115 protein-coding genes, 1 tRNA gene and 2 pseudogenes (1 of these 118 cut by a window edge) are annotated in these 114400 nt (G+C 57.6%); 40 read left to right on the plus strand and 78 right to left on the minus strand.

The window, feature by feature from the left end; genetic code table 11:
- Nucleotides 1-26: 26 nt before the first annotated feature.
- Nucleotides 27-992, minus strand: a complete 966-nt coding sequence (gene trpS / locus I9182_RS07070; protein ID WP_209597599.1) for a tryptophan--tRNA ligase — start codon at nucleotides 990-992, stop codon at nucleotides 27-29.
- Nucleotides 993-1467: 475 nt separating this feature from the next.
- A complete protein-coding gene (locus I9182_RS07075; RefSeq protein ID WP_209504391.1) occupies nucleotides 1468-1731 on the minus strand; it encodes a DUF4242 domain-containing protein in 264 nt (87 codons plus the stop codon).
- A gap of 163 nt (nucleotides 1732-1894) precedes the next feature.
- Here I9182_RS07075 and I9182_RS07080 point away from each other — a divergent pair, with 163 nt between their 5' ends.
- A complete protein-coding gene (locus I9182_RS07080; RefSeq protein ID WP_209504392.1) occupies nucleotides 1895-2773 on the plus strand; it encodes a LysR family transcriptional regulator in 879 nt (292 codons plus the stop codon).
- Between the two features lie 164 nt (nucleotides 2774-2937).
- On the opposite strand, the gene I9182_RS07085 is transcribed toward I9182_RS07080, so the two are convergent.
- The 10 genes from I9182_RS07085 to I9182_RS07130 all read right to left on the minus strand — a co-directional run bounded on the left by I9182_RS07085 (nucleotide 2938) and on the right by I9182_RS07130 (nucleotide 13426).
- Nucleotides 2938-4092, minus strand: a complete 1155-nt coding sequence (locus I9182_RS07085) for a Gfo/Idh/MocA family oxidoreductase (RefSeq protein ID WP_209597601.1) — start codon at nucleotides 4090-4092, stop codon at nucleotides 2938-2940.
- Nucleotides 4092-5147: a sugar phosphate isomerase/epimerase gene (locus tag I9182_RS07090; RefSeq protein ID WP_209504394.1), complete on the minus strand. Its 1056-nt coding sequence runs from the start codon at nucleotides 5145-5147 to the stop codon at nucleotides 4092-4094. The genes I9182_RS07085 and I9182_RS07090 overlap by 1 nt, the downstream gene beginning before the upstream one ends.
- A gap of 27 nt (nucleotides 5148-5174) precedes the next feature.
- The gene (locus I9182_RS07095; RefSeq protein ID WP_209597603.1) at nucleotides 5175-6233 is read right to left on the minus strand and encodes a LacI family DNA-binding transcriptional regulator; all 1059 of its coding nucleotides are present in this window, start codon (nucleotides 6231-6233) and stop codon (nucleotides 5175-5177) included.
- A 7-nt stretch (nucleotides 6234-6240) separates the two neighbouring features.
- Nucleotides 6241-7863 carry a dihydroxyacetone kinase subunit DhaK gene (locus I9182_RS07100; RefSeq protein ID WP_209597605.1) on the minus strand — a complete coding sequence of 541 codons (1623 nt, stop codon included), beginning with the start codon at nucleotides 7861-7863 and terminating at the stop codon, nucleotides 6241-6243.
- A gap of 11 nt (nucleotides 7864-7874) precedes the next feature.
- Nucleotides 7875-8867, minus strand: a complete 993-nt coding sequence (locus I9182_RS07105; RefSeq protein ID WP_209504397.1) for an ABC transporter ATP-binding protein — start codon at nucleotides 8865-8867, stop codon at nucleotides 7875-7877.
- The gene (locus I9182_RS07110) at nucleotides 8860-9957 is read right to left on the minus strand and encodes an ABC transporter ATP-binding protein (protein WP_209597607.1); all 1098 of its coding nucleotides are present in this window, start codon (nucleotides 9955-9957) and stop codon (nucleotides 8860-8862) included. The genes I9182_RS07105 and I9182_RS07110 overlap by 8 nt, the downstream gene beginning before the upstream one ends.
- 2 nt (nucleotides 9958-9959) lie before the next feature.
- Nucleotides 9960-10148: a hypothetical protein gene (locus tag I9182_RS07115; RefSeq protein WP_209504399.1), complete on the minus strand. Its 189-nt coding sequence runs from the start codon at nucleotides 10146-10148 to the stop codon at nucleotides 9960-9962.
- On the minus strand, nucleotides 10145-11083 hold the full coding sequence (locus I9182_RS07120) for a carbohydrate ABC transporter permease (protein WP_010442361.1): 939 nt from the start codon (nucleotides 11081-11083) through the stop codon (nucleotides 10145-10147). Before I9182_RS07120 ends, I9182_RS07115 begins: the two co-directional genes overlap by 4 nt.
- Nucleotides 11080-12027 (minus strand): sugar ABC transporter permease, encoded by a 948-nt coding sequence (locus tag I9182_RS07125; RefSeq protein WP_170332156.1) that lies wholly within the window; start codon nucleotides 12025-12027, stop codon nucleotides 11080-11082. Before I9182_RS07125 ends, I9182_RS07120 begins: the two co-directional genes overlap by 4 nt.
- 79 nt (nucleotides 12028-12106) lie before the next feature.
- Nucleotides 12107-13426, minus strand: a complete 1320-nt coding sequence (locus I9182_RS07130; protein WP_209597609.1) for an extracellular solute-binding protein — start codon at nucleotides 13424-13426, stop codon at nucleotides 12107-12109.
- Between the two features lie 219 nt (nucleotides 13427-13645).
- Between I9182_RS07130 and I9182_RS07135 the strand changes: the two are divergent.
- Nucleotides 13646-14581: pseudogene (locus tag I9182_RS07135) on the plus strand (IS5 family transposase).
- A gap of 129 nt (nucleotides 14582-14710) precedes the next feature.
- Here I9182_RS07135 and urtE read toward each other — a convergent pair.
- Genes urtE through urtA form a run of 5 tightly spaced genes read right to left on the minus strand, consistent with a single transcriptional unit; the run spans nucleotide 14711 to nucleotide 20673 of the window.
- Nucleotides 14711-15406, minus strand: a complete 696-nt coding sequence (gene urtE, locus I9182_RS07140; protein ID WP_209597611.1) for an urea ABC transporter ATP-binding subunit UrtE — start codon at nucleotides 15404-15406, stop codon at nucleotides 14711-14713.
- Nucleotides 15407-15409: 3 nt separating this feature from the next.
- Nucleotides 15410-16150: an urea ABC transporter ATP-binding protein UrtD gene (gene urtD, locus I9182_RS07145; protein WP_209504402.1), complete on the minus strand. Its 741-nt coding sequence runs from the start codon at nucleotides 16148-16150 to the stop codon at nucleotides 15410-15412.
- Nucleotides 16147-17376 carry an urea ABC transporter permease subunit UrtC gene (gene urtC / locus I9182_RS07150; RefSeq protein ID WP_209597613.1) on the minus strand — a complete coding sequence of 410 codons (1230 nt, stop codon included), beginning with the start codon at nucleotides 17374-17376 and terminating at the stop codon, nucleotides 16147-16149. The genes urtD and urtC overlap by 4 nt, the downstream gene beginning before the upstream one ends.
- 3 nt (nucleotides 17377-17379) lie before the next feature.
- Entirely contained in the window at nucleotides 17380-19332 is a 1953-nt protein-coding gene (gene urtB / locus I9182_RS07155; protein WP_209597615.1) for an urea ABC transporter permease subunit UrtB, read from the minus strand.
- A gap of 60 nt (nucleotides 19333-19392) precedes the next feature.
- Entirely contained in the window at nucleotides 19393-20673 is a 1281-nt protein-coding gene (gene urtA, locus I9182_RS07160) for an urea ABC transporter substrate-binding protein (RefSeq protein ID WP_209504405.1), read from the minus strand.
- A 293-nt stretch (nucleotides 20674-20966) separates the two neighbouring features.
- Here urtA and I9182_RS07165 point away from each other — a divergent pair, with 293 nt between their 5' ends.
- The 9 genes from I9182_RS07165 (at nucleotide 20967) to I9182_RS07205 (ending at nucleotide 28458) form a co-directional block, all read left to right on the plus strand.
- On the plus strand, nucleotides 20967-21890 hold the full coding sequence (locus tag I9182_RS07165) for an urease accessory protein UreD (protein WP_245222547.1): 924 nt from the start codon (nucleotides 20967-20969) through the stop codon (nucleotides 21888-21890).
- A gap of 1 nt (nucleotide 21891) precedes the next feature.
- A complete protein-coding gene (locus tag I9182_RS07170; RefSeq protein ID WP_209504406.1) occupies nucleotides 21892-22194 on the plus strand; it encodes an urease subunit gamma in 303 nt (100 codons plus the stop codon).
- Nucleotides 22195-22210: 16 nt separating this feature from the next.
- Entirely contained in the window at nucleotides 22211-22372 is a 162-nt protein-coding gene (locus I9182_RS07175; RefSeq protein ID WP_209597617.1) for a peptidase M23, read from the plus strand.
- Nucleotides 22369-22674 carry an urease subunit beta gene (locus I9182_RS07180; protein ID WP_209597619.1) on the plus strand — a complete coding sequence of 102 codons (306 nt, stop codon included), beginning with the start codon at nucleotides 22369-22371 and terminating at the stop codon, nucleotides 22672-22674. The genes I9182_RS07175 and I9182_RS07180 overlap by 4 nt, the downstream gene beginning before the upstream one ends.
- Entirely contained in the window at nucleotides 22674-24383 is a 1710-nt protein-coding gene (gene ureC / locus I9182_RS07185) for an urease subunit alpha (RefSeq protein WP_209597621.1), read from the plus strand. The genes I9182_RS07180 and ureC overlap by 1 nt, the downstream gene beginning before the upstream one ends.
- 18 nt (nucleotides 24384-24401) lie before the next feature.
- Entirely contained in the window at nucleotides 24402-24854 is a 453-nt protein-coding gene (ureE, locus tag I9182_RS07190) for an urease accessory protein UreE (protein ID WP_209504410.1), read from the plus strand.
- On the plus strand, nucleotides 24838-25491 hold the full coding sequence (locus I9182_RS07195; RefSeq protein ID WP_209597623.1) for an urease accessory UreF family protein: 654 nt from the start codon (nucleotides 24838-24840) through the stop codon (nucleotides 25489-25491). The genes ureE and I9182_RS07195 overlap by 17 nt, the downstream gene beginning before the upstream one ends.
- Entirely contained in the window at nucleotides 25488-26138 is a 651-nt protein-coding gene (gene ureG, locus I9182_RS07200) for an urease accessory protein UreG (protein ID WP_209597625.1), read from the plus strand. Before I9182_RS07195 ends, ureG begins: the two co-directional genes overlap by 4 nt.
- A gap of 976 nt (nucleotides 26139-27114) precedes the next feature.
- Nucleotides 27115-28458, plus strand: coding sequence for a hypothetical protein (locus tag I9182_RS07205; protein ID WP_209597627.1), 1344 nt, complete (start codon nucleotides 27115-27117; stop codon nucleotides 28456-28458).
- A gap of 510 nt (nucleotides 28459-28968) precedes the next feature.
- Here I9182_RS07205 and terL read toward each other — a convergent pair.
- From terL to I9182_RS20600, 3 genes are read right to left on the minus strand one after another with little or no spacing between them, the layout of a single operon-like run.
- Complete coding sequence (gene terL, locus I9182_RS07210) at nucleotides 28969-30447, minus strand: phage terminase large subunit (protein ID WP_209597629.1); 1479 nt, start codon at nucleotides 30445-30447, stop codon at nucleotides 28969-28971.
- Nucleotides 30434-30868, minus strand: a complete 435-nt coding sequence (locus I9182_RS07215) for a DUF5681 domain-containing protein (RefSeq protein WP_209597631.1) — start codon at nucleotides 30866-30868, stop codon at nucleotides 30434-30436. The genes terL and I9182_RS07215 overlap by 14 nt, the downstream gene beginning before the upstream one ends.
- Entirely contained in the window at nucleotides 30840-32165 is a 1326-nt protein-coding gene (locus I9182_RS20600; RefSeq protein ID WP_348540393.1) for a site-specific DNA-methyltransferase, read from the minus strand. Before I9182_RS20600 ends, I9182_RS07215 begins: the two co-directional genes overlap by 29 nt.
- A 538-nt stretch (nucleotides 32166-32703) precedes the next feature.
- Here I9182_RS20600 and I9182_RS07225 point away from each other — a divergent pair.
- From I9182_RS07225 to I9182_RS07240, 4 genes are read left to right on the plus strand one after another with little or no spacing between them, the layout of a single operon-like run.
- The gene (locus I9182_RS07225) at nucleotides 32704-32934 is read left to right on the plus strand and encodes a DUF3489 domain-containing protein (RefSeq protein ID WP_209504414.1); all 231 of its coding nucleotides are present in this window, start codon (nucleotides 32704-32706) and stop codon (nucleotides 32932-32934) included.
- Complete coding sequence (locus I9182_RS07230; RefSeq protein WP_209597633.1) at nucleotides 32931-33227, plus strand: DUF2924 domain-containing protein; 297 nt, start codon at nucleotides 32931-32933, stop codon at nucleotides 33225-33227. The genes I9182_RS07225 and I9182_RS07230 overlap by 4 nt, the downstream gene beginning before the upstream one ends.
- Nucleotides 33179-33934, plus strand: coding sequence for a recombinase family protein (locus tag I9182_RS07235; RefSeq protein WP_209597634.1), 756 nt, complete (start codon nucleotides 33179-33181; stop codon nucleotides 33932-33934). Before I9182_RS07230 ends, I9182_RS07235 begins: the two co-directional genes overlap by 49 nt.
- A gap of 49 nt (nucleotides 33935-33983) precedes the next feature.
- Nucleotides 33984-34712, plus strand: a complete 729-nt coding sequence (locus I9182_RS07240) for a hypothetical protein (RefSeq protein WP_209597636.1) — start codon at nucleotides 33984-33986, stop codon at nucleotides 34710-34712.
- Between the two features lie 375 nt (nucleotides 34713-35087).
- On the opposite strand, the gene I9182_RS07245 is transcribed toward I9182_RS07240, so the two are convergent.
- A tRNA-Ser gene (locus I9182_RS07245) sits at nucleotides 35088-35177 on the minus strand.
- A 202-nt stretch (nucleotides 35178-35379) separates the two neighbouring features.
- Between I9182_RS07245 and I9182_RS20405 the strand changes: the two are divergent.
- From I9182_RS20405 to I9182_RS07285, 9 genes and pseudogenes are all read left to right on the plus strand, one after another.
- Nucleotides 35380-35844 (plus strand): annotated as a pseudogene (locus tag I9182_RS20405) (SPOR domain-containing protein); the annotation flags it as partial.
- A gap of 600 nt (nucleotides 35845-36444) precedes the next feature.
- Entirely contained in the window at nucleotides 36445-36663 is a 219-nt protein-coding gene (locus I9182_RS20605) for an SPOR domain-containing protein (RefSeq protein WP_348540328.1), read from the plus strand.
- Nucleotides 36664-36680: 17 nt separating this feature from the next.
- Nucleotides 36681-37847, plus strand: a complete 1167-nt coding sequence (locus tag I9182_RS07255; protein WP_209504418.1) for a D-alanyl-D-alanine carboxypeptidase family protein — start codon at nucleotides 36681-36683, stop codon at nucleotides 37845-37847.
- Nucleotides 37844-38470 carry a dTMP kinase gene (gene tmk, locus I9182_RS07260; RefSeq protein WP_209504419.1) on the plus strand — a complete coding sequence of 209 codons (627 nt, stop codon included), beginning with the start codon at nucleotides 37844-37846 and terminating at the stop codon, nucleotides 38468-38470. Before I9182_RS07255 ends, tmk begins: the two co-directional genes overlap by 4 nt.
- A gap of 3 nt (nucleotides 38471-38473) precedes the next feature.
- Nucleotides 38474-39595, plus strand: coding sequence for a DNA polymerase III subunit delta' (locus tag I9182_RS07265; protein WP_209597639.1), 1122 nt, complete (start codon nucleotides 38474-38476; stop codon nucleotides 39593-39595).
- The gene (locus tag I9182_RS07270) at nucleotides 39592-40398 is read left to right on the plus strand and encodes a TatD family hydrolase (RefSeq protein ID WP_209597641.1); all 807 of its coding nucleotides are present in this window, start codon (nucleotides 39592-39594) and stop codon (nucleotides 40396-40398) included. The genes I9182_RS07265 and I9182_RS07270 overlap by 4 nt, the downstream gene beginning before the upstream one ends.
- The gene (locus tag I9182_RS07275) at nucleotides 40395-41213 is read left to right on the plus strand and encodes an MBL fold metallo-hydrolase (RefSeq protein ID WP_209504422.1); all 819 of its coding nucleotides are present in this window, start codon (nucleotides 40395-40397) and stop codon (nucleotides 41211-41213) included. Before I9182_RS07270 ends, I9182_RS07275 begins: the two co-directional genes overlap by 4 nt.
- 33 nt (nucleotides 41214-41246) lie before the next feature.
- Nucleotides 41247-42179: an AEC family transporter gene (locus tag I9182_RS07280; RefSeq protein WP_209504423.1), complete on the plus strand. Its 933-nt coding sequence runs from the start codon at nucleotides 41247-41249 to the stop codon at nucleotides 42177-42179.
- A gap of 61 nt (nucleotides 42180-42240) precedes the next feature.
- A complete protein-coding gene (locus tag I9182_RS07285; RefSeq protein ID WP_209504424.1) occupies nucleotides 42241-42939 on the plus strand; it encodes a CbiX/SirB N-terminal domain-containing protein in 699 nt (232 codons plus the stop codon).
- A 38-nt stretch (nucleotides 42940-42977) separates the two neighbouring features.
- Here I9182_RS07285 and I9182_RS07290 read toward each other — a convergent pair whose 3' ends face one another.
- The 5 genes from I9182_RS07290 to I9182_RS07310 all read right to left on the minus strand — a co-directional run bounded on the left by I9182_RS07290 (nucleotide 42978) and on the right by I9182_RS07310 (nucleotide 47352).
- Complete coding sequence (locus tag I9182_RS07290; protein WP_209597643.1) at nucleotides 42978-43970, minus strand: diguanylate cyclase; 993 nt, start codon at nucleotides 43968-43970, stop codon at nucleotides 42978-42980.
- Complete coding sequence (locus tag I9182_RS07295; protein WP_209597646.1) at nucleotides 43967-44554, minus strand: heme NO-binding domain-containing protein; 588 nt, start codon at nucleotides 44552-44554, stop codon at nucleotides 43967-43969. Before I9182_RS07295 ends, I9182_RS07290 begins: the two co-directional genes overlap by 4 nt.
- A 118-nt stretch (nucleotides 44555-44672) precedes the next feature.
- Nucleotides 44673-46232, minus strand: coding sequence for a trimethylamine methyltransferase family protein (locus I9182_RS07300; protein ID WP_209597648.1), 1560 nt, complete (start codon nucleotides 46230-46232; stop codon nucleotides 44673-44675).
- A 118-nt stretch (nucleotides 46233-46350) separates the two neighbouring features.
- Nucleotides 46351-47043, minus strand: coding sequence for an HAD family hydrolase (locus tag I9182_RS07305; protein ID WP_209597650.1), 693 nt, complete (start codon nucleotides 47041-47043; stop codon nucleotides 46351-46353).
- Between the two features lie 24 nt (nucleotides 47044-47067).
- Entirely contained in the window at nucleotides 47068-47352 is a 285-nt protein-coding gene (locus tag I9182_RS07310; RefSeq protein WP_209597652.1) for a DUF3572 domain-containing protein, read from the minus strand.
- An 89-nt stretch (nucleotides 47353-47441) separates the two neighbouring features.
- Between I9182_RS07310 and I9182_RS07315 the strand changes: the two genes are divergently transcribed.
- On the plus strand, nucleotides 47442-48842 hold the full coding sequence (locus I9182_RS07315) for a diguanylate cyclase (RefSeq protein WP_209597654.1): 1401 nt from the start codon (nucleotides 47442-47444) through the stop codon (nucleotides 48840-48842).
- A 5-nt stretch (nucleotides 48843-48847) separates the two neighbouring features.
- On the opposite strand, the gene I9182_RS07320 is transcribed toward I9182_RS07315, so the two are convergent.
- The 4 genes from I9182_RS07320 to I9182_RS07335 are packed head-to-tail and all read right to left on the minus strand — an operon-like array spanning nucleotide 48848 to nucleotide 50755.
- A complete protein-coding gene (locus I9182_RS07320) occupies nucleotides 48848-49321 on the minus strand; it encodes a periplasmic heavy metal sensor (RefSeq protein ID WP_209597657.1) in 474 nt (157 codons plus the stop codon).
- Nucleotides 49318-49671, minus strand: a complete 354-nt coding sequence (locus tag I9182_RS07325; protein ID WP_209504432.1) for a hypothetical protein — start codon at nucleotides 49669-49671, stop codon at nucleotides 49318-49320. The genes I9182_RS07320 and I9182_RS07325 overlap by 4 nt, the downstream gene beginning before the upstream one ends.
- Entirely contained in the window at nucleotides 49661-50278 is a 618-nt protein-coding gene (locus I9182_RS07330; RefSeq protein ID WP_209597659.1) for an RNA polymerase sigma factor, read from the minus strand. The genes I9182_RS07325 and I9182_RS07330 overlap by 11 nt, the downstream gene beginning before the upstream one ends.
- Before the next feature lie 6 nt (nucleotides 50279-50284).
- Nucleotides 50285-50755: an EF-hand domain-containing protein gene (locus tag I9182_RS07335; protein ID WP_209504434.1), complete on the minus strand. Its 471-nt coding sequence runs from the start codon at nucleotides 50753-50755 to the stop codon at nucleotides 50285-50287.
- A 218-nt stretch (nucleotides 50756-50973) separates the two neighbouring features.
- On the opposite strand from I9182_RS07335, the gene I9182_RS07340 reads away from it, so the two are divergent.
- Nucleotides 50974-51372 carry a DUF983 domain-containing protein gene (locus I9182_RS07340; protein ID WP_209504435.1) on the plus strand — a complete coding sequence of 133 codons (399 nt, stop codon included), beginning with the start codon at nucleotides 50974-50976 and terminating at the stop codon, nucleotides 51370-51372.
- Between the two features lie 25 nt (nucleotides 51373-51397).
- Nucleotides 51398-52099 (plus strand): NUDIX hydrolase, encoded by a 702-nt coding sequence (locus I9182_RS07345; protein WP_209597661.1) that lies wholly within the window; start codon nucleotides 51398-51400, stop codon nucleotides 52097-52099.
- Nucleotides 52100-52109: 10 nt separating this feature from the next.
- Here the strand turns inward: I9182_RS07345 and I9182_RS07350 are convergent, their stop codons facing one another.
- The 32 genes from I9182_RS07350 to I9182_RS07505 form a co-directional block, all read right to left on the minus strand.
- Nucleotides 52110-53777, minus strand: a complete 1668-nt coding sequence (locus tag I9182_RS07350) for a ribonuclease J (protein ID WP_209504437.1) — start codon at nucleotides 53775-53777, stop codon at nucleotides 52110-52112.
- Nucleotides 53774-54553, minus strand: coding sequence for a type III pantothenate kinase (locus tag I9182_RS07355; RefSeq protein ID WP_209504438.1), 780 nt, complete (start codon nucleotides 54551-54553; stop codon nucleotides 53774-53776). The genes I9182_RS07350 and I9182_RS07355 overlap by 4 nt, the downstream gene beginning before the upstream one ends.
- A gap of 11 nt (nucleotides 54554-54564) precedes the next feature.
- Nucleotides 54565-55314 (minus strand): biotin--[acetyl-CoA-carboxylase] ligase, encoded by a 750-nt coding sequence (locus I9182_RS07360; RefSeq protein WP_209597663.1) that lies wholly within the window; start codon nucleotides 55312-55314, stop codon nucleotides 54565-54567.
- Between the two features lie 54 nt (nucleotides 55315-55368).
- Nucleotides 55369-56811, minus strand: a complete 1443-nt coding sequence (gene nuoN, locus I9182_RS07365) for an NADH-quinone oxidoreductase subunit NuoN (RefSeq protein ID WP_209597664.1) — start codon at nucleotides 56809-56811, stop codon at nucleotides 55369-55371.
- Between the two features lie 15 nt (nucleotides 56812-56826).
- Complete coding sequence (locus I9182_RS07370) at nucleotides 56827-58371, minus strand: NADH-quinone oxidoreductase subunit M (protein ID WP_209597666.1); 1545 nt, start codon at nucleotides 58369-58371, stop codon at nucleotides 56827-56829.
- The gene (gene nuoL, locus I9182_RS07375; protein WP_209597668.1) at nucleotides 58371-60521 is read right to left on the minus strand and encodes an NADH-quinone oxidoreductase subunit L; all 2151 of its coding nucleotides are present in this window, start codon (nucleotides 60519-60521) and stop codon (nucleotides 58371-58373) included. Before nuoL ends, I9182_RS07370 begins: the two co-directional genes overlap by 1 nt.
- Nucleotides 60522-60527: 6 nt before the next feature.
- A complete protein-coding gene (gene nuoK / locus I9182_RS07380; protein ID WP_005984024.1) occupies nucleotides 60528-60833 on the minus strand; it encodes an NADH-quinone oxidoreductase subunit NuoK in 306 nt (101 codons plus the stop codon).
- Nucleotides 60830-61363: a hypothetical protein gene (locus tag I9182_RS07385; RefSeq protein WP_209597670.1), complete on the minus strand. Its 534-nt coding sequence runs from the start codon at nucleotides 61361-61363 to the stop codon at nucleotides 60830-60832. Before I9182_RS07385 ends, nuoK begins: the two co-directional genes overlap by 4 nt.
- Complete coding sequence (locus I9182_RS07390; protein WP_209597672.1) at nucleotides 61363-61965, minus strand: NADH-quinone oxidoreductase subunit J; 603 nt, start codon at nucleotides 61963-61965, stop codon at nucleotides 61363-61365. Before I9182_RS07390 ends, I9182_RS07385 begins: the two co-directional genes overlap by 1 nt.
- Complete coding sequence (locus tag I9182_RS07395; RefSeq protein ID WP_152458579.1) at nucleotides 61962-62372, minus strand: carboxymuconolactone decarboxylase family protein; 411 nt, start codon at nucleotides 62370-62372, stop codon at nucleotides 61962-61964. The genes I9182_RS07390 and I9182_RS07395 overlap by 4 nt, the downstream gene beginning before the upstream one ends.
- Nucleotides 62369-62863 carry an NADH-quinone oxidoreductase subunit NuoI gene (gene nuoI, locus I9182_RS07400; protein WP_209504445.1) on the minus strand — a complete coding sequence of 165 codons (495 nt, stop codon included), beginning with the start codon at nucleotides 62861-62863 and terminating at the stop codon, nucleotides 62369-62371. The genes I9182_RS07395 and nuoI overlap by 4 nt, the downstream gene beginning before the upstream one ends.
- 1 nt (nucleotide 62864) lies before the next feature.
- Complete coding sequence (gene nuoH, locus I9182_RS07405) at nucleotides 62865-63902, minus strand: NADH-quinone oxidoreductase subunit NuoH (protein WP_117868407.1); 1038 nt, start codon at nucleotides 63900-63902, stop codon at nucleotides 62865-62867.
- Entirely contained in the window at nucleotides 63895-64110 is a 216-nt protein-coding gene (locus tag I9182_RS07410; RefSeq protein ID WP_209597674.1) for a hypothetical protein, read from the minus strand. The genes nuoH and I9182_RS07410 overlap by 8 nt, the downstream gene beginning before the upstream one ends.
- On the minus strand, nucleotides 64107-66128 hold the full coding sequence (gene nuoG, locus I9182_RS07415) for an NADH-quinone oxidoreductase subunit NuoG (RefSeq protein WP_209597676.1): 2022 nt from the start codon (nucleotides 66126-66128) through the stop codon (nucleotides 64107-64109). The genes I9182_RS07410 and nuoG overlap by 4 nt, the downstream gene beginning before the upstream one ends.
- 5 nt (nucleotides 66129-66133) lie before the next feature.
- On the minus strand, nucleotides 66134-66640 hold the full coding sequence (locus I9182_RS07420) for a DUF5333 domain-containing protein (RefSeq protein WP_348540389.1): 507 nt from the start codon (nucleotides 66638-66640) through the stop codon (nucleotides 66134-66136).
- Entirely contained in the window at nucleotides 66637-66987 is a 351-nt protein-coding gene (locus I9182_RS07425) for a hypothetical protein (RefSeq protein ID WP_209504448.1), read from the minus strand. Before I9182_RS07425 ends, I9182_RS07420 begins: the two co-directional genes overlap by 4 nt.
- A gap of 37 nt (nucleotides 66988-67024) precedes the next feature.
- Nucleotides 67025-67441 (minus strand): MAPEG family protein, encoded by a 417-nt coding sequence (locus I9182_RS07430; RefSeq protein WP_209597677.1) that lies wholly within the window; start codon nucleotides 67439-67441, stop codon nucleotides 67025-67027.
- 5 nt (nucleotides 67442-67446) lie between these two features.
- On the minus strand, nucleotides 67447-68745 hold the full coding sequence (gene nuoF, locus I9182_RS07435) for an NADH-quinone oxidoreductase subunit NuoF (RefSeq protein WP_209504919.1): 1299 nt from the start codon (nucleotides 68743-68745) through the stop codon (nucleotides 67447-67449).
- A 12-nt stretch (nucleotides 68746-68757) separates the two neighbouring features.
- Nucleotides 68758-68979: a DUF5337 domain-containing protein gene (locus tag I9182_RS07440; RefSeq protein WP_209598087.1), complete on the minus strand. Its 222-nt coding sequence runs from the start codon at nucleotides 68977-68979 to the stop codon at nucleotides 68758-68760.
- 30 nt (nucleotides 68980-69009) lie between these two features.
- Complete coding sequence (gene nuoE, locus I9182_RS07445) at nucleotides 69010-70110, minus strand: NADH-quinone oxidoreductase subunit NuoE (RefSeq protein ID WP_209597680.1); 1101 nt, start codon at nucleotides 70108-70110, stop codon at nucleotides 69010-69012.
- Nucleotides 70110-71333 (minus strand): NADH-quinone oxidoreductase subunit D, encoded by a 1224-nt coding sequence (locus I9182_RS07450; protein WP_209504451.1) that lies wholly within the window; start codon nucleotides 71331-71333, stop codon nucleotides 70110-70112. Before I9182_RS07450 ends, nuoE begins: the two co-directional genes overlap by 1 nt.
- Nucleotides 71334-71456: 123 nt before the next feature.
- Nucleotides 71457-71630 carry a hypothetical protein gene (locus tag I9182_RS07455; protein WP_010442775.1) on the minus strand — a complete coding sequence of 58 codons (174 nt, stop codon included), beginning with the start codon at nucleotides 71628-71630 and terminating at the stop codon, nucleotides 71457-71459.
- A complete protein-coding gene (locus tag I9182_RS07460; RefSeq protein WP_209597682.1) occupies nucleotides 71630-72235 on the minus strand; it encodes an NADH-quinone oxidoreductase subunit C in 606 nt (201 codons plus the stop codon). The genes I9182_RS07455 and I9182_RS07460 overlap by 1 nt, the downstream gene beginning before the upstream one ends.
- 12 nt (nucleotides 72236-72247) lie before the next feature.
- Nucleotides 72248-72781 (minus strand): NADH-quinone oxidoreductase subunit B, encoded by a 534-nt coding sequence (locus tag I9182_RS07465; RefSeq protein WP_209504454.1) that lies wholly within the window; start codon nucleotides 72779-72781, stop codon nucleotides 72248-72250.
- Nucleotides 72772-73137 carry an NADH-quinone oxidoreductase subunit A gene (locus tag I9182_RS07470; protein ID WP_209504455.1) on the minus strand — a complete coding sequence of 122 codons (366 nt, stop codon included), beginning with the start codon at nucleotides 73135-73137 and terminating at the stop codon, nucleotides 72772-72774. Before I9182_RS07470 ends, I9182_RS07465 begins: the two co-directional genes overlap by 10 nt.
- A 193-nt stretch (nucleotides 73138-73330) precedes the next feature.
- Nucleotides 73331-74113: a crotonase/enoyl-CoA hydratase family protein gene (locus tag I9182_RS07475; protein ID WP_209597684.1), complete on the minus strand. Its 783-nt coding sequence runs from the start codon at nucleotides 74111-74113 to the stop codon at nucleotides 73331-73333.
- 1 nt (nucleotide 74114) lies between these two features.
- Entirely contained in the window at nucleotides 74115-74966 is an 852-nt protein-coding gene (locus tag I9182_RS07480; RefSeq protein ID WP_209504457.1) for a hydroxymethylglutaryl-CoA lyase, read from the minus strand.
- A 78-nt stretch (nucleotides 74967-75044) separates the two neighbouring features.
- Entirely contained in the window at nucleotides 75045-76976 is a 1932-nt protein-coding gene (locus tag I9182_RS07485) for an acetyl/propionyl/methylcrotonyl-CoA carboxylase subunit alpha (RefSeq protein ID WP_209597686.1), read from the minus strand.
- A 3-nt stretch (nucleotides 76977-76979) separates the two neighbouring features.
- Nucleotides 76980-77405: an ASCH domain-containing protein gene (locus I9182_RS07490; RefSeq protein WP_209597688.1), complete on the minus strand. Its 426-nt coding sequence runs from the start codon at nucleotides 77403-77405 to the stop codon at nucleotides 76980-76982.
- A gap of 1 nt (nucleotide 77406) precedes the next feature.
- Nucleotides 77407-79014 (minus strand): carboxyl transferase domain-containing protein, encoded by a 1608-nt coding sequence (locus I9182_RS07495; RefSeq protein WP_209597690.1) that lies wholly within the window; start codon nucleotides 79012-79014, stop codon nucleotides 77407-77409.
- On the minus strand, nucleotides 79011-79385 hold the full coding sequence (locus I9182_RS07500) for a hypothetical protein (protein WP_209597692.1): 375 nt from the start codon (nucleotides 79383-79385) through the stop codon (nucleotides 79011-79013). The genes I9182_RS07495 and I9182_RS07500 overlap by 4 nt, the downstream gene beginning before the upstream one ends.
- Complete coding sequence (locus tag I9182_RS07505; protein WP_209597694.1) at nucleotides 79382-80905, minus strand: AMP-binding protein; 1524 nt, start codon at nucleotides 80903-80905, stop codon at nucleotides 79382-79384. The genes I9182_RS07500 and I9182_RS07505 overlap by 4 nt, the downstream gene beginning before the upstream one ends.
- 136 nt (nucleotides 80906-81041) lie before the next feature.
- Here I9182_RS07505 and I9182_RS07510 point away from each other — a divergent pair, with 136 nt between their 5' ends.
- Entirely contained in the window at nucleotides 81042-81647 is a 606-nt protein-coding gene (locus I9182_RS07510; RefSeq protein WP_209504463.1) for an OmpW family outer membrane protein, read from the plus strand.
- Nucleotides 81648-81697: 50 nt separating this feature from the next.
- Here I9182_RS07510 and I9182_RS07515 read toward each other — a convergent pair whose 3' ends face one another.
- The 3 genes from I9182_RS07515 to I9182_RS07525 all read right to left on the minus strand — a co-directional run bounded on the left by I9182_RS07515 (nucleotide 81698) and on the right by I9182_RS07525 (nucleotide 84928).
- Nucleotides 81698-82861, minus strand: coding sequence for an isovaleryl-CoA dehydrogenase (locus I9182_RS07515; RefSeq protein WP_209597696.1), 1164 nt, complete (start codon nucleotides 82859-82861; stop codon nucleotides 81698-81700).
- Nucleotides 82862-83026: 165 nt separating this feature from the next.
- Nucleotides 83027-84217, minus strand: coding sequence for a DegT/DnrJ/EryC1/StrS family aminotransferase (locus I9182_RS07520; protein WP_209597698.1), 1191 nt, complete (start codon nucleotides 84215-84217; stop codon nucleotides 83027-83029).
- A 39-nt stretch (nucleotides 84218-84256) separates the two neighbouring features.
- On the minus strand, nucleotides 84257-84928 hold the full coding sequence (locus I9182_RS07525) for an HAD-IA family hydrolase (RefSeq protein ID WP_209597700.1): 672 nt from the start codon (nucleotides 84926-84928) through the stop codon (nucleotides 84257-84259).
- A 134-nt stretch (nucleotides 84929-85062) separates the two neighbouring features.
- Here I9182_RS07525 and glmU point away from each other — a divergent pair, with 134 nt between their 5' ends.
- The 4 genes from glmU to I9182_RS07545 are packed head-to-tail and all read left to right on the plus strand — an operon-like array spanning nucleotide 85063 to nucleotide 89480.
- Nucleotides 85063-86415, plus strand: a complete 1353-nt coding sequence (glmU, locus tag I9182_RS07530; RefSeq protein ID WP_209597703.1) for a bifunctional UDP-N-acetylglucosamine diphosphorylase/glucosamine-1-phosphate N-acetyltransferase GlmU — start codon at nucleotides 85063-85065, stop codon at nucleotides 86413-86415.
- A 3-nt stretch (nucleotides 86416-86418) separates the two neighbouring features.
- Nucleotides 86419-88242 carry a glutamine--fructose-6-phosphate transaminase (isomerizing) gene (glmS, locus tag I9182_RS07535; protein ID WP_209597705.1) on the plus strand — a complete coding sequence of 608 codons (1824 nt, stop codon included), beginning with the start codon at nucleotides 86419-86421 and terminating at the stop codon, nucleotides 88240-88242.
- Nucleotides 88243-88245: 3 nt separating this feature from the next.
- Nucleotides 88246-88788 (plus strand): pyridoxamine 5'-phosphate oxidase family protein, encoded by a 543-nt coding sequence (locus I9182_RS07540; RefSeq protein ID WP_209597707.1) that lies wholly within the window; start codon nucleotides 88246-88248, stop codon nucleotides 88786-88788.
- A gap of 5 nt (nucleotides 88789-88793) precedes the next feature.
- Nucleotides 88794-89480, plus strand: a complete 687-nt coding sequence (locus I9182_RS07545) for a DNA alkylation repair protein (protein ID WP_209597709.1) — start codon at nucleotides 88794-88796, stop codon at nucleotides 89478-89480.
- On the opposite strand, the gene I9182_RS07550 is transcribed toward I9182_RS07545, so the two are convergent.
- Complete coding sequence (locus tag I9182_RS07550; protein ID WP_209597710.1) at nucleotides 89468-89899, minus strand: hypothetical protein; 432 nt, start codon at nucleotides 89897-89899, stop codon at nucleotides 89468-89470. The two genes, I9182_RS07545 and I9182_RS07550, sit on opposite strands and share 13 nt — an antisense overlap.
- A gap of 90 nt (nucleotides 89900-89989) precedes the next feature.
- Between I9182_RS07550 and moaA the strand changes: the two genes are divergently transcribed.
- Both moaA and I9182_RS07560 read left to right on the plus strand, forming a co-directional pair.
- Nucleotides 89990-90997, plus strand: coding sequence for a GTP 3',8-cyclase MoaA (gene moaA / locus I9182_RS07555; RefSeq protein WP_209597712.1), 1008 nt, complete (start codon nucleotides 89990-89992; stop codon nucleotides 90995-90997).
- A gap of 3 nt (nucleotides 90998-91000) precedes the next feature.
- Nucleotides 91001-92323 carry a 3-deoxy-D-manno-octulosonic acid transferase gene (locus tag I9182_RS07560; RefSeq protein ID WP_209597714.1) on the plus strand — a complete coding sequence of 441 codons (1323 nt, stop codon included), beginning with the start codon at nucleotides 91001-91003 and terminating at the stop codon, nucleotides 92321-92323.
- A 42-nt stretch (nucleotides 92324-92365) separates the two neighbouring features.
- Here I9182_RS07560 and I9182_RS07565 read toward each other — a convergent pair whose 3' ends face one another.
- From I9182_RS07565 to I9182_RS07585, 5 genes are read right to left on the minus strand one after another with little or no spacing between them, the layout of a single operon-like run.
- Nucleotides 92366-93529, minus strand: coding sequence for a M20 aminoacylase family protein (locus I9182_RS07565; RefSeq protein ID WP_209597716.1), 1164 nt, complete (start codon nucleotides 93527-93529; stop codon nucleotides 92366-92368).
- Nucleotides 93530-93553: 24 nt separating this feature from the next.
- Nucleotides 93554-94717 carry a M20 aminoacylase family protein gene (locus I9182_RS07570; RefSeq protein ID WP_209597718.1) on the minus strand — a complete coding sequence of 388 codons (1164 nt, stop codon included), beginning with the start codon at nucleotides 94715-94717 and terminating at the stop codon, nucleotides 93554-93556.
- A gap of 15 nt (nucleotides 94718-94732) precedes the next feature.
- The gene (locus I9182_RS07575) at nucleotides 94733-95899 is read right to left on the minus strand and encodes a M20 aminoacylase family protein (protein ID WP_209597720.1); all 1167 of its coding nucleotides are present in this window, start codon (nucleotides 95897-95899) and stop codon (nucleotides 94733-94735) included.
- 43 nt (nucleotides 95900-95942) lie between these two features.
- Nucleotides 95943-97109, minus strand: a complete 1167-nt coding sequence (argE, locus tag I9182_RS07580; RefSeq protein ID WP_209597722.1) for an acetylornithine deacetylase — start codon at nucleotides 97107-97109, stop codon at nucleotides 95943-95945.
- 4 nt (nucleotides 97110-97113) lie between these two features.
- Nucleotides 97114-98934, minus strand: coding sequence for an ABC transporter ATP-binding protein (locus I9182_RS07585; protein WP_209597725.1), 1821 nt, complete (start codon nucleotides 98932-98934; stop codon nucleotides 97114-97116).
- A gap of 285 nt (nucleotides 98935-99219) precedes the next feature.
- Here I9182_RS07585 and I9182_RS07590 point away from each other — a divergent pair, with 285 nt between their 5' ends.
- The 3 genes from I9182_RS07590 (at nucleotide 99220) to I9182_RS07600 (ending at nucleotide 103001) form a co-directional block, all read left to right on the plus strand.
- Entirely contained in the window at nucleotides 99220-100926 is a 1707-nt protein-coding gene (locus I9182_RS07590; RefSeq protein ID WP_209597727.1) for a peptide ABC transporter substrate-binding protein, read from the plus strand.
- Between the two features lie 94 nt (nucleotides 100927-101020).
- Nucleotides 101021-102028 (plus strand): ABC transporter permease, encoded by a 1008-nt coding sequence (locus I9182_RS07595; RefSeq protein ID WP_209597729.1) that lies wholly within the window; start codon nucleotides 101021-101023, stop codon nucleotides 102026-102028.
- A complete protein-coding gene (locus tag I9182_RS07600) occupies nucleotides 102021-103001 on the plus strand; it encodes an ABC transporter permease (RefSeq protein WP_209504481.1) in 981 nt (326 codons plus the stop codon). Before I9182_RS07595 ends, I9182_RS07600 begins: the two co-directional genes overlap by 8 nt.
- Nucleotides 103002-103008: 7 nt before the next feature.
- Here the strand turns inward: I9182_RS07600 and I9182_RS07605 are convergent, their stop codons facing one another.
- From I9182_RS07605 to I9182_RS07630, 6 genes are all read right to left on the minus strand, one after another.
- Complete coding sequence (locus tag I9182_RS07605; protein WP_245222548.1) at nucleotides 103009-104145, minus strand: MFS transporter; 1137 nt, start codon at nucleotides 104143-104145, stop codon at nucleotides 103009-103011.
- A gap of 68 nt (nucleotides 104146-104213) precedes the next feature.
- On the minus strand, nucleotides 104214-105491 hold the full coding sequence (locus I9182_RS07610; protein ID WP_209504482.1) for a DUF3422 domain-containing protein: 1278 nt from the start codon (nucleotides 105489-105491) through the stop codon (nucleotides 104214-104216).
- Between the two features lie 109 nt (nucleotides 105492-105600).
- Complete coding sequence (locus I9182_RS07615; protein ID WP_209504483.1) at nucleotides 105601-105957, minus strand: VOC family protein; 357 nt, start codon at nucleotides 105955-105957, stop codon at nucleotides 105601-105603.
- 155 nt (nucleotides 105958-106112) lie between these two features.
- Nucleotides 106113-107567 (minus strand): NAD(P)(+) transhydrogenase (Re/Si-specific) subunit beta, encoded by a 1455-nt coding sequence (locus tag I9182_RS07620; RefSeq protein ID WP_209504484.1) that lies wholly within the window; start codon nucleotides 107565-107567, stop codon nucleotides 106113-106115.
- A 13-nt stretch (nucleotides 107568-107580) separates the two neighbouring features.
- Complete coding sequence (locus tag I9182_RS07625) at nucleotides 107581-109152, minus strand: Re/Si-specific NAD(P)(+) transhydrogenase subunit alpha (RefSeq protein WP_209597730.1); 1572 nt, start codon at nucleotides 109150-109152, stop codon at nucleotides 107581-107583.
- 129 nt (nucleotides 109153-109281) lie between these two features.
- Entirely contained in the window at nucleotides 109282-109731 is a 450-nt protein-coding gene (locus tag I9182_RS07630; RefSeq protein ID WP_209597732.1) for an isoprenylcysteine carboxylmethyltransferase family protein, read from the minus strand.
- 172 nt (nucleotides 109732-109903) lie between these two features.
- Here I9182_RS07630 and kynU point away from each other — a divergent pair, with 172 nt between their 5' ends.
- Nucleotides 109904-111097: a kynureninase gene (kynU, locus tag I9182_RS07635; RefSeq protein ID WP_209597734.1), complete on the plus strand. Its 1194-nt coding sequence runs from the start codon at nucleotides 109904-109906 to the stop codon at nucleotides 111095-111097.
- On the opposite strand, the gene I9182_RS07640 is transcribed toward kynU, so the two are convergent.
- Complete coding sequence (locus tag I9182_RS07640) at nucleotides 111090-111668, minus strand: TetR/AcrR family transcriptional regulator (protein ID WP_209597736.1); 579 nt, start codon at nucleotides 111666-111668, stop codon at nucleotides 111090-111092. The two genes, kynU and I9182_RS07640, sit on opposite strands and share 8 nt — an antisense overlap.
- 98 nt (nucleotides 111669-111766) lie before the next feature.
- Between I9182_RS07640 and I9182_RS07645 the strand changes: the two genes are divergently transcribed.
- Both I9182_RS07645 and I9182_RS07650 read left to right on the plus strand, forming a co-directional pair.
- Nucleotides 111767-112231 (plus strand): (2Fe-2S)-binding protein, encoded by a 465-nt coding sequence (locus I9182_RS07645; protein ID WP_209504489.1) that lies wholly within the window; start codon nucleotides 111767-111769, stop codon nucleotides 112229-112231.
- Nucleotides 112232-112234: 3 nt separating this feature from the next.
- On the plus strand, nucleotides 112235-114400 hold the 5' portion of the coding sequence (locus I9182_RS07650) for a molybdopterin cofactor-binding domain-containing protein (protein ID WP_209597738.1). The gene runs 75 nt beyond the window's last position; the window shows 2166 of its 2241 coding nt (coding positions 1-2166); it begins with the start codon at nucleotides 112235-112237; its stop codon lies beyond the right edge, outside the window.

Below are 114400 nucleotides of genomic sequence, written 5' to 3' on the forward strand. Positions count from 1 at the left end.
CATCTCCTTTGCTGCAATAAATGCTATCAAAGGAGCGGCATCAAACCGCGACACGCCCGTTCCGTGCCCTCTTTGATTACCTCAAGGACGTATCCCCGGTCCTCGGAGAGCTGTGCCCTACGCTCGCGAATTGGGGCGATGAGCTCCTGAAGGATAGCTTCCAGACGCGCCTTGATTTTGCTATCGCCAAGCCCGCCTCTCTGATACTGAGCCTTGAGCTCGGCAAGCCCGTCCTGGTCCTGATCGAAGGCGTCGAGATAGGTAAAGACGACATTGCCCTCGATGCAGCCCGGGTCTTCGAGACGCAGGTGGTTCGGATCGGTGAACATCGCCTTGACAGCATTTCGGATCTCCTCGGACGACGCGGACAGCGCAATGGCGTTGCCACCGGATTTCGACATCTTGGTCTTGCCGTCGATACCGGGCAACCGGCCCGCCCTAGGGATGATCGCCCGCGCCTCGGGCAACACGGCGCGGCCTGAGGTTGCGTTGATGCGCCGCACGATCTCATTCGTTTGTTCGATCAGCGGGGCCTGATCCTCGCCGACCGGCACGACCGTCGCCTTGAAGGCTGTGATGTCCGCCGCCTGTACCGCCGGATAACACAGAAATCCGGCGGGAATATCCCGTCCGAACCCGCGCACGCGAATTTCGTCCTTGATCGTCGGGTTCCGTTCCAGCCGCGCGACCGTGACGAAGTTCAGGTAGAGCATCGACAACTCGGCCAACGCCGGAAGATGCGATTGCAGGCAGATGGTGGTGCGACAGGGATCAATGCCCACGGCCAAATAGTCCAGTGCGACCTCCATCACGCTGCGCCGCACCTTCTCCGGGTCATGGGCGTTGTCGGTCAGGGCTTGGGTATCCGCCAGCAGCAGGAATTGTTCATGGCTGTCCTGATAGCGCAGCCGGTTTGCAAACGAGCCTGCATAGTGCCCGATGTGAAGCGGTCCCGTGGTGCGGTCACCTGTCAGAATGGTTGGTCTGTTCATTTGTGTCTTCTCATGAAACGGGATACGGCGCATCGGGAAGCTCGGAAAACAAAAGGCCGCCCATGCGGCGGCCTCGGAATACGTTTGGTCATCCGGCCACCCTGTCAGGAGGCCAGCCGCCAAGTCATTGCGATGATCAAAGTGTTTACCATAGAACACTGGCTATCGTCTGCGAGATTACTCGTCAACCAAATGGTGGAAAGGGCTCGAGGCTGAACTCGGATGCGGTGCAGTACGTTCGCGATCGGGGTCGCTATGCGATGCAAGTACGGCCCTTTGCTGCCCTTGGCCGTCTGGTCTGGATGCTGCGCCGCTGCTCGCCAGACAGGCCATTCACCGCGCGTGCTAAATCTGGAGATGATTGAACTCACGTTCTGTGGACGAACCTGCATTTCTCTGCAAACTGTTCAACCATTGCTGAGGGCCCTAGAGCACGTACTCAGGGCCCAATCACAACTCCAAAGCTCAGAAGTCGTCACGGGGTAAGATCCATTGCCGCCACGACCTTGTCGTAAGGAAGTCCGGCGGTATCATTCAATCGACGAACTTGATCGGCACTTTCACCATCAAACAAGCACATGCAGCGCCCGTCTTCGGGAGCAAATGTTGAACGAACATAGCTGATTTTGTCGCCATCTGCTGTCATTTTCTGTGCTGTTGCTATCGCGGCTTTTTGAGCAGCACCCAAGTCATCCATGGTGATACCCTTGAGGTTTCTTTCGACCATAAAAACAGACATCTCGTTCCCTTTCCGAACAATCAAAACCAGTGCATCTATTACACTATGGAGCGTCGGCTCGGGGAACTATCGATACCTTATGACTTAATAACTCCAGGTTTGGATAAAACGGTGTATCCTGCGTTGTGATTGTCTTTCGCCATCAGTGACGAGGTGCCCCAATATGGAGATGTCTCAGATTAGATATGTCTTATCTGCCGCAAAGCATCTGAATTTCACCAAAGCTGCCGCAGAATGCAATGTAAGCCAACCAGCGCTTACCAAGGGCGTCAAGTCATTAGAGACCGAACTTGGCGCACAGGTTTTTCATCGGGAAGGCCGGAAAATTTTGGTCAGCGACTTTGGAAAGTCAATGCTGCCGCATCTACAGCACATCGTTGACGAAGCAGAAGCTACACAAGCGCTGGCTCAGAATTTTCGTTTGCTTGAAAAGGTGCCGTTGCGCTTAGGTGTCCTTTCAACAATTGGGCACGTTCGCCTTGCACGGTTTCTGGCTCAATTCGAGAAAAACCACAGCGGCTTGGAGTTGTCAGTCAATGAAGCAAGCGCGTCGGATCTCAAGAAAAAACTTTCTGATGGTGATATCGATGTCGCTTTGATGACGCTGACTGAAGAACTGGAAGAAGAGTTTAGGGCTAGACCACTTTACGTCGAAAGATATGTGGTTGTTTTTCCGCCGGAGCACCGCCTTGGACAACTAAACTCAATATCGCTCCAAGATTTATCTCGAGAAAACTATGTAGATCGTTTGGCTTGCGAGTTGCGCGAGATGGTAATGTCCGTTTGTCAGTCAAAAGGAGTGGAACTTTACGCTCGCTTCCGTTCTGAGCGCGAAGATTGGGTACAAGCAATGGTTGCTGCAGGCATTGGTTTTGCTTTCATGCCTGAGTATTCGGTTACTCTGCCGGGCTTGTTGCAGCGCCCGCTTGTGGAGCCAGAAGTTTCAAGAACTATCGCGGCCTTTACAGTCCCTGGCCGAAAATACTCGCCGGCTCTCGATGCGCTGATGAGGTTTTCGCAGACTTTTGCATGGCCGGGATAAAAAACTTCGGTTTTGGGCCTGCTCTGAAACCCGATTTTCCTGCCGTTTGTAGTTAGAGTTTTTCGCTCGTATTTTCCTTTGGTCGTTCCAAGAGTTTGCGACACTTTCATCAAACGGCAAGTTAACGTGACAACCCCCGTCTGCCCTATGCCCACAACCAGATTCTAAGCTAAGTCGATCCAAGCCGCATTCCTTGAAGAGCTTTGCACGCACGCGGCCACAAATTTAACGCCATTGAGCCCGTCATAGACTGTTGGATAAACAACCGAAGCGTCAGGTGAAATACCATTTCGGAAAGCTTGGATCGCTTCAGCAGCCTCTCCATAGATATTCGCGAACCCCTCAAGATATCCCTCGGGATGTCCCGGAGGAACTCTACTCAACCGGTTGGCTGCATCAGCAGCACTAGCTCCATTTCGTGTGATTAGACACTTTGGTTCGTTGTATGGCGTGAACCACAGGTAATTGGGATCTTCCTGAGCCCACTCCAACCCGCCTTTTTCGCCATAGACGCGCAAACGAAGTGCGTTTTCGTTGCCGGGAGCCACCTGAGAAGACCACAGCATACCGCGCGCTCCGCCTTTGAAGCGAAGTAAGACGTGGGCGTTGTCATCGACTTTGCGCCCCAGCACAAAGGCCTGCAAGTCTGCCGCAAGGCTTTCCGCTTTTAGCCCGGTCACGAAGCAGGCAAGGTTGTATGCATGAGTTCCGATGTCACCGGTTGATCCACCCGCGCCCGAGCGTTCGGGATCGGTTCGCCATTCCGCCTGTTTGAAATCCTGCTGCTCGGTCAGCCAATCCTGTGGGTATTCAACCTGAACCACGCGGATCTTGCCAATGTCGCCGTTGGCAACCATTTCACGCGCCTGCCGAACCATTGGATAGCCTGTGTAATTGTGGGTCAAAATGAATAGGGCATTCGCACTTTCTGTTGCTTTGACCAGCTTTTTCGCATCGGCAAGGGTCGAGGTGAGTGGCTTGTCACAAATTACATGAATACCGCGTTTCAGGAACTCACGTGCGGCTGCATAATGAACGTGATTTGGCGTGACAATTGAGACTGCCTCGATCCCAGATTTCAGTCGGGCTTCCCTAATCGCCATTTGTTTGAAGTCTTCATAGACCCGTTCGAGCCCCAATGCCTGACCACTTTCAAGAGATTTCTCTGGCGTCGAAGACAAAGCACCGGCAACCAACTCGAACTTGTCGTCCAATCGCGCGGCGATGCGATGAACACCCCCTATGAAGGCGTCGTTACCGCCGCCAACCATGCCAAGCCGAATGCGTCCTGAGGTTTCTTCACTGCGTCCTGTGACCATCACTCAATCCCCAGCATTTTACGATTGGCGGCTTCGTCAGCGCCACCGTCGGCGAAATCATCAAAGGCTTTCTCGGTCACACGGATGATGTGATCTGACACAAATTGAGCACCTTCACGCGCTCCATCCTCGGGGTGTTTGAGGCAGCATTCCCATTCGACCACAGCCCAGCCATCAAAGTCGTTCGCGGCCATTTTTGAGAAAACTGCACCGAAATCCACCTGACCATCGCCCAGTGAGCGGAACCGCCCGGCCCGATCTACCCAGCTTTGATACCCGGAATAAACACCTTGCCGCCCAGTCGGGTTGAACTCGGCATCTTTGACATGGAACATCCGAATTCGATCTTTGTAGATGTCGATGTTGTCCAGATAGTCGAGGCATTGCAGCACGTAATGCGACGGGTCGTATAGCATGCAGGCCCGTGGGTGATTGCCTGTCCGCTCGAGAAACATCTCGTAGGTCACACCATCGTGGAGGTCCTCTCCGGGGTGGATTTCGTAGCAGACATCGACACCGCATTCATCGGCGTGATTCAGGATGGGCACCCAACGGCGCGCAAGCTCATCAAATGCCGTTTCAATCAAACCGGCAGGGCGCTGCGGCCAAGGATAGACATATGGCCATGCCAACGCGCCTGAGAATGTCGCATGTGCCGAAATGCCTAAATTTTTCGAAGCGGATAGCGCTTTGTTGACCTGGTCTACGGCCCATTCTTGACGGGCTTTAGGGTTTCCTCTGACGCTTTCCGCTGCAAAGCCATCAAACGCACTGTCATAGGCTGGGTGAACGGCAACAAGCTGACCCTGAAGGTGCGTTGAAAGCTCGGTGACTTCGACGCCATTTTCTTGGGCCTTGCCTTTGAACTCATCGCAGTAACCGACGCTGGATGCGGCCTGTTCGAGGTCGAACAACCGGCCATCCCAACTGGGAACCTGAACGCCATTGTATCCACAGTCAGCCGCCCATTTAGTGATCGCGCCCCACGAATTGAACGGCGCTTCGTCCCCGGCAAATTGTGCAAGAAACAAAGCTGGACCTTTGATTGTCTTCATTGAATTTCCTCCCCAAAACCTGAGTCTCTATGGCGGTAAATTTTCCTTCAGATAGATGTCGATACGGATACGTTCCTGGGCTTTGTTGAATGGCACTTTGTCTGAAGTTGCACGCAGCAGACGGACGGCTGAACGAACAATGTGCCCAGTGTCTTGCGAGATAAGAGCGTCAAATGTACCGAGCGTAAGCGCCTCACGACTAAGCGGAGTAAGCTCATGAGCTATGATCACCAGATCTTTGCTGAGCTTGTTTTCTGAAAGAAATTGAATCAGTCCTGCATTGCCTGCTGCGGAGGAATAAATTCCAACCAGATCCGGGTAGGTTTCAAAGATCTCGGGCATCATCTTGTAAATCAGATCCGGGTCATCCCGGCCCTCGACAGACGCTACGACTTCGAGGTGTGGAAATTCCTCAGCTACAACTAGATCAAAGCCTTGACGGCGCTCTAGGTGGTCACGTGCCAAACGGGATCCTGTAAGTACCAAAACCTTGCCGTCACGATGCACAAATCGTCCCATCAGCTGAGCTGCGGTTCGCCCTGCCGAAACGTTATCAATTCCTACAAAGTGGTCTCGCTCAGAACTCGGCAAGTCAGACACCAACGCAACCACCGGAACGCCTTTGTCCCTGAGCCTTTTTACAGCATCACGAACAGAAGGCGTTTCGGGCCCAAAAACGGCAACGCCATCAACATCCGAACTGGCGACAGCATCCAAAATATTGACGATATCTTGCGGCTCAAACGGAGCTACCTTTTTTATCGCAATGCGAGTTCGCTCGATAAATTGGTCACGTGACTGTTCTGCGATCTGACTGCTGATTGCCTTCACAAACTCGTTGTCCGTGTCCGGCAGAACAAAGAGGAAGTTGTAAACTCGGTTTCGCGCAAGGTTGGCCGCAGCGGTGTCGCGCACATACCCCAACTCGTCAATTGCCTTTTGTACTTTCTGTACGGTAACGGCCCGCACACCGGGGCGTCTGTTCAAGACCCGGTCAACAGTCGCCAGACTGACACCGGCGACGCGCGCGAGGTCGTTGACGGTTGGCTTTTTCACCAATTCTAGTTTTTGTTTTTGGTCTTCCACGTGTTCTTCAGCCCTCAATCTCCCGCGCCAAGCCTTCAAACAACAAAGCAACAGCCTCGGCACCGGGATCGTTATGTCCAACTAGGTTTTCTTCGGGAACATAGGCCGCGCGGCCTGCCTTCGCACGACGAATATTCGCGGTGTTGTTCGCGCCTTCGCGGGCAGCCTCGGCCGCATCGGTCAGTCCAGACGGGAGGGCGGCAAGTGCAGGTGCCAGAGCGTCAATCATTGTCCGGTCACCGACCTTGGCACCCCCAACCTGGCTCACGCGTTTCAGGCCTTCGACCAGAGACTTCGATACCGAAGCCCCGCTTGCACAGGCATCTCCGGCTGCATTGAAGAAGATTGCGAGTATCACACCGGACGACCCGCCCATTGTCTGGCTTAACTCATTGCCCAACGCCGGAAACAGTTGCGTCAGATCAGCAAGAGGCATGCGGTCAAGGCTACCTTGCAATGCTCTTGCGGCGGTGGCCAGTGTGCTTCCTGTATCGCCATCTCCGGACTTCGCGTCCAGCTCGTTCAGAGACTTCTCTGCGTTGATGAGCAGCTCAGATAAGCGGGTGATCGTTTCCCTCGTGGTGGGATTGTTCGAAGGGATTGGATCGATTGGTGTCAGGCCATCAGGCAACGGGGCTACTTTGATCGGGTCGATGGAATTGACGCCGGGCCATGCGGCCAGATCAACAGGTGCTTCAAGAGCTGACAATTCGTCCTGATCCACAGGCAGAATGGATACCGAAAACCCGTGCATATCCAGCGACGTCATCATCGGTGCCGGGCCAATGATATGGTGGGCAATACCAGTTTCGGACAACGCATGCGTGAGGACAGCCATTTCCAGAGGAGTTGTAGAGCCCAGGTTGTTGACCAACGCTACACAATGCCCGGCACCCACCCTTTGCTTCAGCTTCTCCACCACCGTGGACATGGCCGATACAGCATTTGAAAATTCGACTTGTTGTACACCGGGCTCGCCGTGGATGCCCAAGCCGAGTTCCGCTTTGCCAGGGGCAATCCGGTCTTCTTTTGGAGAGCCCGGAACAGTGCAGGTGTCCAAGCTCATTCCGATGCTGACAACCTTTGCTATGGTACTTCTTGCTGCTTTGGTAACGGTGTCCAGATCGGCACCCCCTTCAGCAAGCGCTCCGGCAATTTTGTGCACCAATAACGTACCTGCCACGCCACGTGGTTGCGGAAGGTCGGGCAAGGCGATGTCATCATCAACTACGACCATCTCTACTTTGCGGCCCAATGCACGGGCGCGTTCAGCCGCCAGTCCAAAATTCAATCGATCACCGGTGTAATTTTTGACGATAAGCAGGCACCCGGCCTCACCCGTGACCGCAAGAATGCCCGCCAGAACTGCCTCGACCGAGGGTGAGGCGAAAACTTCGCCGCAGACCGCGGCTGTCAACATACCGGCGCCAACGAAACCTGCATGGGCGGGCTCGTGACCAGACCCTCCGCCAGAAACCAAGGCGACTTTCGACTTGTCCCAATCCGACCGGTAGACAACCTTGATATGCGGGTATCCGTCCAGCCGTGTAAGCTGCCCGCCTGAGGAAGCCAAAAGGCCATCTATCGCCTCGGTTACCAGGGTTTCTTTTGTGTTGAGGAACTGGGCCATGCTTTTGCTCCTTAATTCACGCGCGCGCCAGACGCGTCAAAATACAACGGGTTATGGGGGCGAATTTTTATAATTTTTCCAGAGGGGTAATCCTGATGAACATCAATCAGGGTGACAACCGGGTGGCCATTCAGGTCCAGGTGCAGCCGTGTTTGGTCGCCCAGATGTTCGGCACGTATGACACGCGCTTCACTGCCCTCGCCTTCAATGATGTTTTCCGGGCGAAGACCAATCTGTGGTCCTTTGTGATCGCCTCCGAACAACTCGGACGGCAGGATGTTGATTCGCGGCAGACCCAACCTGCTGGCAACGTAAACACTGCCCGGGTTTTCGTAGATATCCCGGGGTGTCCCGTATTGAACCAACCGGCCGTTCTCTAAAACGCCGATATGCGTAGCCATTGTCATGGCTTCGACCTGATCGTGGGTCACGTAAAGCAAGGTTGATCCCAGATCGGCCTGAATCCTTTTCAGTTCGACCCGCAAATCCGCCCGAAGCTTGGCGTCCAAAGAGCTGAGCGGCTCGTCCATCAGGAAAATCTGGGGATCGCGCACCAGTGCCCGTCCAATTGAAACGCGCTGCATTTCGCCGCCAGACAGTTCAGTGGCTTTGTTGTCCAGCTTGTGCGGGATCTGCAGGATCTCCGAGACTTCGTTGACCTTCCTGGCGATCTCATCCTCTGGCGTCTTCAGGATCGGTGACCTCAGAGGGAAGGACAGGTTCTCACGCACCGTCATATGGGGGTACAGCGAGTATTGCTGGAAGACCATCGCCACATCACGCTGGGCAGGTGTATCTATCCCAACGTCACGCCCGGCAATGCGCACCGTTCCGGAATCCAGTTTCTCAAGCCCGGATATCAATCTCAGCGTCGTTGTTTTTCCCGCGCCCGTCGGACCCAACAAAACCACAAAGGCACCGTTGGGGATCGTCATTGAGATATCATCCACCGCTTTGATTTCGCCGAATGACTTCGAAATGTTTTCCAGAACGACTTCAGCCATTGCTTAGTACCTCGTCGTTCAGAGCGGACCTCAACGCGCGTCCGGTAGAATTTTCGAAAAGGGTCACTGCGGATGAGCGGAACTTCAAGCCAACCGTCTCGCCGGGGTTAACGGTTTCGCGCGCATCAATGCGGGCTTTCAGCTCTCCGTTCGGGCTTTGCAGCGTCACGATCTGGGTGGTTCCAAGATATTCTGCGGCCAGGACCTTGGCTCGGTAGGCGCTGGCATCCGACAGAAAAACATGCTCAGGGCGAACACCGAAAACCAAGTCACCTTCCGCCCCTTCCAACAGTGTGGGTACGGCTTCGTCGTGACCATTCAGTCGCACCGTTTCCGAGCCAGGCGCGACCTTTCCCTGAAACGGCAGGAAGTTCATCGAAGGAGACCCGATAAAATCTGCAACGAACATCGTAGCTGGTTTGTCGTAGATTTCCTGAGGTGTGCCGAATTGCTCGATCACAGCGTTGTTCATCACCACGATCTTGTCCCCCATTTGCATGGCTTCCAGCTGATCATGTGTGACGTAAACAGTGGTCGCCCCCATGCGATCATGAAGCGCGCGCAGTTCTTCGGCCATGTGCTCACGAAATTCGGCATCCAGGGCACCAAGAGGTTCGTCCATCATGAACGCCTTGGGTTCGCGAACAATCGCGCGTCCAAGCGCCACGCGCTGCCTATCGCCGCCTGACAACCCACCTACCGGGCTATCGAGGATGTCCTTGATCCCCAGAATTCCCGCGACTTCTTCTACTTTGGCTTTGACAGCAGCACGCGGCATGCCCTGCGATATCAGGGGGTAGCTGATATTTTTTCGCACGTTCATGTGCGGATACAGCGCAAACATCTGGAACACGAAGGCAATGTCTCGCTCCGATGGGGGGCGCTGGCTGATCTCCTCGCCGTCCAGGTAGATTTCACCCGACGTCGGAAGTTCCAAGCCTGCGATCATCCGCAGCGTCGTCGTCTTTCCGCAGCCGGATGGCCCTAGCAACATGAAGAACTCACCGTCCTCAATCGTGAACGAGCTTTCGCGGACAGCCGTGAAATCGCCGAACATCTTCTTTACGTTTTTAACTACGATCTGGGCCATTTCTACTCCGGGAAATGGCTGACGATGATGAACATGACGGTTCCGATCAGCGTGACGATGAAAGAATATGTGAAGGCCCAAAGGACAAAGGGCTGCATAAGCATGAAGACACCCAGAGCGATGAGGATGGTCGCGATCATCTCCCATGGGCCCCGGCGAAAACGCATCAATCCGGTAAGAAACTCGCTCATTTGCGCACGGCTCCGAATGTGATCCCACGCAGCAGGTGTTTGCGCATCAGGATGGTGAAAATCATGACAGGGATCAGGAAGATCGTGGCACCTGCCGCCACTGCAGGCCAGTCCAGGCCGCCAATACCGATAATGGTTGGGATGAACGGTGGTGCAGTCTGCGCGTTCGCGGATGTCAGCAGCACGGCAAACGCGTACTCATTCCAGGCGAAGATCAGGCAAAAGATAGCTGTTGAGGCTATGCCGGTCGCGGCTTGCGGCAGCACCACTTTGTAAAACGCCTGAAACCTCGTGTAGCCATCTATGAGCGCGGCTTCTTCGTACTCTCTTGGGATTTCGTCGATGAAGCCTTTTAGCAACCAGACCGCCAAGGAAATATTCACGCCCGTATACAGCAGGATCATCCCCAGATGCGTGTCGCTTAATCCAAGGTTTCTGAACATCAGGAAGATTGGGATGGCGACAGCGACCGGTGGCATCATCCTTGTACTCAGGATAAAGAACAAAAGGTCGTCCTTGAGCGGGACCTTGAACCTGCTGAACGCATAGGCGGCCAGCGTACCAAGGAAGATACTCAAGAACGTCGAGCCAAATCCGATGATAACCGAATTCATAAAGCGCTCGCCAAACTTTGATGGCCCGACAATCACCATGTCGTATTGGCGGACGATCTCATCGGCCCAGTTCTGCGGCGGGTTCGCTTCCAAAAACTCCTGCGTCTGCCGCGTGCGCGTGGTGAAGAGATTTACATACCCTTCAAGCGTTGGGTCAAAGACCACTTTGGGTGGGTAGCTGATCGCATCGGCTGGAGACTTGAAACCTGTCAGTAAAATCCAAACCAGCGGGATCATTGTGATCAGCGCATAAGTGATGACCAGAAAACCCGCGATCCACTTGGAACGGTTCGAAGGTTCGGTTACGGAAAAACTGCTCATCTCTGTTTCACCTTGTTCAAGGCTTTGACGTAGATCGACGCAAGGCCGAACACGGTGACGAAAAGGATGATCGCATAGGCCGAGGCGTAGCCCGTACGCCACTTCTCAAACGCCTCCCGCTTGAGATTGATTGAGGTGAGTTCCGTTACAGAACCGGGCCCTCCGCCGGTTAGCTGAACCACCAGGTCGAACATCTTGAAGTTCTCGATCCCTCGAAACAGCACGGCAAGCATCAGGAACGGCAGGACCATCGGGATGGTGATCGTAAAGAACTGCCGCAGCTTGCTGGCCCTGTCGATCTCAGCCGCCTCGTAGATGTAATCGGGAATGCTGCGCAGCCCGGCCAGACAGATTAGCATCACGAAGGGGGTCCACATCCAGGTGTCGACAATCACGATCGCCCAAGGGGCCAAAGTAACGGATCCCAGCATTTCAAAGCTCGATGGGTCTTTGCCTGTGAACCATGACACGATGTAGTTAAACAGCCCGATTTGAGGTTGATACAGGAACTTCCAGAAGTTCCCGACGACTGCAGGAGACAGCATCATCGGCAGCACGATGATCGTGGTCCAAAGATCGTTGCCCTTGAATTTCTTGTTGATCAACCAGGCCAAAGTAAACCCGATCAAGACCTGGAAAAAGATCGTCCAGAACAGGAAGTGCGCCGTCGCCTGCATATTTAGCCAGGTGTCCGAGTCTGTCAGAATACGCTCGTAATTCCTGAGCCCGACATCTTTGACTTCGCGCCCGATCCGGTTGGCCTTGTAGTTGGTAAAGCTCAGTTGGATGGTCCAGATCAACGGAAAGATGTTGATCGCCAGCAATAGAAAAATCGTCGGGGAGATGAATATCCAGGCGATCGCGCGGTCGGATAACCCTCGGATTTTTCGCGCAACTCGCTCGGGCGTTGCCTGGGCAACGCGATCTACGGTCCGGTCAGACATCTCTTTGCCAGTTCTTGTTGGTTTAGGACTCACGGGTGAAGGTGGAGCGGGATTGCGCCCGCTCCTGCCTGTGTCCGGACTACAGCTTGCCTTCGTCTTCGAAGACTTCAGTCCAATCTTCGATCAAAAGATTAAGCGCTTCTTGAGCTGTACCTTGATCAGCAACGACGTAGTCGTGGATGCGTTTCTGCATGGCCAGCAGGAGTTCTGCATAGGCAGGCTCTTGCCAGAAATCCTGAACCCCAGCCATTGCTTCCAGGAAGTCACCGGCAAACGGTTGGCTGTCCACGAAACCAGGATCTTCCAGCACTGAGTTATGCGCCGAGTAGCCGCCTAGCTCCCACCACTTAGCCTGCACTTCAGGCTGTGCGAACCACTTGATGTACTCAAGTGCAGCGTCCTGTTTGTCAGAGTAGCTGACAACAGAGATACCTTGTCCGCCCAGTGTCGAACCTGCCTGATTTTGCGGTGGGTTCACAAAGAAGTCGATCTTGTCACCGCCGGTATTGGGGTCAGCATAGAGACCTGGGAAGAACGCAAACCAGTTCATGGCCATGGCGACCTGACCGGACTTGAAGGCGTCCAAGCTCTCACCCATGTAAGAGTTGGTATATCCCGGAGGCGTCGCCGTTTCGTAGAATTCCTTATAGAATTCCAGCGCCTCTACCGCTTCGGGTGAGTTTACGGCGCCTTCCATGTCATATGAGCCCGGGGTGTTTTCGTATTTAAAGCCCCAAGGATACAGTGCTCCGGTCACACCCATGGTGATCCCTTCCGAGCCGCGCTCGGTAAAGATAGCTGCGCCGTAGACTGTCTTGCCGTCGATCTCACGACCCTGAAAGAACTGGGCGATCTGTAATAGTTCTTTCTGAGATTCAGGCTCACGTAAATCCTGACCAGTTGCTTCTTTGTATGCGGCTTGGATTTCAGGATTTTCGAACCAGTCCTTGCGATAGAACCAGCCATTCGCATCGCCCATCGCAGGCAGGGCATAGTAATTGGGTGTGCCCTTGGGCCAAGTTGAATAGGCGTAGACAGTGGCCGGCGCGAAATCGTCCATGCTGATGCCTTCAGCATCGAAGAAGTCGTTCAGTTTGACATAGTGGCCATTTTCAGCGCCACCGCCGATCCATTGGCTGTCACCAATAAGCAGATCGCAGAGCTTACCACCGGAATTCAGCTCATTCAGCATCCGGTCCGCAAAATTTGGCCAGGGAATAAATTCGAAGTTCATCGTGTGGCCGGATTCTGCTTCGAATTCTTTTGATAGTTCGACAAGCGCGTTGGCCGGGTCCCATGCAGCCCAACATAGCGTCAGATCTTCAGCATTTGCCTTGGTAGAAAGAGTAGTAGCGGCAAGGACTATTGCGCTGGCCGAGGCCAGTTTTGTGTAAGTCATCCATTCCTCCCTTTTTGCGCCGTCAATCGAGGATGTGCGAATCGCGGCATACTTCCAAGGCTATTTGAGGTACGCACCTCATGTCCAGATTTTTTTGAGGTTCGTACCTCAAACTGTCAAAAGAGGCCGTCAGATATTCTTTTAGCTGTTGATTGGCTTTGTTGCGCAAAGGTTGGGTGAGGGATTCATCTCGTGAATCCAGCGTGGTAGCTGGACTGCATGAGCAGACCTATCCCGCCGAGCTACAAGTCCAAGAACTGGCCAGCCTACAATGAAGCCCTCAAGCAACGTGGCTCCCTGGCGATCTGATTTTATCCGGACATGGTTTGGGTGCCACCGCCGACCGGTAAGCAAGGCCGGCAGCCGCAGTATAGCGGCGCTGCGATTCAGACATGCCTGACGACGATGAAGGTCCTCGTCGGCATGGCCCTCAGGCAGACCACGGACTTCGTGGAGAGCCTGCTGCGCCTGGTCGGCCTCGACTGGTCGGTGCCGGATTTCAGCACGCTGAGCAGGCGCCAGAAGACCCTGGCGGTTTCCATACCCTATCGCGGCTAGCAAGGTTCCCTGAACCTTCTGATCGACAGCACCGGCTTCAAGGCGGAGGGCCAAGGCGAATGGCATGCCCGCAAGCATGGCCGCGCGAAACGCCGTCTCTGGCGCAAGATCCACATCGGCGTTGACGAACAGACGCTGGAGATCCGCGCCATCGAAATCACCGGTAACAACATCGGTGATGCGCCCATGCTGCCTGAACTACTCAGCCAGATCCCGGTCGATGTCGAGATCGCCTCGGTCACCGCAGACGGGGCGTATGACACGCGCAAATGCCACGATGCCATCGCAAACCGGGGTGCCCACGCCGTTATCCCGCCGCGCAAGAACGCAAAACCGCGAAAGCCATCGACAGCAGGCGCTATCGCCCGTAACGAGGCGCTGTGCGCCTCGAAATACCTTGGCCGTGCCATCCGGCGAAATTGGAGCGGATACCACCGCCGCAGTCGCGCCGAAACGAAGATGCACTGCGTGAAGCTGTTGGGGCAGAGCCTCATGGCGCGCGACTTCGAGCGTCCAGTCGCCGAACTCCCAATCCGTGCAGCCGTCCTGAACAGCTACACCGCGCTCGGCATACCGGTCACAGAGCCCACAGGATAAGTACGTCCGGGGAAAAGGGAAGTCCGGGCTTCAGGCTCTTCGCGCAACAAAGCCTAGCTGGAGTGCTAAATTGCGCCCCTTAAACCCTGAAGCTTCTCGCCGCTCAATAGGCTGGTTCCTTTATGAATGTCAAACCGTTACGCCTTGCAGAACCTGTTCCCGCGATAGCTCGTCCCGCGTGCCTTGCATCAGGACCGCGCCGCGCCGCAGGACGATGAACTTGTCGGCAAGATCATAGGCGAAATCGAAATACTGCTCGACCAGAATGATGGCCATCTCTCCTTTGGTTCGGAGGTGACGAATTACTTCGCCGATCTGCTGGATGATGTTGGGCTGAATGCCTTCGGTTGGTTCGTCCAGCAGCAAAAGTTGAGGCTTGGCGATCAGCGCCCGGGCGATGGCAAGTTGCTGTTGCTGGCCACCCGACAGATCACCCCCGCGCCGGTTCTGCATTTTCTTCAGCACCGGGAACATATCGAAGATCTCGTCCGGAACGAAATGTTCGCTTGCTGCCAGGCAGGCAAAACCGGTTTCCAGATTTTCGCGCACAGTCAGCAACGGGAAAATCTCGCGCCCCTGCGGCACATAGGCCACGCCTTTCCACGCCATGCGATGGGCTGGCAGAGGCGGCAGGGCCTCGTCATTCAGCATCAGATCGCCGCCCGAGCGCGGATGCGTGCCCGAGATCGCCTTGATCAGGCTGGTCTTGCCCACACCATTGGTGCCCATCACGCAAGTCACCTCTCCTCGCGCGGCCTCCAACGAGATACAGTTGAGGATTTGCGAGTGCCCGTAATGCAGGGTCAGATCGGTCAGTTTCAGCATTGTTTAGCGCCCCAGATAAACGTCGATGACATCCTGATTTGATGTGACATGATCCAGCGAACCTTCGGCCAGAACCGAGCCTTCATGCAGAACCGTGACCCGACAATTCAGGCGGCGGACGAACTCCATGTCATGTTCCACAACCACGACGGCGCGGGTCTTGGCGGCCTGTACCAGCAGGTCGGTTGTGTGTTCGCGTTCTTGCGAGGTCATCCCGGCGGCGGGTTCGTCCACTAGCAACAGACGTGGTTCCTGCGCCAGTAGCATCCCGATTTCCAACCATTGCTTTTGTCCGTGGCTTAGTTCGCCGGATTTGCGGAGCAGTTCGCCATACAGGCCAATCTCAGCGGCCAGTTCCTCGACCTTCTCCAGATGATCTGTCGAAGGGCGATAGAACAGCACACCCAGCCAGCCCCGTTTATTCTTCAACGCCATCAGCAGGTTTTCCTGCACGGTCTGGTCCTCGAACACGGTGGGTTTCTGGAACTTACGCCCGATGCCGGCTTGCGCGATCTTGGCCTCGCTCATTCGCAGCAGGGAAACGGATTTCTCACCCCAGGTTACCCGGCCCTCGTCAGGCCGGGTCTTGCCGGTGACAATATCCATGAAGGTCGTTTTACCTGCCCCGTTCGGCCCGATAACCGCGCGAAGCTCGGCCTTGCCAATCTGGAAGGACAGGTTGTTGATGGCGCGGAACCCGTCGAAGGTGACTGAAACGCCGCTGACCTCCAGCAGAGTGCTCATTCCAAGGCCTCCATTTCGCGCAATGCGCTTTCATCGGGTCCAAGCGGGGCACCGTAGCGTTGCGGCGCGCGGTGGTTGGTCCAGAGGTCGAATAGCCCTCCAATACCCTTTGGTGCGAACAGGGTTACCAGCACGAATGAGACGCCCAGCAGCACCTGCCACCAGTCGACCCATTTGATCGTGTAGAACCCAAGTGGGATGTCCGGCGCTTGTCCACCTGTGAACCATGTGCTGAGCAGGCTGACAAACGCCGCGCCGATGACCGCTCCATACAGGCGACCACGCCCGCCGATGGCGACCCAGACGGCAAGATATATCGAGGCAATGGGGGCCATCTCCTCGGGGTTGATGATCCCCGCCTGCGGATAATACAGCGCGCCCGCGATGGCGGCGATGCAGGCGGTCAATGTGAAGACAGCCAGCTTGTAATTCTCGACCGAATAGCCAAGGAACCGCACTCGCGCCTCATTATCGCGGATGCCGCGGATAACCGAGCCGAACTTGCCCGCCACGATCCATGCCGCCAGCATGTAGCCCAGCCCCAGGGCCAGCGCTGAGGCCCAGAGGAACCAGATTGACACCAAGTCCTGCGAGGCCGTGACGCCCGGCAGGTTCTGCAGGCCCGACAGGCCGTTGTTGCCACGCATACCGCTGTCGTTCTGGAACAGGTACAGCGCCAGTGCCAATGTCATGGCTTGGGTCAGGATCGACAGGTAGACACCCGTGACCCGGCTGCGGAACGCCAGCCAACCAAAGATCAGTGCCAGAAGGCCCGGCACCAGCACGACCAGCGCCAGTTGCAGGAACAGGCTGTCCGAAAAGGCCCAGATCAGCGGGAATTCGGACGATCCGACGATGCCGAAGATTTGCGTGCCGATGGCATCCACGACCTCGGCCGATGTTGGCGGAATGTCGGCTTGGGAGAGCGACTCCACCACGATCAGGCGGGTACGTTCATACATCAGCCACATGCCGATCATGTAGCCGCCCAGCCCGAAGAACGCGAAATGGCCGAGGGACAGGATACCCGTAAATCCCCAGACCAAATCCATGGCCACAGCGATCAGGCAAAGGCACAGGGTCTTGCCCAGCGTTTTGACAAAACTGGTCGAGATCACGCCAATCCCGAACCCTTCGGACAGGACGGTGACGCCCAAAGTGAACAGGGAGAGGATGGCCAGAAAGACCAGTAACGATGGGTTTTTGGCTACAAAGCTGCGTTCCATGGCTCAATCCCCCGCCGCACGACCTTTGAGGGCAATGATGCCCCTTGGCCGGAACTGGATGAAAATGATGATGAAGATGATCATGTATGTTTGCGCGGCGAGGGTGTTCGAGGGGTTCATCCACTCGATCCCCTTTTGCAGGAAGCCGATCATGCCCGCACCTGCCAGCGCGCCCCAGATGTTTCCGACGCCGCCAACAACCACGGTCATGAAGCTTTGCACGATATAGTCGCTGCCCAGATCGGACGTGACCTTTGCGAACAGACCAATCGCAACCCCGGCAATCCCGGCGATGCCCGAGCCCAAGCCGAAGGTCAGCATATTCACCCGCCCCGGATTGATACCCATCGACCCGGCCATGCGTGGGTTCTGTGTCACCGCGCGCATCTCAAGCCCAAGCCGCGTGCGCTTCATAATGTAGAGGAACAGTCCAAAAAAGATCGTCGCCAGCACAAAGATCGCGATGCGGATATAACTGATCGAAACCACATCGTTCAGCACCCACGCCCCATCCAGCCAGCCGGGCGCGGTCAGCGGGCGGGCCTGCGTGCCAAAAATGTTCTTGGCCAGCTGTTGCAGTGCGATTGAGATGCCAAAGGTCGCCAGCAGCGTCTCAAGCGGACGGGCATAGAGCCAGCGGATAACTAGCCGCTCCATCGCGACGCCCATCGCGAAGGTGACGGCAAAGGCCATCGGGATGGCGACGATTATCGACAGCGTGTGGTCGGGGATGAACTGCTGCACCACGTATCCGGTATAGGCGCCCATCATGATGAACTCACCATGGGCCATGTTGATCACACCCATCACGCCGAAGGTGATCGCCAGACCGATGGCTGCCAAGAAATAGATCGACGCCAATGAGATCGCGTCCAGTGTCAGGTCGAGCGTCTGGTTCAGGCCGACCTTCAGCTCGATCTGTTCAAGTGCCTGCACTGCAGCTGCGGTCACTTCGGGCGAGGGTTCCGTGTAGGTATCAATGAACACATGTTCAGCCAGCGCCGTGTTTATGTCGGCCTCGGTTACCAAGGCGGGAACGACCCTTGCCTCTGCCAAGGCTACATATGCCCGAGCGCGCGTTTCATCTGTATTCAGTTGCGCAAGCGGAATGTCACCAACGCGACCCCCGTCAATATTGGCCGCAAGAGCTGTCCGGATATCATCCCGTGACAAGCGTGGGGGCGCCAGATTGCCAGTGACCAGCAAGTCATAGGCCTCATCGCGCGTCAAATCACTCGAACCCGGTTCTAAAACGGCGGCGATATTCACATTAGACGGAAGTTCCGGTGCTGCTTGTCGCGTCGTCGCGATCAGTGGATTTAATGCGCCACGGACGTCCACGCCCAGATCGTCGGACATCTGCTCAATCGCAGCCACGCGCGCCGCGGTATCTTCGTCATATCCAATCGTCAGCAACCGTTCGAGTCGTTGTTTGTGAGCTTTCAGATCAGCATCAGCTTCATCGGCAATCGACGCGCGTAGGGGCTCCAGCAAAGCACGTTCGGGGTCACGTTGGATGGATTGCAAAGCGGCCAGCCGCCGAGCGCGGTCCGGATCTGTTAGCTGGTACTGCACCAGAGCCGTGCCAATCATCGCGCGGATGCCGCTATTGGGCTTCAACTGCTTCAGGTTGGATTTCTCGAAAATACCAACGACCTCGCCAGTATCGAAATCGGTAAGCTCATACGACCGGCCTTCGACCTTTTTGCCTGCAAAGAACAGGCCGTCCGACTTGCGCATCCACACGTCCTTGGCGGCCCATGTCTCAAGCATCACCTGCGCTTGCGGCAACCCGCTGCTGGCAATCGCATCAATCGCGGGCCCGATTGTCTTGCGTGAGCTTTTGGCGATGATCTCCTGATGCTCTTGCAGGATCGGTTGCAGACCGGCCTCTTGCGCGTTGGCGGTCAGGTGGGCGCATAGAATTGCGAGGCCCGCAAGGAAAAGTCGTAACATGTGGTGAAACCCGAGTGTCTTTGGGGGCAAGGCGGGCATCACACCCACCTTGCGTGTCGGTTAGTAGTTCGACAGGGTCTGAACGCAGGTCTCGGTCTCGGTGTTGTACATACCGCAGCCCAGCTCTTTCCAATCCGATACCAGCACCGCCGATTCCGGTAGGAAGTCGGTCCAGGCGTCGCCCGGCACAACGTCGGTTTCGCTGATGATGTCGAACTGGCCGTCTTCCTGAATCTCACCGATCAGAACCGGCTTGGCCAAATGGTGGTTCGGCAGCATGACAGCGGTTCCACCGGTCAGGTTCGGGAATTCCTGCCCGTACATCGCGGCGCGCACGGCATCTACGTCGGTCGAACCGGCCTCGGTCGCGGCGTTAACCCACATGTTGAAACCGATGTAATGTGCCTCCATCGGGTCGTTGGTCACCCGGTCTTCGCCCATGGTAGCTTTCCATGTTTCAACAAATTCAGTGTTGGCGTCGGTATCCGCCGACTGAAAGTAATTCCAAGCAGCCAGATGGCCCACAAGGTTGGTTGTATCCAGGCCCGACAGTTCTTCCTCTCCGACCGAGAACGCAACGACCGGAATGTCATCCGCCGAGACGCCAGCCGCAGCCAGTTCCTTGTAGAAGCCGATGTTGGCGTCGCCATTGATGGTTGAGATCACTCCGACCTTCTTACCATCCGCACCCAGCGCAACCACATCCGCCACGATCTTGGACCAGTCGGAATGGCCAAAGGGCGTGTAGTTGACGAAGATATCACCGTCCGCGATGCCCTTTTGCTTCAGATAGCTTTCGAGGATATTGTTGGTAGTGCGGGGATAGACATAGTCTGTGCCAAGCAGCGCGAATTTCTCAACGCCAAGCTCGTCGAGGAAATAGTCGGTCGCCGGGATCGCTTGTTGGTTCGGCGCGGCACCGGTATAGAAGACGTTTTTCGAGCTTTCTTCACCCTCATACTGCACCGGATAAAACAGAAGGCCGTTCAGTTCCTCAATCACCGGCAGCACCGATTTGCGGCTGACGGACGTCCAATTGCCAAAGATCACATCCACCTCATGCACGGTCAGTAGCTCACGCGCTTTTTCCGCAAACAGCGGCCAGTCGGATGCAGGATCAACCACAACTGCCTCAAGCTGCTTGCCCAGCAGGCCGCCTTTGGCGTTCTGCTGGTCGATCAGCATCAACATCGTGTCTTTCAGCGTGGTTTCCGAAATCGCCATAGTGCCTGACAACGAGTGCAGTACGCCGACTTTGATCGTGTCTTCAGCAGACAGAGCGGCCGTTGCCATGGCGGCAAAGACAACCGATCCGAAGAGCGTGGATTTGAGAGATGTCATGTAATTCTCCTGGCGGGGCGGGCACAGAAGCCTTGCGTTGACACGCTGTCTTCTACTACCTGATCCCCGCAACTGTATGTTGCGTTACGTGTGGCGGTTGTGTCCGAGGTCCAATTCGCGCAGCCGTCACACACCCCCGGTGGTCGTTAGCCCGGTAGGCCCCACATCGATTCTGCATTGCAGCGAAATAGGCAAATCTGGCCCCATAGCATTCTGGCAAAGTGGACTGATATGCCCGATTTTTGATCTACATGCTGCATGCGTGATTAAAAATTGCACTTACGGGACGGGACTTGGTCGAAAATCTGCACCTGTCGATAGAGTTTCGACATCCCAAAGGTGAAAAAGCGCCAAACGTTCATGACGCGAAAGCCGCTGCCATCACTCAATTCACGCCCATATCGTCAGCGTCACATGCGAGACCGCCACGCGCTGAAGGCCGGATTACGCTGTCGGCCAAACTGTTCCACGGGCGCAGTGTGATTGATCGCTTGCGGCCGGCGGGTTCGTTCAAATGTCTCTTCCCACGCGGACACGGCAGCCAATTGGACGCCGTGCTTTTGAACACGGCTGGTGGTGTTACTGGCGGTGATGATTTCCGGTTTTCAGGCCGCGCAGGCCGGGGCACCGAACTGACAGTGACCACGCAGGCTTGTGAGCGGGCATACAAAGCACAACCCGGTCAGGCCGCACGCATCGTCAACACTTTAACCGCCGGTCCGCAGGCAAGGCTGAACTGGCTTCCGCAAGAGACGATCCTGTACAGTGGCAGCGCATTAAACCGGCGCTTGCGTATTGATTTGGCCGAGGATGCCTCGGCCCTTATGGTTGAACCTTTGATCTTTGGTCGTACCGCGATGGGTGAAACTCTGACGGATATCCGCCTCAGCGATCGGATCGAGATTCGGCGCAACGAAAGGATGGTGTTTCTGGACGCCACCCGGTTCACCGGCGACCTTAGCGCGCATCTGGCCCGTCAGCACATTGCAGATGGCGCGGGCGCGATGGCCTTAGTCGCATTTGCCTCGCCCAGGGCCGAAGGGCATCTGAAGGCAATCCGCCAGATGCTGCCCGATACCGCCGGGGCCAGCCTGTTTCAACCTGACCTGCTGGTCGTCCGACTGCTGGCCAAGAACGGGTATGCCCTGCGCCGAAGTCTGATGCCCGTGCTTCGGCGACTGAACAACGACTCGCTTCCAAGATGCTGGACAATCTGACATGAACCTGACTCCCCGTGAAAAAGACAAACTGCTGGTCGCCATGGCCGCTGAAGTTGCCCGCAAACGACTGGCCCGTGGTGTCAAACTGAACCATCCCGAGGCGATTGCCCTTATCACCAGCGCCGTGGTTGAAGGCGCACGCGACGGGCGGTCGGTCGCCGATATGATGCAAGCCGGGGCCGAGGTGATCACCCGCGCGCAATGCATGGAAGGCGTCCCCGAGATGATTCACGAGGTTCAAGTTGAGGCCACCTTTCCCGACGGCACCAAGCTGGTGACCGTTCACAACCCTATTCGCTAAAAAAAGGAACACTGATATGACCCGCATGCTTTTCCCTGTTCTGATCCTGGCTGGCCCCGCCGCCGCGCATAACGGCACGCATATCCACGCGCATGGCACGGACTATGCCGCTCTGGCCGTGGGCTTCGCGATTGTCGCGTTGGCTGCTGTTGCCTTGATGGTGAAGCTAAACAAATGATCCCCGGCGAGCATTTCCCCGCTGAAGGAGAAATCACGTTCAACCTGGGCGCCGAGCCGTTGACGCTGATGGTCGCCAATACTGGCGACCGCCCGATTCAGGTCGGCTCGCACTATCATTTTGCCGAGACCAACCCGGCGCTGGAGTTCGACCGCGCTGCCGCCCATGGCCTGCGTCTGGACATCGCCCCCGGCACCGCCGTGCGGTTCGAACCGGGACAGGAACGCGAGGTTTCGCTGATCCCGATCGGCGGCGCACGCAAGGTCTATGGGTTCAATCAAAAGGTCATGGGGGCGTTGTGATGCCAGCAAAAATCAAACGCTCCGACTATGCCGCCATGTTCGGCCCCACCACCGGCGATAAAATGCGGCTGGCCGATACCGACCTGATCATCGAGGTCGAACACGATCTGACCATCTATGGCGAAGAGGTCAAGTTCGGCGGCGGGAAAGTGATCCGCGACGGGATGGGGCAGTCTCAGGTCACACGGGACAAGGGGGCGGTGGATACAGTCATCACCAATGCGCTGATCGTGGATCATTCGGGTGTCTACAAGGCGGATGTCGGTCTGAAAGACGGGCGTATCGCCAGGATCGGCAAGGCGGGGAACCCCGACACGCAGCCAGGTGTCGACATTATCATCGGCCCCGGCACCGAAGCCATCGCGGGCGAGGGGCGCATCCTGACCGCAGGCGGGTTCGACAGCCATATCCACTTCATTTGCCCTCAGCAGATCGAAGACGCGCTGCATTCCGGCCTGACCACCATGTTAGGCGGCGGCACGGGTCCGGCCCATGGCACGCTGGCCACCACCTGCACCCCCGGCCCCTGGCATATCGGACGGATGTTGCAGGCGGCGGATGCCTTCCCGATGAACCTCGCCTTTGCGGGCAAGGGCAACGCCTCATTGCCAGCTGCGCTCGAGGAACAGGTCAATGCCGGGGCCTGCGCTCTGAAACTGCATGAGGATTGGGGCACGACCCCTGCCGCCATCGACTGCTGCCTGTCGGTGGCCGATTCGATGGATGTACAGGTGATGATCCACACCGATACTCTGAACGAATCCGGTTTCGTCGAAAACACTGTCGCCGCCATGAAAGGACGCACCATCCACGCCTTCCACACCGAAGGCGCAGGTGGCGGCCATGCCCCTGACATCATCAAGATTTGTGGCGAGAATCACGTTCTTCCCTCCTCGACCAACCCGACGCGACCTTTCACTGTAAACACGGTCGAGGAACATCTGGATATGCTGATGGTCTGCCATCACCTCGACAAGTCCATCCCCGAGGACGTAGCCTTTGCCGAAAGCCGCATCCGGTGCGAGACCATCGCGGCCGAGGATATCCTGCACGACATGGGTGCGTTCTCGATCATCGCGTCTGACAGCCAGGCCATGGGCCGGGTCGGAGAGGTGCTGATCCGCACATGGCAAACCGCCGACAAGATGAAGAAACAGCGAGGGCGTCTGACCGAGGAAACCGGTGAAAACGACAACCTGCGGGTCCGCCGTTACATCGCCAAGTACACCATCAACCCGGCGATTGCCCACGGTCTGAGCCATGAAATCGGCAGCATCGAGGTAGGCAAGCGCGCCGATCTTGTCCTGTGGAACCCGGCCTTTTTCGGCGTGAAACCCGAGATGGTTCTGCTGGGCGGTACAATTGCCTGCGCGCAGATGGGCGACCCAAATGCCTCGATCCCGACACCGCAACCTGTTTACAGCCGTCCGATGTTCGGGGCTTATGGGCGGTCGGTGGAGCACTCGGCGATTACCTTTGTCTCGGCAGCAGCGCAGGCGGACGGGATCGGTGAAACTCTAGGCCTGGCCAAGAAAACAGTCGCCGTGCGGAACACACGCGAGATTGGCAAACGCAATTTGCTGCTAAACGATGCGACGCCCCATGTCGAAGTAGACCCGGAAACCTACGAGGTCCGCGCCGATGGTGAATTGCTGACCTGCCAACCTGCCGAGGTGCTGCCGATGGCGCAGCGATACTTTATGTTCTGAGATACAAGGAGCACCAAGATGACCACCGCGATCAAAACCGCTCGTATCTACCACGACCATGCGCATGCACCCGCTCATGCGCAGGTCTCGCTGGACTATGATGGCCGCTTCCTGCGCCGCAAGATGCTGGCCACGGATGATGGCGAGGCGTTTCTGGTTGATCTCTCCAACACCAAATCGCTGGATCATGGCGGGGTTCTGGTATTGGAAGACGGTCGTGAGATTGAAATCGTCGCGGCCCCCGAAGAGCTGCTGGAGGTAAAGGGCGACCACTTGCTGCGCCTTGCCTGGCATATCGGCAACCGGCACACACCCTGCCAAATCGAATCTGACAGGCTGCTGATCCAGCGCGATCACGTCATTCGCGACATGCTGATGAAACTGGGTGCCGATATTCGCGAAGTCGTCGAACCCTTCACCCCCGAAGGCGGGGCCTATGGCCACGGCAGGACCCATGGTCACGCCCACTAGCTCTGACATCCTGACACTGACCCAATGGTTGTCCCCCGCCTATCCGGTTGGGGGCTTCGCCTATTCCCACGGGCTGGAGGCAGCGATTGAACTGGGCCGGGTCGCCAGCGCAAACCAGACAGGCGACTGGGTCGCCACGATACTGCAACATGGCTCGGGCTGGAATGACGCGCTATTTCTTGTGGCCGCGTATAACGCCGATGACAGGGCCGCGTTGGCCCGAATCGATGCCTCCGCCCGCGCCTTTTGCGCCGGGTCGGAACGGCTGATGGAAGCCGACCTTCTGGGTCAGGCTTTCGGATCCGTGACCGGAGATATCTGGGGGCTCGACCTGCGGCGCCTCACCTACCCGGTCGCGGTGGGCCGTGCCGCGCGGATGCAGAATCTGCCGCGCCCGCTGGTGTCGCAGATGTTCCTTCAGGCCTTCATGAGCAATCTTGTGGCCTGCGCAACCCGCCTTGTCCCTTTGGGACAGACCGATGCTCAGCGGCTGATTCGTGATCTGACCCCGCTCTGCACTTCGATTGCGGAAACAGCACAACACACGGGCCTTGATGAACTGGGTTCAACCGCATTCCTGTCCGATATCTTGTCGATGAAACATGAAACTCAATATTCAAGGATATTCCGAACATGAGCAGTTTGAACGGCCCCCTGCGCGTTGGTATCGGCGGCCCGGTTGGCGCTGGTAAAACGACCCTGACTGCCGCTTTGGCAGAGGCCCTGGGCGAGGCCTTTTCGATTGGTGTCATCACCAACGACATTTATACGCAAGAGGATGCCGAAGCGTTGATGCGGATGCAGATTCTGCCCCGGGACCGGATTATCGGTGTCGAAACCGGCGGTTGCCCGCATACCGCGATCCGCGAGGATGCCTCGATCAATCTGGCCGCCGTGGCAGAGATGCAGGCCCGTCACCCCGGCTTGGATATAGTTCTGATCGAAAGCGGCGGCGACAATTTGTCGGCCACATTCAGCCCGGAACTGGCGGACCTGACACTCTACGTGATCGACGTTGCAGCGGGTGAGGAAATTCCGCGCAAGGGCGGTCCTGCGATAACGAAATCGGACATTCTGATCATCAACAAAACAGATCTCGCCCCCCATGTCGGCGCGTCGCTCGAAGTGATGGAGCGCGACGCCACGCAAATTCGAAAGGGCCGACCTTTCGTGTTTTCGGCCCTACGCCACCGAACGGGCGTTGACGCGATCGTCAGTTTGTTAGCGCAGATTGGGGGTCTGAAAATTGCAGATGGATGTGTTGCAGAGGCTTCTGGCGGTTGACGTGTGCCTTTGACGGCGGAATGACGACCGAACCATGTAGCTCGTAGTCCGCTCACAATTTCGTTCTTGGGCGCGGCGAACCGGCCCGATCGCCGATACAGTGCTCCACCGCAAGGTGTCGTGCCGACACCCCCCGAGGATGAACGCAATCGTCATCAATGGGTTATCTTCGGCAAGTCTCCGAAAGAGCTCGTTTGTCTCGTTGCTCGAAGGGTCCACCAGTACTTGCAACCAGTCTTCGCCTTGCCTCAGTTTTCCACTTCAAAATTTGTTGGCGTAACCTGACCATGTTGATCAGTTTATGGGATATGGCCAAAGTATAGAACCCGCCTGAGCATTGGACTTTAGACACTAGGCGACGTGTTTGGGCGGCCAAGGAACCTAGTCATTTGAAGCAGCTAAGTCTGAGTACCCGAGTCCTCAGAACGTCCGAACTTGTGGGCGAAATCGGCCCAGAGCCGACCTTGACAATGCTCCCCAATCGCTGTGGCGCGGCCCGCCAAAGGAGACATTCGCTGCAAGCGCAAATTATTGGGCCCGTGAATGTGAGCAGTGCGGGACAGAGCAGCCAACCAGGATCAACTCAGCTGCATAGTAAAAATCCAATTCCGAAGGTACGCGCCTATCGAAAATCTGCATCGCAGCCTATCAATTCCACCGTTCGCCGCACCTGCTTGATTCTGCTCCAGCTCAAATTCCACAGTGCAGACTTAGCCTCCGTTAAGCATAATATCGCACCTGCCTGATGTCCAAGTGGTTGCCATGTGTATAGGTACGTCACTTAACCTCAGGCAAGTTCGCAAGCATGCTCTTATCATCACGGCCCACTTTCAACTGTTGAGGTTGGAGCGGGTTTCACATGTAGTTTGCTTGAGATAGAAAGCTGGGTATTTAAGGATTAGGTACTGGCACGGCTCATCAATTGTTGTTGAGATCCACAGCAAAACGTACTGAGAAAAACCAGACGCAAAGCCACGTGCGCACCACGAATGCGATGAGAGATGAATTTATGTATAAAAAAACGCTATTTATGCACATAGGGGCCCCGAAAACCGGAACCTCCGCGTTTCAAACTTATTGCGCCGAGCATTCTGACATTTTATTCGAAAAACATGGTCTCTTATACCCTGATCTTTCCAACAACTTCCATATTGCCGCTAGTGGTGGAATAACCTCAGGTAATGGATTACTCATAGCCAGTGTTTTTCTAAGAGAAAACAAGAATACTATCGACGCCTCCGAGGAGGGTCTTCGACAGCTTGACGCTGCAATGAGCCTTTTGCGAGGAGATGAGTGTCGAAAGCTCTTGATTAGCTCAGAGGATCTATTTCATCTTTCCCCAGAAGACTTTTTGGCCCTATCGGAGAAATGCCGTCAGGTGGACACTAGGTTACACCTTATTTGCGCGGTTCGGGACCTGCTGCCGTGGTTGGCTTCGATTTATGGGCAGCAAGTTAAGCAGCATGGCCGAACCGATGATTTCGAACGCTGCGCTCCGAATTTGCCGATCAAACTAAGCAATATAGCTGCCATATCGAAAGCAGCAAAAGAGACCGATGCCTTCACTCTTACGGTTTTAAACTATGCTGATATCCGGCAAAATGTTGCGCAAGGCCTGCTAAAGCCTATGAATATCAATCACTTCGACGCTCTACCACAGACTGACTTGGCTTCAGTGAATCGCAGTTTGGACACCTGTGAATTGGCGCTGATGCGTAGTGCAAATGCGGCGTTAAAATTGCGACCACCAAACGAAGGCGCCGCTATTTCCGAAGCGCTTATCGTTTCAGACCCGGCTCGCAAGGGCGCAAACCTTCAATTGCCTGAAGGCGCCGCAAATCAGGTTTGGCAGAAGCACAAGGATAGCGTTGACTACATCAATCAATTTATTTCTGGAGCGCCCATAGGACTAGGACGAAACACTAATTTACAGAAACCAAAAGCCGAAGTGGAAGAGTTTTTTCAAGATTTGATCGAACGACAGACTATTGTGCTTTTGGGCGCAATGAAAATCGAAGTTCGGAAACAGATAGATGATTTCTCTCGATTACAGAATTCTATGCAACGATCGGCGCTAGATTCTATAGAGGCTCGCTTGTCTTCTGTGGCCGCCGGATTGCAAATTCAAGCTAGTGGAACTCAATCGGCTCGGGAAAGCGTGCAACAAAATCGACCACCCTCAAAATTGGCAAATAGACTGATTAGATTAGAGGTTGTAATTCTTGGTTGCTTGGCAGCGCTGCCATTTTTCTCCAATCGCCAACGGCAGAAAATTCTCAAATCACATGAAAAAAGGAAGGATTACCTCGAGGTAAGATAATGGAGCTACTGGTGCACCATGATAAATCCGATCGTTTCGTGGCAGTCACAAATTATCGGATCAACGCACAGCACAGTGACTAGGCGCGACCAAAGCACTGTGTGCACTCAATTACTCTGGCATTCTCTCTGTCCTCCAGCTTTTGCCTTCCAGCCTAGTTGCTTGTTCCTTGCGGCTCCGAGTTTAGATCAAGCAGCCAGTTGGAGACTGAGCACAACGGTTGCGTGATTCTCCAAATTTGCATCGAACAGCTGCCTTTTTGAGAGCTGAGCTCTGGGTTTTGCACGCGAGTGTGCGGTTTGGGTTTTCTTTGTGGTTGGCTAGAGGCATCTTGCCGGTTTCCCTTGGAAACAACTCGATCTAACGCGATCTGAATGTCCACTCGCTATAGCCTGAATCCGCCAGAGCGCGATTACTGAAAGTGTCAGTTTTCCGCCCTTCAGACCCAATGACCAAGGTTTGGCTGTGCGGTTCAAGGCCGAATACCGGCCTCGAACTCTATTTTCTGTTCTACCGCCGTCTTATCCGCTCACGATTTCGCTCCCGACGTTCGAAGTTGATCTGGTTATCGCGACCCAGCGCCCGGTAGAAGCCCTGGCCCTTGGACCAGTTCGGAAAATGGGCAAAGCTGTCGACCTGATCGTCGTTTCGCCCGCGCGGAAAGGACTGCAGTTCCCGTTTGAACGCCGCCAGCCAGGGTGCATCTGCAGGCAGATGCACCTTGCCCTCTTCGACAGGACCGCACGCGGACTGGAACCGGGTTTCCTTGTCCTTGTCAGGTCTAATGCGTTCATAGCGCCGACGGTCATCACGAAACAACTCGTCCAGAAGCGGTTTGCCGGAGGCCGCATCTTCGATCAGAACGCGATCCGGATCCCAACGGCCGACAAGCTGCAGCGCCTTGGCTTTCAGGTCTGGGTAGTCCACCTGCCCGCGCCAGACGTCGAGAAGGTACCACGCATTTTCGCGGAACCCCCAGGTTGTACAGGCCGAGAAGTCGGACCGGGGATCCGCAGACATCCCCGTATCCCAGCTTTGAACAACCAGTTGGAACCATTGGCGATCTTCGACGGTCTCGTAGGTCCCGAACCATTCCCAGCGCAGCGGCGATCCGTCTGGCGCAACTGGGTTCTGCTGATACTGGCAATTGAACACAGCTGCGCCCATTTCGCGACGCTTGGTATCCAGCGTGTTCTGATCCAAACGAGACGGGCAAAGAAGATCACCCGGTTTGTGGTGCATGACCCTTCCAAACCCAAGAGGCACCGTCTCATGTTCTTCGGCGATGGCAGACAGATACAGGTGCCGATAGGTACCGCGTTCCAGCACGTAGCCCGGCGAATCCATCTCGGGCAACCGCTGTGCAACCATGACAGCACGCCCCTCGGCCGGGTTGTCAAAGCGCGACAGCAAGTTTCCCTCAATGAACTCCTGTGCCTTGACCAGCTCGGCCTCGGAGCCCGCATCTCCAGCTTTCAGCAGGTCATCGATGATGATGTAATCAGCGCCATGACCGGTGACAGAACTTCCGATGGAGACAGCCTTGCGACTGCCTCCCTTTGTGGTGCGGATTTCTTCTGAGGTGTTGCCCTTTTTGGCCAAGACCGTTTCAGGGAACATTTCCCGGTACCAGCGCGCGGACATGATCCGACGACAATCTTCGGAATGCTTGCGCGCCAGATTCAGCCCGTAGCTGGCAACAATGATTTTGGCGCTGGGGTTATGCCCCAGAAGATAAGCGACATATGCAACGGCCACGGTAACTGATTTCAGGCAACGTGGCGGGATGTTGATGATCAGCCGCTTGTTTTCGCCTCGGCGGACATTGTCCAACTCATGGCACATGGCCCGCACATGCCAGGCCGGATCAAAGCCGCGGTCCGTCCCTTGATGCAGCGTGTCAAACACGCGCCACACAAAGGGAAAGAAATTGTCCCGGCAAACCTCGCGCGCGACCTGCCGGACCATTTTGGGATCAGGAGCTGACATCATTGGCCTCCTGATCATCAGGACGGCCGTCACCATCCGGGTGACTGGAAAAGAAATCCCGGAGGATTTCGTAGTCGACAGCGTCCGGCTCAACCGCACGGACGCTTTCTTGCGCGTCCATGTCTCTTGTGTTGAACAGATCTGTGTCCAGTTTCAGCAGCGCCATCAACAATTTCGTGTCGCCATTCAACGCGCCAGCCGTGAGCCGCTTGGCAATTGCCTCAGCCTTGGAAATCCGGATTTCGTGGCTGCCTTCGCGAACTGTAATCTTTGTTTCCAGTTCGCGTTTCAAGCTGGCGTTCACGCCTTTAGCACCTTTCGGTCGCCCATTCGGATTGCCGGATCGGCCTTTTTTGAACCGGGTTGCTTTGGGCGGCTTGTCGTAGCCCACCTCATACTCTTCTTTCGTATCGTCGGACATGACCCACCTCCTGTTCTGAAGTGGTGTCGTTGGCCGCAGAACGCGCATCGAACGCCTGGCCTGTCACCGAATGCACGGCGCGCTCGCCAGTCATTTCCTGCCAACGGCGGATGGCGATATCCACATAGGCCGGATCGAGCTCAATGAGCCGCGCCTGGCGCCCGGTTTTCTCAGCTGCCAGCAACTTCGCGCCGGACCCTCCAAAGACGTCCAGCACGACATCGCCGCGATGGCTCACATCCATGATGGCATCTGCCACCAAAGCTGTCGGCTTCACCGTGGGATGATCTGAGAGATCCGCCTCGCGCCCTGCCCCAAAACTATTCACACCAGCATAATCCCAGACATTGGTCCGGTTGCGACCATGCTTTCCCAGCTCAACATTGTTGATATGCGCAGCACCTGGTTTCTTGAAGATGCAAACCAACTCGTGCTTGGACCGGTAAAGGCTGCCCATGCCTCCGTTCGTCTTGTTCCAGACACAGAGATTGATGAGGTCCAACCCACCTGCCTTGCCGACCGCAATCAACTCTTCAGTGTGACGCCAGTCCATGCAGATCATCGCGATGCCCCCGTCCGGCAAGCAGTGAAATAGCCGATTGATCACATCCGAGAGAAAGCCACGGAACTCGCTGTCCGACATTTCTCCCGACGCCATGGCAAACTCGCGATGATCGCCACTGGTGCCACAGCGGACATGCCCATTGACCGGCACGTTATAAGGAGGATCGGTAAAGACCATCTCCGGGCTCTCGCCATCCAGCAAGGTGTCGTAGCTTTGAGCTTGAAGGGCATCCCCACAGAAGATGCGATGATCTCCGAGAACCCAGAGGTCGCCCGGCTGCGCAATTGCGGGTGCCGCAAGGTTCGGCGTCTCAACAGATTCCGCTTCAGTCTCCGTGGCCTCGCCCGTGCCGTCGATGATGATGTCAATCTCCGGTGTCTCAAATCCCGTGATGTCCAGATCAAAGCTCAACTCTCCATCAAGGTTGAGATCCATCAGCTCTGCAAATTCAATCTGCAAAGTAGCTTCGTTCCAGTCGGACAATTCCGCCAGCTTGTTATCCGCAATGTGCAGAGCGCGCACTTCTGCGTTTGACAAGTGATCCGCGACAAGAGTTGGCACGGTCGTCAACCCCAGAGCCTTGGCGGCTTCATAGCGGCCATGACCCGCAATGATAGTACCGCTAGCATCCAAAAGGATCGGAGTGACAAAGCCAAACTGCGCCACCGACGTTTTGAGCTTGTCGATATTTTTGGCCGCGTGCACGCGGTTGTTATTGGCGTAGGGTTTGATCTAGCTGATCGGGGATGGGATGACTTTGTCCGCCATCCAGATCGACGTATTGGACGCCAGAACGTCGCTTTGTGTTTTCTTGGCAGGCATAACCGCCTCCTTTTGTGTGACGCCGCGAGGACGTCGAGGTGGAGGGATCGCGTAGGAAAATCGGAGAGAGCACAAATCGCAACTCCCCGGATCAAACGATCCGAGACGTTGCTCCTTTGATTGCTCTCTGCGTAAACCTGTGTTTCCAATGAGTGCTGCCTGCGGGAGCAGTTTCCCGCCCTGATAGTCCGGGCGATTGGGTTAAGTGTAGGTGCCATCATTAGGAGACGCACCCCCCAAAACCAAAAGTAACCGATTAAGATTGTTGACGAATAATCGGGGGTACGGCAGCAACCCCCTGCAAAACTCACCCCTATTGGGATTGCCCCAGAAAGAGCTGGACTGTTGCTGTGAACCACGCATCACTGAACCCACGCCCGAGCCATTCGGGCGCTCCTCGGTACCAGGGTTTGGCGTTCCGCCAACCCCAGATTAGAGGAGACAATACATGTCCAAATCCAAACAAACCAAAATTGACAAGGTGCAACACTTGTTGCGCCGCCCGAGCGGCGCCAGCATTGAGGCGCTCTGCAAAGCAACGGGGTGGCAACCTCATTCGGTCCGAGCTGCATTGAGTGGGCTGCGGAAGACAGCCGCAACGATTGAACGGCGCAAATCCGACAAGCCACATGGTTTTTCCACATATCACCTCACAGCAAACAAGGGCGGCGAGTCATGACGAAGACGAGCGATGTCGCCGATCTGGCCGCCATGGGTCGATCGGATCTGGTCACGCTTTGGCAGCAGCTGTTTGATCAGCCTGCCCCCGCCATGCTCAGCCAACCCTTCCTGCGCCGTTTTATCGCCTTTGAGATGCAGTCCCGCCGTCAAGGCGGGCTACTCCGGCAGGTCAAAGCCACGCTGGGAAAGGGTTTTGAGAAGAAACTCGGCCTGCCTGCCCAGTCCTTAAAGCTGGTGGGCGCGTGCTGCGCGGGCGCTACGATGACGGCGGCCTGTCGGGCGGCACCCTAGAGCGCCCTGCCCTTCAGCGCCTTCTTGAAGAGATCGATGCCGGGCGTATTGACATGGTGGTGGTTTACAAGATCGACCGGCTGACCCGGTCGCTTGCCGACTTCTCGAAGCTGGTCGAACGGCTGGAACAGGCAAACTGTTCCTTTGTTTCGGTTACACAGGCCTTCAATACCTCATCTTCCGTGGGGCAACTGACTCTCAATGTGCTGTTGTCCTTTGCCCAGTTCGAACGGGAAGTCACTGCGGAACGTATTCGCGACAAGGTTGCTGCGTCGAAGAAAAAGGCGCTTTGGATGGGTGGTAACCTGCCCCTTGGTTATGACCGCCCCCCCGATCCAAAAGCAAGAACGCTTGTGGTGAATGAAGAGGAGGCCAGAACGGTCCGGCTTCTCTTTGGTCTTTATGAGGAATTAGGTTGCTTGCGCAAAGTAGAAGAACGGGCAACAGTAGAAAGGTTGCGGTCAAAACGGGTAGTTCGGGCAGATGGCAGCGTGAAAGGGCATTGTCCGCTGTCACGGGGTCACATCTATTACCCGCTGCGCAACCCGGTTTATCTCGGAAAATCCGACACAAGGATAAGATCTGGGACGGGCAACACCCGGCGATCATCGGCAAGGGCATCTGGGACCGGGTGCAACAGAAAATGCGGCAGGCCTCCAATCGTTCCCGGCACGCGGCGGCTCGGACACGCGCCAACACACCAATGACCCCGGCACCTGGCTCACCGGTCTGCTGCAGGACGAAACTGGTGATCGGTTGACGCCGACCCACACCACACACAAAGGCCGACGGCTGCGCTATTACGTCTCCAATCGACTGATCTCGGGCGGCAAGGATATCTTGGGTTGGCGACTGCCTGGCCCTGCGCTGGAAAACGCAGTTATTGATGTCATCGTCAGACATCTGCAAGACGCCGCTGCCGCGCATCAGGCACTGGCGCAGCCGGAGGCCGGGTCAGCGGAGGCGGTTCAGACTTCGTTTGCGGATTTAGTAACCCGGCTTCAACGCCAAGCCGGTCAGGTCGGTGCTGCTCTTCTGGCCAAAGGCCAAATTGCACGAGGTCAGATCGACCTCGAATTGAACCCCAAAACTCTGGCAAGCGCAGTTGGCATTGCTGCGGACCAACTGCACCCGGATCTCACCCACGTCACCGCATCACTCGATCTGCGCCGCCGCGGCGTCGAGGCCAGGGTCATCGCCGGAGACATGGCGCCCCAACCCGATCCCCACCTCCGGTCCATGCTGATCCGCGCCCATTGCTGGGCCCGTGATCTAAAAGCCGGAGTTCAACTGATGGAGATCGTACGCCGCGAAAGCGTCCCCGGTGCCTTCATCTGCACCCGCGCCCAGCTCGCGTTTCTCTCACCGAAGATTCAGGCCGCGATTCTAGACGGGACCCAGCCGCCCGAACTCACACTCAAGCGTCTGGTCAGCGTTACCCACCCACTTGATTGGTCCGAACAGGAACGCCAGTTCGGCTTTTGATAGCTTCAGATCCTGTGCCCCTGATACAGGGTTCGCCCTCCCTGATCCGATAAAACATTTCCCTGTTCGCTCAAGAAAATTCCCTGTTCCACCTTTTAGGGAATCTGAAACATAAGCCATTGGGAAAAATAGAGTTGCGACATGTGAAGTGTCGGGTTCCAGACCTGTTTCGCGAAAATTCCCTGTAAATTGCAGGGTATCAGGGAAATCCAGCCCAAAGCGACCCCGCCACCATGCGCCACTTAGACTGCGGCCGAAATTGCGCTCTGAGTGTGCGATCTGCTCCGTCTCTGATTGAAAGCATACGCGCCAATGCGCGGGAATTGCGACACAAATCCGGGTCAGAAAACACAACTGAAGTGAGACAGGTATGAGTGGCGGGGAGACAGGGATTCGAACCCTGGGGACGCTCTCACGCCCAACGGTTTTCAAGACCGCCGCATTCGACCACTCTGCCACCTCCCCGTCGAAGGCAGGGTCTAAGCGCAAGTTCGGCCAGAGGCAAGTCGAAATCGGGATTTCTTGCCGAAGCCCGCGCAGCGGTCTTTCCATGACTCTTCAGCCGCGTTATGATCCCCGAAATAGACCGAAACAGGCTGGCAAGCAGAACCAGCAGACCGGCAGCGGGGTTCCGAGAACGAGACCCCTTCAGGCAAGGGATAAGCAGATGAAGCGAGCGATCATGACACGCCCGGGACCGAAACGGTTGGCGTATCTGGCGTTGACTTTGACAGTTCTGAGCGGGTGTGAGGATATTCTTCAAGAGGCTGAAAAACCTGAAGAAAACTCAAACAAAACTGAACTCCTTCCCGAGGTGGCCTCGGGCTCGCAGCGTGACGTCGAAGCCCCCGAGGTTTTTCAGGTCACCGAAGCAGGGCTTTGGGATGGCAGGCCCTCGCTGGGCGGTATCTGGGTTGCCTACCCGGAAGTATCCCAGCCCGAGCGTGTCGTGATTACGAACACTGCAAACAACAAGTCCGTAACAGGGGCCCTGTTCCGACGTGAACGCAACCTGCCCGGCCCAGCGATTCAGGTTTCATCTGCGGCTGCGGAACAGCTCGAAATGCTGGCGGGCGCGCCGACAAAGGTCAGTGTCGTCGCCCTACGCCGTGAAACTGTAAAGGAATCACAACCAGAGGACGCGCCCAAACCGGAAGACGAGGCGACGGATACGGCTGCGGTGTCGGACGCCGCGGCCACCGACGCCCCATCCGCGGCAAATACCGAAAAACCGGCCAAGCCGAAATGGTGGCAAAAGAAGGCGCCAGCAGCAGCAGCCGGTACAGCAGTAGTCGCGGCGGAAGCGGAAAGTTCTGCCAACGAGGCGACCGAAGGTTCGGAAACGACCACCGATGCGGCGGCAGCCGCTGAGGATCCGGCAGAGCCCGCTGAAAAGAAACCGGCCAAGCGGAAGTGGTGGCAGAAAAAAGAGCCAGCAGCAGCAGCGGCTGCGGGAGCCACCGTGGCTGCGGCGGGTGCAGCAACAGGCGGTGCTGATGTGACCGCAGATGTTGCGGCAGCCGCAGCTGCACCAGCGTTGTCAGATGCGCCCGTCGAGGCCCCCGCTGAAAAGCCTGCAAAACGGAAGTGGTGGCAAAAGAAAGACCCCGCTGAAATCACCGAAACACCACTAGACCCCATCGAAGGCGCAGCATCCGCGATTGACGCGACCGAAGCGGTTCCGGCCGCAGCGGCAGCGACAGGCGCTGCGTCGTCGCTGAGCAAACCATTTGTGCAGATCGGCACATTCAGCGTCGAAGCAAATGCGAATACTGCTGCTGAGAAAGTGCGCCGGAATGGCATGTCGACTGTTGTGCGGGAACTGAAAACCGAAAACAAAACAGTATGGCGGGTCCTGGTTGGCCCTGCCGCAACCCGGGCCGAACGCAAAGCCATTCAAAAAGATGTAAAGGATCTTGGTTTCAAAGATGCGTTCACCGTGTCCGACTAAATACAAGGAGGCATAAGATGCTATCCTCATTGCGAACTTCTGTTCTGGCCATTGGGCTTACCGTGCTGGCAATTCCGGCTCAGGCTTTTGATACATCTGCCCGCGCAGCTTATGTGATCGATCAATCCACCGGTACGGTGCTTTTGGCAAAAGACTCCGATCAGCCCTTGCCGCCTGCATCCATGTCCAAGCTCATGACGCTGTATGTAGCTTTCGAAGCGCTGCGTGACGGCAGATTGACGCTGGACGAAACCCTGCCCGTGTCCGAACACGCGATGAGCTATGGCGGCTCGACCATGTTTCTGAACACGCAGGATCGGGTTCGGGTCGAAGACCTGCTGCGCGGCATCATCGTCCTGTCAGGCAATGACGCCTGCGTGGTGCTCGCCGAGGCGCTGAGCCCTGACGGCACAGAGGCCGGGTTTGCCCGATATATGACCCAACGCGCCAAGCAGATGGGTATGAACAACTCGAACTTTGCGAATTCGAATGGGTGGCCTGCCGCCGGACATATGATGTCGGTTCATGACCTGGCGGTTCTGGCCGACAGGTTGATTACCGACTTCCCTGAATATTACCCCCTGTTTTCAGAAGAGGTATTCGAATTCGATGGCCGTGCGCCGTCGAATGCCCGCAACCGCAACCCGTTGCTGAAACTGAGCATCGGCGCGGATGGCCTGAAAACCGGCCACACGCAGGAGGCCGGATACGGCCTGGTCGGCTCCGCCAAACAAGGCGACCGGCGTGTCATCTTTGTCCTCAGCGGGCTGGACAGCACCGGCCAACGGGCAGAGGAGGCTGAGGCCGTGGTTAACTGGTCGTTTCGAAATTTTGTCGAGAGGACAGTTGCCAACGCGGAAACGCCGATAGCCGAAGCCAAGCTGTGGATGGGCGAGAAAAAGACCGTAGGTCTTGTCCCTGACGGCGATCTGACGGTTCTGTTTCCGGTTCTGGGGACACAGAACGTCAAGGCCGAAGTTGTGTATCAGGGTCCCGTCAATGCGCCGGTCAAGAAAGGCCAGCAACTGGCCGAGCTTGTCATCAAGCCTGAAGGATTGCCTGAAATACGACGTCCGCTGGTGGCGGCGGAAGACGTTGCAGTTGGCGGATTTGTCGTGCGTATGCTGACTGTTGGCGGCATTGTTCTGAAAGACGTGATCAATAACCCGCTGGAGTCGATGTGACCAAGGCGGGGTTATTTCTGACTTTCGAAGGCATTGACGGATCAGGCAAGTCAACTCAGGCGCGGAAGCTGGCGGATCAACTGCGCGCGCAGGGTCATGAGGTCATTTTGACGCGTGAACCGGGCGGCTCTCCTGGCGCGGAAGAAATCCGCAGCCTGGTTTTGGAAGGTGATCCCGACCGCTGGTCGGCCGAGACGGAAATCCTGCTGTTCACGGCCGCCCGCCGCGACCATCTGGAACGTACGATCGAACCCGCGCTTGCCGCAGGGCAAGTGGTAATCTGCGACCGCTTTGCCGACAGCACACGCATGTATCAGGGCCTGTCGCGGGGCGACCTGCGCGGCCTTGTTGATCAGCTGCACAGCCTGATGATCAAGCGCGAGCCGGACTTGACTCTGCTGATCGACATGGACCCCGATACCGGCCTGTCCCGCGCCAAGGGACGGCAAGGCGCGGAAGAACGGTTCGAAGATTTCGGCCCGGACTTGCAAAAGAAGATGCGGGCGGGCTTTCTGGCACTGGCCCATGAGTTTTCCGACCGTTTCCGCATTGTGGATGGCAACCGGGACATGGACAGCGTTGCACAGGATGTGACAGAAATCGTCCAGGCTGCTTTGCGATAGACGATGAATGACGAAATCCCCTCTCCGGATCAAGTGCCCGGTGCGCCGCATCCCCGCGAGACCGTCCGGCTTTTTGGTCAGGATGCGGCAGAACAGGCGTTTCTGACCGCCTATAACTCGGACCGCCTGCACCACGGCTGGTTGCTGACCGGGCCGCGTGGCGTCGGCAAGGCGACGTTGGCCTGGCGGATTGCGCGGTTTTTGCTGGCAACACCTTTGGCAGACGACGGAGGGCTGTTTGGCGCGCCGCCACCGCCAGAGACGCTCGACATTGATCCCGACCACCCTGTGTCACGTCGCATACTGGCCGGGGCCGAGCCGGGATTGGCCACAATAGCCCGGTCGCTGAATGATCAGGGGCGGCTGCGCAACGAAATCATTGTAGATGACATCCGAAAACTGGGAAAGTTCTTTGGCCTGTCCTCTGCCGATGGTGGGCGCCGGGTCGTAATCGTGGATTCAGCGGATGAGATGAATGTCAGCGCCGCCAGCGCGTTACTGAAGATGTTAGAAGAACCTCCGGCGCGTACAACCCTTTTGCTGGTGTCGCACCAACCCTCGCGCTTGCTGCCAACTATCCGTTCTCGTTGCCGCACCCTACGTCTGGGCCCCCTGAGTGCCGGGGATATGCAGGACGCGCTGTCGCAAACCGGGACGACCTTACCAGCGCAACCCGAACATCTGGCTTCTTTGGCCGCTGGCTCGGTCGGGGGCGCGGTTCGCCTGATCAATCTTGGTGGGCTTGAAATCTATGCCGAGCTGATTGCCATTCTGGGTACCCTGCCCCGCCTTGACCGCCAGCGCGCACTGGCCCTGGCCGAGGCTGCGGCCCAACGTGGCGCAGCCGAGCGCTTTGATCTGCTGCTGACACTGATCGATGTTGCCTTGTCTCGGCTGGCCCTGACCGGGGCAACCGGCGCACCGCCGACCTCTGAGGCCGCCCCGAATGAAGCGGAAACGCTGGCCAGACTGTCAAATTCTTCGGATCAGGCCCGTCGCTGGGCCGAAGTCGCCGCGACAATCACAGCCCGCGCGCGACATGGCCAGGCGGTGAACCTTGACCCTGCCGCTCTGGTCCTAGATACGGTGTTCAAGATACAGGAAACCGCCGGCCAGGTCAGATGAGCGACATCCCCCAGATCACCGACAGTCATTGCCATCTGGACTTCCCGGATTTTGACGGTCAGTTGGACGACATCATCTCGCGCGCGGCTGACGCTGGCGTGACCCGGATGGTGACGATTTGCACCAAACTGCGCAATGAACCCGCAGTCCGTGCAATTGCCGAAGCCCATGCACCGGTATTCTACGCCGCAGGAACCCACCCGATGAGCGCCGCAGACGAGCCTATGGTCTCGGTCGATGAACTGGTCGCGTTGGCACAGCACCCGAAATTTGTGGGCATCGGCGAATCCGGTCTGGATTACCACTATACTGCCGACAGCGCTGAGCTTCAGATGCAATCCCTGCGCATTCATATCGAAGCTGCCCAGCGCACTGGGTTGCCTTTGATCATTCATGCCCGCGCCGCAGACGACGATATGGCCCGAATTCTGGCCGAAGAGTATCGCAATGCGCCTTATTCCTGCGTGATGCACTGTTTTTCGTCCTCGGCCGAGTTGGCCAAAGCCGCGCTGGATCTGGGATTTTATCTGTCCATGTCCGGCATTGCGGCCTTTCCAAAAAGCCACGAGTTGCGCGACATTTTCGCAAGCGCGCCGGTGGATCGCATTCTGGTGGAAACCGACGCGCCCTATCTGGCGCCGCCCCCTTATCGTGGCAAGCGAAACGAACCGGCTTATACCGCGCATACAGCCCGAAAAGGGGCCGAACTGTTCGGGCTGGAGTATCCGGCTTTTGCCGCCCAAACTCAGGCGAATTTTGACCGGCTGTTCAGCAAGGCGGCAACGTACAGGGCCGCTGCATGACCGAATTGCGATTTACCATTCTGGGCTGCGGATCGTCGGGCGGTGTACCCCGGTTGGGTGGTCACTGGGGTGCTTGCGATCCTGCAAACCCCAGGAACATTCGCCGGCGCTGTTCCTTGCTTGTTGAGCGTGACGGCCCCGGCGGCAGAACCTCCGTGTTGATTGACACAACCCCGGATATGCGCAGCCAGTTGCTGGACACGGGCACCGGGCGGCTTGATGGTGTGGTCTATACCCACTCTCACGCGGATCATGTCCATGGGATCGACGACCTGCGCATGATCGTGTTCAACATGAAAACCCGCGTTCCGGTCTGGGCTGATGGTGATACCCAGAACGCTCTGCTGGGGCGGTTTGGATACGCCTTCATACAACCCGAAGGGTCACCTTATCCTCCGATCCTCGACCTCAAGTCCATTGACGGGCCGTTCGAAATCGAAGGGCCCGGAGGACCGATTCCGTTTCGTCCATTCAAGGTCAATCACGGCTCGATAGATTCTCTGGGCTTTCGAATGGGGCAGCTCGCCTATTTGCCGGATGTTGCCGAAATTTACGACGAGGCATGGCCTGAAATGGAAGGGTTGGAATATCTCATCATCGACGCCCTACGCCGAAGCCCACATCCCACACATGCACATCTGGAAAAAACGCTTGAGTGGATTGAGAAGCTGCAACCAAATCAGGCGATACTGACCAACATGCATATCGATCTCGACTATGCGACTGTCGATGCGGAAACGCCGGACAATATCACCCCCGCCTATGACGGGATGGTGATACATCACGCGTTTCAGACCCCTGTTTCTTTTGCATAAGATATCGCAACATGGCCGTTGCACGGGGGCCAAATGCTGCAAAGCCTGATTGACGTCATTCTTCCTGTCTTTCTTGTGATCGGCGCCGGTTACACGGCAACACGAACAGGATATTTCAAAGAATACCATGTCGACGGGCTGATGAGATTTACTCAAGGGTTCGCGATCCCATGCCTATTGTTTCTTGCCATCGCGCATCTGGACCTCAGCGCCAGTTTCGATCCCCGGCTTTTGGCAAGTTTCTATTCCGCCGCCGCCCTGTGTTTCATCACTGGCCTTTTTGGTGCGCGCATCCTTTTCGGCCGCGAATGGGAAGACTGCGTGGCAATCGGGTTTTGTTGCCTGTTCTCTAACTCGGTTCTGCTGGGATTGCCGATTACTGAACGCGCTTATGGTCCCGAGAACCTGACAGGTAATTATGCGATTATCGCCTTCCATTCCCCCTTTTGTTACGGCGTGGGGATCACTGTGATGGAGGTTGTCCGCAATCGCGGAAACGGTGGCGTACGCATGGCGCGTTCCGTTCTGTCCGCAATGTTCAAGAACGCGCTGATCCTTGGTATTGCACTGGGATTCGTGGTTAATCTGTCCGGGTTGGCCATCCCGGCTGTGGTGGACGAAGCCCTTGGTCTGATCACGCGGGCCGCCCTGCCCGGCGCCCTGTTTGCACTGGGCGGGGTACTAGTCAAATACAAACCCGAAGGTGATCTGCGCACCATCGCCTTTGTTTGCGCAATCTCGTTGATGCTGCATCCCAGCCTTGTGTGGGCATTCGGCAAGTCCACGGGGCTGCCACAGGATCTGTTCCGCTCGGGCGTGTTGAACGCGGCGATGGCGCCGGGGTTCAACGCCTATATCTTTGCAAACATGTATGGCCGCGCCAAGCGGGTGGCAGCTTCGGCTGTTCTCATTGGGACAGCCACATCCATTCTGACTGTCTGGCTTTGGCTAACGGTTCTGGGCTAACTGTAGTGTTGACTTCGGTTCGTACAGAGACACCTAACGCATATCGTGTCAGGAGATCCAAATGCCACATGCCATCATCGTCGCTCATGGCCAGCCGTCCGATCCGGAACCGGCCGAGGCTGCCCTGGCTGCATTTGCGGCTACAGTCGACGCCCTGACCGAGCATGTAACGGTGCATTCAGCAACTCTGGCCGCGCCCGGCGCGTTCGAGGCTAAGCTGAACAGCCTGCCGGAGAACACGGTCATCTATCCGCTTTTCATGGCAAATGGGTGGTTTGTCACCAGCGCTTTGCCCAAGCGGTTAGGGGATCACAAAGCGCGCATCCTGGACCCATTGGGTGTTGACCCAGAGCTACCGGAATTGACCGCGCACGCCCTGCAATCTGAGTTGTCCGTAAGAAATTGGGTAACTGCGTCAACCGATCTGGTCATTGCTGCACATGGGTCGGGGCGTAGCCGAAACCCGTCAGCCGTGGCACTGAATTTCGCATCTCAACTTGAGGAAATGCTGGTTTTCAAATCTGTCCGCGTTGGGTTTGTTGAAGAGCCGCCATCCATTTCCGATGCCGCTACCGGCACGGGGGCTCAGGCGCTGTGCCTTCCGTTCTTTGCCTGCACCGGGGGGCACGCAGTAGACGACGTGCCCGCCGGATTGAGCCAAGCAGGGTTCAAAGGCGTTCTGCTGCCAGTGGTTGGGGAACTGCCACCCATCCGGCACCAGATTGCCAAGCAGGTAACAAAGGCCGTTCAGCTCGCGTGATAATTTGCTGAGATCTTTGACCCGGAAACAGGCAAAACTCAGGTTTGCGCTTTGATCAGAGTGGAATAGAGGCGGTGGCAGGACCGGCCATCTCGCTTGGCCTGATAAAGGGCAACGTCGGCGGCGTGAAGGATGTCAGCGGCTTTGGGCACCTTGAACTGGGTGGACAAGGCCGTTCCTATACTTGCAGAGATACAGCACGGTTGGTCCTGAAACATCATGGGTTCATTCAACCTCGCGATCAGGCGACCCGCGATGGACTCCAGAGTTTCTACCCGCGTCAGGTTTTTGAAAATAATGACAAACTCATCCCCACCAACCCGCGCAACCGTATCGTCGCCACGCGTCTCTTCAAGCATGATGCGGGCCGCCTGTTGCAGAACGTAATCCCCGGCTGCATGGCCCAGCCGATCATTCACGGATTTGAAGAAATCCAGATCCAGATGCATAAGGGCAAATGTAGAATTTGCCAGGATCAGATGCCCCAGCAAATGATCCATCGCGCGGCGGTTCTTCAATCCCGTCAATGTATCGGTATATGCCTGCTCTTCCGCGGCCAGCATTGCCCCCTGAAGCCTGAGATTAAGTGAACGGGACGCTTCCATCGCGGCGGATTTGGCTTCGACCAGATACAACAGCTCGATCGCCAGGTCGGTGCCGGAAAAATCCGCGCTCGTCAGGGCGTAATCCCGAACCGCATCCAAAATCGAAATACCGAATGACAGATTGATGACTGCACCGCCTGACTCGGGCAAGGGTGCGACCAGACCTTTCAGGGTCGTACGCGGTTCATCGCGAAATCTCAGATGCAGTTTGGCACCGGCCATCGACATCAACGCGGGAAGGGTGGTGACTGTTCTGGGGCGGATCAGCTCGAACACGTCCAGAACCCCCAGCCCGACCAAAGGCAACTCGGGCCGCAACTTTTGCAATGTCGGGCCCGCTTGTTGAATGCATCCGCTGCGGTCCACCAACAAGAAGATCGGACAAAGTGTTTCCAGAAGATCTGCCAGTTCCTGAGTATGTGTCATCTGTTCCGAGCCCCCAGATCAAAATGGCGCCCCTCGGAAAAGGCGCTTTCGACCAAAATGATTGAAATGATTTCACAACACTCCTGCCGACCCTCATGCGACAGCATCACCAGCGCGCCATAATCATCGGCCATCGCGCGCAGAACCCCGACCATAACACTGGAAAATCCCGGCATATCCGGAAGGCAGCACAACTGGTATTCCGTGGCTGAAAGCTCTCTCAACTCAAGCGCAGGCAAATTCAGATCAGAGACAGCCAGTCTTACACGATCCGTAAGATCATCGAGGGAATGAAGGAACTCGACATAGGTGACACCCCCAAACCTGAGCAGTCGGCGCAGCCCTTCCATATTCGGGTGGGACACCAGATATGTTCCCAGATCTTCAAGGATTTCCGCCTGCGGTCGGTTGAGATCAATACTCAGGGCCTCGAGCACACGGGTCGTCATTTCATCATCATAGATGAGCATGGCTTCAAACTCGACAAACCCCAGCCGCGCACCTTCGGTCACGCGAACCCAACAGGATTGCCCATAGGTTGCGCCGACAAAAGACTGTATCGCCCGGTTGATCAGACCATGCATCGGATGCCTCAGATTGGTGTCCTTGGCACTGTGGTCTGAGAAACCTTAACAAATAGCCAAAATCCGCCCCGAGTTGCTGTGAATACAACGGAGTATCAAACCGACACTACTCACCATGTCAGAAGTCTGTCGGCGCACCGCCTTCAGCCTTGCGGCGTTCGACAAACTCGGCCAGTTCTTCGCGGATACCATCGTCCATCGGAGGGGCCTCAAAGCTCGAGATGATCTCTTTGAACATGTGATGCGCACGCTCAGCCGTCCAGATGCCGCCTGCGGCCTCCCAGCCTTCATAGTTCTTCCAGTCGCTCAGGAAAGGCTGGTAGAAGGCCGTGGTGTAGCGGTCCTGTGTATGCTGGATTCCAAAAAAGTGACCGTCATTGCCAACCGCGCGGATGGCATCCAAAGCAATCTCATCCGGCCCGGTTGCAGTCAGATCAGGGTTCATATAGCGCTGAATTTGCTGCAAAACTTCGCAATCCATAATGAATTTTTCTGGGCTCGCGATCAGGCCGCCTTCCAGCCAACCGGCGGCGTGATACACCATGTTGGTGCCTGACTGCACGGCCGCCCAGAGCGAATTCGAGGTTTCCCACACGGATTGCCCGTCTGGCACATTGGCCGCACACACACCGGATGAACGCAGCGGCAGCCCATAATATCGTGCCATCTGCCCGGTCATCTGTGTCGAGCGCATGTATTCCGGCGTCCCGAAAGCGGGTGCGCCTGATTTCATATCCACGTTCGACGTGAACGTTCCAATTACGCAGGGAATACCAGGGCGCACATATTGGAACAGAGCGATGGCACATAAGGCTTCGGCCAGAGACTGTGCAACCGCCCCAGCCATTGTTACGGGCGCCATTGCCCCCGCCAGCGTAAAGGGCGTGACCACAATCGCCTGCCCACGGCGTGCCAGCCGCAGGCAGCCATCTATCATCGGATGGTCATGCTTCAACGGTGAGGTCGAGTTGATGTTAGTGTACATCCGTGGCGAGGCCTCGAATTCTTCGTGGCTGAGACCGCCCGCGATGCGCACCATCTCCATCACGTCTTCGACACGCTCCTTGCCCAACGAATAGGCGTGCATCGCCTTGTCGGTCAGGGTCAGCTTGTCATACAGCACATCCAGATGCCGGACGCTGGCATGAATATCGACAGGTTCTACAGGATATCCGCCTGCGAAGTGAATACAGTTGAAGTACTGCGTCAGCTTCAGAAGATTCTGGCACATCTCGCGATTGCCGGGCACTTTTTTCCCGATCTCCATGTCCCAGTAATTGGGTGGAGAAGAAACGTTGCCGAACAGGATGTTCTTTCCACCGATCTCGATCCTGTGGTCAACATTGCGGGGGGTAATGGAAAACTGGCTGGGCGCCTTGGCGATCATCTCCATGACAAAATCGCGCCCCATGCGGACGTTGTCACCTTTGATCGTGCACCCTGCCTCGCGCAGGATGCCGATTGCCTCTTCATTGTAGAATTCGATCCCGATCTCTTCCAGAATACGCATGGCCCCTTCATGAATCGCTTCGATCCCGGCCTGATCCAGCGGTTCAGTCGGGCGATCTATGTTGATGGGTGGGTCCCACGGCATCTGGTCAATCACCGCGCTGCCCCTGCGCGCAGCCGCACCTGCGCGTCCTCCGCCGCGGCGTTTGCGTGTGTTGGTCTCGGCCATGGTTGCCTCCGTTCTGGCTTGGTACAAGCAAGACCCGAAGACGCGTTTCTGGCCGCTCCATCTGCGACAGAGCTTGTCGGTTTTCTATAATTGTTCGTCGATTTTCCGGATCAACGCATCATTTTTCGACCAGCCATGCCGGAATGTGACCGATATCCGGCAGGACAACATCCGCCATCGGCGCCAGCGCTTCTGCTTCGGCCAATCCGGTCAAAACGCCAATGGTGATCATTCCGGCTGCGCGTCCCGCTTGCAGGTCATGAACACTGTCACCTACCATTGCGATGCGCGACGGCTCGACCCCGATCTGTGCGGCAAAGGCCAGCAACTGACCTGGCCCCGGTTTGAACCCATGACCACTGTCATACCCGGCGATAAAATCGAAGTGTTCGCGTATTCCCGCAGATTCCAGATGCTGCAATGCCGGATGCTCGCTGTCATTTGTCGCAACGCCCAGTTTGATCCCGGATTGCTGCAACCCTTTCAGGAACGGACCCAACGGAACGGCAGGGGATTGAGGAGCCGCCGCGGCTTCGGCGTTCATCATGTCCACAACTTCCTGCAATGTCACATCGTCAACATGCGAAATAAGCACTTCGGCGATTTCTTCGACCGTTGCGGCTATCACAATGCTATCTGTAGTATACCGCTCTTGCTCGAAGTCAAATCCGATGACGCTGCCGAGTTCCGCCGCCCGGTCTACATCCCCCTTTGTCAGGCGCATCAGCAACGAGCGCCCGAACGTTCCCCAGGTTTTGGCAAAATCGAACAAAGTGCCATCCTTGTCGAAGACGATTGCTTCTATTGGCATCGCGTGCTCCTGCGGAAAAGGTGTTCAGGTCCAGTGTACATCGCCGCCGCCTGACAGAACCGCCCGCGCCTGGGCCGGGTGATCATAGGCGATTGAGTTGGCGTCACAAAACGCCATGACCCACGAATCGTCAAGCACCAGAAAATCGAGAACCGAAGTCAGAAAGTCCCGATCACCGGCCCGATTGCGAACATCCCCGATCGAAGCGCCCGTCGAGCCAAGAAATAAAGGCAAAAGCTCTTCGTTGCTGACCAACCACCCCAGGGCTGTCAGAGCAAGAGTCTCGGCTGAATCGGGCGAAAGGGGCATAAACTGCGCTCAGAGAATGGTGCTGGAAAGAGTTTGTTAACCAGACTCATAAACAATTTGTTCACGCATGCAATCAACGGTGAACGACTATGTCTGTGCAAGGCACCATCCTTGTCCTCGACGGGGTATCAACCAACCGCATAATGCTGAAGGTTCAACTGACTGCTGCCTGGTACCACGTGGTACAGGGTGGAAAACTTGAAGGGCTACAAGCCCTTGCACGTCGCGTGCAGCCAGACCTTGTTCTGACAGCCCAAACATTGCCCGACGGAACAGCCGCTGATGTCAAAAAAGCCCTCACCGAAGTATCTGGCCTTGATGACGTGCCCGTCGTCGTACTGGCAGCACAGAATGACAAAAACGCGCGCCTGCGTGCCCTGAAAGACGGGCTGGACGATGTGCTGACGCATCCTTTCAAAGATACGTTGCTGCTGGCACGCATTCGCAGCCTTTTACGCGCGCGCGCAGTTACTCAAGATTTGCAGGTCAGCACCGGATCGCAACCTATTGGATTTGGGGAACCCGCCCCTGTGATGATCAGCCCCCCGAACGCGGCCCGGGTTGATATCTTGGCCGATACTGTCCAAACCGGTGCCCTTTGGTACAAGGCCCTGCAAGGCCAGCACCGTTTCGATCTGTCCTGGCACCTTCAATCGAACTTACAAGGCGTTTTGTCCGGGCCGATACCGGACGCGATTGTCGTCGAATTGGGCTCGCACCCATCCGCGCTGAGTGTCCTTGCGGATCTCAGGTCACGGGCAGCAACCCGGAATACCGTCCTGATTGGCGTCTTGCAGGACAACGATGCCGTGCATGCCTCGGAAGCGCTGGACAGAGGAGCGGACGCCGTATGCCTTGGGGGGTTCTGCGCGCGAGAGATTCTGTTGCGGCTGAATAATCAGATTGCGCGCAAGGCACGGCTTGATCATCTGCGCGTATCACTGAGAAAAGGGATCGCCGAGTCCTGTATTGATCCGCTCACCGGGCTGCACAATCGTCGTTACGCCATGCGGGCATTGGATCAGATCGCGCGCCAGTCTGCCCGTACCGGGCGTGGCTTTGCCGTCATGCTGGCGGATCTGGATCACTTCAAGACCATCAATGACTGCCATGGCCATAGCGCTGGTGATTGTGTTCTGACGCAGGCCGCAAAACGCATGCAAAGCGCACTTGGATCCCAGGGTTTTGTCGCCCGTATCGGCGGTGAAGAGTTCATGTTCGCAGTGCCTGATGTGTCAGAAAAGCAAGCCAGAAAACTGGCTGAGGCCATCTGTGACAGCATTTGTCGCGCGCCGTTCCTGCTAACGGATCAAGGTTTGCAGGTTAACGTCACGATCAGCATTGGGCTGGAGATGCCGCAATCGGGTCAGCCGGGAAAAGAACGCACACCCGTTCCTGTAGAAGATATCCTAAAAGCCGCCGACAAAGCCCTTTATGCGGCAAAAAAAGCGGGGCGCAATCAGGTGAGTATCAGGCAAAGCGCAGCCTGAACCTGTCAATCTCTTTTCTTGTTCCCATGCGGCCCGCGTTTGACGATCTTTTGCAACCTGTCCGCATAAGACTGCCGCTCTGCGTCGCTCATGGCGGTGACGCGAGCCAGCCATTGTGTCTGCAAGGCTAATTGCAGTTCTGCCGTTGCCTGCGACTGTTTCTGCAACAACACATCAACGGCGACCGGATCGAAGGGCACTGTGCGCAGTGCCCGACTCAGCGCTTCAAAGTCTTGTCTGCGCCCCCTTAAGTCTTTTTCGCGTAGCGCAGACAGTTCCCCTCGCATCGCTTTTCGATCATCTTTCGGCAAAGCGCGATATAGCGCCGGGCCGAATCCCGGCGGTGCTTCGGTGTGAACTCCATCCTTCAGGCGCAGCATGGTTCCGACTGCAACACCGACAACCAACAGGTTCAGAGCTAATGACAAGACCAGCAAAACCGTCATCCACCGGCGTTTCGGTTTAGGGGCAGCATTCATTCTGTGCTCTCCAGAAAACTCGTGTCATATCCAAGGTCCGCCACAAAAAGGGCCGCCTCTTGCGATGCCAGCAGATTGGCGGGATCGGGCAGGAACCCCGGCGCGGAAAAGCCGATCCAGAGCCCCGCCGCACTGGCAGCGATCAAGCCGCCCACCCCCTGCCAGCCACCTACGTTGCCCATCATTCGATGCCAGAGCGAAAATTGTGGACGCGGTTCAGGCCTTAAGCGACTCAGGCGTAGTTTTTCAGCATCAATCTGAATGCGCACGGCCAAATCGTCGGGCAGCGCCGGTCGGTTCTGCCGAGCCTGCGCAAACAAATGATCCAGTTCCAGGTTTTCATCCGTCATCGTCATACCCCAGTTCTTCACGTCGCCCGGCCAATATCGCGGTCAGACTTCGTTTGCCCCGCGCAGTCAAACTTTCAACCGCTTCTACTGAAATTCCCATGATCCCGGCAATTTCAGGGTTGGGCAACTCTTCGATGTGGCGCAGAACCACTGCCTGCCTCTGCCTTTCGGGCAGCTGCGCCAAGGCAAGCTGCAACGCGTCCACGCGGGCCTCATCCTGCAACCGTTCAGCTACACTGGCTTTGCCATCTTCCGGCTCAGGAATATCCGACAACCTGCCGGGGGCCTTCCTGCGCCGGATGTCCACACACAGATTCAGCGTCACGCGATACAACCATGTCGACACTTTGGCCTGACCCGGCACCCAATCCGGCGCCATCTGCCACAACCGCATCATCGCCTCCTGCGTTACGTCTTCTGCCTCGGCCCGATTGCCCAACATACGCAACGCGACGGAATAACAAAGCGGCCCGAGACGATCGGTTAAAACCCGCGCAGCCTGTGCGTCACCATCAGCGAATTGGCTCAGCAACACATCGTCGCTGAGAGAGCTCGCGGTGCAACCCGCACCGCGAACATCGTGTAGGTGAGAGGTCAGGTCCTCCACCCTGCATCAGTTGTCGATTGCACCCGACTTGTGGCGCTTATTCTTATGGTGACGTCCCATCCGGTCTTTGGCATCGGCAAATTCCTGCTCCGATATTCCACCACTGTTATCTGCATCCATCCGGTCAAACATCTTGTCACCCCGACGCGGTTTCGGCAACTCGTCCTGGCTTAGGAAACCGTCGTTGTTCGCATCGTTGTTTTCGAACATTTTGGCGACCCGGTCGTTTGCCTTTTTCTGAGCGGCGGCCTGCATTTCCTCAAGGCTGAGTTGACCGTCCCCATCAGTATCCGCGGCCGAGAAGCGTTCGGTGAAACGCGCTTCCATCTCTTGCTGCGTCACCTGACCGTCGCCATTGGCATCCAATTCCTGAAAGGACACTGGCTCACGACCACCCGGGCCAGCCGCGAGAACAGACGTGCCGGTGATTGCAACACCCGACAGGACAATCGCCGTGATGAATTTTGCATTTTTCATTTCGGTTTTCCCTTGTTAACGCGGCCTGAGTGCCGCTGCTCATATCCATTCAAACGCGCGAAGTAGGGAATTCCGTCGCAGTGCCAGCAACTTTTTTGAACCAGCGTGGTATTTCACGACGAAGTTCAGCTGAGGTGCGTTGCAAAGCGACGCACCCCCCTTTAAAAATCACCTGTTCAGGCGCATTATCCGCCAAAGATTACTGCGCGAGTAATATTATGACAGATCAGACGATCGACACCACAACCCAGAGCGAGCGTGAAACCTGGCCTGCATTGGTCAAAGGGTTTCGGTGCAAGTGCCCTAATTGCGGCGAAGGCAAGCTGTTGCACAGCTACCTGAAGGTGAATGACACCTGCACGAACTGTGGACAGGAACTGTTTCATCACCGCGCTGATGATGGGCCCGCCTATCTGACGATCCTGCTGGTTGGGCACTTGTTGGCCCCGGCCCTGCACGTCTCGTATGTGAACTGGCGCCCGGACCCATGGGTGATGGCCATCGGGTTTTCCATTGCTTGCGTTGCACTGTCGCTGTTTTTGCTCCCCCGCTTGAAAGGCGCTGTGGTCGCATATCAGTGGGCGCGTCGTATGCACGGTTTTGGCAACGATTCATGAGCCTCAAGAAACGATTGTTTTGGGCATGACGACCGACAAGACCGCCATCCGCGACGCCGCAACCGTCATCGTTTTGCGGAACAGGTGGACCAACCCGTCGATCCTGATGGGTCAACGTGGGTCCAAGGCCGTGTTCATGCCCAACAAATTCGTATTCCCCGGCGGAGCGGTCGATCCGGCGGATTCGGATGTACCGCTTGCGACCACATTGCCTGACCTGTGTTCCGAGCGGTTGGCGGAACAGGCGGAATCCGGAAAACAACACGCCCTTGCCGCCGCAGCAATTCGCGAGCTTTGGGAAGAGACAGGACTTGTCCTGGGCCAGACGGGACACTGGCCGGGCAGCATTCCCGACGACTGGCAGAGCTTTTCTGCCATGGGTTACGTGCCGTCGGCAGCTGCGTTGCAATTTGTTTTTCGCGCGGTCACACCGCCCGGCCGCCCCCGTCGGTTCGATGCGCGGTTCTTTCTGGTCGATGCCGATGCGCTGCAGGGCGACTTGGATGATTTCAGCCGTGCCTCGGACGAGCTGTCGCATCTGCAATGGGTGGAGCTGGATAGTGCGCGCGATCTGGATCTGCCGTTTATCACCGAGGTTGTTCTGGCCGAGGTCGCGGCCCGGGTGACCTCACCCGAGCCGCCAATATCGGTTCCATTCTATCAGAACAACGAAGAAGCCAATCTGTTCCTGCGGCTCAGAGGCTATCCGATGCCCGAGCACGACTGACAGGTCAATTTCACCGCATCCGGCTGACAACTACCGTCACTTCGGGTTTTTTGCCGATTTCCGCTTTTGCCGTCTGACGCACGATCCGGCGCATTTCGTCTTCCAGCTTGTCGTCATCCCGTAGGGTCTTGGCCGCAGCCCGCATCAGGAACTGGTTCAGGTCTTCTTCCAATACTTCGACCAATCCGGCGCGGGACGTTCCGACCTCGGGCAGGCCCATCGTGTCGCACCACGGTTCGCCCAGCGGCTCGTCTTCTTCATCCAGAACAACCGTCACAGTTACGTGGCCGTTCAGCGCCATGCGAATACGGTCCCGTACCACGCCATCCAACGCACCGATTTTCACCGACCCGTCCAGATAGGTACGCCCGGTTTCTACATAGTCGACCACCACAGGAGCATTGCCGCCGAGGTCCAGCATGGTGCCGTTCACGGCCAGCACGCCAGTTCTGCCACCCTGCTCAGCCAGTTTGACATGCTCGCGCAGGTGACGGTGCTCTCCATGCATTGGGATCACAATTTGTGGATCGATCAGCGCGTGAACCTTCTCAAGATCAGGCCGGTTCGCATGGCCAGAGACGTGATAGAGGCCCGAGCTGTCATCCACCACATCCACGCCCTTTTCACTGAGCTGGTTCATGATGAAAATCACGCCACGTTCGTTTCCGGGAATGGTTTTCGACGAAAACAGGAACAGATCGCCTTCGGACAGTTCCAGACCTCGGTACTTGCCACGGGCCAGTTGCGCACTTGCCGCACGGCGTTCGCCCTGGCTGCCGGTCACGATCAGCATCAGGTTCTGGCGCGGCAGGTCCAACGCCTCTTCCGCGCTGATCACCTTGGGGAAGTCCGACAGGATACCGGTTTCTGTTGCAGCTTCGATCATCCGCCGCATTGCTCGCCCCAGCAACACAACCGAACGCCCCGCGCGCGCGCCCGCCTCGGCCAATGTTTTGACCCGTGCCACGTTCGACGCGAAGGTAGTTGCCACAACCATACCCTCGGCGCTTTCGACCAGTTTGGTAATCTCTGGCCCGACCTCGGATTCCGAACGGCCCGGATGCGCCGAGAAAACATTCGTGCTGTCGCAAACCAACGCCTTGACGCCCGGCTTGGAAATCTCGGCCCACAGGTCGGGATCAAAGGGTTCCCCCACGACCGGGTTTACATCCAGCTTGAAATCACCCGAGTGCACCACGCGCCCTGCGGGCGTGTCGATGACCAACGCAGCACTTTCCGGGATCGAGTGTGAAACTGGAAGGAAACCCACCGTAAACGGTCCGACTGAGACCTTTTCGGGCCATGCGGACACGGTTGTCACAACATCGGTCGGGTGCGCATATTCTTCCATCTTGCGACGCGCGATATTGGCCGTGAAAGCCCGGGCATAAACCGGGGCTCCCAGTGCCTCATAGCAATGAGCCACGGCGCCGACATGGTCTTCATGCGCATGAGTGATGAAAACGCCATCCAGCCGGTCGGCCCGTTCTTTCAACCATGAAATATCCGCGTAGATCAGGTCGACGCCCGGTGTTGTGTCCATATCGGGAAAGGTGACGCCCAGATCCACCAGGATCAGGCGTTCCTGCCCGGGCTGACCATATCCGTACACATAGGCATTCATGCCAATTTCGCCCGCGCCACCCAGCGGCAGGTAGATCAATCTTTCACTGCTCATATCGAGCCATTTTCCTTGTTGTAGCGATGAATCACGGTCAAGCCGTGCATCGTCAAATCATCCTCGATTACGTCGAACCCCACGTCGGCCTGATCGAACAAGGGGGCCAACCCTCCGGTTCCCACGACTTTCATCGGCATTCCATATTCGGCCTTGATCCGCGCGATCAGCCCTTCGATCAGGCCGGAATATCCCCAATACACGCCCGACTGGATACAACCAACCGTATTTGTACCGATCACCTTCTCGGGACGCGTGATGTCGATATGCGGCAGTGCGGCTGCGCCCTGATGCAAAGCCTCAAGGCTGAGGTTAACACCCGGAGCGATGACGCCCCCCACATAGGCACCGTCCGCGGCGACAACGTCGAAATTTGTTGCGGTACCAAAGTCCACCACGACGACATTGCCGCCATGACGGTCAAATGCGCCGACCGCGTTGGCCAGTCGATCCGGGCCCGGCACAGTTCCTTGATCCACGCGCGGCGGCACGGGCAACAGGCAATCCGGCCTTCCCACCACCAACGGCCTGCACCCAAAAAAGCGATCTGCAAAAATGCGCAGGTTGAACACGACGCGCGGCACGGTCGAGGCAATGATGACATCCGAGATATTCGCCTCGATCCCGTAATGTTTCACCAGCGTCGAATACCAGGTGAAATAGGCGTCCGCCGTGCGTGCGTGATGGGTCGAGGTGCGCAGGGTGCACAGAAATTCCTGACCATCCCAGATCGAGAACACTGTGTTGGTATTGCCGCAATCAATGGCCAGAAGCATCTGTGCCCCTTTCAGAAATAGACATCCGCCGCAGGAATGCTCACGCGACCTTTGGCGGTGTTTAAGACAAGGTTACCGGCTGCGTCCACCGTTTCGAAGGTCCCAACCGTCTCAGACGTGCCGGTACGCGCCGTGATAACCTCGCCCAGCCGGGCAGCTCGGGACAGCCACGCAGTGCGAATGGGTTCGAACCCGTAGGTAACAAACTGAGCTTCATATTTGGCATAGGCCGAGGCAAGCTCGGTCAGAAAATCCTCGGGCGTGACGTTTGCACCGGTTTCCGACAACAGCGAGACGGGACGGATCGCGCCCGGTTCTACCACGTCGGCGTCCGGGGCGTTGGCCAAATTCACGCCAATACCAATGGACAGATACGCCACACCGCGCCCCTGCCCGGCGCTTTCGAGCAAAATACCAGCAAGCTTGCCACCGTTCAGTAGTACGTCATTGGGCCATTTCAACGACAACCCCGCGGCACGCCCCGTCACAGAGACGCAAGCGTCAAACAGGGCCAATGCCGCAACAAAACTGCGCAGTGCCGCTTGTTCTGGCGCACCTTCCGGGCGCATCAAAAGGGTCGCTGCAAGGTTGCCCATGGGGTTGGCCCATGACCGTCCGCGTCGCCCACGCGCAGCCGTCTGATGATGCGCCATGATCCAGACAGGACCACGGGCATTGGGGGCAATCCGCGCCGCTTCGTTGAGTGTGCTATCGACTTCCTGCACCTCGTGCAGGCCATAGCCTTGTGGCCACTTGGTCATATCAAAAAGGCCCGGTCACGCGACCGAGCCCCTCTTTCAGATTGTTCATAACGTTCAGTTGACAAGAGTCGCTGCCGCGGCCGCGGCCGCTCCCTCGATCCCGAACTGATAGAAGACCCCGATCAGCATCAGCGCCGCGGACCCCATCAGGGCGACCCACAGAACAGGTGTCGACCGCGTTTCGATCGGGTCCTCGTTCTCGGCCCCGAAATACATGTAGAACACGATCCGCAGGTAATAGAAGGCGCCAATTACCGATGCGATGGCCGAAACCACAACAAGGCCGGTCAAATCGGCACTTACACCAGCCCGCCAAACACCAAATTTTGCAAAGAAACCCAGCATCGGTGGCACACCGGCAAGCGAGAACATCAGGATCAGAACAGCAAGGGCCTTGCCCGGATCACGTTTGGAATACTGGCGCAGCGCATCAATGTCTGTGACGGGTTTGCCGTCGCGTTCCATCATCAGAATAAACGCAAACGTGCCGATGTTCATGGTCACATAAATCGCCAGATACATCAGCATCGCCTGAATACCCAACTCGGTGCCAGCCGCCAGACCGATCAGCGCATAGCCCATATGGGCAATCGACGAGAACGCCATCAGTCGCTTGATGTCGCGCTGACCAATTGCGGCAACCGCCCCCAGCAGCATCGACAGCACCGACAGCAAAACAATCACTTGCTGCCAATCTTTGACCACGCCTCCGAAAGCGTCATGCAGAAGACGTGCAAACAAGGCCATTGCCGCGACTTTCGGAGCGGTGGCAAAGAAAGCCGTAATTGGCGTCGGCGACCCTTCATAGACATCTGGCGTCCACATATGGAACGGAACCGCCGACACCTTGAATGCCAGACCCGAGATCAGGAAGATCAGGCCAAACAACAGACCAACCGAGACGTCCCCATGATGGACCGTCTGAATAATGCCCGAGAACAGTGTCGTGCCGGTGAACCCATAGACCAGCGACGCACCATACAGCAGCAGACCTGAACTGAGAGCGCCCAGAACAAAGTACTTCAGCCCTGCTTCGGTTGATTTCGCGCTGTCACGACGCAGCGCGGCAACAACATAAAGCGCAAGGGATTGCAGCTCGAGCCCCATGTAAAGAGACATCAGATCGCCAGCACTGACCATCATCATCATCCCTACGGCGGCAAGAGCCACCAGCAACGGATATTCAAAGCGCAGCAAACCCCGGCGTGCCATGTATTCCTGGCTCATCACCAGTACGGCACCCGCCGACAAAAGGATGGCAACTTTGGCAAAACGCGCGAACCCGTCATCTACGAACATGCCGTTGAAGGCCACGTTGGTGCCACTGCCTTGGGTTGCGATCCAGATCGCCAGGACCGCCATCAAGCCCGCTGTGGTCCAGACCAGAACCGAAGCCAGCCCGTCTCTCGAGGTGTAGACAGCCCCCAACAGAGCCACCATCGCATAGATCGCCAGAACGATTTCCGGCAGGATAATTGTCAGATCAGCCTGGATCATGTCTCCAAAGCTCCCTTAATGCGAAGCGGCAGTCTGGGTCGCAGCCTCAGCCGCGGCCAGAGCCGTGTCATAGTTCGAAATGAGTGCCGTCGTCGATTGGCCGATCACATCGGTCACCAGCGACGGGTAAACGCCCAGAAGGATCGTCATCACGATCAGCGGGGCAAAAATCAGCCGCTCGCGCGAGCTCATGTCGGTCATCGCCTTCAGGCTTTCCTTAATCAGATCCCCAAAGACAACGCGGCGGTAGAGCCACAACGCGTAAGCTGCCGAGAAGATCACACCGGTCGCCGCAACAGCAGTCACCCAGGTGTTGACCTGAAATGTGCCCATGAGTGTCAGGAACTCACCAACAAACCCGCTGGTGCCCGGCAGTCCGACATTGGCCATGGTGAACAGCATGAAGACCAGCGCATAGGCGGGCATCCGGATGACCAGACCGCCATAAGCCTCGATTTCGCGGGTGTGCATCCGGTCATAGATCACGCCGACACAGAGGAAGAGCGCGGCCGAGATGAACCCGTGGCTCAGCATCTGGAAAATCGCGCCGTCAATGCCTTGCTGGTTCGCTGCAAAGATGCCCATCGTGACAAAGCCCATATGCGCGACCGAGGAATACGCGATCAGCTTTTTCATGTCTTCCTGCACCAGTGCCACCAGCGAGGTATAGACAACCGCTATGGCTGACATCCAAAGCACAAGATCAGTCATCACCGCCGTGCCAACCGGGAACATCGGCAGGCTGAACCGCAGGAAGCCGTAGCCACCCATCTTCAACAGGATCGCCGCCAGCACGACCGAACCCGCCGTCGGCGCTTGAACGTGCGCGTCGGGCAACCAGGTATGCACCGGCCACATCGGCATTTTCACCGCAAAAGATGCGAAGAAGGCCAGGAACATCAGCGTCTGCATACCGCCGGTGATATAGATGCCCAACACGCTGAAACTCTCGGAAGCGAACTGATGGGCCATCAGAGCTTCGATATCCGTGGTGCCCGCGTCAGCATACATCGCGACCATGGCCACCAGCATCAGCACCGAGCCAAGGAAGGTGTAAAGGAAAAACTTGAAGCTGGCATAGATACGATCCTTGCCGCCCCAGATACCGATGATCAGAAACATCGGGATCAGACCCGCCTCAAAGAACAGGTAGAACAGCACCAAGTCCAGCGCCATGAACACGCCCAGCATCAGCGTTTCCAGCAGCAAGAAAGCAATCATGTATTCCTTGACGCGGTCTGTCACATTCCAACTGGCCAGAATGGTCAGCGGCATGATGAAAGTGGTCAGCAACACGAACAGAACGCTAATGCCATCCACGCCCATCTTGTATTTCAGACCCATCAGCCATTCACCCTCTTCCACCATCTGGAAGCCGGTGTTCGAAGGATCAAAGCCTGTGTAGATGCCAATTGACACCAGAAACGTCACAGTTGTCGCCAGCAATGCAATCCACTTGGCGTTGCGCTGAGCCGCGACGTCGCTGCCGTGCAGGAACAGCGCCAGAATGCTTGCTGCGATGGCGGGGATAAAGGTGACAATAGATAGGATATTGTCCATTAGTGTGCGCCTCCGCCGATCGACATCCAGGTGACAAGGGCCGCAATGCCCAAAACCATCCAGAAGGCGTAAGTAAAGATGTACCCGGTCTGCGCCTTGCCTGCGAGGCGGGTGAAGAAGGGAACAACGCCCATTGCAACCCCGTTCAGGAAGCCGTCAATCGTGTTGCCGTCACCGCGTTTCCACAGGAACCGGCCAAGAGCGATAGTGGGTTTGACAAAGATCGCGTCGTAGATTTCGTCGAAATACCATTTGTTCAGCAAGAACAGGTACAGCGGACGCTGGTTCGCGGCCAGACGTGCCGGCAGCGATGTGTTCACGACGTAGAACCAATAGGCCACGACAAAGCCAAGCAACATGGCGACGAAGGGTGAAACCTTGACCCATTTCGGGGCCGCATGCGCATCGTCCAGAATGTGGTTGTCCGGCGCCATATAAAGCGCACCTTCACCCGGCTCGCCCGCAAAGACATAGTGATGATCGCCACCCTTGACATCCTTCTCACCATGACCTTCATCAGCATGGCTGTCAGCCGCATGGCTTTCATCGGCATGGCTGTCTTCGCCGTGCGACGCATCCGCCGCCGCGTGATCACCGGCCTCGGCATGCTCTGAAGCTTCTGCAACCGGAATACCGTAGAATTTGCCAACCTTGTCCGCATGGCCAAAGAAGTTTCCGTACCAGATCATGCCCGCGAATACCGCACCCAGCGACAGAACTCCCAGTGGCACCAGCATCACCATCGGGCTTTCATGTGCGTGATCATGCGTGTGCTTGTCGCCGCGCGGCTCGCCATAGAAGGTCAGGAAGATCAGACGCCAGCTGTAGAACGAGGTGAACGCGGCAGCGACGACCAACAACCAGAAGCCATAGCTTGATCCGCCCGCATAGGCACTCTCGATAATTGCGTCTTTTGACAGGAAACCGGCAAAACCAAAGGTGGTCAGCGGGATACCAACACCGGTAATCGCCAAAGTGCCGATCATCATCGCCCAGAAGGTATAGGGGATCTTTTTGCGCAGACCGCCATATTCGGTCATCTCCTGTTCGTGATGCATCGCGTGGATCACGGAACCGGCCCCAAGAAACAACAGGGCCTTGAAGAAGGCATGCGTGAACAGGTGGAACATCGCCGCCGAATACATGCCGACGCCCGCCGCCACAAACATGTAGCCCAGCTGCGAACAGGTCGAATACGCGATGACACGTTTGATATCGGTCTGAACCAGACCAACAGTAGCAGCGAAGAACGCAGTCGAGGCCCCAAGAACGGTTATGAAACCTGTCGCGCCCGGTGCGAACTCCATCAGCGGGGACATGCGGCAGACCAAAAAGACACCTGCGGTCACCATGGTCGCAGCGTGGATCAGCGCTGACACAGGCGTCGGGCCTTCCATCGCATCCGGCAACCATGTGTGCAGGATCAACTGCGCCGACTTACCCATAGCGCCGATGAACAGCAACACGCAGATCACTTCGATCGCGGTCCACTCCCCCCACAGGAAATACAGCTTTTCTTCGGCCAAGGCAGGAGCAGAGGCAAAGATATCCGAGAAGTTGATACTGTCGGTCAGGAAGAACAGCGCGAAGATGCCCAGAGCAAACCCAAAGTCACCAACCCGGTTGACCACGAAAGCCTTGATTGCCGCCGCATTGGCCGAAGGCTTGCGATAATAGAACCCGATCAGCAGGTATGAGGCGACACCCACGCCTTCCCAGCCAAAGAACATCTGCACCAGATTGTCCGCCGTCACCAGCATCAGCATGGCGAAGGTGAAGAAGGACAGATAGGCGAAGAAACGTGGCTTATAGCTTTCGCCTTCGCGCCATTGCGGGTCGTGATCCATGTAGCCGAAGGAATACAGGTGCACGAGCGCCGAGACGGTCGTCACCACGATCAACATGATTGCCGTCAGTCGGTCCAGACGGACGGCCCAGCTTGTCGAAAGCGAGCCGCTCTCGATCCAGCGCATGATCTCGATCTGCTGCGTGTGGCCGTCGAAGGCAAAGAACACGATCCAGGACAGCAGGCAGGCCAGAAACAGCAGGCCCGTGGCGGTCCACATGGCAGCCTTCTCGCCAATGAACTTCCAGCCGAACCCGCAAATCAGCGCGCCCACCAGCGGGGCAAAGAGGATGGTGGTTTCCATGTTCCCTTACCCCTTCATCATATTGACGTCTTCAACCGCGATGGTGCCGCGGTTGCGGAAGAAACAGACCAGAATGGCCAGACCAATCGCCGCCTCGGCCGCCGCAACGGTCAGCACGAACAGCGTGAACACCTGCCCGACCAGATCGCCGAGGAAACTGGAAAACGCCACGAGGTTGATATTCACGGCCAGCAGCATCAGTTCGATGCTCATCAGCAGGATGATGACATTCTTGCGGTTCAGGAAGAGACCGAAGATGCCGATGACGAACAGCGTCGCCGCGACCGTAAGATAGTGTTCAAGTCCGATCATAGCTTCGCTCCTGGCGAGTCGGGGTAGTAGAGTTTGCAGCCGCAGAAGAAATCTGGATAGTCGCGAGGTCGCGCACCAATTTCGTCGAATTTGACACCTCTGCTGGCGCGATAACCCATCCTTTTGATCTTCGAGGACAGGTCTTCAATTCCTTTGCCCACACTCAAATCAATTGGGCCGCTCGGTTTCAGATAGTTAACTACTTTTGCAGGAGACTCACATGCCGCAGTTTGAGCGCTTTCGTCAAAAGCATAGACTTGGACTTGCTCAGCCGTATTGCAGTCCGTGACAACCGCATTTTCTCCAGTGAATTCGTAGAGAACCTGATAAACTCTACTGTCACCAAGGTCGTGCGCCTGATCTCCACTCAAATAGTCAAATCGCCCACCACCGGTAAACGAACAGTCTTTGGCCGTCTTAACCTTCTCATTTGCCCACCACGGAGGGGTCACTATAGAACAGGCTACAGCCTCGGAAGACCAAATCCCCACAGCTAAGATGAGCGATACTGCTTTGAGGTATGCTTTCATCACAACCCCTGCCCCGGTTTCACGTCCTTCAACTCCATCGCCTTGGCCGGGTCGCGCATCATCTGGCCGATGATGTCCTGACGCTTGATGTCCTTGCGGTGGCGCAGTGTCAGAACGATGGCTCCGATCATGGCCACCAGCAGGATCAGGCCCGCCAGTTGGAACAGAAGGAAGTATTGATCGTAAAGGATGAGGCCAAGCGCCTCGGTGTTGTGGCGGTCTGCCGGGACCGGCTGCGCCAGATTGGCCGCAGCCCCCTGCGCGCTGTCCCAGGCCCCAAAGGCCATGACGAACTGCATCAGGATGACGAGACCGATCAGCAGGGCCAGCGGCATATAGCGCGCCATTTCGGCCTTGAGCTCGGCAAAGTCCACGTCCAGCATCATCACCACGAAGAGGAACAGAACCGCGACCGCGCCGACATAGACGATGATCAGCAGCATCGCCACGAACTCGGCCCCCAGCAGCACGAACAGCCCTGCCGAGGACAGAAACGCCAGGATCAGCCACAGGACCGAGTGCACCGGTTGGCGGCTGATCACCGTAAACAGCCCGCCGGTGATGGCACTGATGGCAAACAGGTAGAAGGCAAAGACGGTCATTGATCCTCATCCTCGTTGTCGCCCATGACCTCTTGCGCCAGATCCAGCGCGCGGGTCATGGCCGGGATGCCGGCAAAGACCGACATCTGACCGATCGTTTCCACGATCTCTTGTTTCTTTGCGCCCGCCTCAAGCGCATGACGCACGGTCTGGCGAACGGCCGAATCCGCCTGCGCACCCTGGCAGGTCAGCCCGGCCAGCGTCAGCAACAGGCGCGTTTTGGCATCCAGCCCGTCCTTGTTGACGGTGTTGCCGAACATCATCTCCATGACCTCTTTCGGCATGGTCGGCCATAGCGCCTCGAACCCTTTGGGCGAGAAGCTTTCCATCGCCGGGTTCATCGCCTTGGCCATGTCCTGAGCCTGCTTCATCATCAGCTCGAACGGATTTGTCGGGCTGTCAGTCATCGGTACGGTGCGTCCAGTTCCAGATTGCGCGCGATCTCGGCTTCCCAGCGTTCGCCATTCGACAGGAGTTTTTCCTTGTCGTAGAACAGCTCTTCCCGGGTTTCTGTCGCGAATTCAAAGTTCGGGCCTTCGACGATGGCATCGACCGGGCAGGCCTCTTGGCAGAAACCACAATAGATGCACTTGGTCATGTCGATGTCATAGCGCGTGGTGCGGCGGCTGCCGTCTTCGCGCGGTTCGGCGTCGATGGTGATGGCCTGCGCCGGGCACACTGCCTCGCACAGTTTACAGGCGATGCAGCGTTCCTCACCGTTGGGATAACGACGCAGGGCGTGTTCACCCCGGAAGCGCGGGGACAGGGGGCCTTTTTCGTGTGGATAGTTCACGGTGGCCTTGGGTGCGAAGAAGTACTTCATGCCAAGTTTGAAGCCGACCCAAAAGTCTTGCAGCAGGAAGTATTTGGCAGCGCGGGTGTAGTCGATTTGGGTCATATCAGCCTCCTACGCTCCAACGCGCAAACGCGCCCCAGAACCAGTCGAATTTTGCCGCGAAGGCAACAAAAACCACCCAAACGAGGCTGAACGGCAGGAACACTTTCCAGCCCAACCGCATCAGCTGGTCATAGCGGTAGCGGGGCGTGATGGCCTTGACCATCGCGAAGATGAAGAAGAAGAACGCCATCTTGGCGACCATCCACAGCACACCGTCCGGCAGGCCCGGGATCGGCGACAGCCATCCGCCGAAGAACAGCAGTGACGTCAGGGCGCACATCAGGAAGATGGCGATGTATTCGCCCGCCATGAACAGCAGGAAGGGCGTGGCCGAATATTCCACCTGATAACCTGCCACCAGCTCCGATTCCGCTTCGGGCAAGTCAAACGGTGGTCGGTTCGTCTCGGCCAGTGCCGAGATGAAGAACAGGAAGACCATCGGGAAATGCGGCAGCCAGTACCAGCTGAAAAAGCCGAACGAGCCGTCCTGTGCCCGCACGATGTCACCAAAATTCATCGACCCGGTCGAGATGATCACACCGATGATGATCAGGCCGATGGAAACCTCGTACGAAATCATCTGCGCGGCAGAGCGCAGCGAGCCGAGGAACGGGTACTTTGAGTTCGACGCCCAACCGCCCATGATCACGCCATAAACCTCAAGCGAAGACACGGCGAAGACATAGAGGATCGCGACGTTGATATCCGACAGGACCCAACCATCGTTGAACGGTATCACCGCCCAGGCGATCATCGCCAACACGAAAGAGGTGAGCGGCGCGAGGATGAAAACCGTACGGTCGGCTCCTGCGGGGATCACGACCTCTTTGACGACGTATTTCAACGCATCGGCCACCGATTGCAGCAGACCGTAGACGCCGACCACGTTAGGGCCGCGGCGCATCTGGACAGCGGCCCAGATCTTGCGATCGCCATAAACAAGGAACAACAGCGAGATCATCACGAAGGCAACAACAGCAAGCACTTGCGCCAGAATGATGATGGCTATTCCGCCGGGGGTGTTAAAGAATTCAGCCATTGGTCCTCACACCGTGGGTATTCCGTTTTTCGCGCGCGATGCAAAGGCCAGATGCCTGCACAAACTGCGGCTGGGTCGGCGCGTTGGTGTAAACAGTATCTGCCGCCATTGCGCCACCCTTTTTCTTTCGTTTCACGCACATTTCCGGTGCAGTCAGGTGCCATCCAACCACAGCGCTGGCTTGCGATATGAAACTGCTATAGTTCATTCCGCCGCAATCTTCTCAGCTTTGCGGGCCTGCGCCTGCGCCGAAAGCTCGGCCATCAGTTGCGAGGCACGCGCGATCGGGTTGGTCAGATAGAAATCCTTGATCGCGTTGCGGAAGGTCGCCTGGCCTAAAGATCCGGCCTCAAGCGCTTGAACCTCGTTCTCGATCACTTCGTCGATGCGGGCCAGATGCGGAACCGCCTCGATCAAGGCTGTACGCAACTGCGCCAGCGAGTCATAGGGGAGCGTCGCCCCCAGTTCAGCCGACAGCGCACGAAGGATGGCCCAGTTTTCCTTGGCCTCACCCGGTGCAAACCCGGCACGCATCGCCAGTTGCGGACGGCCTTCCGTATTCACGAACAGACCGTTTTCCTCAGTATAGGCCGCACCCGGCAGGATCACATCTGCGCGGTGTGCGCCCCGATCCCCGTGGCTGCCCTGGTAGATCACAAACGCGCCTTCGCCGATCTCGACCTCGTCCGCACCAAGGTTATAGATCACATCCGCAGCATTAATTGCTTCCATGCCGCCATCGTTGGTGGCGTCCACATCCATCGCGCCCACGCGCGACGCCGCAGTGTGCAGAATGATCAGGCCGCTTTCCGTATTTGCGGCAATCGTTTGCGCGGCAGCCAGAACAGCGGCACCATCCGCTTCCTGCAGCGCGCCCTGCCCGACGATGACCAACGAGCGTTTGCCCCTGATTTCTTCGTCGCCCCCCATGTCGACAACCTTTTGCAGCGCCGCGCGATCATCGCCCACATGATGGTACCCATAAGTCAGATCGACCGCTGGACCCACCAAAGCGACTTCGGCCCCATGCGCCCACGCTTTGCGGATACGCGCGTTCAAAACCGGTGCTTCATCGCGCGGGTTGGTGCCAATCAGAAGAATACGCTCGGCGGCATCGATGTCTTCAATCGCGGCGGTCCCGGCATATGCGCCACGGTTCCCGGCCGGAAGCTTGGTTCCATCGGTGCGGCATTCGACAACACCGCCCTGCCCTTCGATCATCTGCTTCAACGCGAATACGGCTTCGACCGGCACCAGATCACCGACGATGCCAGCGGGTTTCTTGGCGCCTTTCAGCGCTTCTGCGGCCTTGGTCAGTGCTTCGGACCATGAGGCCGGGCGCAGCTTACCGTTTTCGCGAATGTAAGGCTTGTCCAGTCGCTGGCGACGCAGTCCGTCCCAGACAAAGCGGGTTTTGTCGCTGATCCACTCCTCATTCACGCCGTCATGATTGCGAGGAAGGAAGCGCATCACCTCGCGCCCTTTGGTGTCGACACGAATGTTCGATCCAAGCGCGTCCATGACGTCGATGCTTTCGGTTTTGGTCAATTCCCACGGGCGTGCCGTAAACGCATAAGGTTTCGAGGTCAGCGCCCCAACCGGGCACAGGTCGATAATGTTGCCCTGCAGGTTCGAATCCAGCGTCTGGTTCAGATACGAGGTGATCTCGGCATCCTCACCGCGCCCTGTCTGACCCATCTGGGTGATCCCCGCGACTTCGGTCGTGAAGCGCACACAGCGGGTGCAACTGATGCAGCGAGTCATTGCCGTGCCCACAAGCGGTCCCAGATCCAGATCATCGACCGCGCGTTTGGCTTCCTTGAACCGCGAACCGGACAGGCCATAAGCCATCGCCTGATCCTGAAGATCGCATTCGCCGCCCTGATCGCAGATCGGGCAATCCAGCGGATGGTTGATCAGCAAGAACTCCATCACTCCCTCGCGGGCCTTCTTGACCATGGGAGAGTTCGTCTTGACTACCGGCGGCTGCCCTTCCGGCCCTGGACGCAGATCGCGCACTTGCATCGCGCAGGAGGCAGCCGGTTTCGGCGGTCCGCCCACCACTTCTACCAGACACATCCGGCAGTTTCCCGCAATCGACAGACGCTCGTGATAGCAGAAACGCGGCACCTCGACCCCGGCTTGTTCACAAGCCTGTATCAGGGTCATCGCACCATCGACTTCGATTTCCTGCCCGTCGATATTGATCTTGCGGAGGTCAGACATGGCTCTCAGTTCGCTCTCAAATAAACGCCAATGGCGCTGTTTCTTTGGATTTCCTTCTGCCCCAGAGAGCAGAATGTTTCGGGGCTATCGTAGGACACGCCGTTTTTCGCCAGATAGGCCTCACCTTTGGCCCGCATCCGATCCTTTTCAGCATCCGACTCGACATAGGAGCGGATTTCTGTGTCCGAGTACCCCAGATTATTCGCTTTGGACCGCAGTCCCCACATCACACTAATCGCTTTCAATCGCCGCCCGCTGATCGATGGGCAGAACTCGGAGATCTCATTTGCAATGGCGATGTAGTAGAGTTCGTTGTCGATCTCTTTGACATCCCTCAAGGGCGGCTTTGCTTCTGCCACCACCGGCAAGGCAATCAACGATGCGAGGGCAACTAGTTTTATGACAGACATGGGTTTTCCTTTCGTCTTGGACTGTCCAAGACGAAGCGGTTCGCTGCTGCTAGGCAATAACACCCCGCGCACCAACCGATGATATGGAAAAACACCGGTCATGGCCGCTGGCAAGTTCCTGCAAATGTCAGTTGATCATCGCTGATGCTGAGCTTCTGCGGGTCAGTGTCCGGGCCCACCTTCCACGCAATCCGCGACGATCCGAAGTTCTGGATGCAGAATTTTGTGCCTTCGTGACGTCCGGCCTCGCGCGCTCCGTCGAGTGAAGCAGAGACGCCTTTGACGACTACCGTAAAGTCCGCGGGCGAGGTTTTCTTGTCGACAACCTTCGCCTTGGTCCTGAAGGACTTGCCGTCGAACAACAACCGATCTGCAGACGGTTTCACCAGACCGCATGCAGAAACACCAGCCAGCGCCAACACAACAATAAGGGCTTTCGGGGCCTTCATACCTTCCCTCTTTGTTTTCTGTTCCACTGCGTCGCTATCAAAACGCCGCCACCAGTGCCATAAGTCCGATCACGACCATGCACGCCCAGCCAATCACATACAGAATTGTCCGCGGACCGCTGCTTGGCTTGCCAATCCCTTTCAGGTGCACCACCAGCATCGCCAAGCGCGCAACCAGCGCCACCGAGGCCAGCAGGTTTACCCAAAACGGGCTGACACCAAGCAAAATCGCCGCTGTAATTACTGTCACAAATGCCGGAAGTGTTTCCGTCCCATTCAGATAAGCCCGGTTCAGGCGATACGCCTTGTCGGCATAGTCCTGCTCTGGCGTCGCACCGGGTGCCAGCCCCTTGGCTTGTTTGGCCAGTGCCGAAAACGGTGCCAGAAACAATACAACCAGTGTGAATAGCACAACCGACGCAATTGCGTGGCTATATTCAGCAAACACTTCCATCTTGTTCACTCCGCTGCCATGGCACCCATACGGCCCGATTTCTGAGCCTTGATGCGGTCTTCGATCTCTTCCCGGAAGTTGCGGATCAGGCCCTGGATCGGCCAGGCGGCCGCATCACCCAAGGCACAGATCGTGTGTCCTTCGACCTGTTTTGTCACGTCGAACAACATGTCGATCTCTTCCAGTTCAGCCTCGCCGCGCACGAGACGATCCATCACACGCATCATCCAGCCGGTGCCTTCGCGACACGGCGTACACTGACCACAGCTTTCATGCTTGTAAAACTTCGACAGGCGCCAGATCGCCTTGATGATGTCGGTGGATTTGTCCATCACAATCACCGCTGCCGTACCCAGACCCGACCCCAGATCATTGCGCAGGTAATCGAAATCCATGATCGCGTCGCGCATGTTTTCACCGCGCACGCAGGGAACCGAGGACCCACCGGGGATAACCGCCAGCAGATTATCCCACCCGCCGCGAATGCCGCCGCAATGGGTTTCGATCAGCTGTTCGAACGGGATCGACATCGCCTCTTCGACGACACATGGGTTGTTCACGTGGCCCGAGATCGCAAACAGCTTGGTACCGGCGTTGTTCTGGCGACCAAATCCAGCGAACCAATCCGCACCCCGACGCAGAATGGTCGGCACCACCGCGATGGATTCCACGTTGTTTACCGTGGTCGGACAGCCATACAGCCCCGCACCCGCCGGGAACGGAGGTTTCATCCGCGGCATGCCCTTTTTGCCCTCAAGGCTTTCAATCAGGGCGGTTTCCTCGCCACAAATATAGGCCCCTGCCCCGTGATGAAGGAAAAGATCGAAATCCCAGCCCGAACCAGCGGCATTCTTGCCAAGAAGCCCCGCGTCATAGGCCTCATCAATCGCAGCCTGCAATGCCTCACGCTCGCGGATGTATTCGCCGCGCAGGTAGATATAGCAGGTATGTGCGTTCATCGCGAAAGAGGCGATCAGACACCCTTCAATCAACGTGTGGGGATCATGGCGCATGATCTCACGGTCTTTGCAGGTGCCGGGCTCGGATTCATCGGCATTCACAACCAGATAGGAAGGGCGACCGTCGCTTTCCTTTGGCATAAACGACCATTTCAGGCCAGTTGGGAAGCCCGCACCGCCGCGTCCGCGCAGCCCCGAATCCTTCATCGTCTGAATGATCCAGTCCCGGCCCTTTTCAATCAGGCCAGCTGTGCCGTCCCAATGCCCGCGGGCTTGCGCGCCTTTCAGCGTGCGTTCGTGCATCCCGTAGATGTTGGTAAAGATCCGGTCCTGATCCTTCAGCATCATTCGTTACCTTCAGCTGTCCTGACGCATGCGCCAGAGTTGAAAAATGTTCACACCCGCATAAATGAATGCCGCCAGAGCAGCAAAATCAAACAGCAGCGCGTGCCGGGCTGTCAAACCCAGCGCGGGGCCAATGAACAGGTTCATGGCAAGCCAGATCACCATCGTCACCGCAATGACGATGCCGATATGTCGGCCCTTTCGGGCTATAGCCTGATCCTTGTCCTTGTCCATCATCCCCCGATGCCCCGATGGGGCACCCGTTTAGTCTTTGTAGGTGCCATCTTCCTTGGCACGTTTGGCAAATTCGGTTTCCTCACCCGCCGCAAGCATGGCTGCCTGTTCAATCCAGCCATCGCGCTCGATCCGGCCCTTGAACTTCAACCGTGCATCGACCCAGGCGACCTGTTCCGGTGTCCAGGCAGCGATCTGATCATAGTGGAAGAAGCCCAGCTCGTTCAGCGTCTGCTCCAGCTTGGGGCCTACGCCTTTCAACAGTTTCAGGTTATCAGCCTTGCCGTCGCGCGCACCTGTCAGTGTTTCGGGCTGGTCCTCTTTCGGTGCCTTCGCCTCAGCGGCCTGTTTCCCAGCGGGTTTCGCCGGGGCTGGCGCTTTGGGCGGCTTCGGTGCAGCTTTGGTCGCAGCCGCTTTGCCATCCTTGCCCAACCAAGGGGTCAGGATCGGAACCTCGGTCCCATCGATACGCTTGACCGTATCGCCAATATCGGTGGCCAGTCCGACGCTGGCGTTGTACCGCGTTTTGCCGCTGTCATACTCCGTCAGGCTGGTCAGCCCCTTGAGCGGTTCAGCCGCATAGCGACCATTCTGCGGGCCCGGCGTCGGAACTTTGCCTTCCACCAGATCATCAAGGATCTTGCCAAAGCTCTCGGCGGTCAGGTCTTCGTAGTAATCCTTACCGATCTGCGCCATCGGCGCATTGGTGCAGGAGCCAAGGCATTCGACCTCTTCCCAGCTCAGCTTGCCATCGGCGGACAGCACGTGTGGCTTGGCCGCGATCTTCTCTTTGCAGACAGCGATCAGGTCCTCGGCCCCGCAGATCATGCAAGAGGTCGTGCCACAAACCTGAATATGCGCAACTGACCCGACCGGTTGCAGCTGGAACATGAAGTAGAACGAGGCCACCTCAAGCACTCGGATATAGGCCATACCCAGCATGTCGGCGACGGATTCAATCGCCGGACGGCTCAGCCATCCCTCTTGTTCCTGCGCGCGCCACAGAAGCGGAATGACCGCACTGGCCTGACGGCCTTCGGGGTATTTGGTGATCTGCGCTTCGGCCCATTGCTGGTTGGCAGCAGTAAAGGCAAAGCTTTCAGGTTGATCGGGGTGCAGACGGCGGAGCATTAGCGGTCAATCTCTCCAAATACGACGTCCATGGTGCCGATGATGGCAGCCACATCCGCCAGTTGGTGGCCTTTGGCAACGTGGTCCATGGCTTGCAGGTGCAGGAAACCTGGCGCGCGCAGTTTGGCACGGTAGGGTTTGTTCGTGCCGTCGGCGACCAGATAGACGCCGAATTCGCCCTTGGGAGCCTCGACGGCGGCGTAGACTTCGCCCGCAGGCACGTGGAAGCCCTCGGTATACAGTTTGAAGTGATGGATCAGGCTCTCCATCGAGGTCTTCATGTCTGACCGTTTCGGCGGGGTAATCTTGCCGCGTGCCAGAACATCACCGGGGCATTCGCGAATTTTGGCGATGGCCTGACGGATAATCAGCAGCGACTGGCGCATCTCTTCCATGCGCACCAGATAGCGGTCATAACAGTCGCCGTTCTTGCCGACCGGGATCTGAAACTCGAACTCGTCGTAGCACTCGTAGGGTTGCGCGCGGCGCAGGTCCCAGGCCAGCCCCGATCCACGGACCATCACGCCCGAGAAGCCGTATTTCTGGATGTCATCTTCGGTGACAATGCCAATATCGGCGTTACGCTGTTTGAAGATACGGTTTTCGGTCAGCAACCCGTCAATATCGTCCAGAACAGCGGGGAATTCGTGGCTCCATGCCTCGATATCATCCAGCAATTCCGGCGGCAGGTCCTGATGTACACCACCGGGGCGGAAATAAGCGGCGTGCAGGCGGGCACCACAGGCACGTTCATAGAACACCATCAGCTTTTCGCGTTCTTCAAAGCCCCACAAAGGCGGGGTCAGCGCGCCCACGTCCATCGCCTGCGTGGTGACGTTCAGCAGGTGGTTCAGAATGCGCCCGATCTCGGAATACAGAACCCGGATCAGCGAGCCACGACGCGGCACCTCGACCCCGGTCAGCTTTTCAATGGCTAGGCACCAGGCATGTTCCTGGTTCATCGGTGCCACATAGTCCAGACGGTCGAAATACGGCAGGTTTTGCAGATAGGTCCGGCTTTCCATCAGCTTTTCGGTGCCACGGTGCAGCAAGCCTATATGCGGGTCGCAGCGCTCGACAATCTCGCCGTCCAGCTCAAGCACAAGACGCAAAACCCCGTGCGCCGCCGGGTGTTGCGGGCCGAAGTTGATGTTGAAATTGCGGATCTTCTGCTCGCCGCTCAGCGCGTCCGTGCTGCCGTCATCGTATCTTGAGCCGTCCATCAACGCCCTCGTTTCTTCTTTGCTTCGGCCCGAACCCGGACCTTTTCCGCCTCGGTCACCTTGACCGCAGCTCCGGCCAGTAGAACCCCTAACGCGCCCAGTATGATCAACTCACCCATCATCTCAGCGGCGCTCCAACTCTTGCAGTTTCAGCCCGACCCACCACAACAACGCGATCGTGCCAAAGGGAACCAGACACAGAAGGCACCAGTATTTGTTGATCCCGAAGAACGGCAAAATCTTCACCATCGGAATGATGGTTAGCGCAGACAGGATCAGCCACCAGATGCCACCCATTATTCGGTCTCCTGCTTTTCATCCCCCGGCAAAATATAGTTCGCGCCTTCCCATGGGGACATGAAATCAAATTGACGGTATTCCTGCACCAGCGAGACCGGCTCGTAGACGACGCGTTTCTGCGCCTCGTCATAGCGGACTTCGGTGTAGCCAGTGGTCGGGAAATCCTTGCGCAGAGGATAGCCGCGGAAACCATAATCCGTCAGGATGCGCCGCAGGTCCGGATGGCCCGAGAACAGGATACCGAACATGTCGAACACTTCGCGTTCAAACCAGTTGGCCGAGGGGTGCACGTCGACAATTGAAGGCACCATATCCTCTTCCCGGATCGAAACCCGCAGGCGGATGCGCTGGTTCTGGTACATCGACAGGAAGTGATAAACCACATCGAACCGCTTGGCGCGTTCGGGGTAGTCGACACCGGTGATGTCCACCAGAGTCGAGAACTTGCAGTTCTGGTCAGTCTTCAGGAACTCGACAAATTCCACAAGGTTCGACTGGGCCACATCGACGTTCAGTTCGCCATGGGTCACATCCCAGGACAGAACACAATCAGACCGTTTGATTTCCAGCTGCGCGCCGAGTTCCTTGAGTGCTTCGCTCATCTACCCTTCCCCTCAGCGTACAATTGTGCCGGTGCGGCGGATTTTGCGTTGTAGCTGTAGCAGACCGTAAAGCAGCGCCTCGGCGGTCGGAGGGCAGCCGGGCACGTAGATGTCCACCGGAACAACCCGGTCACAGCCACGCACGACGGAATAGGAATAGTGGTAGTAACCACCGCCATTCGCGCAGGACCCCATCGAGATCACATAGCGCGGCTCGGGCATCTGGTCGTAAACCTTGCGCAAGGCAGGGGCCATCTTGTTGGTCAGCGTGCCAGCCACGATCATCACGTCAGATTGGCGCGGAGAGGCGCGCGGGGCGATACCGAAACGTTCCGCATCATAGCGCGGCATCGAGGTGTGCATCATTTCAACCGCGCAGCAGGCCAGACCAAAGGTCATCCAGTGCAGCGAACCGGTACGGGCCCAGTTGATGATATCCTCACTCGAGGTCAGCAGGAAACCTTTGTCCTGCAACTCGGCATTCAGGGCCTGGGTCGCGACTTCCTTGTCGACGCCAGCGGTATTTGCACCCGTCATCACTCCCATTCCAGGGCCCCTTTCTTCCATTCATAGGCAAAGCCAATGGTCAGCACTGCCAGGAACACCATCATGGACCAGAAGCCGACATCGCTGATATCGCGGAACCCGACGGCCCAGGGAAACAGGAATGCGATCTCAAGATCGAAGATAATGAAGAGAATCGAGACCAGATAGAATCGGACGTCGAATTTCATTCGCGCATCGTCGAAGGCGTTGAAGCCACATTCATATGCGCTGACCTTTTCGGGGTCGGGATTGCGGACAGCCAGTACAACGGCGGCAAGAATCAGGACGATTCCAAGGCCTACGGCAACGGCCAGAAACACCAGAATCGGGAGGTACTCCCGCAGCAGGTCTTCCACGAATAGCTCCTTTCTTGCGCACGCATCTTGTCGGGTGCGCCGTCAATTGGCGTGTTGACTGGACATTCTCTATCCCTGCCGGGTCAGAGGGTCAACCGAACACAGCCCCGTTCACCATCAAACATACGCTTGACAGCGCGGCATAGAATCGCATTTCGCGCGTTTTGCATTGGCTTGCGGAAACTCGGTAAACTTACTTATTCCATGCAGGTTTACGTTTTTCGAAGAACGCCGCGATTCCTTCACGCGCCTCTTCTGTTTCCCAGCGTTCGACCAGTTCGTTAATGGTCTGGTCGATTGTAGCACCATCAATACGTGGTCCCAGAGTTTGAACCAGAGCCTTGGCTGACGCGACTGCCCCCGGCGCGCACGAAAGATAGGGCCGGACTTCATCTTCTATCGCGGTCGCAAGTTGCTCGGGGGGAACAACCTTTGCCAGCAATCCCAGATCAACCGCTTCGTGCGCATCGAACAACCGTGCCGACATGAACACACGCCGTGCCCGCGCCTCACCCATCCGAGCGATAACATAAGGGCCGATTGTCGCCGGAATCAGGCCCAGTCGGGTCTCGGTCAGCCCCATCTTCAGACTATCTACACCGATGGCGACATCGCAAACGGCGGCCATCCCAACGCCTCCGCCAAAGGCATTGCCTTGCAACGCCCCGATCAAGGGTTTGGGCATTGTGTTCAACGCCTGCAACATCTCGGCCAGCTTGCGCGCCTCGACAAATCGCGTCGCCTTGTCGGCCGCCATCTGGTCCTGCATCCATCCCAAATCACCACCGGCGCAAAACGTCTTTCCCGCAGCAGTCAGAACGACCGCTCGGACAGCGCCATCCTGCCCCAACTGCGACGCGGCCTGTGTCAGCTCGGTAATCATTTGACCCGACAGCGCGTTGTGCTTATCTGCCCGGTCCAGAGTTAACGTGGCAACACCGCGTTCGTCTGCTGAAATCGAGATTGTTTCGAACATGTTAGCCCCTCAACGCCCTGGCCATATGCGCGGCCTCTTCGACCACATCGATATCCAGACCGGTTTGATAGCCCAACCGTTGCAAATGCGCTGCAACGGTTTCAGTCGCGACATTGCCTGCGGCCCCCGGAGCATACGGGCAACCGCCAAGCCCACCCACGGCCGCGTCGAACACGCGCACCCCCAGCGAAAGTGCCGCATCGATATTGTCGATTGCACGCCCATTGGTGTCATGAAAATGCCCCGCAAGCCGCGTCACAGGAACCCTTTCCCTAACCGCCAGAAGCATATGAGCGATCTTGTCTGGTGTGCCCTGCCCGATTGTGTCCCCCAATGACACCTCGTAACAGCCTAACGCAAACAGGCGATCGGCAACTTCGGCCACTTTCTCGGGCGGGGTCGGGCCGTCATAAGGGCAATCCGTCACGCAAGAGACATAGCCGCGAACCGGAAGGTCGATATGGCGCGCCGCTTCGAGTATCGGCGTGAACCGTTCGATTGACTCGGCGATCGAGGCATTGATGTTTGCCTTGGAAAACCCCTCGGAAGCAGACGCAAAAATGGCAATCTCATCCGCTTTGGCGGCCAGCGCATCCTCGTACCCGCGCATATTCGGCGTCAACGCCGCGTACCGCACTCCGTCCGCCCGGGTTATGCCGGCCAGAACCTGCGCCGATCCCGCCATTTGGGGCACCCATTTGGGAGAGACAAAGCTTGCAACTTCGATCCGACGGAACCCGGCGCGGCTAAGGCAGTCGATCAGCGCCACTTTGTCGGCAACCGGTATCTCACGGGTTTCGTTTTGCAGCCCGTCGCGCGGTCCAACCTCATAGATTTCGACCAGATCACCCATGTCAGAACCCCTTATGGCTTGCTCTCATTCCAAATACGGATAGCGCGACCGTGGCACGTCAAGCCGCGCGGGTACAGATCACTCTTCTTCCAAACGCACCAAAGCTGCCCCAGCCTCGACCTGCGCGCCATCTTCGACCAGCACCTCGGCCACCACACCATCGCGCGCGGCCAGCAACGAATGCTCCATTTTCATCGCTTCGAGAATGGCCAAACGGTCGCCTTCCTGAACGGTCTGCCCCGCAGTGGCAAAGACTGCCTTGACCAGACCCGGCATCGGCGCTTCGATCACATTGGTGTCACCCGTCGCGCTAGCGTCCCGGTCCAGCGGATCGATAACGTCGAAACTGTGACCGTAGTCGGTAAATACGGTCACAGTTGTTCCGCTGGCAGCCACCCGGGGCATCGGTGCGCCGCTCAGCGCCCACCGCCCCGAGATCCGCTCGGCCACGACACGGTGTTCGCCCAGCTGCCAAAGCTGGCGATCCGGACCATCGACCTGCACGTCAAGATCAAGAATCTCTCCCTGATCGGACAGCTGCACCGCCCGATGCAACGGAGCCCAGAGCGAAAACCCGGTGTCAGGCGTGACATCAACCAAATCCAGTGCGGTCATCGCGGCCGCAACAGCGGTTATGGCAGACGTCGGCGCTTCCTGCACCAACCCGTCAAGATCGCGCCCGATCAGGCCCGTATCCACATCGCCCGAGGCAAATCCATCATGGCGGGTCAGCATGCCCAGAAAGGCGAGATTCGTAACGGTGCCCGCCACTTCGGTCTCCCGCAGCACCCGGCTCAACGTCTCAAGTGCAATGGCACGCGTCGATCCATGCACCACTACCTTGGCGATCATCGGGTCATACCACGGGCTGATCGTGTCACCTGTGCGAACACCACTATCCGCGCGGCAATTGGCCGGGAAAACCAGATGGGTCAATGTACCTGTCGCCGGCAAGAACCCTTTTGGTACATCCTCGGCATAAAGCCGGGCCTCGAATGCGTGACCCGAGATCGACAGATCATCCTGTTGCCTGGGAAGGCTCTCTCCTGCTGCAACGCGCAACTGCCATTCCACCAGATCGACGCCGGTGATGGCCTCTGTTACCGGATGTTCCACCTGTAGGCGCGTGTTCATCTCCATGAACCAGAATCTGTCGGGGCGCAGCCCGTCTGAGGCATCGACAATGAATTCAACCGTGCCTGCGCCCTTATACCCGATCGCCTCGGCGGCGCGCACACCCGCCTGACCCATAGCCTCGCGCATCTCAGTTGTCATTCCCGGGGCTGGTGCCTCTTCGATCACTTTCTGATGGCGGCGTTGCAACGAGCAATCGCGTTCGAACAGATGCACCGCATGGGTACCGTCACCAAATACCTGCACTTCGATATGGCGGGGTTTGGCCACGAATTTCTCTACCAGCACAGCGTCATTGCCAAAAGCGGTTCTGGCTTCGCCCCGTGCGCTGTCCAATGCGGAACGGAAATCCTCGGGGCGTTCGACCAGACGCATACCTTTACCGCCACCGCCTGCAACGGCCTTGATCAGCACCGGATACCCAATCGCATCAGCCGCACCTGCCAGGTGTTCGGGATCCTGATTGTCGCCATGGTAGCCGGGCACCACAGGCACGCCAGCCTGTTCCATCAACACCTTGGCCGCATCCTTGAGACCCATCTTGCGGATCGCATCCGCTGATGGGCCGATAAAGGTCAAACCCGCGGCCTCGACCGCGTCGACAAAATCGGGGTTCTCTGACAGGAAGCCATAGCCGGGATGAATCGCCTGCGCGCCGGTATCCAGCGCAGCCTGAATAATCACATCGCCCTTCAGATAGCTTTCCGCTGGCGCGGGACCGCCGATACGAATGGCCTCATCCGCCATCTGCACATGCTTGGCCGCCGCGTCCGCATCGGAATAGACAGCCACACAGGACACGCCCATCTTCTGAGCGGTTTCCATAACCCGGCAAGCAATCTCGCCCCGGTTGGCAATCAGGATTTTGTTGAACATAGCTTACCCCTCAACCGCCAGATCTTCGACAAGGCGAAATCGTTCGCACAGCAGCTCCATCTCGGGATCAAATCCGCCATTGCGTTCGAAATACTGGCGATGCCCCTCTCTCCATCCCTCAAGCGTTTCATTTTCGCCTTCTGCCAACGCGAAATCTTCGGTTACGTCGCAGTATCGGCAGGTCGAGACCTCGACCGTTTCGATCACCAAGGCCGGACGGTCGTCCCATTCCAGCGCAATATCTCTCCGCCCGACCACAGGAGTGTTAGGGCAACCTTCGGGATAGTCACGCAACGCACCGCAGGTTGCCGTTTTCCGCCCTGATCTTACTAATGCCAGAAGCTCAGCACTCAGCCGGGCATTGTCACCAAACTTGAAAGTCTGGGCACCCGGGTAGCGTGCCATGACGTCATTCAATGAAATGTTCATCTTACATCCTGAACACGCCGAAACGTGTCTCCTCTATCGGGGCGTTCAGTGCGGCGCTCAGAGACAAGGCGAGCACATCGCGACTTTTGCGCGGGTCGATGATGCCGTCATCCCACAGACGGGCCGAGGCATAAAGCGGGTGCGATTGCTCTTCGAACATCTCCAACGTCGGACGTTTGAACTCGGCCTCTTCCTCGGCCGACCAGGTGCCGCCCTGTCGTTCGATCCCATCGCGCCTGACGGTGGCCAGAACACCAGCTGCCTGCTCGCCCCCCATCACCGAAATCCGCGAATTCGGCCATGTCCACAGGAACCGCGGCTGATAGGCGCGTCCAGCCATGCCATAGTTCCCGGCCCCGAACGAGCCGCCCACCAGCATCGTGATCTTGGGAACGCTCGTCGTTGCAACTGCCGTCACCATCTTGGCGCCGTGGCGGGCGATCCCCTCGTTCTCGTATTTGCGGCCGACCATGAAGCCGGTGATGTTCTGCAAGAAGACCAGGGGCGTTTTGCGCTGCGAACACAGCTCAACGAAATGCGCGCCCTTTTGCGCGGCCTCCGAGAACAGCACGCCATTGTTGGCAATGATCCCGACCGGGCAGCCTTTGACATGGGCAAAACCGGTCACCAGTGTCTCGCCAAACCGGGGTTTGAACTCATCAAACCGTGACCCATCGACCAGCCGTGCAATCACTTCACGGATGTCATAGGGCGTGCGCAGGTCGGCGGGAACGACTCCCAGAATTTCCTCCGGATCATAAGCTGGCTCCTCGGGTGCTTCGAACCGTAGGCCGGGCTTCAGCCCGGCACCCCCCAATGACCCGACAGCCCGCCGCGCCAATGCCAGCGCATGTGCGTCATCCTCGGCCAGATAATCTGCCACACCCGACAGGCGCGTATGCACATCGCCGCCACCCAGATCCTCGGCGCTGACAACCTCACCCGTCGCAGCTTTGACCAATGGTGGCCCTGCCAGAAAGATCGTGCCCTGTTCCTTTACGATGATCGTCACATCGGACATCGCAGGTACATATGCCCCACCCGCCGTGCATGATCCCATCACCACGGCAATCTGAGGGATACCCTTCGCGCTCATCCGCGCCTGATTGTAGAAGATACGCCCAAAGTGGTCGCGGTCGGGGAACACCTCATCCTGATTGGGCAGGTTCGCGCCGCCGCTGTCGACCAGATAGATGCAGGGCAGATGGTTTTCCTCGGCAATCTCCTGCGCGCGCAGGTGCTTCTTGACGGTCATCGGATAATAGGTGCCGCCCTTCACGGTGGCATCGTTACACACCACCATGACCTCGCGCCCCTGCACCCGGCCAATCCCCGCAATCACCCCGGCACAAGGTGCTGCATCGCCATACATCCCATGCGCCGCTGTCGCCCCGATTTCCAGAAACGGAGACCCCGGGTCCAGCAGGTTCGCCACCCGTCGTCGGGGGAGCATCTTTCCTCGGGATTCATGCCGCGCGCGGGATTTCTCACCGCCCCCCATACGGGCTGCTTCGGCAGCAGTAGAGATTTGCGCCAGCGCATCGAGATGAGCGGCGCGGTTTGTCTTGAAGCCCTCGGAGCCGGGCATGGCTTTGGATGTGAGTTTCATTTGTAGATATCCAACTTCAATGCCCGATTACTTATGGGCAAGACCACCACTGCGAAGTAAATTATGTAGAAGATTACGCTCTTTGCAGAAGATGAGAGGGGCCAATTGAACAGCCCTTCAGGGTTGTTCAAATTGATACTAATCTCATCCAGTGCCAAGAATGGCAAAGGCAGCGTCATCAGAAAAAGCAATAGTAAGAAATGAAAAACCCCATTCTTGGACTTAACGCGCAGCCAAGCTTCGCAGTTACCACGCCTTACAGCTGGCACGTACTCCTCACTGCCAACCATAGTGTTCAAAACACTTAAGGGCTGCGGCACCCCACATTTAGGGCACTTTAACCCTGACAGACGCCGCAGAATCTTATTCATTTCAATTCCCCCGCCGCCCGCGCTTTCAATTCCTTCCGGATTACCTTCCCGGTCACCGTCATCGGCAACTCGTCCAGAAACGCCACCTCGCGCGGATACGAATAATGCGCCAGACGTTCTTTGACCCAGTCCTGCAACTCCTGTTCCGCCGCCTCGGCCCCCGTCTTCAACACCACATAGGCCTTCACGATCTCGGTCCTCAGCGGGTCAGGTTTTCCGACCACGCCTACCGTCGCCACCGCCGGGTGGGTCAGCAGGCAATCCTCGATCTCAGCTGGGCCAATGCGATACCCGGCGGAGGTAATCACGTCATCATCCCGACCGACAAAGCACAGATAGTCGCCCTCCCATACACCGCGATCACCGGTGATCAGCCAATCGCCGCGAAACTTGTCTGCGGTCGCTTCGGGGCGGTTCCAGTATTCCAGCAGCATCGAGGCCGAGCCGCGCCGGATGGCCACGTCGCCCTCTTCGCCGGTCGGGTTGCCGTCCTCATCAATCACCGCAACCTCATGCCCCGGCACCGGTTTACCGATACAGCCGGGGCGCACAGGGAAATCTTCGGCGCAGGATGATACGACCATGTTGCATTCGGTCTGGCCGTAAAACTCGTTGATCGTCAGGCCGAACGCCTTCTGACCCCATGCCAGCATTTCAGCCCCCAGCGGCTCACCCCCGGATGCGACCGAGCGCAGACCGGGGATCACCTGATCTGCCGCCTTGAGCATTCGCAGCGCCGTTGGTGGGAAAAAGACGTTGCGCACCCCGCCACGCGCGATGATGTCAGCGCAGGACTCGGGAGTGAATTTCTCAAGCCGCGCGGCAACAACGGGAATGCCCAGCGCAAGGCCCGGCATCAGCACGTCGAACAACCCGCCGATCCACGCCCAATCCGCCGGGGTCCAAAGACAGTCACCTTCGCGCAAGTGATTATGGCTGATCGAAACACCTGGCAAATGACCGGTCAGGACCCGGTGCCCGTGCAGTGCGCCTTTCGGGCTGCCGGTTGTACCAGAGGTGTAGATCAATACGGCAGGATCGTCAGGGCCGGTCGCGGCGAATTCTACGGTGTGATCTTCCTCGCCAATTTCCGATGCAATCAAGGGCGTGGCCAGATCACCCAACAGATCAGCCCCTTTGGCGTCGGTCAGTACAATCCCGGCACCTGCGTCACTGACCCGCGACCGCAGCGCGTCCTGCTTGAACAGTTTGAACAAAGGGACCGACACCGCCCCGATCTTCCAGATCGCCAGATGGGCCGCCGCGCACCATGGCGACTGGCTCAGCAACACTCCGACGCGATCACCGGGCTGCACATGGCGCAATAATGCGCGGGCTATTCCGTCTGTCATTTGCGACAGCTGCGCAAAGCTGATGTGCTGCGGGTCCGGTCCGGTCAAATCGATCAGCGCGACCCGGTCCCCCGCATGCCGCAGGCACCGCTGCGCCATGTTCAGCCTGTCCGGCAGATCCCAGCCTCCATCCGGGCGCAAACCCGGTATGCGCTCAGCGGTTAGCACGGCGAATTTTCCTTATATTTCCTGCACTTCCCAATTCAGCCCCACACAATTCCTTCACGTTAAATTGATGCAGATCAGAGTGGGCAGTCCCAATCCCTGCAACACCAAGGTCATCAACAGAACCAAAGGCAAGACAATGACCAAGAAACTCGCCGCATTGACCCTTTCCACCGCGTTGGTGGCCCTGGCTGCACCAGCGTTTGCCCAATCTCAGGGGGATTGGACGCTCGGTATCGGTGTGGGTTACCTGGACCCGAAATCCAACAACGGAACACTGGCCGGCCTTAGCGCCGATATCGACTCGGATACGCGCCCGATCTTCACCGCCGAGTATTTCATCCAGGACAATCTGGGGATCGAGCTGCTGGCCGCGACCCCGTTCAAACATAACGTCACCTTGGGCGGAAGCGTGGACGCTGGCAGCGTCAAGCATCTGCCGCCCACCTTGTCGCTGAACTATCACTTCCCAACCAATAGCGCCTGGAAGCCCTATGTCGGCGCCGGTCTGAACTATACCATCTTCTTTGACGAGCAATCTGCCCTTGGCAACCTCAAGGTAGATGATTCCTTCGGCGTTTCGCTGCAAGCCGGTCTCGACTACATGATCACCGACAAAGGTGCGGTCCGTCTGAATGTGCGCTGGTTCGACATCGACTCGGACGTCACGCTGAACGGAGCCGATATTGGCACTGCAAACATCGACCCCTGGCTGGTCGGTATTTCCTACGTTCATCGCTTCTGATCCTTTGATCGAAACGCCCCGCTGTAACCTCGTCTGCGGGGCGTCTTCATTCAGCGCATTTCGTTCATCATTTCCCGACCGATCAGCATCCGGCGAATCTCGCTGGTGCCTGCGCCGATCTCCATCAGCTTGGCATCCCGGAAAATCCGGCTGACCGGCGCATCCGACAGGAAGCCCGCCCCGCCCAGCGCCTGAACCGCCTGATGCGCCTGAACCATCGCCTGTTCGGATGCATAAAGACAGCACGCCGCCGCATCCTGCCGGGTTACGTCTCCACGATCGCAAGCCTTAGCCACCTCATAGACATAGGCCCGGGCCGAGTTCATCGCGGTATACATGTCGGCAATCTTGCCCTGCATCAGTTGGAAGCTGCCAATCGGTTTGCCGAATTGCTTGCGCTCGGCCAGATACGGCATCACCTCATCCAGACAGGCGGCCATGATGCCGGTGCCGATCCCGGCCAGAACCACGCGCTCATAATCCAGACCTGACATGAGCACGGCTACACCCTTGCCCTCTTCACCCAGTACGTTCTCGAACGGCACTTCGACATCTTCAAAGATCAGTTCAGCCGTGTTCGACCCGCGCATCCCCAACTTGTCGAAATGGGGTGAGGTCGAAAAACCCTTCATCTCTTTTTCAATCAGAAATGCGGTAATACCCTTCGATCCGGCATCGGGGTCCGTCTTGGCATAAACCACCAGTGTATCCGCGTCCGGCCCGTTTGTGATCCAGTACTTGTTGCCGTTCAGGCGGTAATGATCGTTGCGCTTTTCCGCCCGCAGCTTCATCGACACCACATCCGATCCGGCCGAAGGTTCCGACATGGCCAGCGCCCCCACATGTTCGCCCGAGACCAGGCGCGGCAGGTATTTCTGTTTCTGCTCTTGCGTACCGTTCAGTTTGATCTGGTTCACACACAGGTTGGAATGCGCCCCATAAGACAGCGAAACCGAGGCCGAAGCGCGCGCGACCTCTTCGACAGCAATTGTATGCGCCAAATAGGACATGCCCGCACCACCGTATTCTTCTGGCACGGTGACACCCAAAAGACCAAGCTCTCCCATTTCTTTCCACAGTTCATTCGGAAAGCTGTTCTTGGCATCAATCTCAGCCGCCATCGGCTTGACGCGCTCCTGCGCCCACCGATGTACCATCTCGCGCAGGGCGTTCACATCCTCACCCAGATCAAATTTCATCGTGGCCATGAACATCTGTGTCCTCCCTCCGCATTAATGAACAAGTGTTCAATAAATCTCTAACAGCGAATCTGTCTCCGGTCAATCTTTGTGAAAGCCCGGACCAAAACACAAAACGCCGCCCCGGACGGGGCGGCGCTCTCAAGGGTCGAACGTGCGCAGAAAGCGCACTGTGTTTGGCTAGGATTGATAAACTGCGCCCACTTCGGCCCGAATGATGCGTGCGATCATTCGGCAATCCTCCAGTGAAAAGGTCAGCGGTACACGCATATCCATGATGCCCGCCAGAACACGATCACTTACCGGCATCCGTTCGCTTTCGAAATATCTCCAGCTGTCATAGCGCGACGTGAACCCTGTTGGCTCAGCCCCGCCAAACCACTTGATCTCGACCCCTCGCGCGGCGCAGCGACCGATAACGTCAGCAATCTGCTCAGGCGACCAATCCAACAGCAGAAACTGGATCGAAGACCCGACATAGGTTTCCTCTTCGGGGCGCTCGACAATCGTCAGGCCCGGAGTGCCACGCAGCCCGGTTTCGATCTCGCTATAGCGCTCGTTCCACCGTTCCACCTGCCGGTCCAATTCCCGCAACTGAGGGCGCAGGATAGCGGCGCGCAAATTGTCCATGCGACCGGACACATTGGGTGTGGTGTACTTTATCCGCTCGAACACTTCAGGTCCCGGCGCTGCCAGATGGCGTTCATACAGCATGTATGACCCCGACAGCATTGTAGCCTTAGCCGCCAGTTCCGCGTCATCAGTAACCAGCAAACCGCCCTCGCCCGAGTTTACGTGCTTATAGGTCTGGCAGGAATAACACCCGATTGCCCCCTGCCGCCCCGACAACTGACCACGCCAAGCCGCGCCCATCGTGTGTGCGCAATCCTCGATCACGATAACGCCTGCCGCGTCACACATCTGCATCAGACGATCCATGTCACACAGATGCCCGCGCATATGGCTAAGCATCAGGACACGGGCCTGATCCAATTTGCCCTCAAGATCCTCCAGATCGATGGTCAGGTTTTCGGTGACGCCGACAAAGATCGCCCGCGCCCCGACCGAGGCAATTGATCCCGGCACCGGGGCCAGAGTGAACGCGTTGGTCAGAACCGGGTCGCCCGGCTGCACACCGACGGCCCGCAACGCGGTGGCAAGCGCATAACCGCCAGAGGAAACCGCCAAGCAATACTTGGCCCCCATCTGTGCCGCAAACTCCTGCTCCAACAGCGCCGTTTCCCCCAACTCACCGGGGACCACGTTATAGCGATGCAGCCGCCCGTGACGCAGAACAGCCAGCGCTGCCTCGATTGCGTCGTCTGGAAGGGGTTCCTGCTGCGTGAAATTACCAGTGAATGTTTCCGTCATGGTCTTTTTCTGGCTCTCCGACAGGTTCCGGTCAAGGTTTCAGGCTGCCGCACCGATCAGATCAGGCACAAGATCGGGCAAGTCATCAAAATGATGCAGCAGCGCTTCGGGCTTCAGCGCTGCCATGTCCTCCCCTGACGGTCCGAAAGTCACCAAAACCGATGGGACCCCTGCCGCCCGGGCGGTATTGCGGTCAGTATCCGAGTCGCCGATCAGCACGCAACAGGCCGGGTCGCCACCGGCACGGCGCGCAGCCTCGCGCAGAGGGGCCGGGTCCGGTTTGCGCACCGGCAGCGTATCCGCACCGACCAACGAGGCAAAACGATCCCGCACTCCCATGCGCGTTAGTAACAATTCGGCCAGATGTTCCGGCTTGTTGGTGCAAATGCCGACACCGTAGCCCGCGTTACTCAGCATCTCGACGGCTTGTAACGCTCCCGGATAGAAGCTTGTGTGGGTGTCGATATCCTGCGCGTAAGCCTCAAGCAGAACAGGATAATAGGTCTGAACGGTGTCCTCGTCGTAAGCTCCAACGCGTTTCAGCCCTTGGGTTAACATCATGCGCCCGCCGCGCAACGCGATGCCTGCATCCTGCCCATGGACCAGCACATCACCATGCCCCATATCGCGGAAACAATGGTTCGCCGCAGCCAGCAAATCACCCGATGTATCCGCCAATGTTCCGTCCAGATCGAAGATGACGGTCCGCATGTAGCCTCCTGTTTCGGCAGGTTTTCGCCGTGTCCTGTTTCAATCGGCAATCTTGTTTGATGGCCGAACAGCTTGCGCCTTTGCCCCCAGCGGATAAAACGGTCGGCAACAAAACACAAAGAGAAAACGATTTCATGACCATTGCCCTTGTCATCCTTGCCGCCGGAAAAGGCACCAGGATGAATTCGGATCTTCCCAAAGTCCTGCATCCCATCGCTCAGGCTCCGATGCTTGTTCACGCGATGCGCGCCGGGTCTGTTCTTTCGCCCGAACGTACGGTGATCGTCACCGGCCACGGGTCCGAGGCTGTGGCAAAGGTTGCTCAGGACGAAGACGAAGATGCCCGGATAGCCGTTCAGGAAGAACAGTTGGGTACAGCCCACGCGGTCGGTCAGGCCCGGACGGCACTGGACGGGTTCGACGGTGATATCGTGGTTCTTTACGGCGACACCCCGTTTTTACAACCCGACACGCTGGAACGTATGGTCGAGGCTCGATCCCGAAATGACCTGGTTATCCTTGGGTTCGAAGCGGCTGATCCGGCCCGTTACGGCCGGTTGGTCATGAACGGCGACACGTTGGAACGCATTGTCGAATTCAAAGACGCATCAGATGAAGAGCTCGCCATAACATTTTGCAACTCGGGCCTTTTGGCTTGTGATGCCCGGTTGCTTTTTTCGCTGATTGACGCCGTTGAAAACAACAATGCCTCAGGCGAATACTATCTGACAGACGTAGTTGAGATCGCCCGCAACCGCGGTCTGAACGTAACCGCCGTCGCCTGTGACGAGGCCCAGACGCTGGGCGTGAACTCACGCGCAGATCTGGCCGCCGCCGACGCCGTATTTCAGGCACGCGCGCGGGCAGAACTGCTGGATATGGGTGTCACATTGATGGCACCGGAAACGGTATACCTGGCTGCAGACACTGTGATTGGTCGTGACACAGTAATCGAACCCAACGTGGTTTTCGGCCCCGGAGTGACGGTCGAAAGCGGCGCGACCATCCGGGCTTTCTCCCACTTGGAAGGGTGCCATGTCAGTCGCGGTGCCGTCGTCGGCCCCTACGCGCGGCTGCGTCCGGGCGCAGAATTGGCCGAAAACACGCGGATCGGCAATTTCGTTGAAATCAAGAATGCCGAAATCGCCGAAGGCGCGAAGGTCAACCACCTCAGTTATATCGGGGACGCATCAGTGGGTGCTGCGACGAATATCGGCGCGGGAACAATCACCTGCAACTATGATGGCGTGATGAAGCACAAAACCACCATTGGTGCGAATGTCTTTATCGGCTCCAACACCATGCTCGTGGCCCCGGTCACGGTGGGCGATGGCGCAATGACAGCGACAGGCACCGTGGTGACCAAAGACGTACTGCCCGAGGCTTTGGCCGTGGCGCGCGCCAAGCAGGAAAACAAACCCGGCTACGCGCGAAAACTGTTTGATATGTTGAAGGCGAAGAAGGCTCGCCGCGATAACGAGGCCTGAGATATGTGTGGAATTGTAGGTGTCTTGGGGAAGCATGAAGCGGCCCCTATTCTGGTAGAAGCCCTGAAACGGCTGGAATATCGCGGCTATGACAGTGCCGGGATTGCAACCGTTAATGACGGTGTCCTGGGTCGTCGGCGTGCGGTCGGCAAACTGGTCAACCTCAGCGATCTGTTGGTGCATGATCCGCTGCCGGGAAAATCCGGCATTGGTCACACCCGCTGGGCCACGCATGGTGCGCCTTCCGTCAACAACGCGCACCCCCACAAAGCTGGCCCGGTGGCCGTGGTTCACAACGGAATTGTCGAAAACTACCGCGAACTGAGGGCCGAACTGGCCAAACACGGTGTCGCCTTCAAAACCGAAACCGACACGGAAACCGTCGCGCTGATGACGGAACATCACCTCAACACAGGCTTGTCCCCGGTCGAGGCCGCCTTTAAGACCATCGACAAATTGGAAGGTGCCTTCGCCCTTGCGTTCCTGTTCGATGGTGAGGACGACCTGATTATAGCCGCCCGCAAAGGATCACCCCTGGCCATCGGCCACGGGGATGGTGAGATGTATGTGGGTTCGGACGCCATTGCCCTTGCGCCACTGACCAACCAGATCACCTATCTCGAGGAAGGTGATCGCGCGGTTCTGACCCGAACATCACTGGAAATCCGCAACGAGGCCGGTGAACTGGCCAACCGGGAAAAGCGCAAGATCAAGCTGGATCATGCGCGCGCCGACAAGGGCGAACATAAACATTTCATGGCCAAGGAAATCGCTGAACAACCTATCGTTGTGGCCGAGGCCATCCGATCCTACCTGCCCACAGGCGGTGATCGCGTAGTGTTACCCGACGCCGAGCTGGATTTCAGCAAGTTGGACCGTCTGACCATGGTCGCCTGCGGTACAGCGTTTTACGCCTGCCTGACTGCGAAATACTGGTTCGAGCAACTGGCAAAGATGCCGGTGGAAGTCGATATCGCCAGCGAGTTCCGCTATCGCGAGCCACCGATCACGGGTCGCACACTGGCGCTGTTTGTCAGCCAGTCAGGTGAAACCGCTGACACCCTGGCCGCGCTGCGCTATTGCGAGGGCAAGGCGGACAAGATCGTTTCTGTCGTCAATGTCCCCGAAAGTTCGATTGCTCGGGAAAGCGATATCGCCCTGCCGATCCATGCTGGCGTTGAAATCGGTGTGGCTTCGACCAAAGCGTTCACCTGTCAACTAAGTGTTCTACTGATGCTGGCGCTCAAGGCAGCGGCCGACCGCGGCACTCTGACCGATGAGGAAATCGCCGATCACACCGCTGCGCTGCGTGGGTTACCGACCGTGCTGAACACGGCACTGGATCAGAACCGGGCGATCCGCAAAGCAGCCCAACGCCTGTCCGAAGCGCGCGACGTTCTGTTCCTGGGCCGTGGCCTGATGTATCCTCTGGCAATGGAAGGGGCGCTGAAGCTCAAGGAAATCAGCTATATACACGCCGAAGGGTATGCATCGGGCGAGTTGAAACACGGACCCATCGCCCTGATCGACAAGCATATGCCTGTTGTCGTCATGGCACCCCGTGACACAGTGTTCGACAAGACCGTGTCAAACATGCAGGAAGTGATGGCGCGCAAAGGCAAAGTGATCCTAGTGTCTGATGATGATGGAATTGACGAGGCCGGAGACGGCGTCTGGAGCACAATCCGGATGCCACATATTCATACCAGTCTTGCGCCGATCCTCTATTCGGTTCCCGCACAGTTGCTGGCCTACCACACGGCGGTGGCCAAGGGCACGGATGTGGATCAGCCGCGCAATTTGGCAAAGTCGGTAACGGTGGAGTGAATTATGGCCAAGCAGTTTCCCCGGCTTGATGACGCGCATCAAAAGTTCATCGAAGATCAGCATATGTTCTTCGTCGGCACCGCCGGGTCCGAGGGAAAGGTCAATATCTCACCCAAAGGTATGGACTCGCTGCGGGTGGTCGGACCAAACCGCATCGTCTGGATGAACCTGACCGGCAGCGGCAACGAAACTGCGGGGCATCTTTTGCAGGTCAACAGGATGACACTGATGTGGTGCGCCTTCACCACGCGCCCACTGATCCTGCGCACATATGGAACGGCCCGCACTCTGCACGTCGGAGATGAGGGCTGGGCTGAACTGGCCAATCTCTTCCCCAACCACCGCAGCGCCCGGCAGATCTACGACCAGACGATTGAAATGGTTCAGACCTCTTGCGGGTATGCAGTGCCGTTCATGGAATTCCAGTCCGACCGCGACACGATGCAGAAGTGGGTCGATGGCAAGACGGACGGCGACATCCGGTCTTATTGGGCCGAAAAAAACAGCCAGACGATTGACGGCAAGCCAACAGGCGTTCCGGTCTGACCCCAATGCTGACCCCTTTTCTTGATCAGATCAAAGCCCATGCCGACCCGGAACGTGCGGGTCAGATGGCCAGTTATCACAAGGCGGATCGCGTCTGTCTGGGTGTCGCCAATCCGGCTCTCAACGATCTGACCAAAGCATGGCGGCAAGAGCTGGATGTGAACAAACGCGTCGCGCTGGCCCATGCGCTGTGGCAAACCGATATCCACGAAGGACGCCTTGCCGCGGCCAAGCTTCTAACCCAGGCCCGCATCAGGCCCGACGATCAGGTTTGGGACCTGCTTCAAAGCTGGCTACCGGATTTTGACGCCTGGGCCGTCGCCGATCATGCCTGCATGGCGATGCAAAAACGACTGATGGCCAACCCCGACAGGCTGAATGCCATCGAAAAGTGGACACAGTCCGATCACATGTGGACCCGGCGCGCGGCACTTGTCGCAACCCTGCCCTGGACCAAACAGAACCACCCCAAGCCCGAAGACCTGCAACGCCGCGACCGTATCCTCGGCTGGGCCGCCGGATATGTCCCTGACCGCGACTGGTTCATTCAGAAATCAATTGCCTGGTGGCTGCGGGAACTGTCCAAACACGACCCCGAACGCGTAATCGCGTTTTTGGACAAACACGGTGATGACATGAAACCGTTTGCCCGCCGCGAAGCAGCCAAATACCTGAAAAGTCAGTCGGCATAGACCGCGACTTCGACCAGTTCGTCTAATGGCACCAGAAGGGCCCGCATGGCATCCAGCGACAAGCGGCTGCCGCTACTTTCCGGGCCTGCGGCAGGAACCAGGGTGATATAGGCCTGCGCGCCGGTTCTGGGCACAACAACCCGCGCCGTTACCTCGCTATCGACCAGCGGCGTCTGCATCCAGCGCCCTGGTGTGGTCGGATCACCAAGCCCGGCAATGGTTGTTTTGGCCCCGACCCAACTGGGGCGTGCCGCAACAGGCTCGGGCTGAAGAACTTCCTCAGCGACAACTGGCGCAGTTTCGACATCCGATACGGCCACAGCCGCCTCGTCCCCCGACCCGAACACACGTTCCGTCGTTGCCCGGACAGTGTCGCACCCGGTCAAAACAACGCATAGAAAAACAAATGCCTTTTTCATGCCCGGAAACTACAACCCCATGCGGGTGTGATCCAGTGCAAAGCGCAGTTCGCACTTGTCGCAGGCAGGTTACAGCTTTACCTATGTCGCATGTCTGCTCCGCTCATCGACCCGTTTGCCCGCGCTATCACGTATCTCCGCGTCTCCGTCACGGACCGCTGTGATTTTCGTTGCGTCTACTGCATGTCCGAAAACATGACCTTTCTGCCCAAGAAAGACCTTCTTACGCTGGAAGAGCTGGATCGCATGTGCTCGGCCTTTGTAAGAATGGGCGTCGAGAAACTGCGCATTACCGGCGGTGAGCCTTTGGTTCGTCGTGATATCATGACCTTCTTCAACGCCATGACCCGCCACTTGGACAGCGGTGCGTTGAAAGAGCTGACGCTGACGACAAACGGTTCGCAGTTGCATCGCTTTTCCGAAGATCTTTATGCCGCCGGTGTGCGCCGCGTGAATGTTTCCCTGGATACGCTGGATGACGACAAATTTGCAAAAGTCACGCGTTGGGGCCGCCTCAAACAGGTACTGAACGGCATCGACGCGGCGAAAAAGGCAGGGCTGCGGATCAAGATCAACGCTGTTGCACTCAAGGGATTCAACGAACCCGAACTGCCCAAGATCACCGAATGGTGCGCCGAGCGTGATATGGACCTGACCTGGATCGAGGTCATGCCGATGGGCGATATCGGCAACGAGGATCGACTGGATCAGTACTGGTCGCTCAAGGATGTGCGCAAAGAGTACGAAAACCATTACTCGATCACGGATCTGGCTGAACGCACTGGCGGTCCGGCCCGCTATATCAGGCTGGAAGAAACCGGTCAGAAGATCGGCTTCATTACGCCCCTGTCTCACAATTTCTGCGAAAGCTGCAACCGCGTGCGCCTAACCTGCACCGGTGAACTCTATATGTGTCTGGGGCAGGAGGACATGGCGGATCTGCGCGGCGCATTGCGGGATTACCCCGACACCGAACAGCCGCTTGAAGATGCCATCCGCGCGGCGATCAACCTGAAACCAAAAGGTCACGACTTCGACTATTCCCGCCAGTCAGTCGATGGCCGGATGAGCCGCCATATGAGCCATACAGGCGGCTGATACATGCCGGATCACAAAGACCGCCCCACAGCGCTGTACCATCTGTACTGCGCCCTGATCTCTCTGGCCGCACCTCTGGTCTGGAGAACCGTCCGAAAGAAACTTGAGGCTGCCGGCGTAGCAGCCGACCGCCAGCACGAGCGTCTTGGCCACGCCAGTATGCCCCGCCCCGCAGGGCAGTTGATCTGGTTCCACGCCGCCAGTGTCGGCGAAAGCCTGTCGGTCCTCACTCTGATCAATCGGCTGAGCGCCCGCCTTCCCGGGGTCGAGTTTCTAATCACCTCGGGCACGCCAACCTCAGCGGCCCTGATCGAAAAGCGCCTGCCGCTCCGCACCCGGCACCAGTACCCACCGCTTGACACAGCCGGCCCGGTCCGGCGCTTTCTGGACCATTGGCAACCCGATGCCGGGATCTTCGTCGAAAGCGAGATCTGGCCGCGGCTGATTGTCGAAAGCGCAGCGCGCGACATTCCGCTGGCTCTGCTGAATGCACGATTGTCGGACAAATCTGTCGCCGGATGGAAAAAGCGCCCTAAAACGGCGAGGTTTATCCTGAACAAATTTCGCCTGTTCCTGACGCAAAACGACAAAACAGCTTCCAACCTGATTGCCATGGGCGCCCCTGCACAACGCGTGCAGCCGGGTACCAACCTCAAGGCCATGTCCGACCCTCTGCCTGTGGACCAGAATACGCTGGACGACATTCGCGCGCAAATAGCCGCCAGACCGGTCTGGATCGCCAGTTCCACCCATGCCGGAGAAGAAGACAGCGTTCTGACAGCCCACAAGGCATTATTGCAGCATTGGCCCGACCTTCTGCTGCTCCTGATCCCACGCCACCCCGAACGGCGCGGCGAGGTCGCGGGCCTTCTGAACAATGCCGGGCTCAACGCGTCCTTCCGGTCAAAAAATGAACCCATTACAAATACGACGCGCGTGTATGTTGCCGACACACTGGGCGAAACCGGAACCTGGTACGCGCTTTGCCCGATCGTTTTCCTTGGGGGATCACTGAAAGAGATTGGCGGACACAACCCATTTGAACCGGCTCAGGCCGGGGCCGCAGTGATCACCGGCCCGGGGTTTTTCAACTTTGCAGAAACCTTTGCCCCGCTGATCGACGCCAAGGGCGCTGTCGAGGTCCAAACATCCACTGACCTCTCTGAGGCCGTTTCACATTGGCTGTCAGATCAGAATGCCCTTCAAGCCGCCAGAACGGCTGCACAATCCTGCGTCAATACACAGTCGACCGCCTTGGATACCGTCGTCGAAACCCTCTGTACGGTGCTTGATCTGCACGCAAAGGATCCCGCTTCATCTGGCTAGAAATATCCCGGGGGCGTGGGGGCAGCGCCCCCACCCTCTCCATCAGGCGGCTGGCATCCGCTGTTCGACAATCTCCGCCCACCAGCTGCATCCGGCCGGAATGGCTTCGTCGTTGAAATTGTATTCCGGGTGATGAACCATTGCGGTGTCACCGTTGCCCACAAGAATGTAGGCGCCTGGACGTTCCTCCAGCATAAAGGCAAAATCTTCGCCCCCCATGACCAAAGGTGCCTCGTCGCAATCACCGGACACCGACCGGGCCACATCCGCCGCAAACTCTGTTTGCTCGTTGCTGTTCACCATCACCGGATATCCACGAATATAGGTCACGTCAGCGGTTCCTCCAAACGTGGCCGCAACACCGTTGCAAATCGCGTTGATCCGCTTTTCAGCCAGATCCCGCATGCCCTTGCTCATGGTGCGCACGGTGCCTTTGATCTGCACGGTCTGAGGGATCACATTGAAAGCCTTTGATGACGTCTCGAACGACGTCACCGAAACCACGACCTGATCGATCGGGTCGGCATTGCGCGAAGAAATCGTTTGCAACGTAAGGACAGCCTGCGCCGCCAGAACTGTGGTATCCACAGTCTCATGCGGCTTGGCGGCATGTCCGCCGCGACCTTCAAAGGTGATGTCGAACTGGTCGGTCGCCGCAAAGAACGAACCCGGGCGGATTGCGAACTTGCCGACAGGCTGTCCCGGCCAATTATGCATGCCGTAGACTTCCTGAATGTTCCAGCGGTCCATCATGCCGTCTTCGCACATTTCGCGGCCCCCGCCACCACCTTCCTCAGCAGGTTGGAAGATCACGACAACGGTGCCGTCAAAGTTGCGGGTTTCGGACAGGTACTTTGCCGCCCCCAGCAGCATCGCGGTGTGCCCATCATGGCCACAGGCATGCATCGCGCCCGGTGTTTTCGAGGCATAGTCCAACCCCGTTGCCTCATGTATCGGCAAAGCATCCATATCTGCGCGCAGGCCGATCACCTTTCCCTTGCTGTCCGACTTGCCTTTGATCACCCCCACAACGCCGGTACGTCCGATACCGGTTACAACCTCATCGCATCCGAACTCTTTCAGCTTCTCGGCCACCTTCGCGCTGGTGCGGTGGGTCTCAAACAGGATCTCTGGATTTTCGTGCAGATCCCTTCGCCATTCCGTGATTTCATTCTGCAATTCGGCAAAGCGGTTCTTGACTGGCATGTTTTTTCTCTCTCCTGATTCAGGTCACGCCGCCGGCATCCGGCGCTCGACCATTTCCGCAAACCACGAGCACCCAATGGGGATGATCTCGTCATTGAAATTGTATTCGGGGTGGTGCAGTCCGGCACTGTCACCGTTGCCCAAGACGATGAATGCACCGGGCCTCTCTTCCAGCATGAACGAGAAATCCTCGCCCCCCATCACCATCGGCGCTTCAATGCAACTGCCCCCAACCGACACCGCAGCCTCTGCTGCATATCCCGTCTGGGCTTCGGCATTGATCGTCACTGGAACACCCCGCGAATAGGTAACGTTCACAGACCCGCCAAATGTTGCAGCGGTCCCTTCCGAGACTTCCTTCAGCCGTTGTTCGATCAGGTCGCGCAACTCGTTGGAATGGGTCCGAACGGTGCCGCGTATCCGCGCTGATTGCGGGATCACGTTGAACGCTTTCGAGGACGTCTCAACCGAGGTCACAGACAGCACGGCCTGCAAAATCGGGTCCGCGTTGCGCGACACAATCGTCTGCAACGCCACGATCAGTTGCGACAGCATAACCGTTGTATCAATCGTCTGATGAGGTTTTGCCGCGTGGCCGCCGCGCCCTTCAAGATGGATGTCAAACTCGTCCGCCGCTGCCAGCAACGGGCCCGAACGAATGGCAAACTGCCCGGTAGGAACACCCGGCACATTGTGCATCGCATAGACTTCCTGAATGCCGAACCGATCCATCAGACCGTCCTTGCACATGGCCTCGGCACCATTCCCACCCTCTTCGGCAGGCTGAAAGATCACGATTGCCGTGCCATCAAAGTTGCGGGTTTCCGCCAGATACTTGGCAGCCCCCAAGACCATCGCCGTATGCCCGTCATGTCCACAGGCATGCATTGCATTCGGTATTTCTGAGGCATAGTCCAACCCGGTCTGTTCCTGCATCGGCAGGGCATCCATATCGGCCCGCAAGCCAATCACGCGGCCCCGCGTGTCGTTTTTGCCGCGAATGACGCCGACGACTCCGGTACGACCGATGCCGGTCACGACCTCGTCGCAACCAAACTCGTTCAGCTTATCTGCAACCAGCGCACTGGTGCGGTGGGTGTCGTACAGAATTTCCGGGTGTTGGTGAATGTCACGCCGCCAACCGGTGATCTCATCATGCATCTCTGCGAGACGGTTCTTGATCGGCATGTCATTCTCCCTGTTTCATGCGACAGGCAATCGTCGTTCCACAAGCTCGGCAAACCAGCTGCAACCGGCGGGGATCGCGTCGTCGTCAAAGTTGTATCGCGGGTGGTGGCACATGGCCGTATCCCCGTTCCCGATAAAGATGTACGCACCGGGGCGTTCTTCAAGCATATAGGCAAAATCTTCGGACGGCATGATCGGGTCCGTGCTGTCGTTGACCTTGCCCGCAACCGCAGCTGCCGCCTCGGCCGCATAGCCCGTTTCAGCCTCGGAATTCACTGTCACCGGGTATCCGGGTGTCCAGGTAACCTCCGCCTTCGCGCCAAAAGCCGAGGCCGTATCCTCGGCGATCCGGCGCACGCGTTCTTCGGCGATTGAACGATACTCGGGGTCAAGTGTCCGCACGGTTCCCTGCAAACGCACCGTATGAGCGATCACGTTCGACGCAACACTGTCAGTCACAAACGTACCAACGGTGAGGACAACTCGCTTGATCGGGTCAACGGTCCGGGACACCACCGATTGCAAGGCAACAACGATATGCGAGGCCACCAGCGTTGTATCCACCGCCTCGTGCGGTGCAGCGGCGTGTCCGCCCTTGCCAGTGACGGTGATTTCAAACTCATCGGACGAGGCCAGCAACGCGCCGGGGCGAATTGCGAATTCGCCCACCGGAAGACCGGGCATGTTGTGCATGCCATAGACCTCGTGAATGCCCCAGCGGTCCATCAACCCGTCCTGACACATGGCCAGACCACCGGCCCCGCCTTCCTCGGCAGGCTGGAAGATCAGAACCACGGTGCCATCGAAATTGCGCGTTTCGGAAAGGTACTGCGCGGCCCCAAGCAGCATCGAAGTATGCCCGTCATGTCCGCAGGCGTGCATCTTGCCCGACACGGTCGAGGCATAGTCCAGCTCTGTCGCCTCCTCGATCGGAAGCGCGTCCATGTCTGCACGCAGGCCGATGACACGCCCCTGCGTATCCGTGCGCCCTTTGATCACCCCGACAACGCCCGTTTTGCCAACGCCCGGTGTGATCTCGTCCACTCCGAACTCTTTCAGACGGGCGGCAACAAAGGCCGCAGTTTCATGGACGTCATACATCAGCTCAGGATGGGCGTGCAGGTGGCGGCGCCATTCGGTGATCTCGCCATGCATTTCCGCAAGTCTGTTTTTTACGGGCATCTCAAGACCTTTCTCTCAACCGCTGGCACCGTATTACACCGGGCTAGGCGCATAGTTTTTCAACCAATCGCTGCATGAATTTATGACCGGCTTCGAATTGTTCAATCGTAATGAACTCATTCGGCTGATGGGCCTGCGCTATGTCTCCGGGTCCGCATATCACGGCAGAATACCCGGCCTCTTGAAACTGACCTGCCTCGGTCCCGTAACTGACCACATGGCTTGCGTTGTCTCCGGTCAGGGCGCGTACCAGTGCTTCGGCTTCACCATCCTCTTCCGGGATCAACCCCGGAATCGCGAAGTTTTCACTCAGTTCGATGCGGGTATCCGGGTGAACAGCCTGCATCTGAGCCTCAATGTGCCGAACCTGTTCGAAATAGGCATCGCGCCATTGGGGCTGCGTTTCATCGGGCACAGTCCGGAAATCCATCATGAACCGGCAGTCTTTGGCGGTAATGTTATGGGCTGTTCCGCCTTCAATCATACCGACATGGCAGGTTGTCCAGGGCGGATCGAACACGGCAGCAACGGTACTGGGTTGCGCCGCCATGTTCCGCGCGTTCTGTTGGTTGGCCCAGTCGATCAGCGAGGCCGCTGCCATGATCGCGTTAACGCCTGTGTGCATGATCGAGCTGTGAACTTCGAACCCGACGATATGGGTGTCAAAGCCGAACCCGCCCTTGTGACCCGTTACCGCCTGCATCATCGATGGCTCACCCACGATCACCGCCGAGCCTTTGGGAAGAACGCCCTGCATCGCCTCGATCATTGGCGGCGCTCCGGTACACCCGACTTCCTCATCAAAACTCAGCGCAAGTTGAAGCGGTCGTCTCACATTTGCGTAATGCGCCTCGACCAGCGCCCAGATGGCAAGCGCATCAAACCCTTTCATATCGCAGGTGCCGCGCCCGAAATATTTGCCGTCCTTCTCGGTCACCGTGAAGGGATCGGTGTCCCAGGGTTGCCCGTCAACCGGCACGACATCCGTGTGCCCGGACAGCACAACTGCGCCTTCTTCAAAAGGGCCGACATGCGCAAAAATCGCCGTCTTATGCGGCTGATCCGGATCAGGCCAGCGGTGCGATGTGATCCCGTGGCTTTGCAGGTATTCTTCCACCCAGTCGACCAATGGCAGGTTGGTGTCACGACTCACGGTTGGGAATGAGATCAGCTTGGTCATGATCTCAAGCGGCGTCAGGCGCTTGGCCATCGTGTCAGTACCCACTGTCGGTGGTCAGGATAAAGTGACCCGGCTCAACCTCTTGATATTGCGAGGGTTCCGGTTTGTAGTCGACAGGGTGAATCGGTGACGGGATCGGTTTGAAGTTCAGGTCTTTTTCTGTCTTTCGCTTGTTCGGGTCAGCAATTGGAACTGCCTTCATCAATGCCTGCGTATAGGGGTGTTGCGGGTTTTCGAACACACGCGCACGCGGGCCCAGTTCCACAATGCGGCCCAGATACATAACACCGACATAGTGGCTGACACGTTCAACCACGGCCATGTCATGGCTGATGAACAGATAGGACAGCCCCAAATCGGACTGCAGCTCCATCATCAGGTTCAGAACCTGTGCCTGAACCGACACGTCGAGGGCCGAGACTGCCTCATCCGCGATGATCAGCTTGGGGTTCAGGGCCAGTGCGCGGGCAATCGCGATCCGCTGGCGCTGTCCTCCGGACATTTCATGCGGGAAACGACGCATGAAGCTGCGCGGCAGCTGCACCTTGTCAAACAACTGCGCGACGCGGTCCTGCAACTCTGATCCCGACGCCACGCCATAGTTGCGCATCGGCTCGGCAACCTGATCGACCAACTGCATCTGTGGGTTCAGCGAGGCGAACGGGTCCTGAAAGATCATCTGCATGTCCAACCGCGCCTTGCGCAGGCCGGACGGGTCCAGCTTCATGATATCGACACCGTCCAGATTGACCTCACCCGCCATCGGCTCGACCAGCCGCAGGATCGAACGCCCGGCCGAGGACTTGCCGCACCCAGATTCGCCCACAAGGCTGAGTGTCTGACCTTTGTTCAGTGTGAACGACACATCCTCGACTGCATGAACGTTCGAGATCGTGCGCCGCAGAAGACCACCTTTGACAGGAAACCGCGTGGTCAGGTTCTTTACCGTCAGCAAAACCTCTTCAGTTCCGTGTATGGGCGCAATTTTCTGCCCCTCGACACCCAGCAACTTCATCGGTTCGGGTGCCGACTTGCCCTGCATTTCACCCAGCTTCGGTACTGCGGCCAAAAGGGCCTTGGTGTAATCATGCTGCGGGTTTTCAAAGATTTCCTTGACGGTCCCCTCTTCGACCTTGTTGCCACGGAACATCACCACCACGCGGTCAGCCATCTGGGCAACCACAGCCATGTCGTGGGTGATGAACATCACCGCAGTTCCGGTTTCCCGCTTCAGGCGGTCCATCAGGGCCAGGATCTCGGCCTGAATGGTCACGTCCAGCGCTGTGGTGGGTTCATCGGCGATCAGCAGGCGGGGTTCGCAGGCCATGGCCATCGCGATGACGACACGCTGGCGCATCCCGCCCGACAACTCGTGCGGGTATTGTTTCAGACGACGCTCGGGCTCGGGGATGCGAACCTGGCGCAGCAATTCAAGCGCCCGGTCCTCGGCCTGCACCTTCGACATCTGCTTGTGGATGCGCAGACCTTCGGTCAACTGGCGGCCAACGGTAAAAACCGGATTAAGCGCCGTCATCGGCTCCTGAAAAATCATCCCGATCTCGTTGCCGCGAATCTGTTTCATCAGATCCGGATCGGCTTTGGACAGGTCCATCTCGCTCCCGTCGCGGCGGTCAAACAGAAGTTCACCACCAGCGATTTCGCCGCCTCCGAACTCGACCAGCCGCATCAGCGACAGCGACGACACCGACTTCCCCGAGCCCGATTCGCCAACGATACAAACGGTTTCACCCGGTTTGACCTCGAACGAGACATCCTCAACACCAACAACGGGGCCATCCTTCGTCTGAAACTCCACCCGCAGTTTTTTTATCTGTGCAATAGGCTGATCCAGCACGCGCGCGCTCCCTTGACGACGGTTTTCTTTTTCTGAATTCCGAACGCTAAGGCGGGCCGCCGGGAAAAGTCAAACCCATTACACATTTTCGCGACGGCACTACTTGCATTTTTCTCAGGTTCTGTTTCGATACGCCATGTAACCGACCTGGGGAGGCGGCGCAGACCGAAATCGTTAGCGCTATTATCTTTGTTGATCAAAACCTTACCTTGGGGCGGCAACGCCAAACCCGCAGGCCTTGCGGAGATAATCGAGACACGAACGTGTCCAACTTGGGAGTAACTTATGAAAATCAAAACCCTTTTGCTTGGTGCGATTGCAAGCACGGCGATGGCCCCTGCAGCCTTTGCCGAGCGTGGATCGGACGGCAATGTCAGCATCATTTACTGGCAGGCTCCGTCGATCCTGAACCCGTTCCTGTCCGGCGGTACGAAAGACGTGGAATCAGCCTCGCTGGTGATCGAGCCTCTTGCCCGCTACGACCAGGACGGCAACATGGTGCCATATCTGGCCTCAGAGATTCCAACTGTTGAAAACGGTGGCGTCAGCGAGGACCTTACATCGATCACATGGAAGATCGCGCCGGGAATCACCTGGTCAGACGGCTCGGCGTTTACGTCGGCGGATGTGGTCTTTACCGCGAATTACTGCATGGACCCCGAAGGCGGCTGTGCGCAAGTCACCAAGTTTGAAGGCGTCACCAGTGTCGAGGCTGTGGATGACTTGACCGTCAAGGTCACCTTCGACAAACCAACCCCCTTCCCTTACGGCCCGTTTGTAGGTGGCGAAAGCCCGATCATTCAGGCTGCTCAGTTCGCGGATTGTATGGGCGCGAAAGCCCCCGAATGCACCGAGCAGAACTTTAACCCCATCGGCACCGGCCCGTTTGTTGTCACCGAGTTCAAGCCGAATGACGTGATCACGTTTAAGGCAAACGACAACTATCGCGACCCGGCGAAACCTGCCTTTGCGACAGTCACCTTCAAAGGTGGCGGCGATGCAACGGCGGCTGGTCGTGCGGTCATGGAAACCGGCGAGTTTGACTATGCCTGGAACCTTCAGCTGGCGCCCGAAGTGATCGCGCAGATGCAAGAAGGCGGCAAAGGTACTCCGGTCGCGGGCTTCGGTCCTCTGGTCGAACGTATCATGCTGAACCAGACCAACCCGTCGCCCGACCTGCCAGAAGGTGAGCGGTCGACCGCAACGCATCCGCACCCGTTCCTTCAGGACCCGGCCGTTTACAAAGCCATGTCCATGGCGATCGACCGCCCGCTACTGGTTGAGATCGGCTATGGTCAGGCAGGTAAAGTGACCTGTAACTGGGTTCCGGCCCCGGCTGCGTTCAACTCGACCTCGATGACCTGTGACACGCAGGATATCGCTGGTGCGAACGCCCTGCTGGACGAAGCAGGTATCGTTGACACCAATGGCGACGGCGTCCGTGAAAAAGACGGTGTTCCGCTGAAAGTTGTCTATCAGACCTCGACCAACGCCGTCCGTCAGGACTTCCAGGCGCTGATCAAGGAATGGTGGAGCCAGATCGGTATCGAAACCGAACTGCGCAACATCAACGCTTCGGTCTTCTTCGGTGGTGACCCGGGCTCGCCGGACACCTTCCAGAAGTTCTATGCCGACGTTGAAATGTACGCCAACACTTTCAACGGCACCGACCCTCAGTCCTATCTGGGCAACGGTCTGTGTGACAAGGCACCTCGTCCCGACACACAGTGGCAGGGTGAAAACATCAGCCGCTTCTGCAACGAAGAGTTCGATAAGCTGCACGCACAGCTGGCCGAAACTGCTGGTCTGGAACAGCGCGCCGAGATCGCGAAACAGCTGAACGACATCATGGTTGAAAACGGCGGTATGATCCCGCTGGTGCACCGTGGTCGCCTTTCGGCACACGCAAACACCCTGGGTGGCGTTGTCCTGAACGTTTGGGACAGCGAGCTGTGGAACATTGCGGACTGGTACCGCAAGACCGGTTCCTAAGCACTGACCTTGCAAAACCGCGCCCCGATCGTTATCGGGGCGCGGTCATTTGCATCCCACCCCAACAAGAAGACGCATATAAAGGCGCCTCTTAATGCTTAATTTCACAATCAGACGACTGGTGTTGGCGGTGCCCACACTGCTGTTCATCAGCCTCGTCATTTTCCTGCTGCTCGAGCTTGCCCCTGGCGACCCGATGGCACAGGTTCCACTCACCGTTCCCCCGGAAGTTAAAGAGAAGATGCGCGAGGCGCTTGGCCTCGGCCAACCGATGCATATCCGGTTCTGGAAATGGATTGTGCAGTTCTTCTGGATAGAACCACAGGTATTGGTCGACTCTGTATTCGGTACAACCTTCTCCGAAGGCGACCTGCGCGTGATTTCATGGCAGACCCGCTCGCCGGTCATGGACATCGTCGTTCAGCGTATCCCGCAGACCTTGTGGGTTGTCGGCACCGCCTATGTGGTCGCCATCCTGATCGCGCTGCCCATCGGCATCTACTCGGCTTACCGCCAATATTCCTGGTTCGACCAGATGGGTACCTTCGTCTCGATGGTCGGCTTCTCGGTCCCGCCGTTTTTCTCGGGCGTGCTGGTGATCGTGATCTTTTCGGTTCAGTTGGGCTGGTTCCCGTCGATCTATGACACCACCCATGTGGTCAACAGTTGGGACAGCTTCGTCGTGCAGCTCAAGCAGATGATCATGCCCGTCATGGTTCTGGCGTTGCAGATCACCGCGCAGCTGAGCCGCTTCATGCGCGCCTCGATGCTGGACAATCTCAACCAGGATTACGTTCGCACCGCCCGCGCCAAGGGGCTCAGCGAATACACCGTGGTCATGGTCCACGTTCTGCGGAACTCGATGATCCCCGTGGTCACGGTCATTGCACTGGGTATCCCGGCCATCTTCGGCGGCGCCATCATCACCGAGCAGGTGTTCAAGGTGAATGGCATCGGTCAGCTGCTGATCGGAGCGATTCAGGCCAATGATCTGCCGATGGTGCAAACCCTGACCTTTATCTTCGCTGTACTGATCGTGCTGTTCAACCTGATCGCCGACGTCCTGTATGGCATTCTGGACCCGAGGATTCGCTATGACTGATCACGACAAATCAGACACGCTGATCCCCGACGAAGGTCTGGCCCCGGCATCCACCGCGCTGCCAACGGCCGACGTGATGGAAGAACTCGCCACCCCGCCCCGCAGCCAATGGCGCGATGTTTGGGATCAGTTCAAGACCCACAAAGGCGCGATGGTCGGGGCGATCCTGTTTATCATCATCGTGGCCGGTGTCTATTTGGGCCCGTATCTGTGGAGCATCGATCCGACCCAGATCGATATCCGGTCGCGCAATCAGGGGCCCAGTTGGGCCCATCCCTTTGGCACCGACCAATTGGGTCGCGACATTCTTGCGCGCATGATGTCGGGTGGGCAAACCTCAGTCTCGGTTGGCATAACCGCGATGTTGCTGGCGCTGTTTCTGGGATCGTTCATCGGCGTTCTGGCCGGGTTCTTCAGACGGCTCGATGGGCCGCTGATGCGTCTGACAGACCTGTTTCTGGCCCTGCCCCTGCTGCCCTTGCTGCTGGTCATGATGCTTCTGTTCCGCGAGCCCCTTTCGGCGGCTTTTGGGCTGGAGCGCGGGATTTTCATCCTGATCGTCTGCGCCATCGGCATCACCTCATGGATGCCGACTGCAAGGATCGTGCGCGGTGACGTGCTGGCCATCAAGGAACGTGAATTCGTTCTGGCCGCACGCTCCATCGGCACCAGCAATAGCCAGATCATCACGCGGCATATCCTGCCGAACGTTCTGTCACCAATCATGGTGTCGGCAACACTGGGGATTGCCACGGCGATCATCACCGAAAGCGCGCTGTCCTTCCTTGGGTTGGGCTTCCCGCCCGACTTCCCGACATGGGGCCGCCTGTTGTTTGATGGTGTCGACTATCTTCAGCAATACCCCGAGCGTGTATTCTGGCCCGGTCTGGCAATCTCGCTGACAGTGCTGAGCGTCAACTATCTGGGTGATGGTCTGCGCGACGCGCTGGATCCCCGCATTCGCGGACGCTGAAACAAGTTCAGTCGGCGCGCTTCAGCGCGCCGGCCAACAGCACGATCAGAACAGCCAATGGCAACAGCACGGCAAACGCCAGACGCAGGCTGAACAGTTCCGCCAAAAATCCGATCAGCGGCGGCCCAATCAACAGCCCGCCATATCCCAGCGTAGCTACACTTGCGATGGCTTGCCCCGGCGGCACATGCGGATCGCTGGCTGCACGGCTGAACGCCAGCGGCATGATCACCGCATACCCTATACCCATCAGCGCAAACCCCGCCAATGCGGGCAAGGGCGCGACCGAAGAAACCACAGCGAAAACGCCCAGTGCCGCGCAGATCCCGCCAAACCGAGCCGTGGCGGCAGGACCAAACCAAGTGATGACAACAGCACCCGCAAGTCGAAACGCAACCATCGTCACGGAAAACACGGCATAGCCCAATGCGGCAACACTTTCAGGCGCACCGGACACGTCTCGCAGGAAAATCGCGCTCCAGTCTGCGACGGCGCCTTCACCCAATGCACCACACATGGCCGCGAATCCGACCAGTATCAGCGCACCCGAGGGCAAAGCAAAAACCGAGCTTTGCGACCGATCGGACCGTTTCGACGTCCAGCGCACCCACGACAAGGCCAGCGCGAAGGCGACAACCGCGCCACCCGCCACTAGGAAGTGCACCAGAACCGTCAGCCCCATCTGAACGGCCATATATCCGCTGAGCGCGCCAAGACCGGCCCCAAGGCTCCACATGGCGTGGAATGACGACATTACGGGTTTGTCATAAGCCTGCTCGACTTCGGCGGCCCAGGCATTCATTGCCACATCCATCGATCCGTGGAACGCGCCGAAAACAAACAAACAAAACGCCAGCACCCAAAACCCGACAGCCACAGCAAGCAGAACCAGCGACAACGTGTACAGAACGGCCACTATCCGGGTGACCGCGACTGCACCATACCGATCCGTCAACCGCCCTGTTACAGGAAAGGAACAGACGGCCCCGGCCGCCATGAACAACAACCCGTACCCCAACGCGTCATGAGACAAATCCAACCGGTCGCGCACGGCCGGAATGCGCGAAGCCCAGATGCCAAACAAGGCCCCGTTCAGGATGAACATGGCCGCAACTGCCCGCCATGCCGAGAAAACACCAATCAACAGAGAACCTCGTGCTGTCTGCCCGCCCCACCCGTTCTACAGGTTGGGCGCAAATTGGCAATTGCAGCTTAACCCAGGCGTTTGCGGATGCGCCGAACGGCGAACCAAACACCCGCTACTACCGGGATCGTCGCCGCCGCCGTCAGCGTTCCCTTGCTTATACCGGTGGCCGTCAACGGATACAGAAGATAGCCAACCAGTGAGACTGCATAATAACTGATGGCCACCACAGAAAGCCCCTCGACCGTGTGTTGCAAGCGCAAGGCAAGATCGGCCCGACGATCCATGCTTTCCAACAGGGCCTGATTTTGTGCACTCCGCTCGACGTCCACCCTAGTGCGCAACAACTCACCCGCACGGATGGCCCGGTCAGACAGCGCCTGCAGGCGGCGTTCTGTTGATTTCACGGTACGGATCGCAGGATCATAACGGCGCATCATGAAATCGGCAAAGCTTTGACCACCTTCGAACCTTTCCTCGCGCAGGACGTCGATCCGTTGATTCACCAGCGCCTCATAAGCGCCGGTTGCCCCAAACCGGAACGAACTGCGGGCCGAAATGGTCTCGAGCTCGGTCGATGTGGCCAGCAATTGAGGCAACAGCGCATCTGGTGGTGTGGTGTCATCTGTCATTTCAACCATCAGCTTCGCCAGCTGGGCGTCCAGTTCCTCGATCCGGGGGGCCAATTGTTTGACGCGGGCAAAGCCCAGCATCGACATCGCCTTGTATGTCTCGATCTCGCACAGCCGCTGGATAATACGCCCTGTGCGGCGCGTGCCCGTGCCTTCGGTCACGAACAGGGCAAAACGCATGTGACCAGCCGGGTCGATACGGAAATCGCTAGCGCAAATTGCCGAAGCATCCAACACCCGCGACACGGCAAGACTTTCAGGTTCGAACCAATCAGCCAGAGCGACCTTTACAGCCGCATCTTCCGGGCGCGGTACCACCCGCATCAGCAGCGAAGTGATCCTCTGGCCCGGACTGGCCATCAGCCAATCCGGGGGAAAAACCTCGAAATCGGCGGGGTTGAAAGGGCGGCCGCTGACGTTCGGCACAATCGCCGTATACGTGACAAACTCTGTGTGCTGCTCCCATTTCAGCCAATGGCGTCCGATCTGCCCGGCATAATGCGTGGCCCCCGGCTGCGGATGTTGCGCCCCATGTCGGTCAAGCAGATCAATCAGATGGGCGATATCCTGACTGCGGTCCCGAGCGACGGCTGCTTCCGGCTTCTTGATCGCAAGAAAGGCGACCGTGCACGGCGTATCGGCGGCCGGAAACGGGCGGGCATGAAGTTCATTGGCCAGCGCATAGCGCAGCGGGTGATCATCGATTGGCGTCATTCCGAGGCTCCGATAGCGGTGTCCGCACTATACGTCACAACTCGGATACATCAATTCTTATTTTATTTCATATACTTACACGAATACAAAGGTATACAAACCGACTATCTCATTGATTTGGCTGCCACAGCTCGATCGGATTTCCTTCCGGATCGTGAAGCCGCGCGAACTTTCCGATCTCACTGTCCCAGTCGGGGCGAGTCTCAACAGCGATTCCGGCAGCTTCAAGCTGCTGTATCATCGCGCCCAGATCGTCGACTCGAAAATTGATCATCCATTGCTGATCCGGGTTTCCGAAATACTCAGTGTCTTTCGCGAACGGCGCAAACACCGTATACCCTTCGCGCTGCTTCCAGGGCACCGGATCATAGTGGTTTACACCCAAATGTTCTTCGTACCAGCGGCTCAATGCCTCAGGATCACTGGCCCGAAAAAATACGCCCCCTATACCGTTCACTTTCTCCATGCTTCGCTCCAACAATACGCATGTCTATTATACCACAACCCGCCCGCTTCATCTGGCCATAAATATCCTGGGGGTTTGGGGGCAAAGCCCCCAATAGTACAAGTAAAGAAAAGGGCGCCCAAAGGCGCCCTTTGCAATTGGATCAGACCGGTGGATCAATCGATCATCGGCAGCAGCTTGTCCAGCGATGCTTTGGCGTCGCCATAGAACATGCGGGTATTTTCCTTAAAGAACAGCGGGTTTTCGATACCCGAATACCCTGTACCCTGACCGCGTTTGGACACGAAGACCTGCTTGGCCTTCCAGCATTCCAGAACCGGCATACCGGCAATCGGGCTGTTGGGATCTTCCTGCGCCGCAGGGTTCACGATGTCATTCGAGCCGATGACGATGGCCACATCCGTGTCCGGGAAGTCGTCATTGATCTCGTCCATTTCCAGAACGATATCATAGGGCACCTTCGCCTCGGCCAGCAGCACGTTCATATGGCCCGGCAAACGGCCCGCGACCGGGTGGATCGCAAAACGCACCTCTTTACCCTTGGCGCGCAGCTTACGGACCAGTTCACTGACCGATTGCTGTGCCTGCGCCACCGCCATACCATAACCGGGAATGATGATAACGCTGTCGGCGTCGTTCAGGGCTGCAGCAACGCCATCCGCCTCGATGGCCACCTGCTCGCCCTCGACGGCCATCTGTTCACCCTGCGGGCCACCAAAGCCGCCGAGAATCACGCTGACAAAGTGACGGTTCATCGCCTTGCACATGATGTAGGACAGGATTGCACCGCTTGAGCCCACCAGCGCACCGACCACGATCAGCAAGTCATTGCCCAGCGAGAAACCAATAGCCGCCGCGGCCCAGCCCGAATAACTGTTCAGCATCGACACAACCACCGGCATGTCCGCGCCACCGATGCCCATGATCAGGTGATAACCGATGAACAGCGCGGCCAGGGTCATCAGGATCAGCGGCAGCAGCCCACCGGACGAGGTATACCAGATCAAGCAGATCAGCGAGAGACCCGCCGCCGCTGCGTTCAGCGCATGACCACCGGGCAGCTTTGTCGCCGCCGAGGTCACTTTGCCCGCCAACTTGCCATAGGCCACGACCGAACCGGTAAAGGTGATCGCACCGATAAAGATGCCCAGGAACAGTTCTACATGAAGGATCGCCAGCTCGGCCGGCGTCTTCTTGGCGATCAGTTTGGCAAAGGTGCCCAGATCATGCAGATCCGCCTCTTTCGCCGTATCCGCAATCGCCAGGACCTGCGCCACGTTGCCGATCTCAAAATGCGCATTGAAACCCACAAACACCGCGGCCAGACCGACCAGCGAATGCATCGCGGCCACAAGTTGCGGCATCTCGGTCATCTGGACGCGCTGCGCCACGTATTGACCGATCAGACCGCCGCCAATGATCAGCAGGATAGACAGAAGCCACAGGCCAGACCCGGGGCCAACCAGCGTGGCAAAGACCGCCAACGCCATACCGACGATGCCGTACCAGACCGCGCGCTTGGCGCTTTCCTGGTTCGACAACCCGCCAAGGGAAAGGATGAACAAAACAGCCGCAACAACGTAGGCGGCAGTGGTGAAGCCAAATTCCATGTGCCCGGCCTCCTTAAGATTTCTGGAACATGGCGAGCATGCGCCGGGTTACGAGGAAGCCGCCGAAGATGTTGATCCCGGCCATGAAAACGGACAGTGCCGCCAGCAGAATGACCAGGAACGACCCCGATCCGATCTGCATCAAGGCCCCGACGATGATGATCGACGAGATCGCGTTGGTGATCGCCATCAGCGGTGTGTGCAGGCTGTGCGAGACATTCCAGATCACCTGGAAGCCCACGAAAATGGCCAGCACGAAGACGATGAAATGCTGCATGAAGCTGGCCGGGGCAACCAGCCCCACCAGCAGCATTAGCGCGCCACCAACACCCAACAATGTAAACTGCTGCTTGGTCTGCGCCTTGAAGGCCGCAATCTCCTGCGCCTTTTTCTCTTCCGGGGTCAGTTCCTTGACCTCGGGCTTCTTCTGCGCCGCAATCGCCTGAATCTTGGGCGGTGGCGGCGGGAAAGTGATTTCACCTTCATGTGTTACAGTCGCACCGCGGATCACATCGTCTTCCATGTTGTGATTGATCTGGCCGTCCTTTTCAGGCGTCAGATCAGTCATCATGTGACGGATGTTGGTCGCGTACAGAGACGACGACTGCGCCGCCATCCGGCTGGGGAAGTCGGTATAACCGATGATGGTCACACCGTTGGGCGTCACGACCTTTTCGTCCGGCACGGTACCTTCGACGTTCCCGCCACGCTCGGCCGCAAGGTCAACGATGACCGAGCCCGGCTTCATCGCCTTGACCATATCCTCCAGCCACAGCTTGGGCGCCGGACGGTTGGGGATCAGGGCCGTCGTGATGACGATGTCCATCTCAGGTGCAAGTTCGCGGAACTTGGCCAGCTGGGCATTGCGGAATTCTTCCGACTGGACCGAGGCATAACCACCGGTCGCCGCGCCGTCCTGCTGCTCTTCTTCGAAGTCCAGATAGACGAACTCCGCCCCCATCGATTCGACCTGTTCGGCCACTTCCGGGCGTACGTCAAACGCGTAGGTGATGGCCCCCAGCGACGTGGACGTCCCGATTGCGGCCAGACCGGCCACACCGGCCCCAACGATCAGAACCTTGGCAGGAGGAACTTTACCGGCGGCGGTCACCTGACCAGTGAAGAAACGGCCAAAGTTGTTGCCTGCCTCGATCACGGCGCGATAGCCCGCGATATTTGCCATCGACGACAGCGCATCCATCTTCTGCGCGCGCGAAATGCGTGGCACCATCTCCATGGCGATCACGTTGGCGCCCTTGGATTTGGCCAGCTCCATTCCTTCTTCGTTGCCCGCAGGATTGAAGAACGAAATCAGGGTCTTGCCCTTGGTCAATCGTTTCAGTTCGGCCTCGGTCGGGATACGAACCTTGGCAACGATATCCGCAGCCTTCCACAGCGACGCTGCGGTCTTGACCACCTCAACGCCTACGGCCTCGTATGCGGCATCCGAAAAACCGGCAGCCGTGCCCGCGCCTTTCTCGATCAGGCACTCATAGCCCAGTTTCTGCAATTGCACGGCCGAGTCGGGCGTCATTGCAACCCGGTTCTCACCGTCCAGTATTTCCTTTGGCGTGCCTATCTTCACTGGCAGTCCCCCTAATTCTTACTCTGTCCGAGCGGGTGGTCGGTATTCTTTGTTAAGCAAAGATGTATCCTGCGCAACATTATTTCGCAAGCGCAGCATTTTTTACGTGACATCACAAGATCAGCCACTTTAGATCCAACGCCGCGTCTTGCGTTCGTAGCGTGCGAAATCCGTGCGGAATTGTCGGCGCAGGCGGTCTTCTTCCGGCAAGATGAACCGGCGTTCCAGCACCCAGACGAAGACCGGAACCAACACCAGTGACAACACGGCGTCAAACCGCAGGATCAAACCCGCAAGAATCAGAACGTCACCGACGTAGATCGGGTTTCGACTGCGTTTGTAGATGCCCGTTTGCACCATCGCGGTCGGCGTCTCATGGGGAATGACGGTTGTCTTGTGGCGGCGAAACTCGACAATGGCCAGAACGGCCATCAGAACGCCGCCGCCGATCAGAACTCCGCTCAGAAGGTCGGTCAGGTCGCTCTCAAGTGACAGGCCCAGCGCCATGTATCTGGCCTGCGCCCATGCCAGCGCCGCAAAAGCGATCAACCAAACTGGCGGTACATCTATCCAGCGCATTCTAAGCCCTCGTGAGCAACGACAATGTCGGGTATATGTCGCTTCTGATCGACGTCCTACCGTTTTTCGACCGGATTGGCAAAAGACCAGTATGTCGCATCGATAGACAGACATGTCAGGATCGGCTACCCCGATTGCAACAAAAGACGACCACACAAGTGAGTGAGCCTTCATGACCGATTTTGCAGCAACCAAAGCCATGTTCGACCTACCCGAGGGCGTGATTTATCTGGATGGCAACTCCTTGGGTCCGCTGCCTAAAATGGCTGCCTCTCGTGTGCAGAACATGCTGACCGACGAATGGGGGCAAATGCTGATCACCGGCTGGAACAAGGCCGGTTGGATGGGCCTTCCCACGGGGCTTGGAGATCGAATTGGCCGCCTGATCGGAGCCGAGCCAGACAGCGTCGTGACCGGCGATACCCTGTCGATCAAGGTTTATCAGGCCGTGTCCTCTGCCCTTGAACTGAACCCGACCCGCAAGGTTGTGCTTTCCGACAATGGGAACTTTCCGTCAGACCTGTACATGGTCGATGGCTTGCTGCGGTCCCTTGGGGGCGCATACGAACTGCGCGTCGTCGATCCGCAGGACGTCGCAGATGCAATCACAGAAGAGGTTGCTGTCCTGGTGCTGACCGAAGTGGATTACCGCACGGGCCGAATGCACGACATGAAGGCGCTGACGGAACTGGCCCACGCCAACGGTGTCGTGACGGTTTGGGATCTGGCGCATTCCGCAGGTGCCATCCCCGTTGACCTTGCAGGGTGCAATGCCGATTTCGCAGTCGGATGTACCTATAAATACCTCAATGGCGGCCCTGGTGCGCCCGCGTTCATTTATGTTGCGCCCCGACTTGCAGATAGTGTGCGCCCGGCCCTGTCTGGCTGGCTGGGGCACGAAGCGCCCTTTGCCTTTGATCTGGACTATCGGCCCGGAAGCGGGATTGAGCGTATGCGCGTGGGAACACCTCCCATTATCCAAATGACCGCGCTGTCGGCGGCCATGGATATCTGGGATATGGCCGATATGGCGGATGTGCGCGCCAAGTCCATTGAATTGACCGAGCTTTTCATCCGTCGGGTCGAGGCGACCTGCCCAGACTTGCAGCTGGACAGTCCGCGCGCGCCCGAGCAGCGTGGCAGTCAGGTTTCATTCCGCTTCAAGGAAGGCTACGCCGCGATGCAAGCGCTGATCGCGCGTGGTGTCGTCGGAGATTTCCGCGCACCTGACACAATGCGGTTTGGTTTCACACCGCTGTATGTCGATGAAAGCGATGTCGAGCGTGCAGTCGATATTCTGGCGGATGTCATGCAGAACAAGCTTTGGGACACGCCCGAGTACCAAACCCGGCAGCGCGTTACCTGATTTCCAGCCCAGCCCCAATCAGGGCTGCCAGCTGGTTGGTGCGCCTTTCAAATTCCTCGGCGTCTGACGCGGTCAGCTTGACCCCCTTCAGCGTGACCGTAAGTGTTTTCGCCGTCTCTTCAGGGGTGTCGAACAGACGAACGCGGCCAGCACCCTGCTCTCGCCTCAGCCATTCGGCATAAAGCGCGGCAAGTTCCCCTTCGCCCCGCTCTACAATATCGATGGCCATGGATTTGGTTGTGTCCAGCATCTCAAGCCCATGCGGCGACGCCAAAATCGCAGCCATGCCCTCGGTCTGGGCGTGGATCGCCTTTTTGGCAATGTCCGAAACCGAGCCTTCGCTGTTCAGCGCCTCGGCCACCGCTGCGGTCTTTTCCTCGTAATGCCGTTCGGTCAGCTTGCGAACGATCGCTTCCTTGTTCCTGTAATACAGGTAGACCGCTGGCCGCGACATCCCCGCACCGCGCGCAATGTCATCCATCGAGGTCTTGCGGAACCCGTATGCGGAAAAAGCCTGAAAAGCAGATGCGAGGATCGCTTTCTGCCGGGATTCGTCACTCGTATCTTTCATACGCAAATCTCTGACATTTTTTGTTTAATTTGTCAATTGACAAACTGACACTTTGAACCCATTATGTCAGAACCTACCACAGATACAAAAGGTGCGCCATGGCGACGGCCCTAAAGATTAACGGAACTCCCCACCAGATCGACCTGCCGGATGATGTTCCCCTGCTTTGGGTTCTGAGGGATGAGGTTGGCCTGACCGGAACCAAGTTCGGCTGTGGTGTCGCCGCTTGCGGGGCCTGTACGGTTCACATCGATGGCGAGGCGGTACGTTCGTGCCAGGTGGCGCTGTCGGATGTCTGGGGCGAGGTGACCACAATCGAAGGTGTCGGCACGCCAGAAGCTCTGGCTACGATCCAGCAGTCCTGGGCTGATCATCAGGTGGCGCAATGTGGCTACTGCCAATCGGGCCAGATCATGCAGGCCGCTGCCCTGCTTGCGGAAAACCCCGCACCCACGGACGCAGAGATCGATGAGGCGATGCAAGGAAACCTGTGCCGCTGTGGCACCTACCCCCGCATCCGGGCCGCGATCCACGACGCAGCATCCAAGTTGAAGGAGGCGTAAGAGATGGCTTCTGTTGGCAAAATCATCCGCCGCACATTCCTGATCGGCTCGGCCGCGATTGTTGGCGGCGTCGCCTTTGGCGCGTATTATGTCACCCGCCCTGCCCCCAACCCGCTGAAACCGAAAGAGGGTGAAGCGGCCCTGAACCCCTTCGTGCTGATCGATCAGAATGGCATCACCCTGTTCGCGCCCCGTGCCGAGATGGGACAGGGCGTGAAAACCACATGGGCCGCGCTGATCGCCGAAGAACTGGACGTCGATCTGGATCAGATCACTGTTCTGCACGGTCCGGCAGCAGCCGCCTATTACAACTCAGCCATGATGGGCGAGGGTTTGCCAAACAAGGGCTATGACATCTCGGACTTCCAGCACAACTTAGGTGAAGCACTGGGTGTTCTTGGAAAGGCACTTAGCCTCCAAGTCACAGGCGGCTCAACCTCGATGAAGGACGGGTTCGAGAGGATGCGGCAAGCCGGCGCCTCGGCCCGTGAAACGCTGAAACGCGCCGCCGCTGATCGGCTGGGGGTCGCACCCTCGGACTTGAAAACAGCGTCAGGCCATGTCATCGCCCCGAACGGTGACAAGATCGCTTATACCGATCTTGCAGTGGAAGCGGCCGGACTGGAACCCGTCGAGGTACCTTTGCGAGACCCGTCCGAATGGCGTTATCTGGGCCGGACACAACCGCGACTGGACATGATGGGCAAAGTGACAGGCACTGCCGAGTTTGGCATCGATGTTCGCCTGCCCGGTATGAAATTTGCTGCCGTGCGCATGAACCCCAAACTGGGTGGCGCGATGAACAGCTTTGACGACAGTGCTGCAATCTCCATGCCCGGGGTCGAGAAGGTTGTTGATTTGGGCACAGGTGTTGCCGTGATCGCGAACAACACATGGCTGGCCAACCAGGCGGTCGAGGCTGTTGAGATCGACTGGGGCGATGCGCCATATCCACCTGATACGGAAGGCATTTTCTCAAAGATTGCCGAGGCGTTTGACGACGCGCCGAACTCGACTATGCGCGACGATGGCGATGTCAGCATGACGCCGGATGGCGCGACCGAGATCACTGCCGAATACCAAGTGCCCTATCTGGCGCACGCCACGATGGAGCCGATGAATGCCACCGCGCTCTATACCGGAGATGCTCTGGAGCTGTGGTGCGGCAATCAGGCCCCGACGCTGATCCGGTTTCGCGCTGCAAACACTGCAAATCTAGACACTGAGGCTGTTCAGATTCACACCACCTATCTGGGGGGTGGGTTTGGCCGCCGGGGTGAGCTGGATTTCGGGGAAATCGCCACCAAGGTCGCGATGGCCGTGCCTGGCATACCGGTCCAGACAACCTGGAGCCGCGAAGAAGACATGCGTCACGACTATTTCCGCCCCGGCGCCATTGCCCGGATGCGCGGCGCTGTTCAGGACGGCAAGGCCGTTCTCATTGACGGCAAAGTTGCGGCGCAGTCCTGCACGCAACAGGCGGTCGAGCGTTACACCGGCTTCCCCGGAGGCGGACCCGACAAAGTGCTGGTCGAAGGGTTCTTCAACCAGCCATATGCCGTGCCAAACTACCGGATGAGCGGCCATGTCGCTGATCTGGCCGTCCCGGTGGGCTTCTGGCGTTCGGTCGGCAACAGCCACAACGGCTTTTTCCACGAGACCTTCATGGACGAATTGGCCCATGCCGCAGGACGCGACCCGCTGGACTTCCGGCTAGATTTGATGAGAACCGAACACGCCCCTTCTGCCGGATGTCTGGAGGCGGTCAGGGAGATGTCCAACTGGACCGGAAAAACACCTGACGGCGTAGGCCGTGGCGTGGCCTTCACCTACAGCTTTGGCACGCCGGTGGCTCAGGTTATCGAAGTGGTCGACCAAGACGGTGCCATCCGCATCAGCAAGGCCTGGATCGCCTGTGACATGGGGCTGGCGCTGGACCCGGAAAACGTCAAGGCGCAGATGTTTGGCGGCATGATGTATGGCCTGTCGGCCGCGTGTTTCGGCGAGATTACCTTCGCCGACGGGGAAGTCGAGCAGTTCAATTTCCCCGACTATGACGCCCTTCGTATGCATACTGCGCCACAAGTCGAGGTGCGCGTTCTGGAGACCAATCGCCATATGGGCGGCGCTGGTGAGCCCGGCACGCCCCCCTCGATGCCCGCACTGGGC

Origin of the sequence: Ruegeria sp. HKCCSP351 (assembly GCF_017872535.1) — a bacterium.
GTDB lineage: Bacteria > Pseudomonadota > Alphaproteobacteria > Rhodobacterales > Rhodobacteraceae > Ruegeria.

Bases quoted from the DNA above. Each gene is read 5' to 3' on its own strand.
- I9182_RS07645 (WP_209504489.1), top strand. From the start codon at position 111,767: ATGGCGACGGCCCTAAAGATTAACGGAACTCCCCACCAGATCGACCTG.
- I9182_RS07370 (WP_209597666.1), bottom strand. From the start codon at position 58,371: ATGGACAATATCCTATCTATTGTCACCTTTATCCCCGCCATCGCAGCA.
- I9182_RS07465 (WP_209504454.1), bottom strand. From the start codon at position 72,781: ATGGGAGTGATGACGGGTGCAAATACCGCTGGCGTCGACAAGGAAGTC.
- I9182_RS07520 (WP_209597698.1), bottom strand. From the start codon at position 84,217: ATGACGGAAACATTCACTGGTAATTTCACGCAGCAGGAACCCCTTCCA.
- I9182_RS07430 (WP_209597677.1), bottom strand. From the start codon at position 67,441: ATGGAAGTGTTTGCTGAATATAGCCACGCAATTGCGTCGGTTGTGCTA.
- I9182_RS07120 (WP_010442361.1), bottom strand. From the start codon at position 11,083: ATGAGCAGTTTTTCCGTAACCGAACCTTCGAACCGTTCCAAGTGGATC.
- terL (WP_209597629.1), bottom strand. From the start codon at position 30,447: ATGTCAGCTCCTGATCCCAAAATGGTCCGGCAGGTCGCGCGCGAGGTT.
- nuoK (WP_005984024.1), bottom strand. From the start codon at position 60,833: ATGATCGGACTTGAACACTATCTTACGGTCGCGGCGACGCTGTTCGTC.
- I9182_RS07500 (WP_209597692.1), bottom strand. From the start codon at position 79,385: ATGAATAAGATTCTGCGGCGTCTGTCAGGGTTAAAGTGCCCTAAATGT.
- I9182_RS07225 (WP_209504414.1), top strand. From the start codon at position 32,704: ATGTCCAAATCCAAACAAACCAAAATTGACAAGGTGCAACACTTGTTG.
- I9182_RS07360 (WP_209597663.1), bottom strand. From the start codon at position 55,314: ATGACCAAGTGGCCACAAGGCTATGGCCTGCACGAGGTGCAGGAAGTC.
- I9182_RS07125 (WP_170332156.1), bottom strand. From the start codon at position 12,027: ATGTCTGACCGGACCGTAGATCGCGTTGCCCAGGCAACGCCCGAGCGA.
- nuoF (WP_209504919.1), bottom strand. From the start codon at position 68,745: ATGCTGAAGGATCAGGACCGGATCTTTACCAACATCTACGGGATGCAC.
- I9182_RS07455 (WP_010442775.1), bottom strand. From the start codon at position 71,630: ATGGGTGGCATCTGGTGGCTGATCCTGTCTGCGCTAACCATCATTCCG.
- I9182_RS07215 (WP_209597631.1), bottom strand. From the start codon at position 30,868: ATGTCCGACGATACGAAAGAAGAGTATGAGGTGGGCTACGACAAGCCG.
- ureC (WP_209597621.1), top strand. From the start codon at position 22,674: ATGCCAGCAAAAATCAAACGCTCCGACTATGCCGCCATGTTCGGCCCC.
- I9182_RS07280 (WP_209504423.1), top strand. From the start codon at position 41,247: ATGCTGCAAAGCCTGATTGACGTCATTCTTCCTGTCTTTCTTGTGATC.
- I9182_RS07490 (WP_209597688.1), bottom strand. From the start codon at position 77,405: ATGAACATTTCATTGAATGACGTCATGGCACGCTACCCGGGTGCCCAG.
- urtA (WP_209504405.1), bottom strand. From the start codon at position 20,673: ATGACATCTCTCAAATCCACGCTCTTCGGATCGGTTGTCTTTGCCGCC.
- argE (WP_209597722.1), bottom strand. From the start codon at position 97,109: ATGGCCAAGCGCCTGACGCCGCTTGAGATCATGACCAAGCTGATCTCA.
- I9182_RS07335 (WP_209504434.1), bottom strand. From the start codon at position 50,755: ATGAAAAATGCAAAATTCATCACGGCGATTGTCCTGTCGGGTGTTGCA.
- nuoH (WP_117868407.1), bottom strand. From the start codon at position 63,902: ATGGCTGAATTCTTTAACACCCCCGGCGGAATAGCCATCATCATTCTG.
- I9182_RS07110 (WP_209597607.1), bottom strand. From the start codon at position 9,957: ATGGCCCAGATCGTAGTTAAAAACGTAAAGAAGATGTTCGGCGATTTC.
- nuoN (WP_209597664.1), bottom strand. From the start codon at position 56,811: ATGATCCAGGCTGATCTGACAATTATCCTGCCGGAAATCGTTCTGGCG.
- I9182_RS07480 (WP_209504457.1), bottom strand. From the start codon at position 74,966: ATGGGTGATCTGGTCGAAATCTATGAGGTTGGACCGCGCGACGGGCTG.
- I9182_RS07545 (WP_209597709.1), top strand. From the start codon at position 88,794: ATGCTGACCCCTTTTCTTGATCAGATCAAAGCCCATGCCGACCCGGAA.
- I9182_RS07550 (WP_209597710.1), bottom strand. From the start codon at position 89,899: ATGAAAAAGGCATTTGTTTTTCTATGCGTTGTTTTGACCGGGTGCGAC.
- I9182_RS07475 (WP_209597684.1), bottom strand. From the start codon at position 74,113: ATGTTCGAAACAATCTCGATTTCAGCAGACGAACGCGGTGTTGCCACG.
- glmS (WP_209597705.1), top strand. From the start codon at position 86,419: ATGTGTGGAATTGTAGGTGTCTTGGGGAAGCATGAAGCGGCCCCTATT.
- I9182_RS07105 (WP_209504397.1), bottom strand. From the start codon at position 8,867: ATGGCTGAAGTCGTTCTGGAAAACATTTCGAAGTCATTCGGCGAAATC.
- I9182_RS07355 (WP_209504438.1), bottom strand. From the start codon at position 54,553: ATGCTTCTGGCCATTGATTGCGGCAATACCAACACAGTGTTCTCGATC.
- I9182_RS07495 (WP_209597690.1), bottom strand. From the start codon at position 79,014: ATGAAACTCACATCCAAAGCCATGCCCGGCTCCGAGGGCTTCAAGACA.
- I9182_RS07575 (WP_209597720.1), bottom strand. From the start codon at position 95,899: ATGCCCGTAAAAAACAGACTTGCGGAAATGCATGGCGAGATCACCGAA.
- I9182_RS07175 (WP_209597617.1), top strand. From the start codon at position 22,211: ATGACCCGCATGCTTTTCCCTGTTCTGATCCTGGCTGGCCCCGCCGCC.
- urtD (WP_209504402.1), bottom strand. From the start codon at position 16,150: ATGAGCACTCTGCTGGAGGTCAGCGGCGTTTCAGTCACCTTCGACGGG.
- I9182_RS07485 (WP_209597686.1), bottom strand. From the start codon at position 76,976: ATGTTCAACAAAATCCTGATTGCCAACCGGGGCGAGATTGCTTGCCGG.
- I9182_RS07300 (WP_209597648.1), bottom strand. From the start codon at position 46,232: ATGGCCGAGACCAACACACGCAAACGCCGCGGCGGAGGACGCGCAGGT.
- I9182_RS07385 (WP_209597670.1), bottom strand. From the start codon at position 61,363: ATGAAAGCATACCTCAAAGCAGTATCGCTCATCTTAGCTGTGGGGATT.
- I9182_RS07540 (WP_209597707.1), top strand. From the start codon at position 88,246: ATGGCCAAGCAGTTTCCCCGGCTTGATGACGCGCATCAAAAGTTCATC.
- I9182_RS07640 (WP_209597736.1), bottom strand. From the start codon at position 111,668: ATGAAAGATACGAGTGACGAATCCCGGCAGAAAGCGATCCTCGCATCT.
- I9182_RS07285 (WP_209504424.1), top strand. From the start codon at position 42,241: ATGCCACATGCCATCATCGTCGCTCATGGCCAGCCGTCCGATCCGGAA.
- I9182_RS07340 (WP_209504435.1), top strand. From the start codon at position 50,974: ATGACAGATCAGACGATCGACACCACAACCCAGAGCGAGCGTGAAACC.
- I9182_RS07620 (WP_209504484.1), bottom strand. From the start codon at position 107,567: ATGGAATTTGGCTTCACCACTGCCGCCTACGTTGTTGCGGCTGTTTTG.
- nuoL (WP_209597668.1), bottom strand. From the start codon at position 60,521: ATGGAAACCACCATCCTCTTTGCCCCGCTGGTGGGCGCGCTGATTTGC.
- I9182_RS07345 (WP_209597661.1), top strand. From the start codon at position 51,398: ATGACGACCGACAAGACCGCCATCCGCGACGCCGCAACCGTCATCGTT.
- I9182_RS07100 (WP_209597605.1), bottom strand. From the start codon at position 7,863: ATGGCCCAGTTCCTCAACACAAAAGAAACCCTGGTAACCGAGGCGATA.
- I9182_RS07565 (WP_209597716.1), bottom strand. From the start codon at position 93,529: ATGCCAGTCAAGAACCGCTTTGCCGAATTGCAGAATGAAATCACGGAA.
- I9182_RS07305 (WP_209597650.1), bottom strand. From the start codon at position 47,043: ATGCCAATAGAAGCAATCGTCTTCGACAAGGATGGCACTTTGTTCGAT.
- I9182_RS07420 (WP_348540389.1), bottom strand. From the start codon at position 66,640: ATGACCGGTGTTTTTCCATATCATCGGTTGGTGCGCGGGGTGTTATTG.
- I9182_RS07610 (WP_209504482.1), bottom strand. From the start codon at position 105,491: ATGACGCCAATCGATGATCACCCGCTGCGCTATGCGCTGGCCAATGAA.
- I9182_RS07320 (WP_209597657.1), bottom strand. From the start codon at position 49,321: ATGAATGCTGCCCCTAAACCGAAACGCCGGTGGATGACGGTTTTGCTG.
- kynU (WP_209597734.1), top strand. From the start codon at position 109,904: ATGACCGATTTTGCAGCAACCAAAGCCATGTTCGACCTACCCGAGGGC.
- I9182_RS07440 (WP_209598087.1), bottom strand. From the start codon at position 68,979: ATGGACAAGGACAAGGATCAGGCTATAGCCCGAAAGGGCCGACATATC.
- I9182_RS07450 (WP_209504451.1), bottom strand. From the start codon at position 71,333: ATGGACGGCTCAAGATACGATGACGGCAGCACGGACGCGCTGAGCGGC.
- I9182_RS07560 (WP_209597714.1), top strand. From the start codon at position 91,001: ATGCCGGATCACAAAGACCGCCCCACAGCGCTGTACCATCTGTACTGC.
- I9182_RS07410 (WP_209597674.1), bottom strand. From the start codon at position 64,110: ATGAACTATAGCAGTTTCATATCGCAAGCCAGCGCTGTGGTTGGATGG.
- I9182_RS07230 (WP_209597633.1), top strand. From the start codon at position 32,931: ATGACGAAGACGAGCGATGTCGCCGATCTGGCCGCCATGGGTCGATCG.
- ureG (WP_209597625.1), top strand. From the start codon at position 25,488: ATGAGCAGTTTGAACGGCCCCCTGCGCGTTGGTATCGGCGGCCCGGTT.
- I9182_RS07425 (WP_209504448.1), bottom strand. From the start codon at position 66,987: ATGAAGGCCCCGAAAGCCCTTATTGTTGTGTTGGCGCTGGCTGGTGTT.
- I9182_RS07080 (WP_209504392.1), top strand. From the start codon at position 1,895: ATGGAGATGTCTCAGATTAGATATGTCTTATCTGCCGCAAAGCATCTG.
- urtB (WP_209597615.1), bottom strand. From the start codon at position 19,332: ATGTTACGACTTTTCCTTGCGGGCCTCGCAATTCTATGCGCCCACCTG.
- I9182_RS07590 (WP_209597727.1), top strand. From the start codon at position 99,220: ATGAAAATCAAAACCCTTTTGCTTGGTGCGATTGCAAGCACGGCGATG.
- trpS (WP_209597599.1), bottom strand. From the start codon at position 992: ATGAACAGACCAACCATTCTGACAGGTGACCGCACCACGGGACCGCTT.
- I9182_RS07310 (WP_209597652.1), bottom strand. From the start codon at position 47,352: ATGCCCCTTTCGCCCGATTCAGCCGAGACTCTTGCTCTGACAGCCCTG.
- I9182_RS07395 (WP_152458579.1), bottom strand. From the start codon at position 62,372: ATGACTGACAGCCCGACAAATCCGTTCGAGCTGATGATGAAGCAGGCT.
- nuoG (WP_209597676.1), bottom strand. From the start codon at position 66,128: ATGTCTGACCTCCGCAAGATCAATATCGACGGGCAGGAAATCGAAGTC.
- nuoE (WP_209597680.1), bottom strand. From the start codon at position 70,110: ATGCTCCGCCGTCTGCACCCCGATCAACCTGAAAGCTTTGCCTTTACT.
- I9182_RS07525 (WP_209597700.1), bottom strand. From the start codon at position 84,928: ATGCGGACCGTCATCTTCGATCTGGACGGAACATTGGCGGATACATCG.
- I9182_RS07600 (WP_209504481.1), top strand. From the start codon at position 102,021: ATGACTGATCACGACAAATCAGACACGCTGATCCCCGACGAAGGTCTG.
- I9182_RS07570 (WP_209597718.1), bottom strand. From the start codon at position 94,717: ATGCCGATCAAGAACCGTCTCGCAGAGATGCATGATGAGATCACCGGT.
- ureE (WP_209504410.1), top strand. From the start codon at position 24,402: ATGACCACCGCGATCAAAACCGCTCGTATCTACCACGACCATGCGCAT.
- moaA (WP_209597712.1), top strand. From the start codon at position 89,990: ATGTCTGCTCCGCTCATCGACCCGTTTGCCCGCGCTATCACGTATCTC.
- I9182_RS07170 (WP_209504406.1), top strand. From the start codon at position 21,892: ATGAACCTGACTCCCCGTGAAAAAGACAAACTGCTGGTCGCCATGGCC.
- I9182_RS07090 (WP_209504394.1), bottom strand. From the start codon at position 5,147: ATGAAGACAATCAAAGGTCCAGCTTTGTTTCTTGCACAATTTGCCGGG.
- I9182_RS07115 (WP_209504399.1), bottom strand. From the start codon at position 10,148: ATGAGCGAGTTTCTTACCGGATTGATGCGTTTTCGCCGGGGCCCATGG.
- I9182_RS07615 (WP_209504483.1), bottom strand. From the start codon at position 105,957: ATGGAGAAAGTGAACGGTATAGGGGGCGTATTTTTTCGGGCCAGTGAT.
- I9182_RS07350 (WP_209504437.1), bottom strand. From the start codon at position 53,777: ATGAGCAGTGAAAGATTGATCTACCTGCCGCTGGGTGGCGCGGGCGAA.
- I9182_RS07595 (WP_209597729.1), top strand. From the start codon at position 101,021: ATGCTTAATTTCACAATCAGACGACTGGTGTTGGCGGTGCCCACACTG.
- I9182_RS07290 (WP_209597643.1), bottom strand. From the start codon at position 43,970: ATGACACATACTCAGGAACTGGCAGATCTTCTGGAAACACTTTGTCCG.
- I9182_RS07460 (WP_209597682.1), bottom strand. From the start codon at position 72,235: ATGAGCGAAGCACTCAAGGAACTCGGCGCGCAGCTGGAAATCAAACGG.
- I9182_RS07075 (WP_209504391.1), bottom strand. From the start codon at position 1,731: ATGTCTGTTTTTATGGTCGAAAGAAACCTCAAGGGTATCACCATGGAT.
- I9182_RS07510 (WP_209504463.1), top strand. From the start codon at position 81,042: ATGACCAAGAAACTCGCCGCATTGACCCTTTCCACCGCGTTGGTGGCC.
- I9182_RS07295 (WP_209597646.1), bottom strand. From the start codon at position 44,554: ATGCATGGTCTGATCAACCGGGCGATACAGTCTTTTGTCGGCGCAACC.
- urtC (WP_209597613.1), bottom strand. From the start codon at position 17,376: ATGGAACGCAGCTTTGTAGCCAAAAACCCATCGTTACTGGTCTTTCTG.
- I9182_RS07255 (WP_209504418.1), top strand. From the start codon at position 36,681: ATGCTATCCTCATTGCGAACTTCTGTTCTGGCCATTGGGCTTACCGTG.
- I9182_RS07390 (WP_209597672.1), bottom strand. From the start codon at position 61,965: ATGACCGTCTTTGCCTTCTACCTGTTTGCCATCAGTGCCATCACCGGC.
- glmU (WP_209597703.1), top strand. From the start codon at position 85,063: ATGACCATTGCCCTTGTCATCCTTGCCGCCGGAAAAGGCACCAGGATG.
- I9182_RS07270 (WP_209597641.1), top strand. From the start codon at position 39,592: ATGAGCGACATCCCCCAGATCACCGACAGTCATTGCCATCTGGACTTC.
- I9182_RS07630 (WP_209597732.1), bottom strand. From the start codon at position 109,731: ATGCGCTGGATAGATGTACCGCCAGTTTGGTTGATCGCTTTTGCGGCG.
- nuoI (WP_209504445.1), bottom strand. From the start codon at position 62,863: ATGACCCAAATCGACTACACCCGCGCTGCCAAATACTTCCTGCTGCAA.
- I9182_RS07325 (WP_209504432.1), bottom strand. From the start codon at position 49,671: ATGACGGATGAAAACCTGGAACTGGATCATTTGTTTGCGCAGGCTCGG.
- I9182_RS07315 (WP_209597654.1), top strand. From the start codon at position 47,442: ATGTCTGTGCAAGGCACCATCCTTGTCCTCGACGGGGTATCAACCAAC.
- I9182_RS07180 (WP_209597619.1), top strand. From the start codon at position 22,369: ATGATCCCCGGCGAGCATTTCCCCGCTGAAGGAGAAATCACGTTCAAC.
- I9182_RS07195 (WP_209597623.1), top strand. From the start codon at position 24,838: ATGGTCACGCCCACTAGCTCTGACATCCTGACACTGACCCAATGGTTG.
- I9182_RS07130 (WP_209597609.1), bottom strand. From the start codon at position 13,426: ATGACTTACACAAAACTGGCCTCGGCCAGCGCAATAGTCCTTGCCGCT.
- I9182_RS07275 (WP_209504422.1), top strand. From the start codon at position 40,395: ATGACCGAATTGCGATTTACCATTCTGGGCTGCGGATCGTCGGGCGGT.
- urtE (WP_209597611.1), bottom strand. From the start codon at position 15,406: ATGCTGAAACTGACCGATCTGACCCTGCATTACGGGCACTCGCAAATC.
- I9182_RS07265 (WP_209597639.1), top strand. From the start codon at position 38,474: ATGAATGACGAAATCCCCTCTCCGGATCAAGTGCCCGGTGCGCCGCAT.
- I9182_RS07085 (WP_209597601.1), bottom strand. From the start codon at position 4,092: ATGGTCACAGGACGCAGTGAAGAAACCTCAGGACGCATTCGGCTTGGC.
- I9182_RS07515 (WP_209597696.1), bottom strand. From the start codon at position 82,861: ATGTTCATGGCCACGATGAAATTTGATCTGGGTGAGGATGTGAACGCC.